This is a genomic window from Bradyrhizobium sp. 157, from assembly GCF_023073815.1.
Lineage (GTDB): Bacteria > Pseudomonadota > Alphaproteobacteria > Rhizobiales > Xanthobacteraceae > Bradyrhizobium.
Genome location: NZ_JADPKF010000033.1, coordinates 112,313 through 227,655, shown reverse-complemented (window position 1 = coordinate 227,655; position 115,343 = coordinate 112,313). Strand labels below are relative to the sequence as shown.

At 63.4% G+C, this 115,343-nt stretch carries 75 protein-coding genes and 1 tRNA gene (2 of these 76 running past the window's edge); 38 read left to right on the top strand and 38 right to left on the bottom strand.

The annotated features are described in order from the left end of the window. Positions 1-742 carry the 3' portion of a dihydroorotase gene (locus IVA95_RS08125; protein ID WP_247510036.1) on the top strand. The gene continues 593 nt to the left of window position 1, outside the view, so the window shows 742 of its 1,335 coding nt (coding positions 594-1,335); its start codon lies off the left edge, out of view; its stop codon occupies positions 740-742. Between the two features lie 122 nt (positions 743-864). Here the strand turns inward: IVA95_RS08125 and IVA95_RS08120 are convergent, their stop codons facing one another. The 5 genes from IVA95_RS08120 to IVA95_RS08100 form a co-directional block, all read right to left on the bottom strand. Next, positions 865-1,131, bottom strand: coding sequence for a hypothetical protein (locus tag IVA95_RS08120; RefSeq protein WP_171708332.1), 267 nt, complete (start codon positions 1,129-1,131; stop codon positions 865-867). Between the two features lie 152 nt (positions 1,132-1,283). Next, positions 1,284-1,919: an HAD family hydrolase gene (locus tag IVA95_RS08115; protein WP_247510035.1), complete on the bottom strand. Its 636-nt coding sequence runs from the start codon at positions 1,917-1,919 to the stop codon at positions 1,284-1,286. Positions 1,920-1,923: 4 nt separating this feature from the next. Continuing rightward, positions 1,924-2,301 carry a TIGR02301 family protein gene (locus IVA95_RS08110; RefSeq protein WP_247510034.1) on the bottom strand — a complete coding sequence of 126 codons (378 nt, stop codon included), beginning with the start codon at positions 2,299-2,301 and terminating at the stop codon, positions 1,924-1,926. 62 nt (positions 2,302-2,363) lie between these two features. After that, the gene (locus IVA95_RS08105) at positions 2,364-2,783 is read right to left on the bottom strand and encodes an NUDIX hydrolase (RefSeq protein WP_247510032.1); all 420 of its coding nucleotides are present in this window, start codon (positions 2,781-2,783) and stop codon (positions 2,364-2,366) included. A 98-nt stretch (positions 2,784-2,881) separates the two neighbouring features. After that, positions 2,882-3,352 carry a hypothetical protein gene (locus IVA95_RS08100; RefSeq protein WP_247510031.1) on the bottom strand — a complete coding sequence of 157 codons (471 nt, stop codon included), beginning with the start codon at positions 3,350-3,352 and terminating at the stop codon, positions 2,882-2,884. Positions 3,353-3,456: 104 nt separating this feature from the next. Here IVA95_RS08100 and IVA95_RS08095 point away from each other — a divergent pair, with 104 nt between their 5' ends. Beyond that, positions 3,457-4,221: an SOS response-associated peptidase gene (locus IVA95_RS08095; RefSeq protein WP_247510030.1), complete on the top strand. Its 765-nt coding sequence runs from the start codon at positions 3,457-3,459 to the stop codon at positions 4,219-4,221. Positions 4,222-4,233: 12 nt separating this feature from the next. Here the strand turns inward: IVA95_RS08095 and IVA95_RS08090 are convergent, their stop codons facing one another. Genes IVA95_RS08090 through IVA95_RS08075 form a run of 4 tightly spaced genes read right to left on the bottom strand, consistent with a single transcriptional unit; the run spans position 4,234 to position 7,740 of the window. After that, positions 4,234-4,815, bottom strand: a complete 582-nt coding sequence (locus IVA95_RS08090) for an NUDIX domain-containing protein (protein WP_247510029.1) — start codon at positions 4,813-4,815, stop codon at positions 4,234-4,236. A gap of 14 nt (positions 4,816-4,829) precedes the next feature. Continuing rightward, the gene (locus IVA95_RS08085; RefSeq protein WP_247510028.1) at positions 4,830-5,267 is read right to left on the bottom strand and encodes a GNAT family acetyltransferase; all 438 of its coding nucleotides are present in this window, start codon (positions 5,265-5,267) and stop codon (positions 4,830-4,832) included. 20 nt (positions 5,268-5,287) lie between these two features. Beyond that, on the bottom strand, positions 5,288-6,739 hold the full coding sequence (locus IVA95_RS08080) for an FAD-binding oxidoreductase (protein ID WP_247510027.1): 1,452 nt from the start codon (positions 6,737-6,739) through the stop codon (positions 5,288-5,290). An 11-nt stretch (positions 6,740-6,750) separates the two neighbouring features. Next, on the bottom strand, positions 6,751-7,740 hold the full coding sequence (locus IVA95_RS08075) for an L-threonylcarbamoyladenylate synthase (RefSeq protein ID WP_247510026.1): 990 nt from the start codon (positions 7,738-7,740) through the stop codon (positions 6,751-6,753). Positions 7,741-7,809: 69 nt separating this feature from the next. Here IVA95_RS08075 and IVA95_RS08070 point away from each other — a divergent pair. From IVA95_RS08070 to fhuB, 12 genes are all read left to right on the top strand, one after another. Further along, positions 7,810-7,886 (top strand) — tRNA-Pro (locus tag IVA95_RS08070). Positions 7,887-8,468: 582 nt separating this feature from the next. Continuing rightward, positions 8,469-9,725, top strand: a complete 1,257-nt coding sequence (locus IVA95_RS08065) for an amidohydrolase (RefSeq protein WP_256470169.1) — start codon at positions 8,469-8,471, stop codon at positions 9,723-9,725. A gap of 140 nt (positions 9,726-9,865) precedes the next feature. Beyond that, the gene (locus IVA95_RS08060; protein ID WP_247510025.1) at positions 9,866-12,223 is read left to right on the top strand and encodes a TonB-dependent receptor; all 2,358 of its coding nucleotides are present in this window, start codon (positions 9,866-9,868) and stop codon (positions 12,221-12,223) included. Positions 12,224-12,604: 381 nt separating this feature from the next. Continuing rightward, complete coding sequence (locus IVA95_RS08055; RefSeq protein WP_247510024.1) at positions 12,605-12,832, top strand: MbtH family protein; 228 nt, start codon at positions 12,605-12,607, stop codon at positions 12,830-12,832. A gap of 22 nt (positions 12,833-12,854) precedes the next feature. Continuing rightward, complete coding sequence (locus IVA95_RS08050) at positions 12,855-13,610, top strand: alpha/beta fold hydrolase (protein ID WP_247510023.1); 756 nt, start codon at positions 12,855-12,857, stop codon at positions 13,608-13,610. Next, entirely contained in the window at positions 13,579-14,547 is a 969-nt protein-coding gene (locus IVA95_RS08045; protein WP_247510022.1) for a TauD/TfdA family dioxygenase, read from the top strand. The genes IVA95_RS08050 and IVA95_RS08045 overlap by 32 nt, the downstream gene beginning before the upstream one ends. A 57-nt stretch (positions 14,548-14,604) precedes the next feature. Further along, positions 14,605-24,354: a non-ribosomal peptide synthetase gene (locus tag IVA95_RS08040; RefSeq protein ID WP_247510021.1), complete on the top strand. Its 9,750-nt coding sequence runs from the start codon at positions 14,605-14,607 to the stop codon at positions 24,352-24,354. Between the two features lie 50 nt (positions 24,355-24,404). Continuing rightward, positions 24,405-30,938, top strand: coding sequence for a non-ribosomal peptide synthetase (locus IVA95_RS08035; protein ID WP_247510020.1), 6,534 nt, complete (start codon positions 24,405-24,407; stop codon positions 30,936-30,938). After that, positions 30,931-47,370, top strand: a complete 16,440-nt coding sequence (locus IVA95_RS08030) for a non-ribosomal peptide synthase/polyketide synthase (protein ID WP_247510019.1) — start codon at positions 30,931-30,933, stop codon at positions 47,368-47,370. The genes IVA95_RS08035 and IVA95_RS08030 overlap by 8 nt, the downstream gene beginning before the upstream one ends. Continuing rightward, positions 47,367-48,383 carry an alpha/beta hydrolase gene (locus tag IVA95_RS08025; protein ID WP_247510018.1) on the top strand — a complete coding sequence of 339 codons (1,017 nt, stop codon included), beginning with the start codon at positions 47,367-47,369 and terminating at the stop codon, positions 48,381-48,383. The genes IVA95_RS08030 and IVA95_RS08025 overlap by 4 nt, the downstream gene beginning before the upstream one ends. Before the next feature lie 61 nt (positions 48,384-48,444). Beyond that, complete coding sequence (locus IVA95_RS08020) at positions 48,445-49,380, top strand: ABC transporter substrate-binding protein (RefSeq protein WP_247510017.1); 936 nt, start codon at positions 48,445-48,447, stop codon at positions 49,378-49,380. After that, on the top strand, positions 49,367-51,373 hold the full coding sequence (gene fhuB / locus IVA95_RS08015) for a Fe(3+)-hydroxamate ABC transporter permease FhuB (RefSeq protein ID WP_247510016.1): 2,007 nt from the start codon (positions 49,367-49,369) through the stop codon (positions 51,371-51,373). The genes IVA95_RS08020 and fhuB overlap by 14 nt, the downstream gene beginning before the upstream one ends. A 34-nt stretch (positions 51,374-51,407) precedes the next feature. Here the strand turns inward: fhuB and IVA95_RS08010 are convergent, their stop codons facing one another. Together IVA95_RS08010 and IVA95_RS08005 are read right to left on the bottom strand one after the other, a co-directional pair. After that, positions 51,408-52,232: an ATP-binding cassette domain-containing protein gene (locus tag IVA95_RS08010; RefSeq protein ID WP_247510015.1), complete on the bottom strand. Its 825-nt coding sequence runs from the start codon at positions 52,230-52,232 to the stop codon at positions 51,408-51,410. Between the two features lie 70 nt (positions 52,233-52,302). Further along, a complete protein-coding gene (locus IVA95_RS08005) occupies positions 52,303-53,358 on the bottom strand; it encodes a siderophore-interacting protein (protein ID WP_247510013.1) in 1,056 nt (351 codons plus the stop codon). Between the two features lie 317 nt (positions 53,359-53,675). Here IVA95_RS08005 and IVA95_RS08000 point away from each other — a divergent pair, with 317 nt between their 5' ends. The 3 genes from IVA95_RS08000 to IVA95_RS07990 all read left to right on the top strand — a co-directional run bounded on the left by IVA95_RS08000 (position 53,676) and on the right by IVA95_RS07990 (position 57,988). Then, positions 53,676-55,376: a cyclic peptide export ABC transporter gene (locus IVA95_RS08000; protein WP_276577690.1), complete on the top strand. Its 1,701-nt coding sequence runs from the start codon at positions 53,676-53,678 to the stop codon at positions 55,374-55,376. 293 nt (positions 55,377-55,669) lie between these two features. Continuing rightward, entirely contained in the window at positions 55,670-56,668 is a 999-nt protein-coding gene (locus tag IVA95_RS07995) for a GNAT family N-acetyltransferase (protein ID WP_247510011.1), read from the top strand. A 21-nt stretch (positions 56,669-56,689) separates the two neighbouring features. Next, on the top strand, positions 56,690-57,988 hold the full coding sequence (locus IVA95_RS07990) for a lysine N(6)-hydroxylase/L-ornithine N(5)-oxygenase family protein (protein WP_247510010.1): 1,299 nt from the start codon (positions 56,690-56,692) through the stop codon (positions 57,986-57,988). A 4-nt stretch (positions 57,989-57,992) separates the two neighbouring features. On the opposite strand, the gene IVA95_RS07985 is transcribed toward IVA95_RS07990, so the two are convergent. Beyond that, complete coding sequence (locus IVA95_RS07985; protein ID WP_247510009.1) at positions 57,993-58,559, bottom strand: 4'-phosphopantetheinyl transferase superfamily protein; 567 nt, start codon at positions 58,557-58,559, stop codon at positions 57,993-57,995. Between the two features lie 399 nt (positions 58,560-58,958). Here IVA95_RS07985 and IVA95_RS07980 point away from each other — a divergent pair, with 399 nt between their 5' ends. Further along, a complete protein-coding gene (locus IVA95_RS07980; RefSeq protein ID WP_247510008.1) occupies positions 58,959-59,426 on the top strand; it encodes a hypothetical protein in 468 nt (155 codons plus the stop codon). 246 nt (positions 59,427-59,672) lie between these two features. Here the strand turns inward: IVA95_RS07980 and IVA95_RS07975 are convergent, their stop codons facing one another. Then, entirely contained in the window at positions 59,673-60,611 is a 939-nt protein-coding gene (locus IVA95_RS07975; RefSeq protein WP_256470167.1) for a LysR substrate-binding domain-containing protein, read from the bottom strand. A gap of 167 nt (positions 60,612-60,778) precedes the next feature. Here IVA95_RS07975 and IVA95_RS07970 point away from each other — a divergent pair, with 167 nt between their 5' ends. Beyond that, the gene (locus tag IVA95_RS07970) at positions 60,779-62,530 is read left to right on the top strand and encodes an acyl-CoA dehydrogenase family protein (protein WP_247510006.1); all 1,752 of its coding nucleotides are present in this window, start codon (positions 60,779-60,781) and stop codon (positions 62,528-62,530) included. A 3-nt stretch (positions 62,531-62,533) separates the two neighbouring features. After that, entirely contained in the window at positions 62,534-63,316 is a 783-nt protein-coding gene (locus IVA95_RS07965; RefSeq protein WP_247510005.1) for a hydratase, read from the top strand. Between the two features lie 15 nt (positions 63,317-63,331). Here IVA95_RS07965 and IVA95_RS07960 read toward each other — a convergent pair whose 3' ends face one another. Then, entirely contained in the window at positions 63,332-63,760 is a 429-nt protein-coding gene (locus tag IVA95_RS07960) for a hypothetical protein (RefSeq protein WP_247510004.1), read from the bottom strand. 111 nt (positions 63,761-63,871) lie between these two features. On the opposite strand from IVA95_RS07960, the gene IVA95_RS07955 reads away from it, so the two are divergent. Then, positions 63,872-64,072 carry a hypothetical protein gene (locus tag IVA95_RS07955; protein WP_247510003.1) on the top strand — a complete coding sequence of 67 codons (201 nt, stop codon included), beginning with the start codon at positions 63,872-63,874 and terminating at the stop codon, positions 64,070-64,072. 827 nt (positions 64,073-64,899) lie between these two features. Further along, positions 64,900-65,145: a hypothetical protein gene (locus IVA95_RS07950; RefSeq protein WP_213251511.1), complete on the top strand. Its 246-nt coding sequence runs from the start codon at positions 64,900-64,902 to the stop codon at positions 65,143-65,145. Between the two features lie 142 nt (positions 65,146-65,287). Here IVA95_RS07950 and IVA95_RS07945 read toward each other — a convergent pair whose 3' ends face one another. The 7 genes from IVA95_RS07945 to IVA95_RS07915 form a co-directional block, all read right to left on the bottom strand. Then, the gene (locus tag IVA95_RS07945; protein ID WP_247510002.1) at positions 65,288-66,256 is read right to left on the bottom strand and encodes a dipeptide ABC transporter ATP-binding protein; all 969 of its coding nucleotides are present in this window, start codon (positions 66,254-66,256) and stop codon (positions 65,288-65,290) included. Beyond that, positions 66,253-67,245, bottom strand: coding sequence for an ABC transporter ATP-binding protein (locus tag IVA95_RS07940; protein ID WP_247510001.1), 993 nt, complete (start codon positions 67,243-67,245; stop codon positions 66,253-66,255). The genes IVA95_RS07945 and IVA95_RS07940 overlap by 4 nt, the downstream gene beginning before the upstream one ends. Next, positions 67,245-68,165, bottom strand: coding sequence for an ABC transporter permease (locus IVA95_RS07935; RefSeq protein WP_213251508.1), 921 nt, complete (start codon positions 68,163-68,165; stop codon positions 67,245-67,247). The genes IVA95_RS07940 and IVA95_RS07935 overlap by 1 nt, the downstream gene beginning before the upstream one ends. Next, a complete protein-coding gene (locus IVA95_RS07930) occupies positions 68,131-69,090 on the bottom strand; it encodes an ABC transporter permease (protein ID WP_247510000.1) in 960 nt (319 codons plus the stop codon). Before IVA95_RS07930 ends, IVA95_RS07935 begins: the two co-directional genes overlap by 35 nt. Before the next feature lie 27 nt (positions 69,091-69,117). Beyond that, positions 69,118-70,908, bottom strand: a complete 1,791-nt coding sequence (locus IVA95_RS07925) for a peptide ABC transporter substrate-binding protein (protein WP_247509999.1) — start codon at positions 70,906-70,908, stop codon at positions 69,118-69,120. Between the two features lie 284 nt (positions 70,909-71,192). Then, the gene (locus tag IVA95_RS07920; RefSeq protein ID WP_247509998.1) at positions 71,193-72,611 is read right to left on the bottom strand and encodes a M20 family metallopeptidase; all 1,419 of its coding nucleotides are present in this window, start codon (positions 72,609-72,611) and stop codon (positions 71,193-71,195) included. Between the two features lie 91 nt (positions 72,612-72,702). Next, the gene (locus tag IVA95_RS07915; RefSeq protein ID WP_247509997.1) at positions 72,703-73,950 is read right to left on the bottom strand and encodes a multidrug effflux MFS transporter; all 1,248 of its coding nucleotides are present in this window, start codon (positions 73,948-73,950) and stop codon (positions 72,703-72,705) included. A gap of 223 nt (positions 73,951-74,173) precedes the next feature. Here IVA95_RS07915 and hemC point away from each other — a divergent pair, with 223 nt between their 5' ends. Further along, positions 74,174-75,175, top strand: coding sequence for a hydroxymethylbilane synthase (gene hemC / locus IVA95_RS07910; RefSeq protein ID WP_346657988.1), 1,002 nt, complete (start codon positions 74,174-74,176; stop codon positions 75,173-75,175). A gap of 154 nt (positions 75,176-75,329) precedes the next feature. On the opposite strand, the gene IVA95_RS07905 is transcribed toward hemC, so the two are convergent. From IVA95_RS07905 to IVA95_RS07890, 4 genes are all read right to left on the bottom strand, one after another. Then, entirely contained in the window at positions 75,330-77,864 is a 2,535-nt protein-coding gene (locus tag IVA95_RS07905) for a branched-chain amino acid ABC transporter ATP-binding protein/permease (RefSeq protein ID WP_247509996.1), read from the bottom strand. Continuing rightward, positions 77,861-78,736, bottom strand: a complete 876-nt coding sequence (locus IVA95_RS07900; RefSeq protein ID WP_247509995.1) for a branched-chain amino acid ABC transporter permease — start codon at positions 78,734-78,736, stop codon at positions 77,861-77,863. The genes IVA95_RS07905 and IVA95_RS07900 overlap by 4 nt, the downstream gene beginning before the upstream one ends. 217 nt (positions 78,737-78,953) lie before the next feature. Further along, complete coding sequence (locus IVA95_RS07895; protein ID WP_247509993.1) at positions 78,954-80,198, bottom strand: ABC transporter substrate-binding protein; 1,245 nt, start codon at positions 80,196-80,198, stop codon at positions 78,954-78,956. 188 nt (positions 80,199-80,386) lie between these two features. After that, on the bottom strand, positions 80,387-81,280 hold the full coding sequence (locus tag IVA95_RS07890; RefSeq protein ID WP_247509992.1) for an IclR family transcriptional regulator: 894 nt from the start codon (positions 81,278-81,280) through the stop codon (positions 80,387-80,389). A gap of 208 nt (positions 81,281-81,488) precedes the next feature. On the opposite strand from IVA95_RS07890, the gene IVA95_RS07885 reads away from it, so the two are divergent. The 3 genes from IVA95_RS07885 to IVA95_RS07875 are packed head-to-tail and all read left to right on the top strand — an operon-like array spanning position 81,489 to position 84,414. Then, positions 81,489-83,288, top strand: coding sequence for a thiamine pyrophosphate-binding protein (locus tag IVA95_RS07885; RefSeq protein ID WP_247509991.1), 1,800 nt, complete (start codon positions 81,489-81,491; stop codon positions 83,286-83,288). A gap of 20 nt (positions 83,289-83,308) precedes the next feature. Further along, a complete protein-coding gene (locus tag IVA95_RS07880) occupies positions 83,309-84,013 on the top strand; it encodes an SDR family oxidoreductase (RefSeq protein ID WP_247509990.1) in 705 nt (234 codons plus the stop codon). Between the two features lie 17 nt (positions 84,014-84,030). Next, entirely contained in the window at positions 84,031-84,414 is a 384-nt protein-coding gene (locus IVA95_RS07875; protein ID WP_247509989.1) for a cupin domain-containing protein, read from the top strand. Between the two features lie 179 nt (positions 84,415-84,593). On the opposite strand, the gene IVA95_RS07870 is transcribed toward IVA95_RS07875, so the two are convergent. The 3 genes from IVA95_RS07870 to IVA95_RS07860 all read right to left on the bottom strand — a co-directional run bounded on the left by IVA95_RS07870 (position 84,594) and on the right by IVA95_RS07860 (position 87,128). Further along, entirely contained in the window at positions 84,594-84,818 is a 225-nt protein-coding gene (locus IVA95_RS07870; protein WP_247509988.1) for a hypothetical protein, read from the bottom strand. Positions 84,819-85,293: 475 nt separating this feature from the next. Further along, positions 85,294-86,094 (bottom strand): SDR family NAD(P)-dependent oxidoreductase, encoded by an 801-nt coding sequence (locus IVA95_RS07865; protein WP_247509987.1) that lies wholly within the window; start codon positions 86,092-86,094, stop codon positions 85,294-85,296. Positions 86,095-86,186: 92 nt separating this feature from the next. Beyond that, positions 86,187-87,128, bottom strand: a complete 942-nt coding sequence (locus IVA95_RS07860) for a hypothetical protein (RefSeq protein ID WP_247509986.1) — start codon at positions 87,126-87,128, stop codon at positions 86,187-86,189. A gap of 195 nt (positions 87,129-87,323) precedes the next feature. Here IVA95_RS07860 and IVA95_RS07855 point away from each other — a divergent pair, with 195 nt between their 5' ends. From IVA95_RS07855 to IVA95_RS07845, 3 genes are all read left to right on the top strand, one after another. Next, positions 87,324-90,797 carry an indolepyruvate ferredoxin oxidoreductase family protein gene (locus IVA95_RS07855; protein WP_247509985.1) on the top strand — a complete coding sequence of 1,158 codons (3,474 nt, stop codon included), beginning with the start codon at positions 87,324-87,326 and terminating at the stop codon, positions 90,795-90,797. A gap of 142 nt (positions 90,798-90,939) precedes the next feature. Beyond that, positions 90,940-91,341 carry a hypothetical protein gene (locus IVA95_RS07850; RefSeq protein ID WP_247509984.1) on the top strand — a complete coding sequence of 134 codons (402 nt, stop codon included), beginning with the start codon at positions 90,940-90,942 and terminating at the stop codon, positions 91,339-91,341. 178 nt (positions 91,342-91,519) lie between these two features. Next, positions 91,520-93,091, top strand: coding sequence for an alkaline phosphatase D family protein (locus IVA95_RS07845; RefSeq protein ID WP_247509983.1), 1,572 nt, complete (start codon positions 91,520-91,522; stop codon positions 93,089-93,091). A 28-nt stretch (positions 93,092-93,119) separates the two neighbouring features. Here IVA95_RS07845 and IVA95_RS38740 read toward each other — a convergent pair whose 3' ends face one another. Then, entirely contained in the window at positions 93,120-93,248 is a 129-nt protein-coding gene (locus IVA95_RS38740; protein WP_256470166.1) for a hypothetical protein, read from the bottom strand. A gap of 295 nt (positions 93,249-93,543) precedes the next feature. On the opposite strand from IVA95_RS38740, the gene IVA95_RS07840 reads away from it, so the two are divergent. Further along, complete coding sequence (locus tag IVA95_RS07840) at positions 93,544-94,716, top strand: acetyl-CoA C-acyltransferase (protein WP_213251491.1); 1,173 nt, start codon at positions 93,544-93,546, stop codon at positions 94,714-94,716. A gap of 189 nt (positions 94,717-94,905) precedes the next feature. Here the strand turns inward: IVA95_RS07840 and IVA95_RS07835 are convergent, their stop codons facing one another. After that, positions 94,906-95,133, bottom strand: coding sequence for a hypothetical protein (locus IVA95_RS07835; RefSeq protein ID WP_247509982.1), 228 nt, complete (start codon positions 95,131-95,133; stop codon positions 94,906-94,908). 320 nt (positions 95,134-95,453) lie between these two features. On the opposite strand from IVA95_RS07835, the gene IVA95_RS07830 reads away from it, so the two are divergent. Next, entirely contained in the window at positions 95,454-96,734 is a 1,281-nt protein-coding gene (locus tag IVA95_RS07830; protein WP_247509981.1) for an amidohydrolase/deacetylase family metallohydrolase, read from the top strand. 10 nt (positions 96,735-96,744) lie between these two features. Here the strand turns inward: IVA95_RS07830 and IVA95_RS07825 are convergent, their stop codons facing one another. Next, a complete protein-coding gene (locus IVA95_RS07825; RefSeq protein WP_247509980.1) occupies positions 96,745-97,596 on the bottom strand; it encodes a DMT family transporter in 852 nt (283 codons plus the stop codon). Between the two features lie 33 nt (positions 97,597-97,629). Next, the gene (locus IVA95_RS07820; RefSeq protein WP_247509979.1) at positions 97,630-99,327 is read right to left on the bottom strand and encodes an FAD-dependent oxidoreductase; all 1,698 of its coding nucleotides are present in this window, start codon (positions 99,325-99,327) and stop codon (positions 97,630-97,632) included. Between the two features lie 35 nt (positions 99,328-99,362). Here IVA95_RS07820 and IVA95_RS07815 point away from each other — a divergent pair, with 35 nt between their 5' ends. Beyond that, positions 99,363-100,349 (top strand): tripartite tricarboxylate transporter substrate binding protein, encoded by a 987-nt coding sequence (locus IVA95_RS07815; RefSeq protein ID WP_247509978.1) that lies wholly within the window; start codon positions 99,363-99,365, stop codon positions 100,347-100,349. A 530-nt stretch (positions 100,350-100,879) separates the two neighbouring features. On the opposite strand, the gene IVA95_RS07810 is transcribed toward IVA95_RS07815, so the two are convergent. Both IVA95_RS07810 and IVA95_RS07805 read right to left on the bottom strand, forming a co-directional pair. Next, positions 100,880-102,121, bottom strand: coding sequence for a PLP-dependent aminotransferase family protein (locus tag IVA95_RS07810; RefSeq protein ID WP_247509977.1), 1,242 nt, complete (start codon positions 102,119-102,121; stop codon positions 100,880-100,882). A gap of 67 nt (positions 102,122-102,188) precedes the next feature. Then, positions 102,189-102,569, bottom strand: coding sequence for a DUF3124 domain-containing protein (locus IVA95_RS07805; RefSeq protein ID WP_247509976.1), 381 nt, complete (start codon positions 102,567-102,569; stop codon positions 102,189-102,191). 76 nt (positions 102,570-102,645) lie between these two features. On the opposite strand from IVA95_RS07805, the gene IVA95_RS07800 reads away from it, so the two are divergent. From IVA95_RS07800 to IVA95_RS07785, 4 genes are all read left to right on the top strand, one after another. Beyond that, a complete protein-coding gene (locus IVA95_RS07800) occupies positions 102,646-104,373 on the top strand; it encodes a cation:proton antiporter (protein ID WP_213251483.1) in 1,728 nt (575 codons plus the stop codon). Positions 104,374-104,581: 208 nt separating this feature from the next. Next, on the top strand, positions 104,582-105,655 hold the full coding sequence (gene ribB, locus IVA95_RS07795; RefSeq protein ID WP_247509975.1) for a 3,4-dihydroxy-2-butanone-4-phosphate synthase: 1,074 nt from the start codon (positions 104,582-104,584) through the stop codon (positions 105,653-105,655). Between the two features lie 191 nt (positions 105,656-105,846). Then, a complete protein-coding gene (locus tag IVA95_RS07790) occupies positions 105,847-107,061 on the top strand; it encodes an acyl-CoA dehydrogenase (RefSeq protein ID WP_247509974.1) in 1,215 nt (404 codons plus the stop codon). A gap of 183 nt (positions 107,062-107,244) precedes the next feature. Further along, positions 107,245-108,162, top strand: coding sequence for an MBL fold metallo-hydrolase (locus IVA95_RS07785; protein ID WP_247509973.1), 918 nt, complete (start codon positions 107,245-107,247; stop codon positions 108,160-108,162). 122 nt (positions 108,163-108,284) lie between these two features. Here the strand turns inward: IVA95_RS07785 and IVA95_RS07780 are convergent, their stop codons facing one another. After that, positions 108,285-109,136, bottom strand: coding sequence for a DUF1499 domain-containing protein (locus tag IVA95_RS07780; RefSeq protein ID WP_247509972.1), 852 nt, complete (start codon positions 109,134-109,136; stop codon positions 108,285-108,287). A 657-nt stretch (positions 109,137-109,793) separates the two neighbouring features. Here IVA95_RS07780 and IVA95_RS07775 point away from each other — a divergent pair. After that, positions 109,794-110,822: a hypothetical protein gene (locus IVA95_RS07775; protein WP_247509971.1), complete on the top strand. Its 1,029-nt coding sequence runs from the start codon at positions 109,794-109,796 to the stop codon at positions 110,820-110,822. 154 nt (positions 110,823-110,976) lie between these two features. On the opposite strand, the gene IVA95_RS07770 is transcribed toward IVA95_RS07775, so the two are convergent. Both IVA95_RS07770 and IVA95_RS07765 read right to left on the bottom strand, forming a co-directional pair. Then, the gene (locus IVA95_RS07770; RefSeq protein ID WP_247509970.1) at positions 110,977-111,642 is read right to left on the bottom strand and encodes a formylglycine-generating enzyme family protein; all 666 of its coding nucleotides are present in this window, start codon (positions 111,640-111,642) and stop codon (positions 110,977-110,979) included. Positions 111,643-111,758: 116 nt separating this feature from the next. Then, positions 111,759-112,874, bottom strand: a complete 1,116-nt coding sequence (locus IVA95_RS07765; protein ID WP_247509969.1) for an aldo/keto reductase — start codon at positions 112,872-112,874, stop codon at positions 111,759-111,761. Between the two features lie 203 nt (positions 112,875-113,077). Here IVA95_RS07765 and IVA95_RS07760 point away from each other — a divergent pair, with 203 nt between their 5' ends. Next, positions 113,078-113,968: an AraC family transcriptional regulator gene (locus IVA95_RS07760; RefSeq protein ID WP_247509968.1), complete on the top strand. Its 891-nt coding sequence runs from the start codon at positions 113,078-113,080 to the stop codon at positions 113,966-113,968. A 91-nt stretch (positions 113,969-114,059) separates the two neighbouring features. On the opposite strand, the gene IVA95_RS07755 is transcribed toward IVA95_RS07760, so the two are convergent. Next, on the bottom strand, positions 114,060-115,343 hold the 3' portion of the coding sequence (locus tag IVA95_RS07755) for a fatty-acid--CoA ligase (protein ID WP_247509967.1). 345 nt of this gene lie beyond the right edge of the window; the window shows 1,284 of its 1,629 coding nt (coding positions 346-1,629); its start codon lies beyond the right edge, outside the window; it ends in the stop codon at positions 114,060-114,062.

Genomic DNA, 115,343 nt, shown 5'->3' with positions numbered 1-115,343 from the left:
CGACCCGCGCTCGCATCCGGTATGGCGCGACGAGACTGCGGCGCTGATGGCGACCCAGCGACTGGTCAATCTTGCGCGAGAGACCGGCAAGCGCATCCACGTGCTGCACATCTCGACCAAGCAGGAAGTCGACTATCTGCGCGACCACAAGGACGTCGCCTCCTGCGAGGCGACGCCGCATCATCTCACCATGGCCGCGCCGGAATGCTACGAGCGGCTCGGCACGCTTGCACAGATGAACCCGCCGGTGCGCTCGGCCGATCACCGTGAGGGAATTTGGTATGGCATCGAGCAGGGTATCATCGACGTGCTCGGCTCCGACCATGCGCCGCATACGCTGGAAGAAAAGGCCAAAATCTATCCCGCTTCGCCCTCGGGCATGACCGGGGTGCAGACGCTGGTGCCCTTGATGCTCGATCACATCAACGCGGGCCGGCTTTCGCTACAGCGTTTCGTCGATCTCACCAGCGCAGGTCCTGCGCGGCTGTACAACATTGCCTGCAAGGGCCGCATCGCGGCGGGCTATGACGCCGATTTCACCATCGTCGATCTGAAACGCTCTGAGACCATCACCAACAAATGGGTGGCCTCGCGCGCGGGCTGGACACCCTATGACGGCATGCGCGTCACCGGATGGCCGGTCGGCACCTTCGTGCGCGGCAGGCGCGTGATGTGGCAGGGCGAGGTAACGACGCCGTCAACCGGCGAACCGGTGCGGTTCCTGGAGACGTTGCGGACGTAGGCAGGATCTCTCCCCGTCATTGCGAGCGGAGCGAAGCAATCCATGGTGCGGTATAACGGATAGGTGGATTGCTTCGTCGCTATCGCTCCTCGCAATGACGAGATCGCGGCAGCGAGGCGAAATTACTGCTTCGCCAGCGTCAGCGAAAACTCGCCGTTGCGCACGCGCGCTGAAAGACCTTCGGCGAATTTCGCCACCGCGTCCTCGCCATAAGTCGAGACCAGTTCGGCGAGCGCCGTGAACAGGCTCGCCTGCGCCAGGCAGTCGCCGTCGACGCCATCGTGCCGCGCTTCCGCCCAGGCCTCGCTCAGATAGCTAAGGGCAGTCTGCTTCTGTTCGAGGTCGGGAAGCGGGTCGTGGGCGATCGAAAAGGCGGCTGGGCGGCTCATGAAGCTCAACGAAATCTGCGCGCGAACCAGGGCGGATCGCATCCTAACGCGACAAGCTGTAGCACGCAGTGCGGGACCGCCTAGGCCACATCTTTAGGAAAGGTTAACGCGGTGCCGATATTTCGAGCGGCGGTTCCGCGAGGTTCCCAACGTCAAGAAATGCAATCCAAAATCGCTCCGGGCGTAGCGCAAACATGGTGCGCGCCGGCCTCGATCAGCTCGGCCCGGCTGCCGTAGCCGTACAACACGCCGACGCCCTTCATGCGGTTGTTCTTTGCGCCGAGCATGTCGTGGCTGCGATCACCGATCATCAGCGCCTTGGTCGGATCGACCGATACTTCCTTCAGCGCGTATTCCAGCAGATGCGACTTGTCCACACGGGTGCCGTCGAGCTCGGCGCCGAACACGCGCTCGAAGTGCTTGCGCAAGCCGAAATGGTCAACGATCCGTTCGGCGAACACGTGCGCCTTGCTGGTAGCGACGAACAGCCGGTGGCCGGAGGCGCGGAGTGCCGTCAGCACCTCGTCGATGCCGTCGTACACGCCGTTTTCGTAGAGGCCGATGTCGGAAAATCGCTCCCGATAGAGCGTCACCGCGCGGTCCGCGGAGTGGTCGCCGAGCAACTTCACAAAGCTTGAGCGCAGCGGCGGGCCGATGCACCAGGTCAGTTCGTCCTCGGTCGGAATCGTATGATGATCGAGCCTTTGCAGCGCATACTGAATCGAACGCGTAATGCCGGGCTTGGGGTCGGTCAGCGTTCCGTCGAGGTCGAAATAGATCGCGTCCATGGCCTTAGTTCGCGTAGCGCGCGGTGAGATCGCGCGAGATTTTGGAGCCTTCCTCGATATATCTGCGGATCGCGACCGAGGCTGCCGGCGTGCAGGTCCGGTAGGTCTGCTGAAAGCCGTTATAGCCGCGGTTGAAGCCGGCGATCATGCGGGCGCGGCGGTCGCCGGAAGGGGTTTCGGCATCGATCAGCGCCTGCATTTCGTTGCGCCACTTCGCCCCCTCATTGGCGCCGCAAATGCCCCGGAGGTAATGCAGGGTGCCGAGAATCTCGGCCAGCCGCTGCAGGTCGCCGTCAAACGGCGCAGCCGCGTCCTGGGCGCGTGCGGGGGCCACATGGCATGCCGAAATGAGAATGAGGGCGGCGAGGGCGTGCTTGAGCATTTGAGGCCGATATGCCCCCTCAATACGCCGGAGGCAAGGCGTGAGGTGCCAGCAGGGACCGCCTAGACCAGCTTCCGGGCGGCCTCGATGACCTCCAGCAGGCCGCCGGTGACCTTTAGGTTGCCGAGCCCATCCGGCGCCAGCCATTTGAAATCGTCGTGCTCGTCGTTCAGGACCGGCTCCCGGGCCGCCCAGCGCGCCGCGAACGACATAATCACGTAGTGCCCACCGCCGCCGGCCCCGGGCAGCACCTCGCGCCAGCCGGCCAGGCCCAAAATCTCGATTCGCAAACCGGTTTCCTCGTCCACCTCGCGGTGGAGCGCGGCATGCAGGGATTCGCCGAATTCGACCCGGCCGCCGGGGAGCGAGTAAAAGCCCTTGCCCGGCGAGCGGGCGCGGCGGACCAGCAGGACCTTGCCGTCGCGGAAGATCGCGCCGCTGACGGCGAGCTGGGGGCGGGTCGGCTGGATAGGGGAGGCCAAGGGTGAATCCGGTAAGCAGGGAACTCGCTGTCGGACAATCATGCCCGATCGATCCGCGCAGGTCTAATGCGGCCCGGCTCAAGCGAAGCGTGAGGCGGCTAGTTCGACATCACCGCTTCGAAGTCGGCCTCGGCATTGCCGTTGATGACGCCCCCGGCCAGCGCCACCAGCGGTTTGACCCAGGCGGTGGCCTGCTCGGCCAGCGTGGCGCGGGTCTTGTCCTGCTGCGCCTCGCGCATCGCCTTGCCTACCGCAGTCAGGATCGAGGTCATGGTGGCCGTGAGCTTGTCGAAATCCGCACGGACCTTGGGGTCGGCGCCTTCATAGGCCTCGATCGCGAGGTCGCGGGCCTTGAAGTTGGAGGCCCAGAAGTGCTCGGCGTAGGACAATGGGGTCCAGGTGAGAAAATCCTCCGCGCATTCCGGCATGTCCGGAACCATTTCGAGCAGCATGATGGCTTCGTTGAAATGATTCAGGTAGTCGGTGGCGAGCCCGGTGCGGGGATTGATGTTGGCGGCGCGCAACTGCTCCGCGCGGGCCTCGTCTATACGGCCCGTCGGTGGCGGCATCGTGGGATCGGATCGCACTTCTGTGGCGGCCGTGGAGGTCATCCGTCCCACTGTTAACATCTGGGGTTAACACCTATTAAACAGAAGCTTATGTTGGTCAGATAATGTGCGGACGCTTCGTCATCACCTCGCCGCCGGAGGCGCTTCGGCAGATCTTCGGCTATATCGAACAACCCAATTTCCCGCCGCGGTATAATATCGCGCCGACTCAACCGGTTCCGGTTGTCATTCTCGAGAATGGCGGCCGCCATTTCCGGCTGATGCGCTGGGGCCTGGTGCCGGCTTGGGTGAAAGATCCCCGTAAATTTACGCTCCTGATCAACGCGCGCTCCGAGACGGTTCTCGACAAGCCCGCGTTCAAGAACGCCATCAAGCGGCGGCGCTGCCTGATCCCGGCAGACGGCTATTACGAATGGCAGGACGCTGGCGGCCGCAAGCGGCCGTTCTTCATCCATCGCCGCGACGGCCGTCCCGTCGGCTTTGCCGCACTCGCGGAGACCTGGATGGGGCCGAACGGTGAGGAGACTGACGGCGTCGCCATCGTCACCGCGCCCGCGAGCCGCGATCTCGCCACGCTGCATCACCGCGTGCCCGTGACGATCGCGCCTGACGAATTCGAGCGCTGGCTCGACGGCCGCATCCACGACGCCGAGGATGTCATGCCGCTGCTGCGCGGGCCGACTGAGGGCGAGTTCGCCTGGCACGAGATTTCCGCCCGCGTCAACCGCGTGGTCAATGACGATGCGCAATTGCTGCTGCCGATCACGGAGGAGGAGCGTGCGGCGGAGGAGCCGAAACCTGCGAAGCGAGCTGCGCCGCGTAAGGTGGCGGCGGTGCCGGAGGATGACGGGCAGGGCTCGCTGTTTTGAGGGCGATGCAAATCACCGAAAAATATTCAGCGCTGCGTATTGCAGCAGCATGATCGTCTTGGCGTCGACGATGCGGCCGTCCGATATCATCGCGAGCGCCTGGTCAATCGGCAATTCCAGCACCTCGATGTCCTCGCCTTCGTCGGCCAGTCCACCGCCGTCGCCGACGCGCATCGCAGCTTCGTATTCGGCGACGAAGAAGTGCAGCTTCTCCGTAATCGAGCCGGGACTCATGAAGGCCTCGAACACCTTGCGCACATCGTGCAATCGATAGCCGATTTCCTCCTCCGCCTCCGCACGAATCCGATTCTCGGGAGTCTCGTCGTCAAGCATGCCGGCGGCGGCCTCGATCATGAAATCGTCGTGACCGGCAAGATAGGGCGGCAGGCGGAACTGCCGCGTCAGCACGACGGTGCGGTTTGCGACATTGTACGCCAGCAGCGCGGCGGCATGACCGCGGTCGAAAACCTCCCGCTTCATCGTCTGCCATTCGCCGCTGCCGCGGCGATAGTCGAACTCGACTTCCTCCAACCGATAGTGCCGGTCGGAGAGCACGCTGACGTTCTTGACGCGGACACGATCTGCGAGGCTCATGGCAATCCCTCAGCTCACCGCGGCGGCTCGCGGCCGTCGAGCCATTTCGCGAAGAACAGGATCTGCTGCTCGCCGAATCCGATCGACTGATAGAACGCGGCGACATCAGAGTTTTCCGGCCGCACCAGCAATTGCAGTTTCGGTATGCCCGCCGCGCGCAGCCAGTCCTCGGCCGCGTTCATGATGGCGCGGCCATAGCCTTGCGCGCGGCGATCGGGATCGGTGGCGACGTAATAGACCCAGCCGCGATGGCCGTCATGGCCGACCATGGCGGTCGCGACGATCGCGCCACCCTCGCGGCCGATCAGCACGGTCGAGTTCGGCCCGCGGCGGGCGAGGGCAATGTCGCTGGCGGGATCGTTCCACGGCCGCGTCAGGCCGCAGGTCTGCCACACCGCGATCACGGCCGCGACGTCGGCATCCACGATGTCGGTGATGGAGAGCGCAGGCACGGGCTTCGTCGCGGGTGCTGTCACAGCACCTTGCCCGGATTCATGATGCCGAGCGGATCGAGCATCGCCTTGATGCCGCGCATCAGTTCGATCGCAACCTTGTCCTTGACGTCGGGCAGTTCGTCGCGCTTGAGCACGCCGATGCCGTGCTCGGCGGAAATCGATCCGCCCATCCGCAGCACGATCGCGAACACCACCTCGTTCACCTCATGCCAGCGCGACATGAAGTCGGCGGTATTGCCGCCGATCGGCTGGCTGACATTGTAGTGGATGTTGCCGTCGCCGAGATGGCCGAACGGCACCGGCCGCGAGCCCGGAATGAGTTTTACAACCGCCGCATTGGCTTCCTCGATGAACGCAGGAACGGCCGCAACCGGCACCGAGATGTCGTGCTTGATCGAGCCGCCTTCCGGCTTCTGCGCCGCCGACATCTCGTCTCGCAGTTTCCAGAACGCGGCGCGCTGGGAGAGATTTGCCGCGATCACGGCATCATCGACGATGCCTTCTTCCATTCCTTTGGCGAGGATCGCTTCCAGCGCGTCACGCGCGTCGTCGCGCGAGGACGACAATTCCATCAGCACGTACCAGGGGTGCTTGGTCGAGAGCGGATCACGGATGTCGATGCCGTGACGCAGGCTGAAATCGACGGCGATGTCGGCCAGCAATTCGAAGCTGGTCAGGCTGCCGGCGGCCTCATTCTGCGCAATCGACAACAGTTTCAGCGCCTGCGCCGGCGATTGGAGACCGACATAGGCGGTCTCCACTGCACGCGGCTTCGGAAACAGCTTTAGCGTCGCCGCGGTGATGATGCCAAGCGTGCCCTCGGCGCCGATGAAGAGGTTGCGCAGATCGTAGCCGGTATTGTCCTTTTTCAGTTTGGACAATGCGTTCAGGATCCGGCCATCCGCCAGCACGACCTCGAGCCCGAGCGCCATCTCGCGCGCTACGCCATACGCGAGTGCCGCCGTGCCGCCGGCATTGGTGGAGAGATTGCCGCCGATGGTGCAACTGCCCTCGGCGCCGAGCGACAGCGGGAACAGGCGATCGACTTCGGCCGCGCGAGCTTGCGCGATCTGCAGCACCACGCCGGCCTCGCACGTCATGGTGTTGGAGGCGGGATCGATCTCGCGAATTTTATCCAGCCGCCGCATCGACACGACGACCTCGCCATGATGCGGCGTCTGCCCGCCGACCAGGCCGGTATTGCCGCCCTGCGGCACCAGCGCGATCCTGTGTTCGCTGGCGAGCTTGCAGATCGCGGACACTTCTGCCGTCGAACCCGGTCGCAGCACCAGAGGCGAGCGGCCGTGGAACAGGTCGCGTTCCTCGGTGACGTAGGGTGCAATATCGGCGGCATCGGTCACCGCATATTTGTCGCCGACAATAGCGCGAAATTTTGCGATCAACTCGGCGGGAAGTGGCGGCACGGAACCTTGCACAGATCCTTGCACAGATCCTTGGACGATATTCATTTTCTTCTCTTTCATTCCCGCCCCACCGCTGCGCGGCGCAGCCGGTCGTTGATGGCTTCGCCCAATCCTTCGTCGGGAATTGGCACCACCGCGATGGTGCGCGCGCCTTTGCTGTCGAGCGCGCGAAGATGGCCGAACAGGTTGGCGGCGGCCTCGTCGAGATCGCCGCGCTCCGACAGATTCATCACGCTCGAGGCGGCGTCAATTCCCGAAATTGCTCCGAGGCCAAACGCGAGCAATGCTTCGCCCGGCTCGAGCGCGACGGCATTGAGCCGCACACGCGCGCGCGGCGCGTAATGCGAGGCCAGCATGCCCGGCGCCAGCGGCTGCCCGCTTTCGCTTTGGGCATCCGCCGGCTGCACCAGCGCGCGGCCAAGCACGCGCTCGATCTCGGCGCGCGGCAGGCCGCCGGGGCGCAGCAGCATCGGCGCGTCAAAGCAGCCGACGATGGTCGATTCGACGCCGACCTCGACCGCACCGCCATCGACGATCAGGTCGATCCGCCCCGCGAGGTCGCTCTGCACATGGGCTGCGGTGGTCGGCGAGACATGGCCCGAGATGTTCGCGGACGGCGCGACAACCGGGCCGCCGAACTCGCGCAGGATGTCGCGCGCCACCGGGTGGGCCGGAATGCGGACCGCAACCGTATCGAGGCCCGCCGTGGCGAGATCGGCGACTGCGCAACCTTCCGTCTTCGGCAGCACCAGCGTCAGCGGGCCGGGCCAGAACGCTTCGGCGAGCGCCGTCGCAGCCGCGTCAAACCGGGCGATTTGCCGCGCGGCGGCGAGATCGCCGACATGGGCGATCAGCGGGTTGAAGGCGGGCCGGCCCTTGGCCTGGTAGAGGCGGGCGATCGCGGCCGGATTGGTGGCATCGGCGCCGAGGCCGTAGACCGTCTCGGTCGGGAACGCCACCAGCCCGCCTTTTGAAAGTGCACGCGCGGCAGCCGCCACGGCCGCCTCGCCGGCGGGCAAAATCTGCGTTTTCAGGCCAACATTCACTGTGATTAATTTCCTTAATTCGGCTGCTTGCGGTCGCCGAAACCCAAGGCTATAAGCCGCGTTCCAAGTCGGAGTGTGGCTCAGCCCGGTAGAGCACTGCGTTCGGGACGCAGGGGTCGCAGGTTCGAATCCTGCCACTCCGACCAATTATTCTTCAACTATTCTTGCCATTCGTTTTTCAGGACTTTTTCTGATTGCTGGCGGTTCCCGAGTCAACCGCCGATTCCCTTCCAAAGCCGAACACAGACCCGCGTTCCCGCGGCGCATGGCGCGTCCGGGGCTTGCCAGTCTCGCCCTCGAAATGGAGGGTGCAGGGAATGCCGGGTACCGGCTAGCACCCGCGGTCTCGTGTGCCGACATGGGAAGGAAATGCACACGGGGCATACAGGTACAGCCGGAGCATCCCGGCATTCCCTGCGCAATGGTTTGACGGCTTATGCCGCGCTCTCCTCCATCATGGTCAATATTCCCGATCGCCGCGGATCGAGGCCGCTCGAGCTCGCGCGGCTATCACAACATGTTGCGATCAAAAAATCCGGCGGGAAGTGACGGGAGCAGCCTGCCGTCGGCTTCTCACCGGGAGGCGGACTGAGTGGTTTTGGAACATCTCGAAAGGGAGATTGAATCCGACTGCGTATGATCGATGAATTTTTCAAGTCCGCCATATCGTCTGGACAGTCACGTACTCGGGGATAGCTCATGGTCTCGCTCAACAGGATCTGCCCGAATTGGTTGCCTGGCGCCGCGAACTGCACCGCATGCCGGAGCTGTCGGGGCAGGAGAAGGAGACTGCGCAAACCGTGCAAGCGTTTCTTAGGGCGGCCGGGGCTGACAAGGTCATTACGGAATTGGGCGGGCATGGCGTGGCCGGGATCTATCACGGGCGTACGCCCGGCCCGACGATCATGCTTCGGGCAGAACTGGACGGATTGCCGATTCAAGAGACATCCGCGATTCCTCGTCGGTCCGAGGTGCCGGGAAAAGCGCATCTCTGTGGCCATGACGGTCACATGACGATCCTCGCAGCGGTGGCGCGCGATCTCGGCCGAACGCGTCCGCGCTGCGGGCGGGCCGTGTTGCTGTTCCAACCCGCTGAAGAGGATGGATCGGGCGCAGCTTCTGTGCTTGCCGACAAAAAATTTCAGCAGGTCCGGCCGGATTTCGTGTTTTCCTTGCACAATCTGCCGGGCCTCCCGCTGGGCGAAGTTGCCATCGCAGAAGGCCTGGTTAATTGCGCCTCGCGCGGCATGCAGATCGCATTGTTTGGCCGAACGGCGCACGCGTCGAATCCGGAGTTCGGCGTTTCGCCGCAAGCAGCCATAGTCCGGCTGCTGAACGAAATCCCTGCACTGGGGCAGGGCGGCGAACTGAACCGCGAATTTTCGATGGTCACGATCACCCACGCGCGGGTGGGCGAGCCGGCGTTTGGAATTTCGCCCGGACATGCCGAGCCTTGGTTGACGCTCAGAACACTGACGGACGCAAAGATGGAAAGCATCCGCTTGCAGGCCGAGAGTCTGGCTCGACGCGTTGCAGAAGACGAGCGGCTGAAGGTCGAGATCGCCTATCGCGATGTATTCGCTCACTGCATGAACGCGCCGGAGGCCGTCATTCATCTGAAGAACGCGCTTGATGCCGAAGGCATCGCGCACTCCGCGCGTGGGCTACCGCTGCGCGGCTCTGAGGATTTCGGTCTGTTCAACCGCGAAGCGAAGTCTGCGATGTTTTTCCTGGGCGCGGGTCGGGATCATGCCGGCCTGCATGCGCCGGACTACGATTTTCCGGACGAGCTGATCGAAGTCGGCTCGCGGGTCTTCATCCGCGCGTTGCGCATCAATTTCCAGATATCGCTGCACAGCAAAACATCACGACTCGGCCGAGCGCTGCATTCGACTTCGCGTTCACCTCACAAATTAGAACGCTTAAAAACTTCATACGGTTTAGAGCGATTCGAAAAGCGTGAGGTGTTGCCTCATCGCCACTAGCGCAATCCGTTATGTGCACGCTTCGTTACCTTAGATGGCTTCTACTCGCCGTTTCCACCTCAGAAGTTAGAACGAGCCGGAACCTGCTTGTGGGCCTTTGGGGTGGAAGTATGACGCATCGAGTCGCTGCCAGAAATGTTATGCGCGCTGTTTCGCTGGGAGCGGTGAGCTATCTTGCGCTCTCTCTGGATTTTGCCGGCGGCTTGAGCGCATTCGGGCAGAATTTGCCACCCGTCACCGTCGATGCTCCAAGCCAGCAACGCGCGCGCCCCGCAGCAGCACGGAGAACGCAAACGTCCACGTCGCGCGTGCAGCGGCGGGTCGCTGCGCCGGCGCCGCGTCGCGTCGAACCGGTTCCCTATGTGACGCCTTCGACCGGCGCGCTCGGTGCTCCGCCCGCGCCCTATGCCGGCGGACAGGTGGCGACGGGCGGGAGCCTCGGACTTCTCGGCAATCGCGGCGTAATGGATACGCCGTTCAACCAGACCAGTTACACGGCGGAGTTGATTGCAAATCAACAGGCTCGAACCATCCGTGACGTGCTGGCGAATGATCCCTCTGTAAGAGTGGTGCAGGCGGCGGGTGGCGGCGCCGACAGTCTGTTCGTCCGCGGCTTCTATTATGACAGCGGCGATTTCGGGTTGAACGGCCTGTACGGAATCGCGCCATACTACTCCATCGGGGCAAATTTCATTGAGCGCGTCGAGGTCTTAAAAGGCCCGAGCGCCGTGCTCAACGGCATGACCACCGGCGGTACCGGTGTTTCGAGCGGTGGTGCGGTCGGCGGCAGCATCAATCTCATCACCAAGCATGCTCTCGACGTCGACATCACGCGGCTGACGGGGACCTATGTTTCGAAATCGCAGTTCGGCGGACATATGGACGTCAGCCGGCGCTACGGCGACCGCAAGGAGTGGGGCATTCGGCTGAACAGCACCTATTCAAACGGCAACACGCCCTGGAATCGTCAGACCGACGAATTTGGCAACGTTCACCTCGGTCTGGACTACCGCGGTGAGAACGCGCGCATGGAGGTTGATGTCGGCTACCAGGCCGACAATCTGAAGCCGCCCTTGCGTTTCTTTACAGTCGCTCCCACAACAACCATTATTCCTCCGCCGCCAAAAGCCGGACACAATTTCCAGGTTCCGTGGGCCTATTATGCGCCGACGGACTTCTTTTCGACCGTAAAAGGCGAGGTTGATGTCACCGACTCGCTAACCGCCTATGCGGCGTTTGGCTATCACGACAGCAATATCAACTATGCTTATCCTTCGCCCAACATCTCCAATGCGGTGCCGGGTCTCCTATCGCCCAATCCAGCGATACCAGCGACGTTCCAATTGGGAGGCCTGTGGTCGCGACCGTTTGCCGGCAAGGAGACGTTCGAGACGCTCGCGGGTGAAGCGGGCGTTCGTGCAACGGTGGACACCGGCCCGATCAATCATGCGCTGAACGCCAACTATTCCATCAACGACCGAACCTATACGCAGCAGGTCCGGACGCGTTCGAACAACCCTGTCGCCGACATTATCTTCTGGAACCTCTACAACGAGCCGACCAACATTCCCAAGCCCAACTTCACGTTTCTCGCTGCCAATCAGATTACCGGTGTGAGGGTGTCGAGCATCGGCGTCACCGATACCATGTCGATGCTGAACGAGCGCGTCCAGTTCACGGTCGGCCTTCGTCGTCAGACGGCTGGAAGCGAGGTGCTAAATTTCTTGCCAACCCCCGCCACTCCGAGTCGGCCCTTCCAGGAAGAATCCGTGTGGAGCCCGGCCTATGCCATCTTGGTCAAGCCGGTCGAGAATATCTCGCTCTACGCAAATTATATCGAAGGGCTCCAGACACCGACTGTCGTCAGTGGCATCTATGCCAATCGCGGGACTGTGTTTCCGGTCGCGCAGACCCAACAGGCCGAAGCGGGCGTGAAGATCGACGCAGGCCGTATCACGACTACGCTGAGTGTGTTCGACATCAATCAGCCGAGCATCATCACGGTGGGCTCGGGTGTGACTGCGACCCAGCAACTCAACGGCAGACAGCGCAACCGCGGTGCGGAGATCAACGTATTCGGCGAAATCACGCCGGCGATTCGATTGCTTGGTGGCCTAGCCTTGATCGACGGCGTGCAGGAACAGGCCCAAGACCCAAGCAACAATGGCAAAAAGGCGGTTGGCGTGCCAGCGCTCACCGCCAACATCGGCGCGGAGTGGGACACGCCGTTCATGCGTGACCTGACGCTCTCGGCAAGGGTCATTTATACCGGTCCGCAATATGTCAACGTGACCAACACTCTCACATTGCCTGAGTGGACGCGGGTCGACATCGGAGCGCGATACACCTTCACCTCGCCCTGGAACGGAAAGCCGATCGTGGTCCGCGCCAACATCGAGAACGTCTTCAACGAAGCCTACTGGGCCTCGGCCTACAGCGGCGTGATCACGCTTGCGGCCCCGCGCACCTATCTCTTGTCGACGACGTTCAACTTCTGAACGTCGCGTCAATCCAATCACCTGCAATTCGTGCCGCCGCGGATCTCATCCGCGGCGGCATTTCTTTGATCTGATGGTGTCGCAAAATTGACTGATCGAAATTGATGACAACGCGATGAAAAATCATCGGACGTTGGATGTGTGATTCGAAAACCGAAAAAGGTTCCCGCCTAGCGAGCTAGAATTGAAAGAAAGTGCGTATGGCTTTGCCAATCCGTCACTTGTCATGCACACCGGCTCGCAAGCGCGGAGGTTGCATCGTGTCACGCTATCGCCAACTTGGAGCTATTAAAAACTTCGTCGTCGATATTGCTTTGACCATCATTTGCTTCTGACCTAGTCAAACGCCATTGCTTTCGTTTTCTCAAAAGGGACCGAACCATGATGGTGTTCGACAGAGACGACGTCACCTTCACCGTCGTTATCAATCACGAAGAGCAATACTCCATCTGGCCGACGTTCAAGGAAATTCCGGGCGGCTGGAAAGCGGTGGGCAAGACGGGCAGCAAGAAGGAATGTCTTGAACACATCGAACAGGTGTGGACCGACATGCGCCCGCTCAGCTTGCGCAAATTCATGGACGAGACGGCGCCGCAGAAGTCGGCTTAAGCCAACGGAGCCTTGTCTTCCGATGCGGCTTCTTTGTCTGCCTTACTCCGGCGGCAGCGCCATGTTCTATGCGCGGTGGCGCAGGCTTCTGCCGTCATGGATCGATGTCTACCCGGTGGAATGGCCCGGGCGCGGTGCGCGCATGGACGAGCCGCTGGCGACCGACCCGCACGCACTTGCATGGCAGCTCGCATCAGAACTTCACGCGCAGCTTGATCGTCCCTATGCACTGTTCGGGCATAGCCTCGGCGCGCTGATTGCGTTCGAACTCGCGCATTTCCTGCGTGATCGCGGCGCGCCCGCGCCGGCCATTCTCTTTACCTCGGGCGCCGAGGCGCCGGCCGTTCGAGACGGCAGCAAATGGTGCCTGCCATTGAGCGACGAGGCGTTGCTGAAGGAGCTCCGCGATCTACAGGGCACGCCGGATGAGGCGTTGTCGAATGCGGAGCTGATGCGGTCGGCATTGCCGGTGCTCCGCGCCGATTTTTTGATGTGCGGCGCCTATATCTATCGGCCGCGGCATCCGTTGTCGTGTCCCGTGCACGCCGTCGGCGGGGCCGACGACGAGACCAGCCGCGAATCGCTACAGGCCTGGCGGCAGGAAACGTCGGCGGAATTCACGCTCGACGTGCTGCCGGGCCATCACTTCTTCATTCACACGCAGCAAGCCGAACTGCTCGGCCTGATCGGATCGGCCCTGGCCCGACGGTCGGGGCGATCGATTGGTTCGCATCGGAGCGAGGATCATGAGCGTATTCTCCGTCCAGCCACTCATTGAAGGCAAAAGTCTTCCGTTGTTGCTCAGGGCTGACAAGGCCGGGCAGCCGCTTGGCGCGGCGCTTCCGATGCTGCGCGATACCATCGACCGGCATTTGACTGATTGCGGTGGCATCGTGTTTCGCGATTTCTCTCTCGACGGTCCTGACGCCTTCCGGGCGTTCGCGGCCGATTTCGGTCATCCGCTGCTCACGTACGAGTTTGGATCGACGCCGCGCTCGCAGGTTACCTCCGGCGTCTACACGTCCACGGAATACCCGCCGCACCAGCATATCCCGCTGCACAACGAGCAGGCCTATACGCGCGATTGGCCGATGAAGATCTGGTTCTACTGCATGCAGCCGGCGCAGGAGGGTGGCGAAACGCCGATCGCCGACAGCCGCGCCATCTATCGCGACATGCCGGCGGCGATCCGGGAGCGCTTCGCCGAGAAGGGCGTGATGTATGTGCGAAACTACGGCAACGGGCTCGACGTCGACTGGCAGCAAGTGTTCGGCACCGAGTCGAGGTCGGAGGTCGAGGCCTACTGCGCCGGGCACGACATCGAATGCGAATGGAAGCAAGACGGCGAGCTTCGCACGCGCCAGATCTGCCAGGGGACGGCACGGCATCCGGTAACGGGAGAGTGGGTCTGGTTCAATCAGGCCCATTTGTTTCACGTCTCCAACCTCGAGCCGGAAGTCCGCGAGAGCTTGCTCGACGTGGTCGGCGACGAGACTGAACTGCCGCGTAACGTCTTCTACGGCGACGGCTCGCCGATCGACGATGAAACGCTCGCCACGGTCCGCAATGTTCTCGAAGCGCACAAGATCAGCTTTCCCTGGCAAGCCGGCGATGTGGTGATGCTTGACAACATGCTCACCGCGCATGCGCGGGCGCCGTTCAAGGGGCCGCGCAAGGTGATCGTCGCCATGGCGGAAGCGCATCGGCAGGGATGATCGGCATTTTCGGGCGGCGAGAATAGTCGTCGTTGCGGGCGAACTGGATTCGAAAAGATGTACAGAGATAACCTCGTCGAACGGCTACGGTGCCATGCCGCGTTACGGCCGGACGGGATCGCGTTGCGCTTCCTGGAGGGAGACAGCGTCGCCGACGAGTTGACCTTTGCCGGTCTCGACGCCCGGATTCGATCCGCCGCGGCGTACCTGCAGCAGTTGGGCGGCGCGGGGGAGCGCGCGGTGATCCTGCTGCCCAGCAGCCTCGACTATGCCGTGGCATTCTATGCCTGCCTGTATTCGGGCGTGATCGCCGTCCCGGCCTATCCGCCGGAGGGCGGCGCCGAGCGCTATGCAGGGCGTCTCAACGGCATTCTGCGTGACGCGACGCCTCGCTTCATACTGACGGACACCGCACTGCTTGGTGCCGTGGAAGCGGCACTTCCCGAACTGGCGAATGTAGAGATCATCGCGGTAGATGCGATACCGGCGGCGTTTGCTGGGGAGTGGCGTGAGACGAGGCCGGAGGCGGATGCGATTGCCTTCCTGCAGTACACGTCCGGATCGACCTCGCAGCCGAAAGGCGTTTGCGTCTCGCATGCTAACCTGACGGCCAATGAGAAGGCCATCGAGGCCGTGGCCGCGGGAACGCTCGACGACGTCTTCGTGAGTTGGCTGCCGCTCTATCACGACATGGGACTGATCGGCGGGTTGTTGAATCCGCTGTTTACGGGCTTTACCGCCGTCCTGATGTCGCCACGCAATTTTCTCGAGCGGCCGCGACGCTGGCTTGAGGCCATCGATCGTCACGGCGGCACGATGAGCGGTGGACCTGATTTCGCCTTCGCGCTGTGTGCCGACCGCATTTCCGACGAAACGATCGACCGGCTCGACCTCAGCCGCTGGAAGTTCGCATTCTCCGGCTCGGAATTTGTGCGCCAGACCACGCTGCGCAGGTTCGGAGAGAGGTTCGAGCGGGCGGGGTTCAAGCGATGTGCGTTGACCGCCTGTTACGGTCTGGCCGAGGCGACGCTGCTGGTGACGGCTGGTGAGCTCACCACCGAGACGGTCAGCCATACGCTCGATATGGCGGCGCTTGCGGCGGGCCGCGTCGCAACCGCCGACCAAGGCAGCGATCTCGTGGCGTGCGGCCGGACGGTCGCGGGCCATGTCACGCGCATCATGCGCATCGATGGATCGGCTGCGGCACCGGCTGACGAAGTCGGCGAGATCTGGGTCGCCGGTCCCAGTGTCGCGCGAGGATACTGGAATAATCCTGAGGCCACGCAAAAAGCCTTCGTCGAGCGTGACGGCGCGCGCTGGCTGCGTACCGGAGATCTCGGTTTCATTCAGGACGGTACGCTGATCGTGACGGGCCGGCTCAAGGACCTGCTGATCGTTCGCGGGCAGAACGTATATCCGACTGACGTCGAGCAGGCGGTCGAGGCCGAGGTCGAATCCGTTCGCAGCGGACGGGTTGCCGCGTTTGCGGTCGAGATCGATGGACGGGAAAGCATCGGCGTCGCGGCAGAGTTCAGCCGCACCGTTCTCAAGCGCAGCGATCCCGAAGTTCTCGCCGATGCGATCGGCGAGGCCGTGCTGCGGCAGGCGCAGGAATATCCGGCCGTCATCGTCCTGCTAAATCCGCAAGCGATGCCGCTGACGACAAGCGGAAAACTGCAGCGCTCCGCCTGCGCCGCCGGCTGGGCCAACAACACGCTCGACAGTTTTATGGTGTTTGAGCGAGGACGGCGGCGGCACGGAGCGCCACTGACCGCGCCCGCAACCAATACCGAGCGCGCGCTGGCCTCGATCTGGTGCGAGGCGCTTGGCGTCCAGGCGGTGCATCGCGAGGACGATTTCTTCGTGCTGGGCGGAAACTCGATCACGGCTGGACAGATCGCCGCCGCGCTCCGCGAACGCTTCGGCGTCGAGTTGGAACTGCGCAGCTTTTTCGACACTCCGAAGCTTGCCGCATTCGCGGATCATATCGACGCCCTGTTGCGCGACGGCGCAAAAAGGGCGCTTCCTCCGATCCAGCGGGCGACGCCGGCCGACCGCGCCACCTTGTCCCATGCCCAGGAGCGGCTGTGGTTTCTCTGGAATTTGGACCCCGGCGGTACCGCCTATACGGTCGCGAGCACGATCCGGCTCAAGGGAAAGCTCGACCATGCCGCCTTGTCGCGGGCAATCACGAAAATCGTTCAGCGTCATGAAGTGCTGCGCACCACGTTTGTCGCAACGGATGGTCGCGCAAGGCAGGTTATTCACGACGCCCTCGACGTCGATTTCAGGCACAGGGATCTCCGCGGATGTCCCGCTGAACATGCGGGGGAGATCAGGCGGTCCGAACTCGGAAAGCCGTTCGACCTTGTCAATGGGCCGCTATTGCGGGCGGTGCTGCTTCAGTGCGCAGATGATGCGCATGAATTGCTGCTGCTTGCTCATCACATCGTCGTCGATGGATGGTCGCTCGATGTGATGCTCGAAGAGCTGGCGGGACTCTACCGCAACGGCATCGGGCACGACGCAGGCCGGCCGCCGGTGCCCATGATGCAGTATGCGGATTTCGCGGTCTGGCAGCGAAACTGGCTCGCTGCTGGCGAAGGGGATCGGCAGCTCGCCTATTGGCGCGCAAAGCTGGGTGACACGCACCCCGTGCTGGCGCTGCCCCATGACCGGCCGCATATGGCAACGCAAAGCCATGCCGGCGATACGATCGGGCTTGCCACCGACGGTGCGCTGGCCGCCAGGCTTCGGGAGATCGCCGCAAAACACCGGGTGAGCGTCTTCATGCTGCTGCTTGGTGCATATCAAGCGCTGCTGTATCGCTATACTGGGCAGAGCGATTTGCGCATCGGCGTGCCGGTAGCGGGGCGCCGTCACGCACAGCTCGAGCGGCTGATTGGCTGCTTCGTCAACACGCTGGTGTTGCGTGCCGAGATTGCCGATGAAGCGACTTTCCCGAACCTGCTCCGGCAGGTCAAGGACACGGTGATCGAGGCGCTGGCGCATCAGGATCTGCCGTTCGAAATGCTAGTCGACGGGCTGCGCCCTGAACGAAGCGGTGGGCACAATCCGCTGTTCCAGGCCAAGTTCAATTACATGACGGCGCCGCGCGGGTTCGACAGCGTTGAAGGGCTCACCGCCGAGATCGACATCATAGACCTCGCGGGTTCGCATTTCGATCTTGCGCTTGATGTCGTCGATGGCGCCAGCGGCATGAAGGCGACATTCAACTACGCCACCGATCTGTTCGATTCCCCGACGATTGCGCGGCTGGCGGCGCAGTTCGGTTCGATGCTGCGCCAGATTACGGAAGACGCGGAGCGGCGGATATCGGACTTCGTCATAGTCGATGCGAACCGCCAGGCGGTGCCGAGCGAGGCAGCTGTATTCGGATTGACCGATGTCATTGGTCTCTATCGCGCGTCAACCGCCGATCGCCCGGCCGCAGTCGCCATCCGGTGCGGCAGCGAGACGCTGACATTCGCCGAGCTGGAGCGAAAGTCAAACCGTATCGCTCACATGCTTGCCAGCAAGGGCGTGACGCGCGAGGTGCCGGTTGCGCTGTGGATCGAGCGCTCGCCGGCATTTGTTGTCGCCCTGTTTGGTGTGCTGAAAGCGGGCGGCGCCTATGTGCCGCTCGATCCGAAATGGCCGCTGGAGCGCATCAGGCGCATCCTGAAGGATGCCGGCATCGAAATCGTGCTGGCGGCGAGCGATAAGCTGGCGGAAGCGCGTGCGCTCGATTGCGCTGTGCTCGATGCGGTAGCCGAAGCTGCGCGCGACGACATATCGAGCGTGCCGGTCGACAATTTGATCCACCCGGCGCAAACCGCTTACGTCATCTATACGTCCGGATCGACCGGAACGCCGAAGGGTGTCGCCGTTTCGCACGGCGCGTTGGCCAATTATGTGCATGCCCTGCTGCAGCGCCTGCAGCCACGGCCGATGGCGAGCATGGCGATGGTTTCCACCGTGGCGGCGGATCTCGGCCACACCGTCCTGTTTGGCGCGCTCGCCTCCGGCGCGACGCTGCATCTGCTGCCGCCCGAAGTGGTGTTCGATGCGGATGCGTTCGCGAAAGCTATGCGGGACGGCGAAGTCGGTATTCTCAAGATCGTGCCCAGCCATCTGCGAGGGCTGCTCAAGGCGTCACGCTCGGCCGATCTCCTGCCGAGCGATGCGCTGATCCTCGGTGGCGAGGTCAGCGATCCCGCGCTGTTGAACGAGATCCGGCAGTTGCGGCCGCAATGCCGAATTCTGAATCACTACGGACCGACGGAAACGACAGTCGGCGCAGTCACGCATGAATGTGGGCCAGCAGGCGAGACAGGCGCGATTCCCATTGGCCTGCCGATCGCCAATCTGCGTGCCCACGTTCTGGATGATGCGCTCAACGAGGTTCCGATCGGCGTATCCGGCGAACTCTATATTGGAGGTGCCGGCGTCGCTCGCGGCTATCGTGGCGAGGCCGGCTTGACTGCCGAGCGCTTCATTCCGGACCCGTTTGGGCCGGCCGGAGAGCGGCTGTATCGAACCGGCGATCGCGTTCGCTGCGATCGAGCCGGCCGGCTGATATTCCTCGGCCGTGGCGATGATCAGATCAAGCTACGCGGCTATCGCATCGAGCTTGGCGAAGTCGGACGCGCGATCAAGGCGCTGCAGGGGATCGGTGACGCGGTGGTTATCGCGCGCACCATCGGCGACAGCGCCGAACGCCAGGAGATCGTTGCATACTGTGTGCCCGCGATGGGCGTCACGCCGAAGCCGGATGTAATCAAGCAGCAATTGGCTGCGGTGGTGCCGGAATACATGTTGCCGTCGCATATTATTATTCTGCAGCGCCTGCCGCTGACGCCAAACGGCAAGATCGACCGCAAGGCGCTACCGGATCCGGCTGCAGATGTGGTCGCCGCGAACTATTCCGCGCCGCTTGGAGATACCGAGGAACAGATTGCGGCGGTGTGGCGCGAGGTGCTCGGTCGCAAACGCATCGGCCGCAATGACAATTTCTTCGAGCTTGGTGGCGATTCCATTCTCAGCCTGCAGATTATCGCACGCCTGCGCAAGCGCGGCATTGGCCTGACGCCGAAGCAGGTCTTCGGCCAACAGACCGTGGCCGGATTAGCAGCCGTCGCCGCCGTCGCGACAGCACCTACGGCAAGGAAGGAGCGTTCGGCCGCAAAGGCATCGACCAATGCGGCCACCGGCATGCGTCATTTGCTGCCAATTCAGACCCGCTTTTTCGGCGAAGACATCGGCAACCGAAACCATTGGAACCAGTCAGTGCTGCTGGTGCCGCAAGCGCGGATGGACTGGGAGACACTGCAGCGTGCGCTCACGGCAATCGTCGATCATCACGATGCGCTGCGCCTGCAGTTCGCGCAGGTGGATGGCGCATGGCGCGCGGCGCAGGGCACTCCACCATCGCCATCGGAGTTGCTGTGGATTCGTACCGATGTCGAGGACGCGACACAGGTCACCGCGCTTGCATCGGCCGCGCAGGAAAGCCTGTCGCTGTCCTTGGGCCCGTTGCTGCGTGCGGTGGCGATGGACCTTGCGGATGGCAGCCAGCGGCTGCTGATCGCGATCCATCATCTGGTTGTTGACGGCGTATCCTGGCGGGTCCTGCTGGAAGACCTGGCCTCGGCGTACGACCAGTTGAGGAGAGACGCCGTCGTGACGCTGCCGCCGAAGAGCGAGTCCTATGCGTCCTGGGGCGAGCGGTTGCATTCCTACGCGACTTCCAGGGAGCTTGCTGACGAACTGCCGTTTTGGCTCGACTGTGCGGCGGGTCCAAGCCTGCCATGCGACGACAATCATGGCGGCATCGATCGCGTCGGTGACGGCGAAGAGGTGTCACTGGTGTTCGATACCGAAGTGACCTCGAGGTTGCTGCAGGAGGCGCCCTCCGCCTATCGGACGCAGGTCAACGATTTGATGCTGGCGAGCCTGGCGCGTGCCGTGTCGCGCTGGAGCCAGCGCGACGGTGTTACGGTCGAGCTCGAGGGCCATGGCCGCGAGGACATCTTTCCCGGAGCGGATATTTCCCGCACGGTCGGGTGGTTCACGACGGCCTTCCCGGTGCGACTCCCCGACGGGTCGGGCGACGACGCCTCCATGATCAAGACGGTCAAGGAAAAGCTTCGCGCTATTCCGAACCGCGGGCTTGGCTATGGCGTGTTGCGCTATCTCGGCTCCGAGGACCAGCGCAGCGCGCTGGCGCGACTAGCGGAGCCGCAGGTCGTCTTCAACTATCTCGGCCGCTTCGACGGCAGCGTGGGGGCTTCCTCGCTCTTCGGATTCGCGCCCGAGAGCGCAGGTGCGTCGCGCAGCGTCGCCGCTCCGTTGCGGGGATGGCTGAACATCACCGGGTTGGTGCGTGAGGGACGTCTTCATTTGTCCTTCGGATATGGACGCAAGCGCTATCGGCGAGAGACGGTCGAGCGGCTGGCGGAGCTTTACGAAACGGCCCTGCGCGAACTGGTTACGCATTGCTGCGGCGGCGCATTTGGTCTCACGCCTTCGGACGTCGCTTTGTCCGGGCTCGATCAGGCCGATCTCGATCGGTTGGGGACGACTTTCGATCTCCGCAGCATCGAGGACATCTATCCGCTATCGCCGATGCAGCAGGGCATGCTGTTCCACGCGGTCCGGGATGGCGACAAGGACGCCTATGTCAACCAGGTCGGGCTCGAGCTGTTCGGTTTCGATTCCAGCAAGCTTCGAGCCGCGTGGCAAGCGGTGAGTGACCGGCACGCCGCCTTGCGGACCGGCTTTGTCTGGCAGAACCTGTCCGGCGCGGCCCAGCAGGTCGTGCACCGTCATGTGAGGGTACCGTTCGTCGAAGAGGATTGGCGCAGCCGGACGGCAGCGCTGGAACGCAACGGCGGACGAGCTGAATTGGATGCCGCGCTGGCGGACGCGTCGCGGCGCGAGCGCGAGAACGGCTTCGACGTCTCTCAGCCGCCGTTGCAGCGGGTGCGCTTGATCCGGCTCGACGACAAGCGTCACTGGCTGATCTGGACCCATCATCACATCTTTGTCGACGGCTGGAGCTCGGCGCGGCTGATTGCGGAGGTGCTGCAGCATGTCAGCGGGGGCGCGCTGCCAGCCGTACAGGGCAGCTATCGCGACTACATCGCCTGGCTGCAGGGCCGCGATCACGCAGGCGCCGAAAAATTCTGGCGCGACGCTTTGGCAGGGCTCGAAGCGCCGACCCTGCTGGCGAATGCGCCGGTTACGAATAAGGCATCGGGGGAGGGACACGCCAGCATTGCGCTTTCCGCGAATCCGGAGCTAACCGAACGCCTGAAGGCGTTTGCGAAGCGCGAGCGCGTGACGCTCAATACGCTCGTGCAGGCCGCGTGGGCGCAGTTGTTGCGGCGGCATTCGGGGCAGGCCGCCGTCTGTTTCGGGGTGACCGTGTCGGGCCGTCCGGCAGACCTGTCGGGCTCCGAGGAGATGGTGGGCCTCTTCATCAATACGTTGCCGATTGTCGACGTGCCGAGCCCGCAAGTGCGAGTCAGTGAGTGGCTGCGTCAGTTGCAGGAGCAGAACCTGGCCTTGCGCGAGCATGGCTGGACGCCGCTCTACGAAATCCAGCGCCTTGCCGGCCAGGCCGGGCAGGCGCCGTTCGACAGCATTCTGGTATTCGAAAACTATCCGATCGATGAGGCGCTGCGACGGACGGGGGAGAGCGGCCCGCGGCTGGGACGGGTGCAGCATGTGACGCCGACAAATTATGCGCTGGCGGTTGCCGTATTTGCCGGAAGCGAACGGCTCGATCTCGAATTCAACTACGATCGCGCCCGCTTTGATGATGTTGCCATCCGGCGCCTTCGGGACATCCTGCATGGATTGCTGGAGCGGATCGCGGCCAATGCGGAGCGACCGATCGGCGATCTCGGATTATCCGCCGGTGACGAGGTTCGGCGAATCCTGGAATGGAGCGGCGCCGGCCGTTTGGCGACAGGTGCTTCATATGTCAGCATCGTCGCGCATATCGAGGCGCAAGCCGCACGGGCGCCTTCTGCCCTTGCGATTGTGTGGGGCGACCAGCGCCTGAGCTATGGCGAGTTGAACGCGCGGGCCAACCAGCTTGCGCGGCGGCTTCGCCACTTCGACGCCGGTCCGGATCGCCTGATCGGCATCGCCTTGGCGCGCAGCCCTGAAATGACGGTCGCGCTGCTGGCTGTCCTGAAAGCAGGCGGCGCCTATCTTCCGCTCGATCCGGATTACCCGGCCGAGCGGCTCGCCTACATGCTGCGCGACAGCGCGGCGACACTGGTATTGACGAAAAGCGCGCTGCTCGAACCTCTCGCGCCGGTGCTACGCGAGACCGGCGTCGAGGCCTGGTGCATCGACGAACCGCAGCGGCCCGTCGGCGAAGATGCAGCCAATCTGAATCTCGAGATCCATCCGGATAGCCTGGCGTATGTGATCTACACGTCGGGATCGACCGGGACGCCGAAGGGCGTGGCTGTAACGCACGGGCCACTGGCCATGCATTGCGAAGCGATCGGCCGGTTGTATCGCATGACTTCCCACGACCGGGAATTCCAGTCGGCTTCGATCAATTTCGACATTGCGCACGAGCGCTGGCTGGTGCCGCTGATGACGGGCGGCTCGCTCGTACTGCCGTCCAGGCCAGGCCTATTGATCGACGACCTCGTCGATGAGATTGCGAGAAACTCGGTCTCGACGATCTTTCTGCCGCCGGCGTATGCGGATCAATTGAGTGCAGCGTTGCGGCAGAGTGGGCGCCGGCTTGCGATCAGGGCGTGCATTGTCGGCGGCGAGGCCTGGTCGGATAGCGGAATCAAGGCGCTCCGCCAGGCCGCCGACATAGACCTTCTGGTCAACGCCTACGGCCCGACCGAAACAGTGATCGCGCCGACAGCGTGGCTCGTCGACGACGCCGCGTTGACGCCGGGCCAGCCGGCACCGATCGGACGGCCGGTTGGTATCAGGTCCGCCTACATTCTCGACGCCGATCTCAACATCGCACCCGTTGGTGTCACCGGCGAGCTGTTCATCGGCGGTGTTGGGCTGGCGCGAGGCTACCTGAACCGGGGCGCGCTGACGGCGGAACGGTTTGTCCCGGATCCGTTCGGCGGGTGCGGCGCGCGTCTCTACCGGACCGGCGATCTGGCGCGGTGGCGGGCAGACGGCGTGATCGAGTATGTCGGCCGCGCGGACCAGCAGGTGAAGATCCGCGGCTTCCGTATCGAACTGGGAGAGATCGAGGCGCGCCTGCTCGAGCAGCGCGGCGTGCGCGCCGCCGCCGTGGTGGCACGCGAGAGCAGGACCGGTCGTCAATTGATCGCCTATGCGAGCGGCGAGCCGACGCTTGACGGCCGCGCCTTGCGCGATGCGCTGTCGGCCACTCTGCCTGATTACATGGTGCCATCGACGATCATGGTGCTCGAGCAATTGCCGCTGACCCCCAATGGCAAGATCGACCGTCGGGCATTGCCGCCGCCGCATGAGGATGGGCAGGACCGCCGCTTCTATGAGGCGCCCGAGGACGAAATCGAGATCGCGCTGGCGAAAATCTGGGCCGAACTGCTCGGTGTCAGCCAGGTCGGACGTAACGATCACTTCTTCGAGCTCGGCGGACACTCATTGCTGGCGGTGCGGGTGCTCAGCCGGGTGTCGCAGGAGATCGGCGTGTCGATCCCGGTTTCAGATCTGTTCATTCATCCCGACCTCGCGTCATTCGCGCGCGTCGTGTCGATCAGGCTGATCGAGCAGGCGTTCGATGCAGATGAACTGCAGGATCTGATCGCGGCGGGGCAGTGAATATGGCTGAACCATCAAAGCCGAGTTTGCGTGATCTGGACTCCACGCAAGTGAAAAAACTCCTGTCGCTGGCGCGGGACCGCGGTCGAAATGCCAGCAAGAACGGGATCACCCTGATTCCGGCGGTGCCGCGCGGCGGGCCGCTGGAATTGTCCTTTGCCCAGCAGCGGCTTTGGTTACTGGCGCAGCTCGATGGCGCCAACGCCAACTATCACATTCGCGGCGCATTGCACCTCACGGGTGATCTCGACATCGTTGCATGGCGTCGCAGCCTTGATCAGTTGTTTGCGCGTCACGCAGCGCTGCGCAGTGTCTTCCGCGTGGTCGAAGGCAAACTTTGCGTTGAATTGCTGCCGTCCGATGCGTGCCTGCCGGTGCTCGAACACGATTTGCGGCAACGCCTAGATGCCGAGCAGGAACTCGCGCGCTTGCGCCGCGAGGAGGTCGATACGCCGTTTGATCTCGCTGTGGGACCATTGATCCGCGGACGGCTGATACGGATAACGGAGAAGAAGTATCTATTCCTGCTCACCCAGCATCACATCGTATCCGATGGCTGGTCGATGGGCGTGCTCGTGCGCGAGCTGGGTGCGCTTTACCGAGCCTTCACGGCAGGCCAAAGCGATCCGCTGCCGCCGCTGGCAATCCAATATCCGGACTACGCCGCCTGGCAACGGCGGTGGCTGGCAGGTGAGCGATTGCAGCGGCAGCTCGACTATTGGCGGCAAGCGCTCGCGGGTGCTCCCGCGGTGCTCGAATTGCCGACAGACCGGCCGCGACTGCCAGTCAGGTCTCTCGCCGGCGCGTCATTGCCGATCGAGATCGACGCCGAGCTTGCGCATTGCATCAGGCTATTCAACCAGTCGCACCGCGCGACGGCATTTATGACGGTGCTGGCGGCATGGGCGGCGGTGCTGTCAAAACTTTCCGGCCAGACCGATCTCGTGATCGGCACGCCGACGGCCAACCGCAACAGGCGCGAAATCGAGGGCCTGGTCGGCTTCTTCGTCAACATGCTGGCGCTCCGCGTGGATTTGTCGGGTGAGCCTGATGTGGCGCAGTTGCTCAGCCGCGTGCGCGCTGTGGCGCTCGAAGCTCAGGATCACCAGGATCTGCCGTTCGAGCAACTCGTCGAGATCATTCAGCCGCCGCGGCGATTGGACCATACGCCGGTCTTCCAGGTCGTGTTCGCCTGGCAGAACAACGAAGCGGCGGTACTTGAATTGCCCGGCCTCCGCGCCGAGATTGCCGATATACCGCTGCAGCAGGTCAAGTTCGATCTTGAGCTAAATCTGGGCGAAGCGGATGGCCGCATCGTCGGCACCCTGAACTATGCAACGGCACTGTTCGACGAAGAGACGATCAGGCGTCACCGGGACTATCTGCTGGTCTTGCTGCGGGCCATGGTCGCCGACGCGGATCAGATCGTCGACCGGATCGACCTTATCGGCGCCGAGGAGCGCAAGCTCGTTCTGGACACATGGAACGAAACGGCTGCGCCGTTCCCATCGGAGCGTTGCATCCACGAGCTGTTCGCAGAACAAGTCCGAACCGCGCCCGAAGCCACAGCGCTGGTTCACGAGGACGTTCGCCTGAGCTATGGCGAACTTGATGCGAAGGCCAATCAGCTCGCACGGCACTTGATCGCTTTGGATGTGGAGCCGGATCAGCCGGTCGCGATTTGCCTGCAGCGCGGCATCGCCATGGTCGTCAGCCTCCTGGCCGTGCTGAAGGCGGGCGGCGCTTATCTGCCGCTGGATCCGGCCTATCCGGCGGAGCGGTTGCGCCAGATTGTCGAGGATGCAAAGCCGAGATTGTTGATCGCGGATGCTGCCGGACGCGCAATCTTCGCGAACATCGCGTGCGAGGTCGTCGACCTCGACGCGTGTGCACCCGCCATCGCAGCGCTCGCGACATCGAATCCACGTGACCTCGTCACGGGGCTAACCTCAAGGCATCTCGCCTACATCATCTACACGTCCGGCTCGACCGGCCGGCCGAAGGGGGTCATGGTCGAGCATCGCGGCCTCGTAAATCTGGCGCTGGCCCAGCGAGCGCTGTTTGACGTTTCCCCACGCAGCCGCGTCGTGCAGTTTGCTTCGTTCAGCTTCGACGCCAGCACCTGGGAAATTGTCATGGCCCTGTGCTCAGGGGCTGAGCTGTTTCTCGTCGGTCCGCGACAGCATCAAGATACGTCGGAACTGCTCGATTTTCTCTCGAACAACGCCGTTACGCACGCGACCTTGCCGCCGGCCATGCTGCAGGGGCGGGATGATCTCGACAGGCTGGCGTCGCTGCGGGTGCTCGTCCTCGCCGGAGAATTGCCCAAGGCGGAATTGATCAAGGCTCTGCCGCCTGGCGTTGCTGTTTTTAACGGCTACGGGCCGACTGAAACGACGGTCTGCGCTACCAGTTGGCTGCGGCCGGCGGGCTTTGATAGCGATGTCGTCCCAATCGGTCGCCCGCTTCCCAACACGCGGATCTATTTGTTGGACCGGCTCGGTGCGCCCGTTCCGCTCGGAGCGACCGGCGAAATATACATCGGCGGAGCAGGAATAGCCCGCGGGTATCTCAATCGCGCCGACCTGACAGTGGAACGTTTCGTGCGCGATCCCTTCAGTGGCGACGCTACCGCGCGAATGTATCGCAGCGGCGACCTCGGACGTTACCTGCCGGATGGGAATATCGCGTTCCTCGGCCGCAACGATCATCAGGTCAAGATCCGCGGCTTCCGCATCGAGCTCGGCGAGATCGAGTTTCGTCTCAATGAGCACGCCGGAGTCGCCGACGCGGTGGTGCTGGTGCGTCAGGATCACAGCGCTGACCCGCGGCTGGTCGCCTACGTGGCCGCGAAGGACGATGGCGTGAAGCTTGACGCCGGTGAATTTGCGGCTGCGATGCGCAATCACCTTCGTGCGTGCCTGCCGGACTACATGGTGCCATCGGCGTTCGTGCGCCTGGATATACTGCCGCTCACGCCGAACGGCAAGGTTGATCGCAAGGTGCTGCCCGCGCCGGATGATGATGCCTTTGCAAGGCGCAGTTTCGAGGCGCCGCAGAGCGAGATCGAGCAGATCGTCGCAAAGATCTGGACCGAGCTGCTCGGCGTTGATCGGATTGGGCGCAACGATCACTTCTTTGAACTGGGCGGCCACTCGCTGCTCGCAGTCCGCATGCTCGAGCGTTTGCAGCGACATTCGCTCCGCGCCGATGTGCGCACGCTGGTTGCAAAGCCGGTGCTGGCCGATTTCGTCACCAGCCTTAATGGTAGTGTCGCCGACGCTGTTCCAGCCAATCTGATTACGCCGCAGACGACGGCAATCACGCCCGAAATGCTGCCGCTGATCGCGTTGAAGCAATCCGACATCGACAGCATCGCGGCCAGAGTGCCCGGCGGCATCGCCAACATCCAGGACATCTACGGGCTATCGCCGCTTCAGGATGGCATCTTGTTTCATCATCTGCTGTCGAAGCAGGGCGATCCATACCTGCTGGTCGGACAGATGGCGTTTGCAAGTCGCGACCTGCTCGACCGCTATCTCGCCGCCGTTCAGCAAGTGATCGATCGCCACGACATTCTCCGCACGTCAATTCAATGGGAGGGGCTATCAGCTCCGGCGCAGGTGGTTTGGCGGCGCGCTTCTGTGGTCGTCACTGAGGTGGTGCTGGATCGCGACAGCCCGGCACAGGAACAGCTTGCGCGGCGTTTCGACCCGCGCCGCAATCGGATCGATCTCGGCCAGGCACCTCTGTTGCGATTTGCGGTCGCCCGCGATCCCGGCATGGAGCGATGGCTGCTGTTGGTATTGCTGCATCATTTGATCGGCGATCACTCCACGCTGGAGGTGATGCACGACGAAGTGCAGAAAATATTGTCGGGACGTGCCCGTGAGCTTTCGGCTCCGTATCCGTTTCGAAATCTGGTGGCGCAGTCGCGCGGATCGGCAGCCACCGCGGAGCACGAGCGCTTCTTCCGAAGCATGCTGTTTGACATCGATGAGCCGACGACGCCGTTTGGGCTGGATCGCGTGCATGGCGACGGTGATGGTGTGGCGGAAGCGCGGCGAGCGTTGCCGGAACAGCTCAATGCACGACTCCGCGTTTTAGCGCGGCGGCTCGGGGTGAGCCTTGCCAGCCTCTGCCATCTCGCCTGGGGCCAGGTGGTGGCGCGGAGCAGCGGACGCGAGCGCGTCGTGTTCGGCACGGTTCTGTTCGGCCGCATGCATGCGGGCGCCGGCGGCGATCGCACCATGGGACTGTTCATCAATACATTGCCGCTGCAGCTCGATCTCGATGGCACTGCGGTCGAGGACAGCGTGCATCATGCGCATGCCCGGCTCGCCGAATTGATGGCGCATGAACATGCGTCGCTGGCGCTCGCGCAACGATGCAGCGGTGTCGCCGCGCCGGCGCCCCTGTTCAGTTCGATCCTGAACTACCGTCACAATGCGACGCCGGCGAACCCGTCTGCGGACCAAAATAGCGCAGGCGTGCACGGCATCGAATGGCTCGGCGGCGAAGAGCGCACCAACTATCCCTTGATGATGGCGATCGAGGATTATGGTCAGGCACTGGGGTTGACCGCTCAGGTTGTCCATCCGCTCTCGGCCGATCGCATCTGCGCCTTGATGGAGCAGGCGCTCAATCAATTGGCGGAGGCGCTGGAGCATGCGCCTCGGTCTCCGATCAGACAGCTGGATATTCTGCCGTCCGAAGAGCGTCAGCTTTTGCTGGAAAGGTGGAATCGGACGCAGGCTCTATATCCGCCAGACCGCTCATTCGTCGAGCAGTTCGAGGCGCAGGTCGATCGATCACCTGATGCGGTGGCGCTGGTGTTTGGCGATGCGGAGCTGAGTTATCGCGCGTTGAACGCGCGCGCCAACCGGCTGGCGCGGCGGCTGCGCGATCGCGGCGTCGGAACCGACGTGGTGGTCGGGCTGGCGCTGGAGCGCGGCGCCGAGATGATGGTCGCGCTGCTCGCGGTATTGAAGGCGGGCGGAGCCTATCTGCCGCTCGATCCGGATTACCCGCCGGAGCGGCTGGCGCACATGCTGCGCGACAGCGCCGCGGCGCTGGTGCTGACGCAACGCACGCTGCTCGATCGGTTTGCACCCGTGCTGAAGGAGACCGGCGCCGAGGCCTGGCTGCTCGACGAGCAGGACAGCGGCGAGGGCGATGAGGCCGGCAACCTCGACGTCGCCGTCCATCCCGAGAGCCTCGCCTATGTGATCTACACGTCGGGCTCGACCGGCCTGCCCAAGGGCGTGATGGTTCGCCACGATGCGGTGACGAATTTTCTGGCGACGATGGCGGAGCGGCCGGGCCTTACGGCCAGTGACCGCGTGCTCGGTCTAACCTCGCTGTCGTTCGACATCGCGGTGCTGGAACTGTGGTTGCCACTCACGCTCGGGGCATGCGTGGTGCTGGCCGATCGCGCGGCCGCGCATGATCCGTCGCGGCTCAAGGCGACGGTGGTGAAGCACGGGGTCACCATGATCCAAGCAACGCCATCGGCCTGGCGGATGCTGCTCGATCATGACGGCCCGTCGCTACCCGCAAGTTGCCGCGTGCTGTGCGGCGGCGAGGCCCTGCCGCCGGACCTGGCGCGGCGGCTGATGGCGCAGGCCGGCGAGGTCTGGAACCTGTATGGCCCGACCGAGACAACGGTGTGGTCGACCCGCCATCGCCTCTATGGGCAGGACGACCGTCCGCTTCTGGGCGGCCCGATCGGCAACACCACGCTGCATATTCTCGACAACGACCTCAATCTGGCGCCGGTCGGCGTTGCGGGTGAGCTCTATATCGGCGGCGCGGGACTTGCGCGCGGCTATTGGCAGCGCGGCGCGCTGACGGCGGAACGCTTCATCCCCGATCCGTTCGGCACCTCCGGCGCGCGGCTGTACCGCACCGGCGACGTAGCGCGATGGCGGTCTGATGGCGTGATCGAATATATCGGCCGCGCCGACCACCAGGTGAAGATCCGCGGTTTTCGAATCGAGCTTGGCGAGATCGAAGCGCGACTCTTGGCGCAGGCTGGCGTGCGGTCGGCGGTGGTGGTGGCGCGCGAGGTTGGCGCTGCCCGCCAGCTCGTCGGCTATGTCAGCGGCGAAACATCGCTGGACGGGACAGCTCTCAAGACCGCGCTGTCGTCGTTGCTGCCGGACTACATGGTGCCGGCGCGGATCGTCGTGCTGGACCGGCTGCCGCTGACGCCGAACGGCAAGATCGATCGCAAGGCGCTGCCGGCGCCGGACCAGTTCGCGACATCAACCGAGCATGTGGCACCGCGCACGCCGGCAGAAGCGGCGCTTGCCGCGATCTGGGCCGACCTGCTGCGCCAGCCCAACATCAGCGTCACCGGCAACTTCTTCGAGCTCGGCGGCGACTCTCTCACCGCCGTCCAGCTCGTCAGCCGCATCAAGCGCGATCTCGGCCATGACCTGCCGCTGAACCGCCTGTTTGAAATGACGACCGTCGAGACGATGGCGGCGGCTCTTGCCCCGGAGATTCAGGTCGACAAGCGCAGCGACGACATCGCCGCGATGCTCGATATGTTGAAGGAAGTCGAACTTTCCGATGAATGATATCGCCGCCACGCAGAAGCAGCAGCTTAGTGATATCTCGCGACGCTTGATGCGTCTTGATGCCAGCAAGCAGCAAGCGTTCCTGACGCAGCTCGCGGCAAAGGGCGTCAACCTCGCCATGCTGCCGATTGCGCGCCAGCAGAAAACGCGGGCGCCGCTTTCCTTTGCGCAGTCGCGCCTCTGGTTTTTGTGGCGGATGGATCCGGACAGCGCCGCCTACAACATATCGGCGGCGGTACGGGTGCGAGGGCAGCTTCAACGGCACGCCCTGCAGCAGGCCTTCGATGCGCTGGTCGCCCGTCACAGCGCGCTTCGCACAGTGTTTCGGCAGGAGGGCAAGGCAGCCGAGCAGATCGTTCTCGACCCACAACCGTTCACGTTGCGGCATGTAGCGCTCGATGGCGATGACCGCGAACAGCAGGCGCATCGGCTGGCGCGGCAGGAAGCATCACGGCCGTTCGATCTCGAAGCCGGCCCGCTCATGCGTGCTGCCTTGCTGACGCTGGCAGAAGACGATCATTTCCTCGTCGTCAGCCAGCATCACATCGTGGCCGACGGCTGGTCGATGGGTGTGCTGGTCGACGAGTTCTGGCGCTTGTATGCGGCGGCTGCGTGCGGCGAGTCGCCGGGATTGCCGGAGCCTGACATCGAATATGCCGACTATGCCTGTTGGCAGCGGCTCTGGATGAGTGCGGTCGATGGCGAGCGCCAGGTCAATTACTGGACGGCGCGCCTCGCGGATCCGGCGGTGCTGCAGTTTCCAATCGATCGGGCGCGGCCGGCGGTTCCCGATCTCGCCGGCGCCGCGCTCCGCATGACGCTCGATCCGACGCTCGCCGATGGCTTGCGCGCGCTGGCGCGCCGGCACCAGACCACGCTATTCGTCGTCCTGCTGGCGAGCTTCAAACTGCTGCTCTATCGCTACACCGGCCAATCCGACATCAGCGTCGGCGTGCCGGTCGCCAATCGCCATCGTGATGAGACGCGCGGCGTGATCGGGCTGTTCGTCAACACCCAGGTGCTTCGCACACAGCTCGACAGTCGTGCGACGATCGCTGACTTCATCGCGTCCGTTCATTTGGCCGCGATCGAAGCCCAGGAGAACCAGGACCTTCCATTCGAGCGATTGCTGGAAATCCTGCAGCCCAAGCGCAGCCTGAGCCAGAATCCGCTCTTTCAGGTGCTCTACAATCATCAGCGCCGGCGCGTGTCGGGCAATCCGCCCGGCCGGACCGGTCTGCAGATCGAGAAGGTCGAGGCCGAAGTCGACACGGTCAAATTCGACCTCGCGCTCGACAGCGAAGAGGGACCGGCAGGCGAGATCCGCGCGATCTTTACCTATGCGACGGCGTTGTTCGAGCCGGCGACGATCGAACGCCTTGCCTCGCACTGGATCACGATCCTGAGCACGATGGTTGAGGACGGCGCGCAGCCGGTCGCCGGCATGGCACTGCTTTCCGCGCAGGAACTGGCCACGCTGCGTGAGTGGAACGGCAGGGATGCCGGAATAGCCGCGCCGTTTACGCCGGTGCACCAAACGGTCGCCCGGCTCGCCGCTGAAACGCCCGACGCTCCGGCGCTCATCTTTGGCGATAACATCGTCTCTTATGCCGAGCTTGACCGTCGTGCCAATCGGCTCGCACATCGTCTGATCCGCTTGGGCATCGGTCCTGCCGATCTGGTCGGTATCTCGGCGCGGCGCTCGCCATCGCTCGTTGCAGCCTTGCTGGCCATCTTGAAAGCTGGCGCGGCCTATCTGCCGCTCGATCCCGAGCATCCGGCGAAGCGGCAAGTCGGTACCATGCACGACGCCGGCGTGCGTCTCGTGCTGGTTGATGCAGAAGGTTCGGCACTCACTGCGCTGTCAGGCATCGCGGCTGTCCCGCTCGACGCAAGCGATCTCGACCAGGAGGCGGAGAACGATCCCGGCATTGCCGTCGAAGCAGCAAGCCTTGCCTATGTGATCTACACCTCGGGCTCCACCGGCATGCCGAAGGGTGTCGCGGTCGAGCACGGGCCGTTTGCGATGCATTGCGAGGTGACTGCCGGGCTCTACGACATGGGCCGGCACTCGCGCGAGCTGCACTTCCTGTCCTTTACGTTCGACGGCGCCCATGAGCGGCTCTGGACGGCGCTGACCTGCGGCGCGGCGCTCGTGATGCGTGACGAGAATCTGTGGTCCGCCGAACAGACGCTCGACGTGCTGCGCAAGCAGCGTGTCACCAATGCGGGCTTTCCGCCGGCCTATTTGCAGCAGCTCGCCGACTTCGCGGCGTGGCGCGGCGATCCGCCGCCGGTCGGGCTTTATTCCTTCGGCGGCGAGGCCATGCCGAAGGCGGGCTTCGACAAGGTCAAGCGCGCGCTAAAGCCGCGGACATTGATCAACGGCTACGGCCCGACTGAAACGGTGGTGACGCCGCTGGTCTGGAAGGTCGATGCCAGCGAGGAGATCGAGGGCAACTATGCGCCGATCGGCCGTCCGGTGGGACGCCGCTCGGCTTATATTCTGGATGGCGATCTGAACATCGTGCCGGTCGGCGTGACCGGCGAATTGTTCATCGGCGGCGAGGGACTGGCACGCGGCTATTGGCGGCGCGCCGGACTGACGGCCGAGCGATTCGTTCCCGATCCCCTTGGTGCGCCCGGCGCGCGGCTATATCGCACCGGCGATCTGGCGCGATGGCGCGCCGATGGCGTGATCGAGTATGTCGGCCGCTCCGATCATCAGGTGAAAATCCGCGGCTTCCGGATCGAGCTCGGCGAGATCGAGGCGTGGCTGATGCGCCAGCCGGGCGTGCGATCGGCCGTCGTCATCGCCCGTGAAGCCGGCATAACCAGCCAACTGGTCGGCTTTGTCGCCGGCGAGGGCGCGTTCGATGAAGCGGCAATGCGCGCGGCCCTTTCGGACGAGCTGCCCGACTACATGGTGCCGGCACGTATCGTGAAGCTTGAGCGGCTGCCGCTCACCGCGCACGGCAAGGTGGACCGCGAAGCCTTGCCTGCTCCCGATATGCCCACCGCTGTGGCCGCACATGTCGCGCCGCGTACCCCGACTGAGACGACGCTTGCCGGTATCTGGGCCGAGCTTCTTGGCCAGCCCGTGATTGGCGCTGACGACAATTTCTTCGAGCTCGGCGGCGATTCGATCATCTCGCTGCAACTGGTTGGCCGCGCCCGGCAGGCGGGCCTCGTGATCGAACCGCGTGACGTTTTCCGGCACCAGACCTTGCAGGAGCTGGCGCGGGCAGCGCGCATCGAACGGATCAATGAAGCCGTTGCTTCGGAGGAAGATCTGGAAGGCAGCGAACATCCGCTATTGCCGATCCAGGCGCGTTTCTTCAGCGAGGATGCCGGGGAGCGTCATCACTGGAATCAGGCTGTCCTTTTGATGCCGAAGGCGCGCCTGGATTGGGCGACCATTGAGCGCGCGGTCGCCGCCGTCGTGGCGCATCACGATGCCTTGCGTCTTAGCTTCAGGGAAGTCGATGGCGCTTGGCGCGCAACCTATGGTGCCGCGCCGGCAGTTTCGGAGTTGTTGTGGATTCGGAGCGGCATTCGCGATGCAGCCGAGGTAACGGCCGTCGCTTCTGCCGCCCAGGCGAGCCTGTCGCTGGCAGGACCGCTGCTGCGCGTGGTCGGCATGGATCTCGCCGACGGCAGCCAGCGGCTCCTCATTGTGGTGCACCATCTTGTTATCGATGGCGTGTCGTGGCGCGTGCTGCTCGAAGACTTTGCGGCGGCGTACGGGCAATTTCAGCAAGGCGCCGCGTCGATCGCGCTGGCGAGCAGCCAGTCCTATGCATCCTGGGGCGCGCGGTTGCAGGCATATAGCGGCACCGAAGAGGTCTCTGCCGAGTTGCCCTATTGGCTCGAACGGGGATCGCACGCCGATCTGCCCTGCGACGACGATCATGATGGCGTCGACCGGGTTGCCGAGGGCGAGGAAATCCTTCTGGCATTCGATGCCGGGCTGACGACGCGGCTGCTCAAGGAAGCGCCGGCTGCCTATCGAACCCAGGTCAATGATCTGCTGCTGGCGGCATTGACGCGGGCGATATCGCGCTGGAGTGGAATCGAGGACGTTGTCGTCGAGCTCGAAGGGCACGGCCGCGAGGACGTCTTCTCTGGGGCAGACATTTCCCGCACGGTCGGCTGGTTCACCACCGCTTTCCCTGTGCGCTTGCCGGGAGGCTCCAGCGGCGACGCTTCGCTGATCAAATCCGTCAAGGAGGAGCTTCGGGCGATTCCTGCCCGCGGCTTGGGCTACGGCGTGTTGCGCTATCTCGGCACCGACGCGCAGCGCCATGCGCTGACCGCGCTGCCCGATCCGCGCATCGTTTTCAACTATCTCGGCCAGTTCGATTCCAGCGTGGGTGAGGGTACGCCGTTCAGGATCGCGCCTGAGAGCGCCGGGCCGGCGCGCAGCGACACCGCGCCGCTTGGCCGCTGGCTGAGCATCAACGGCCAGGTGCGAGAAGGCCAGTTGCGGTTGTCGTTCAGCTACGGCCGCAGGCGTTACCGGCGAGCCACGATCGAACGCCTCGCAGAGCATTATGCCGCGGCGCTGAGAGAACTCGTCGGCCATTGCACAAGCGGTGCCCGCGGTGTGACGCCATCGGACTTCGCACTGTCGAATTTAAGCCAAGCCGATCTCGATCTCCTCGGCGCAACGATCGATTGCCGCGACATCGAGGATATTTATCCGCTGTCGCCGATGCAGCAGGGCATGCTTTTCCACGCGCTGCGCGATGGCGAAAGCGGCAACTACGTCAACCAGGTCGGTCTCGAAGTGCGAGGTCTCGATGCCGGCAGGTTGCGCGCAGCCTGGCACGAGGTGAGCGCGCGTCATGCGGTACTGCGGACCGGCTTTGCCTGGCGCGAACTGTCAGGCGCGGCACAGCAGGTTGTGTATCGCCATGTGATGCTGCCATTCGTGGAAGAAGACTGGCGCGAGCAGGCCGCAGCCATGGACTGCAGCGAACTCGAGGCGGCGCTGGCGCGGGCGTCGCAGGCCGAGCGCGCCAAGGGTTTTGACCTGTCGCAAGCGCCGTTGCAGCGTGTGCGGCTGATCCGGCTTGATGAAAGCCGCCACTGGCTGATCTGGACGCATCACCATATTCTGCTGGACGGCTGGAGTTCGGCGCGTCTGGTGGCCGAGATACTGCAACATGAGCGTGGCTATCGTTTGCCTGCCGTACAGGGCCGCTACCGCGACTACATCGCCTGGCTGCAACGACAGGACCGCGAAGCGTCGGCGACGTTCTGGCGCACGGCATTAGCGGAACTGGATGAGCCGGGCTTCCTGGCCGATAGGCTGGGAGGACCTGCAGCCACTGGTGCATCGGGCCATGGTTCACTCGACCTGCTTCTCAATGCCGATCTGACTGCAAGGCTGCAAGCATTTGCAAAGCGCGAGCGCGTCACGCTGAACACCCTGTTGCAGGGCGCGTGGGCGCAATTGTTGCGCCGTCATACCGGCAGGCGCGTAGTCTGCTTCGGCGCGACGGTGTCGGGCAGGCCGGCAGAGATCGGCGGGTCCGAGGAAATGGTGGGCCTGTTCATCAACACACTGCCGGTAGTGGATCAGGCAAGCCCGCAGACCGATGTGGGTGCGTGGCTTCGCGACCTGCAGGAACGCAACATCGATTTGCGCGATCACGGCTGGATGCCGCTCTACGAAATCCAGCGCCTCGCCGGACGATCCGGCCGGCCGCTGTTCGACAACATCCTGGTATTCGAGAACTATCCGATCGATCAGGCGTTGCGCGGCGAAAACGAAAGCGGTCGCCGTTTCGGGCGGGTCGAGCAGATCTCGATCACCAACTATGCCCTGACGGTGGCGGTGTTCGCCAAGGCCGACGGCATCAATCTCGGCTTCCGCTACGACCGTAACCGGTTCGATGAAGACCAGATCAGATATCTGCAGCTCACGCTGTCGCGGCTCCTTGCCGAGATCATCGCAGACGCCTCCCGGCCGCTGGGTGAGATCAGCGGTCTCGATACGGATGAGACGCGGAAAGTGCTCGGCTGGAGCGGCGGCTTCGCCAAGGCTCCGAATGTCGGCAACAGCATCGTCGCTCAGATCGAGGCACGGGCGGCTGCTTCGCCATCCGCTATCGCGTTGGTGTTCGGCGATCGCGAGGTCAGCTATGGCGACTTGAATGCTCGCGCCAATCGTCTGGCGCGACGGTTGCAAGGCCACGGCATCCGCCGCGACCAGTTGGTCGGGCTCGCACTGGAGCGCAGCGTCGAGTTGATCGTCGGCGTTCTCGCAGTGCTGAAAGCCGGCGGAGCCTATCTGCCGCTCGATCCCGATTATCCGCCGGACCGTCTTCTGCATATGCTGCGCGACAGCGGAGCCGCGCTGGTGCTGACGCAAGGCCGGTTAGTAGAGCGCCTTGCGCCTGTGATCGCGGAAACTGCCGTCGAGGCCTGGCCCATCGATGAAGAGACTAGGGCGCCGACCGGAGTGCGGGCTCGTAATCCGGACGTGGCGCTGCATCCGGACAGCCTCGCCTACGTGATGTACACGTCGGGATCGACCGGCATACCGAAGGGCGTAGCTTGCACGCATGGCGCGCTGGCCGCGCGGCTTGGGTGGATGCAGGCGGAATATCGCCTCGATGCCGGCGAGACGTTGCTGCAGAAAACGCCGTTCAGCTTCGACGTCTCGGTCTGGGAGATCCTCTGGCCGCTAGCAACCGGGGCACGGCTTGCGATCGCAGCGCCGGGCGCGCATCGGGAGCCGCGGCTGCTGGTCGATGCCATCGTCGTCCATGAGGTGACGACGCTGCATTTCGTGCCGCAGATGCTCGAACATTTTGCCGAGCCCGAAGCGAAACGCTGCGTTACCCTCAAGCGGCTGTTTGCGGGTGGTGAAGCCTTGTCGGCGGAACTGAAGACGCGTGTGCTCGCAGCGTTTCCCAACGTGCGTTTCGACAACCGCTACGGTCCAACCGAAGCCTTGATCAACGCCACGTTCTGGAACTGTCGCGACGATGGCGCGGCGCGGGTGCCGATCGGACGGCCGATTCCGGGTACGGTCACTCGTATCCTCGATACCGATTTGAACATGGTCCCCGCCGGCGTGACGGGTGAATTGTTCATTGGCGGAGCAGGGCTGGCGCGGGGCTATTGGCGACGTCAGGCGCTGACGGCGGAACGCTTCATTCCCGATCCCCTTGGCGGCCCTGGCGCGCGGCTATATCGAACGGGTGATTTGGCGCGTTGGCGCGCCGACGGCGCGATCGAGTATGTCGGGCGGTCCGATCACCAGATCAAGATTCGCGGCTTCCGCATCGAGCTTGGAGAGATCGAGGCGCGGCTGCTCGAGCAGCCCGGCGTCCGCTCTGCGGTGGTCGTGGCGCGCGAGGTCGGAGCCGCTCGACAACTCGTTGGCTATGTCAGTGGCGCGAGTGAACTGGGGGAGTCGGCTCTGCGGACGGCGCTGTCGGCCGTACTGCCTGATTACATGGTGCCGTCGCGGATCGCGGTGCTGGAGCGGCTGCCGCTGGCGCCAAACGGCAAGATCGACCGCCAGGCGCTCCCGGCGCCTGACGTGGCGTATATCGGCGCCGAATATCAGGCGCCGCGCTCGCCAGCCGAACTGGCGCTCGCGGCGATCTGGGCCGAACTGCTCGGCCGTCCTGCTGTCGGTCTTGCCGACAATTTCTTCGAACTCGGCGGCGATTCGATCATCTCGCTGCAGATGGTGAGCCGGGCCCGCCGCGCCGGTTACCTGATCGAACCGCGCGACGTGTTTCAGCATCAGACGCTCGAAGCACTGGCGCTGGCCGCACGTGCCGAGCAGCGCAGCGAAGCGCTCGCCGAGCAGGGCCAGGCCACCGGCCCGCACTCGTTGCTGCCGATCCAGGCGCGGTTCTTTGCGGAGGACGCAGGAAAACGCGATCACTGGAACCAGGCGGTGCTGCTGCGGCCGAGAGATCATCTCGACTGGGAAATGATGCGGCGCGCGATGGCGGCCGTGGTCGATCATCACGACGCGCTGCGGCTTCACTTCGAGGAAAGCGCGGGAAGGTGGCGCGCGGAGCACGGCCCTGCACCCGCCGCCAGCGATTTGCTTTGGATCCGAAGCGCGGCCGATGGGGAAGCCGTGACAGCGTTGGCGTCTTCGGCGCAGGCAAGTCTTTCGATATCGAGAGGACCGCTGTTGCGTGCGGTCGGGATCGATGTCGCCGATGGCACTCAGCGTCTCCTGATCGTGATCCATCATCTGGTTATCGACGGCGTGTCATGGCGGATTCTGCTGGAAGATATTGCCGCTGTGTACGCACAGCTAGTGAACGGCGACGCGACGGTTGCGCTTCCGCCGAAGAGCCACGCCTATGCCGTGTGGGGCAAGCGGCTGCAAGATTATGCAGCATCGCCCGAACTGGCGGCCGAACTTTCCTATTGGATCGATCGCGGGGCGAATGCGGAGTTTCCCTGCGATGACGACCATGACGGCAGCGACTATGTCGCCGATACCGATGAAGTCCTGCTCACGTTCGAACGGGAACTGACGCAGCGCCTGCTGACGGATGCGCCGTCTGCCTACCGCACACAAATCAACGATCTCCTTCTCGCCGGTCTCGCGCGTGCTGTCTGGCAGTGGAGCGGGCAGGACGATGTGCTGGTCGAACTGGAAGGCCACGGCCGCGAGGACCTGTTCGGCGATCTCGACATCTCACGCACCATCGGCTGGTTCACCACCGCCTTTCCCGTGAGGCTGATTGGTGGATCGCAGGACGCTTCGTCATTGATCAAGACCGTGAAGGAGGATCTGCGCGGCATTCCCGCGCGGGGGCTCGGCTATGGCGTGTTACGCTATCTCGGCTCGGAACAGCAGCGCACGGCGCTGTCTGACAATGCCGAGCCGAAGATTACCTTCAACTATCTCGGCCAGATCGACGGCGGCGTTGAAGACGCGGCGTTGTTCGCCATGGCATCGGAAAGCGCGGGCCCCTCGCGTGATGCATCGAGCCCGTTGCGGCGCTGGCTCAGCGTGAATGGCACCGTCCGCGAAGGCCAGTTGCGGCTCTCGTTCGGCTTCGATCGTAAACGCTATCGGCGCGAGACGATCGAGCAATTGGCCGGGTTGTACGAAGCGGCGCTGCACGAGTTGGTCGAGCATTGCATCAGCGGCGCCTGTGGCCTGACGCCATCGGATGTGGCACTGTCACGACTTGGCCAAGCCGATCTCGACAGGCTGCAGTTGGATTGGCGAGAGATCGAGGACATCTATCCGTTGTCGCCGATGCAGCAGGGCATGCTGTTCCATGCCATGCACGACGGCGAGAGTGGGCTTTACGTCAATCAGGTTGCCGCGGAAGTGCGCGGCCTCGATGCCGGAAAGCTCCATCGCGCCTGGCAGGCGGTCAGCGACCGACACGCGGTGCTGAGAACCGGCTTTGTCTGGCGCGACCTGGCAGGCTCGCCGCAACAAATTGTTTATCGTCGTGCTGAGGTGCCGTTCGTCGAGGAGGACTGGCGCGCGCGGGCCGCGGCGTCCGAGCCGTCCCAGTTGGAGGCTGCGTTAACCGAAGTTTCACTGCGCGAACGGGTCGAAGGGTTTGACCTGTCGAAGCCGCCCCTGCAGCGCGTGCGGCTGATCTGGCTCGGAGAAGATCGTCATTGGCTGATCTGGACCCACCATCACATTCTTCTCGACGGATGGAGCTCGGCGCGGCTGATCGCCGAGGTGATGCAGCACAACGGCGACGGGCGGTTGCCTGCATTGCAGCGTCGTTATCGCGACTACATCGGTTGGCTACAGAGCCGGGACAGCGATGCATCGGCGGCGTTCTGGCGCAATGCAGTGGCAAAGCTCGAAGAGCCAAGCTTCCTGGCAGGCGGTTCGACCGAACATGCAGACGCAGAGTCGTCCGGCCACGGCATGCTCGCGCTGGAGCTGGATGTTGCCGCGACGGAACGCCTGCAACAATTTGCTGCGCGGGAGCGTGTGACGCTGAACACGCTGGTACAGGCGGCATGGGCGCAATTGCTGCGCCAATATACCGGGCAGGGCACGGTTTGCTTCGGCGTCACCGTATCAGGCAGGCCGCCGGAATTGGCCGGCGCCGAGGACATGGTGGGTTTGTTCATCAACACCTTGCCGGTCGTCGACGATGCCAATCCGCAGCAGAAGGTCGGCGCATGGCTGCGCGACCTGCAGGATCGCAATCTGACCTTGCGCGAGTATGGCTGGACGCCGCTCTATGAAATCCAGCGCCTGGCGGAACGTCCCGGGCGGCCGCTGTTCGACAGCATCCTGGTGTTTGAGAATTATCCGGTCGACCGCGCGCTGATGGGAAAAAATGGACTGATCCGTGTCGGCGAGACCAGGATCGTCGAGACCAGCAATTATCCGTTGTTCGCGAGCATCTGCCTCGATGAGCGGTTGCGGTTGGTCTTCAACTATCAGCGCAAGCATTTTGACGAGGCGCAGATCGCGCGGTTGCAACGCGGCTTTGTGCGGCTGATGGAAGCGTTGAGCGTCGACGCCGATCGGCCTGTCGGCACGATCGCGGCCAGCGATCCCGCTGACGATGCGCTGCTCTCCCGGGCGAACGACACGCGCTGCGATGAGCCGCGCCGGGGAATTATCGAGCAGTTCGAGGCGCAGGTCGGTCAATCTCCTGACGCGGTGGCGCTGGTGTTTGGCGATGCGGAGCTGAGTTATCGCGCGTTGAACGCGCGCGCCAACCGGCTGGCGCGGCGATTGCGCGATCGCGGCGTCGGAACCGACGTGGTGGTCGGGCTGGCGCTGGAGCGCGGCGTCGAGGTGATGGTCGCGCTGCTCGCGGTGTTGAAGGGGGGCGGGGCCTATCTGCCGCTCGATCCGGATTACCCGGCCGAGCGGCTGGCGCACATGCTGCGCGACAGCGGCGCGGCGCTGGTGCTGACGCAAAGCACGCTGCTCGATCGGTTTGCGCCCGTGCTGAAGGAGACCGGCGGGGAGGCCTGGCTGCTCGACGAGCAGGACAGCGGCGAGGGCGATGAGGCCGGCAACCTCGACGTCGCCGTCCATCCCGAGAGCCTCGCCTATGTGATCTACACGTCGGGCTCGACCGGCCTGCCCAAGGGCGTGATGGTCCGCCATGATGCGGTGACGAATTTTCTGGCGACGATGGCGGAGCGGCCGGGCATGACGGCCGAGGATCGCGTGCTCGGCCTGACCTCGCTGTCGTTCGACATTGCGGTGCTGGAGCTATGGCTGCCGCTGACGCTCGGGGCATGCGTGGTGCTGGCGGATCGCGCGGCCGCGCATGATCCGTCGCGGCTCAAGGCGACGGTCGTGAAGCACGGGGTCACCATGATCCAGGCAACGCCATCGGCCTGGCGGATGCTGCTCAATCATGACGGCCCATCACTGCCGGCGAGCTGCCGCGCGCTGTGCGGCGGCGAGGCCTTGCCGCCGGACCTGGCGCGGCGGCTGATGGCGCAGGCCGGCGAGGTCTGGAACCTGTATGGCCCGACCGAGACCACGGTGTGGTCGGCCCGCCACCGCCTCGATGCACAGGACGATCGTCCAGTTTTGGGCGGACCGATCGGCAACACCACGCTGCACATCCTCGACAACGACCTCAACCTGGCGCCGATCGGCGTTGCGGGTGAGCTCTATATCGGCGGCGCGGGACTTGCGCGCGGCTATTGGCGGCGCGGCGCGCTGACGGCGGAACGCTTCATCCCCGATCCGTTCGGCCCGCCGGGGACGCGGCTGTACCGCACCGGCGACGTAGCGCGATGGCGGTCTGATGGCGTGATCGAATATATCGGCCGCGCCGACCACCAGGTGAAGATCCGCGGCTTTCGGATCGAACTCGGCGAGATCGAGGCGCGGCTTCTCGAACAGCATGGCGTGCGCTCGGCGGTCGTGGTGGCGCGCGAGGTCGGCGCTGCCCGCCAACTCGTCGGCTATGTCAGCGGCGAAGCGTCGCTGGATGGGGCCACGCTCAAGACCGTGCTGTCGTCGCTGCTGCCGGACTACATGGTGCCGGCGCGGATCGTCGTGCTGGAGCGGCTGCCGCTGACGCCGAACGGCAAAATCGACCGCAAGGCGCTGCCGGCGCCGGACCGGCTCGCGATATCAACCGAGCGCGTCGCACCGCGCACGCCGGCAGAGGCGGCGCTCGCCGCGATCTGGGCCGACCTGCTGCGCCAGCCCAACATCAGCGTCACCGACAATTTCTTCGAGCTCGGCGGCGACTCGATCACTTCGCTGCAGATGGTGAGCCGCGCGCGCCGCGAGGGCGTATCGATCGAGCCACGCGATGTCTTCCGGCACCAGACGATCGAAGCGCTGGCCGCGTTGTCCCGCGACGTAGGCCCGAACAAGGATACTCTCGCACCTGCGCGTGGCTCACTGTCGGGTTTGAACAGCGAACAGCTCGATCGGCTTGAACTGGATTGGGACCGCATCGAGGACATCTATCCGCTGTCGCCGATGCAGCAGGGTATGCTGTTCCACAGCCTGCGCGACGTCGGCAGTGGCGTTTACGTCAACCAGGTCAGCGTTGAGATCCGCGGACTTGATGCGGAGCGCCTCGGGAGAGCATGGCGGGAGGTGACCGCACGCCATCAGATGCTTCGGACCGGATTCCTGTGGCGCGAGCTTGCCGGGTCTCCGCTGCAAGCCGTCTATCGCGACGCCGTCGCGCCGTTCGAACAAGAAGACTGGCGCGGGCAAGCCATAACCGATGAGCGGATTGCGGCGGCGCTTGCCGGCGAACGCGCCGCCGAGTTCGATTTATCGGTGCCGCCGCTGCAGCGCGTGCGGCTGCTGCGCCTCGAGGACGACCTCTATCGGCTGATCTGGACCTATCATCACATCCTGATGGACGGGTGGAGTTCGGCAAGGTTCGTCGGGGAAGTGCTGGAATGCTATTATGGCGGCGCGCCCGCGGCGAACCCGACGCGTTACCGCGACTACATCGCCTGGCTGCTGGCGCAGGACGCCAAGGCTGCCGAAGCTTTCTGGCGCGAACAGCTCAAGACATTCGAAGAGCCGACGCAATTGGCCGATGCCTTCGGCTCGCGCCGCCATGATGCATCCGGCCACGAGCGTTGTTACACGCGACTTGGAGAGACGGCGACTGCGGAGCTGAAAGCGTTCGCGCGCCGTGAGCGGATCACGCTCAATACCATCGTTCAGGGCGTATGGGCGTTGCTGCTGCAGCGCTATACCGGCCAGCAGACCGTGACATTCGGCGTTACGGTTGCCGGCCGCCCGTCTAGTCTCGACGGATCGCAGCAGATGCTCGGGTTGTTCATCAACACGCTGCCCGTGATCGAGACGCCAAAGTCTGCGAGCACGGTTGGAGACTGGTTGCGCGCGCTTCAGGATCGCAATTCGGCGATCCGGGATTACGAGCATACGCCGCTCTACGATATCCAGAGCTGGGCCGGCCGTGCCGGTCAGGCCATGTTCGACAGCATCATCGTGTTCGAGAACTATCCGATCGAGCGCAGCATGCACCGCGGCGACGGCTCGCTGCAGTTCGGCGGCCTCAGGAATGTCGACGTGACGAACTATCCGATGGATCTTTCGGTGCTCGTCGAGGACACGCTTCAGGTCGAGTACACCTATATGCCCAGCCATTTCACGGCGGCACAGACGACGCAGATCAAGGCGCAGTTCGAGCAACTTCTGGCCGCGCTGACGCGAGATTCGTCGGCGTTGCTTGGTGGTATCGATCCGGTTACGGCGATGGATGCCGCGCTCGCCGAAAACTGCAATAGTCGCGCGACGTCGGCGGTTCCATTGCCGCTGGTGCATGAAGCGATCAGCGTTCACGCACGGCGTCATCCGGAACGGACGGCGCTTACCATCGGTGGCAAAACGCTCTCGTTCGGTACGCTCGACGCCAGGGCCAATCGTCTTGCCCATCACCTTATTGCGCGCGGGCTTAAGCCCGAACAGCGCGTTGGCGTCGTGGTCGAACGAACCGAGGCGACGATGGTCGCGCTGCTGGCCGTCCTGAAAGCGGGCGGGGCCTACGTTCCGCTCGATCCGGAGATTCCGGCCGAGCGGTGCGCCTTTGTCATGCGCGATGCCGGGATCTCGTTCTTGCTGACGGGACAGCTCGATGTCCGCGAAGGCTTGGATGGTGTCGAGAGAATCTCCCTTTCGACATTCGATTTCGATGCCGGGCCGGACCATGCGCCGCAACCGGAGCTGCATCCCGGTAACCTCGCTTATTTGATCTACACGTCGGGCTCGACGGGCACGCCAAAGGGCGTGGCCGTCGCCCATGGGCCGCTCGCGATGCACTGTCACGTCACGGGTAGCCTCTACGAGATCGACGAGAATTCGTGCGAGTTGCACTTCCTGTCGCTCGCCTTCGATGGCGCCCATGAACGCTGGCTGACGGTCCTGTCGCATGGCGCGCGCCTGTTGATGCGGGATGCGGAATTGTGGACGCCGGAGCAGACGGTCGAGAATTTGCACGCGCATCGTGTCAGCCACATCGGGTTGCCGCCGGCCTATCTGCAGCAGGTCGCGGAATCGGTCGAGCAGGCGGGCAACCCGCCGCCGGTCAAGCTCTACTCCTTCGGCGGCGAGGCGATGCCGAAGGCGGGCTTCGACAAGGTAAGGCGCGTTCTGAAGCCGCGTATCCTGATCAATGGCTACGGTCCGACCGAAACCGTCGTTACGCCGCTGGTCTGGAAGGTCGATGGCGCCTGCGAATGCGAGACACCTTACGCGCCGATCGGTTTGCCGGTCGGCGACCGCTGCGCCTACATTCTCGATAGTTCGCTCAATATCATTCCCGCCGGTGTCGCCGGCGAGCTCTATCTCGGCGGCTTCGGACTGGCGCGCGGCTATCACGGTAAGGCGGGCATGACCGCCGAGCGTTTCGTGCCCGATCCATTCTCGGCGGTGCCGGGGGCGCGGCTATACCGGACCGGTGACCTCGCGCGCTGGCGCGAAGACGGTACCGTCGAATATCTCGGCCGCAGCGATGATCAGGTCAAGGTCAACGGCTTCCGGATCGAGCTTGGGGAGATCCAGACCTCGCTGCTTCGTCACGAGGAGATCGAACAGGCAGCCGTAGTGGCGCTAGCGGGCGCGGCCGGAAACCAACTCATTGCCTATGTCGCGCCGAAGACGGCAAAGAACGCAGCGGGAGATGCTGCCGAGGGCTTGGTCGACAGATTGACCGGCTTCCTGAAGCAGACTTTGCCTGTTTACATGGTGCCGGCGCGGATCATGGTGCTTGAGCGACTGCCGGTGTTGTCGAGCGGCAAGATTGACCGGCGTGCGCTGCCGGCGCCCGACTCGGCCGGTCGAAGCTTCGTGGCTCCGCAAGGGCCGGCCGAAACCGCGATGGCGCGGCTGTGGGCCGACATCCTCAAGCTGCCGCAGGTCGGCGTCACCGATAATTTCTTCGAGCTCGGCGGCAATTCGATTCTTAGCCTGAAGGTCGTGGCCCGGCTGCGGCAGGACAAGACGTTTGGCATCGAGATCAAGCTTCGTGATCTCCTGCAGAAGCCGACGATCCGCGCGCTGCTCGCGGATAACGCTTCCTCGGCGCCCGCCGCTGCGCCGCCGCCGACCGCGCTGCTGCCGCTGAACTCCGCGGTTAATGGCGCACATCCGGTGTTCTGCGTGCATGGCGGTTTTGCTACCGTTTTCGATTACGGGCCGCTGGCGCGCCGCCTTGAAGGACGCCGGCAAGTGATTGGGCTGCAGTCCAGGATGCTGGTCGATAGTTCGTGGAGCGACCGGTCGCTCGAAGCAATGGCGGCGGACTATGCGAACGAGATTAGGCGGGTTCAGCCAAACGGTCCCTATAGTTTGATCGGCTGGTCGCTCGGAGGCCTTCTCGTCACTCTTGTTGCCGCCGAGCTCGAACGGTGCGGTGAACGCGTCGATTGTCTCCTGATGGTCGACAGTTTTGTGCTGCGTCAGCACGGCGGATCGGAGCGGCAGGAAACGGTCGCCCACTGGACCGATGATCTCGCCGGATTGCTCTCGGCCGTTCTTCCGCACGCAGCAGCCGTTCGCATCCACGCGCAAGCGGAAGCCGCAAAGCGCACGGGCATGCTGGAGACGTCGGAGACTGTCCGGCATCTGGTTGCGCAAATATTGGAAGAGGTGCAGGGAGTTTCGGCGGACGACACATTGCTCGGTGTCGACGACCTGTCCGGCGCTTTCGCAGTCGGCCGGCACCTTAAGACGCTGACGCAGAACGCTGCGCCGCCGCGGAGTCTTGCGGCCAAGCCATTGTGCTGGTGGACGTCGGGCCGCCTGACGCAGCGTGATCGGCTGGAGACGCAACTGCCTGATGCCATTGACCGCGGCATCGTTGGAGATAATCACTTCACGATCCTCAGGGATGCCGGCTTGCTCGATGAGATCTGCAGGCTGCTCGTACCGGAGACGGCATCCGCGGCGCCGCAAGACACGGTGCCGGAACCGGCGGAGTGAACATCTATATGAGCCTTGATCCCGATATTGCCGCACTGCTCGAGATGGTGCAGGCCGGCACCGAAAGCGGGGCGCGCATTCCGTTTCCGCAACTGACGGCCGTACAGGCACGCGCCGATTTCGATGCATCTTCGCCGCTGCTCGATGTAGATCCGCCGGCGCTCGCTTACGAGCGCCATCTCGCGCTGCCGACGCGCGATGGAGCCACGATCGACGCGCGGCTCTACGCGAAGCAGGAGCCGAGCCGTCGCAATCCGACGCCGGTCCTGCTCTATATGCACAGTGGCGGCTTTGTCGTCGGAAGCCTGGACTCACATCAGCCATTGTGCCGCGGTCTCGCCGAAGACAGCAACGCGGCCGTGCTCGCGATCGGCTATCGGCTTGCTCCGGAGCACAAGTTTCCGACCGCGTTCGAGGATGCGGTCGATGCGCTGGCCTGGATCGGCCGCGAGGGGCCTGCTGCGGGGTTGGATGCCGGCCGCGTCGCCGTCGGCGGCGATAGCGCTGGCGGAACGCTCGCCGCGGCACTCGCCATCGACGCCAAGGCGAACCGAAACTTGCCGCAGCCCGTCCTCCAGGTGCTTGCCTATCCCGGCCTGAGCTCCCGGCAGACGTCTAATTCCTACGAACGGTATGGCTCCGGCTATCTCCTGGAACGCAGCACCGTCGACTGGTTCTTCCGGCAATATCTCCGCGACGATTCCGACCGTGACGATTGGCGGTTTGCGCCGCTGGCCGCGGAAGATCTCTCGGGGCTGCCCCCTGCGCTCATCGTCCTTCCCGAGTACGATCCCCTGATTGACGAAGGGCGCGAATACGCAGCAAAGCTCCGCGCCGCCGGCGCTCCCGTCGACCTGCAGATCTATCCGGGCATGATCCACGAATTCCTGCGGATGGGCAATGTCGTGGCCGATGCCCTGAAGGCGCGGGCGGCGATCGGGCAGGCGCTGGCCAGCGCGTTTCGCGCCGCAGGCGAAAGGCAGCGGCCGGGCATGGAAAAACAGGGCATATGAAGGTATGTCATAGCCCTCGTCTCTCGCGGCCTCGCCGCAAGCCGTTCCCGAGCCGCACCCCATGAGCAAGAATTTACTCTCCGATTACAGGCTGTCTCGCCGTGCGCTTCTCACAGTGGGCGCAGGCATCGGCGGCGGGGTGCTTGCAGGTGGCTGGCCAATCGCGCGTGCTCAAGCCGTCGCACCGCAGGCCGGCCCGCGCGTCGCCGCGCTCGGCTGGGCCTGCGCGCAGACCATTCTGGCGCTCGGCGTCGTGCCGCTCGTTGTACCGGAGATCGAGCGTTACAGCAGGCTCGTCGTCGAGCCGGCGGTCCCGTCAAGCGTTCAGGAAATCGGCCTGCGTTCGGAGCCAAATCTCGAACTGCTGCAGAGTCTTGCGCCTGATATCATCATCATCGATCCCAGTATCACGGCCGCAATACCGCGGCTCAAGCTGATTGCCCCCGTCGAGGTCTTCACGATTTTCAAGTCCGGCCGGCATCCGCTTGAAACCGCACGCAGTTCGACGATGGAGCTGGCACAGCGTCTCGGCGTGCAGGCCGCATGCGAGGCTTATCTCGCGCGGTTCGATGCCGCCATGGCTGGCTATCGTGATCAGCTTCGCGGTCGCAGCGACAAGCCGCTGTATCTCGTCAGCGAAATCGCGCGCAACCGTGCGCTCGTATTCGGCCCGAACAGCCTCTATCAGGAGGTGCTCAGCCAGTTCGGCTTAAAGAATGCCTGGACCGGACAGAGCGGCCCGTGGGGACACACCAGCGTGGGCCTCGAAGTGCTCGCTGCGGTTCCGGATGCGCGACTGGTTCTGATGAGTTCGCGGGTTGCCGATATCGAAGCCCTGCTCAACGCAAGTCCGGTGCTGCGGACCCTGCCGTTCCTCCGCTCGGGGCGGCTGACGGTGCTGGGAAATCAATTCTTCTATGGCGGCGTGCCGGCGGCCGAACGCTTCGCACGCCTTCTCGCCGAACGTTTGCCGCAGGAAAACAATGAGCAAGATTGACGCGCTGCCCGCCCGGTCCGGGATCGAGATGCATCCTGCGATACTGATCGGCTTGCTGTTTGCGGCGGCTTCTGCGCTGACCTTTCGGCATCTGTCGGGATATCTGCCTGTTAACGCGTGGTTGCCGGTGCTTTGGCGTCCTGAAATCAACGATCCGCAGCAGATGCTCGTGCATTATACGGTGTTTCCGCGAATTGCGGTGGCGCTGCTGGCCGGGGCAGCATTGGGGCTTGCCGGCGCCGTCTGTCAGCAGGTGCTACGCAATCCGCTGGCCGAGCCGACCACGCTCGGCATCTCGAACGGCGCCTATCTCGCGCTGGCCATGACGACCTTGTGGGCACCGTCGCTGCTTGCTTTCGGCCGCGAGTGGATCGCGCTGCTCGGCGGATTCGCTGCGTTCCTGTGCGTGTTCGGCCTGACTTGGAAACGTGCGCTGTCGCCGGTCGTGCTGGTGCTGGCCGGGTTGATCGTGGGCTACTACTGCGCCGTGACGACCCAGGCTCTGGTGTTGCTCAACCATGACTACCTGATCGGCCTGTTCATCTGGGGCGCGGGCTATCTCAATCAGCAGGACTGGAGCAATGCAGCGTTCCTCGCGCCGCGGCTTCTGATTTCGTTCGTGCTGATCGCCGCGATGGTCCGCCCGCTGATCTTGCTCGGCTTCGACGACGAGACCGCGCGCAATCTCGGGCTCGGATTGACGGGCGCGCGGGTCTGCGCGCTTGGCATTGCGATCGCTCTCAGCGCTTCGGTGGTCAGTGTCGTTGGCGTGTTGGGTTTTGTCGGGCTGACCGGGCCGGCTCTCGCCATGCTTGCAGGCGCGCGACGTTTCCGCGATCGGCTGATTTGGGCGCCGCTCTGCGGCGCCGGCTTGCTGTGGCTGGCAGACGAACTTGTGCTACTGATTCCGCCGGGCTATCGCGAGATGCCGGCCGGCGCAGCCACGGCCCTGATCGGCGCGCCCTTGTTGCTGGTGCTGCTGCCGCGCCTACGGTCCGCAGCCCCGGTCGGAAGCCTCACACCATCCGTTCCACCACGTCTTGATCATCCCTGGCGGGTGATCCTGTTTGGTGTGGCCTTGCTGTTGTTCGTGGTCTGGATCGCGCTCGCAGTCGGGGTCGGCGCCGAGGGCTGGAGCTGGAGCGGTCTTGCCGGCATCCAGGAATTCCTGCCGTGGCGCTGGCCGCGCGTGGTATCGGCGTTGGCTGCGGGGGCCACGCTGGCGGTGGCGGGCACGCTGCTGCAACGCATGACCGGAAATCCAATGGCGGCTCCAGAGGTGATGGGGATCAGCTATGGCGCCGCGATGGGTGTGATCGTTCTTCTCTATCTCCTTCCGTCCCACACGCGCGTGGCGCAGATTGCAGGCGGCGGGATCGGAGCCTTCATCGTGCTCGGGCTGGTTCTGCTGTTCAGCAGGCGGTCCGAATTCAGTCCGGAGCGCGTGCTGCTGGCTGGTGTCGCCATGAGCGCGGCGTTCGGCGCGATCATCGCCATGGCATTGGCGACCGGCGATCCGCGCATCGGCATGCTGCTGTCGTTGCTGACCGGATCGCTCTATCAGATCAGTCCGGCCGAGGCCTCGGTCCTTGCCGCCGCGGCGCTCCTTTTGTTGATCATGGTGCCGATGCTGTCACGCTGGCTCGACATTCTGCCGCTCGGCCCGGCGGCCTCGCGTTCGATAGGCGTATCGATGGCGAGAAGCCGCATCATCATCATGCTGCTGACTGCATTATTGACGGCGACCGCGACGCTGATGGTCGGGTTGCTGAGCTTGGTCGGTTTCATCGCGCCGCATATGGCGCGAATGATGGGGGCGCAGCGCGCGCTTCATCAGACGGCGCTGGCCGCGCTGATTGGAGCCATCCTGATGGTATCAGCCGATTGGGCCGGGCGAATGGTGATATTTCCGTTCCAGATGCCCGCCGGCATTTTCGCGATGATGCTCGCCGGGCCCTATCTTCTCTGGCTGTTGCGACCGCAGCGCGGATAACGCGAGACGGTGAAGCGCCGAATGATTTACGAGCTCACCGTGCGAAGCTGATGAGATGGCTGTGATCCGGAGACGGCATCACCCCCATCGGAATGCCGTAGATGGTTTCGAGTTCGGCCGGCGTCATGATCTTGTCCGGCGCGCCGCGCGAAATCAGTTTGCCCGAATGCAGGGCGATGATCTCGTTGCAGAAGCGCGCCGCCATGTTGACGTCATGGAGCACGACGACCACGCCGAGATTGCGCTCCCGCGCGAGCCGCTTCACCAGCGACAGCACTTCGATCTGATGGGCAATGTCGAGCGCCGAAGTCGGCTCATCGAGCAGCAGGCATTCGGCATCCTGCGCAACCAGCATCGCGATCCAGACCCGCTGGCGCTCGCCGCCTGACAATGTATCGACCAACCGGTCCGCAAACGACTCGATGTGGGTCAGCGCCATGGCTTCCGCCACCTTATCGCGGTCAGTGTCGCCAAACCGGCCCAGCGCGCCATGCCAGGGATAGCGCCCCAGCGCGACCAGTTCCTTCACCAGCATGCCGGCGGCGGGCGGCGTCTGCTGCGGCAAATAGGCGACCTTGCGGGCGTAGTCCCGGTCGCTCCATTCGCGCAACGCGCGCCTTTCGAACCGGATCGTGCCGGATGAGCTTGGCTGTTGCCGCGCCAACAACTTCAGCAAGGTCGATTTGCCGGAGCCATTGTGCCCGATCAGGCCGACGACGCTGCGCGCGGGAAGCGACAGGGTGAGCGGTTCGAGCAGCGCGCGCCCCGCCACAGCAAACGCCACCTGATCCAGTTCGAACAAGGGCGTGGCCGGATCAGGCGACGCCTCGGCGATTTCGGTTGGCCGAACTACGTGCATGAGAAAGTGCCTGCGGGGACGATGCGGTGCGAGGTGAACGTCGTCCCGTCGCTCTGTGGATGTGGGGACGTCATGGCAGGCTCCAATACGCGACCGCAAGATGTTGCTCGCGGGAGAGCTTCCGCTCGTCGCGCAGATGGTTTCGCAGCGCCCTCAGCGCCTGCGCTTCGCACGCGACCCATGCAAACACCTCGCGATGATCAGGCCATCGCACGGTCCTGACGGCATCGACCAATAGCTGCGTCGTGCCGGCCGGACGGTCGCCGCGATGCAGCCAGCGGATCGATACGCCGGCTGGCGCTATCAGCGGAACCTGCTCAAGCCGGTCGGCGACTTCGATGAAGACTTCACCGGTTGCCGTCGCCGGCAGTGTCTCAAGAATTCGCGCAATTGCGGGAAGGGCGGTCTCGTCGCCCGCCAGCAGCAACCAGCGCGCCGGACGAATGCTTCGTCCGAGCGGACCGGCCATGCCGCAAATGGCTCCGGCCTTCGCGTTGAGGGCAAACGCCGAGCCCGGTCCGGCATGATCGTGGACCACGAAATCGATGTCGATCTCGCGGGCCCACAGATCGATGCGGCGGATCGTGTAGTAGCGGGTGATAGGCCTGCGGTCCGGCTCCGGCCAGAGGATTCGCCCGTCGGGGGCGGGCCACGGCCATTCGGGCTTGGCAAGGCCTTCCGGCGGAAAATACAGACGGACGTGCAGATCATCGTCGTTCACAAAGCGGGCGATGTCGTCACCGGTGAATGTCAGCCGGCGCATGCGGGGCGTCAGGTCGATCGCTGCCTTCAGCCGCACCTCGCGGAAATTGGCCAGCGTGCCGCCGTTCGATTCATGGCCGGACCAGACGATGGTCGGCGACTCATCGCCGGCAAACTCAATGACGTGGGAAGCGACAACCGACCGCAGCATTTCGAGGTTGCCCTTGTCGTTGGCCTCGACGCGGATCTTGAGCGCCTCGGCCTCGACGGCGAGCGAACTGGTTCCAAACGGAAGTTTCGCCACCATCAGGCCGCCCAGGTCCTCGAAGGCGATATCATGCTCGGCAAGATGATCGATCATTCGGGCCGCAAGGCCGGCGGCATCAGCAATCGGAATGCGGGTTTCGGAAACAAGCGAGTCCAAAGTCATTTCTCCAGTCGGGCCTGCCCGATGCTGGCCTGCGCACGCTTCGATTTCCGGATGCCGCAGCCCGACACTGGACCCATGTCCTAGTGGATCCATGTCCTACTCGCTCGTCGGCTGCGATGCAAAGGCGGTACTACTCACATTTTATTAAACGCATTGCCGATCACAAATTAGAATCAATCGAAAAAGGCCGAAAATAAGCTCTGGATGAGTGGTGCTGCCATCATGTATTCGCATCGCACCGGCAAGGCTGTTCGTATCACGACGGGCCGTGTAGGTTCGCTTCAGCTCTACTCCAGCGCGCGGCACTCATGATGAATCCACGAAGCGGCCTGACGGCGCAGATCCTGCATCTCCTGCGGCCCTACTGGCCGATCGTGCTAGGCGGCACCGTTCTCGGCGTTGTCGGCGGCGCCAGCGTTGCGGGGCTGCTCGCGGTCGTCAATCGCGGCCTCTACGCGTCGCAAGACGACGTCGCCACGCTGCTGTTCGCGTTTGCGGGGCTGTGTCTCTTGATCCTGATCGGCTCAATCGGCGCCGATATCAGCGCCAATTATGTTGGACAGCGGATCATCGCCGAGCTGCGCAAGTCGCTTGCCGCCAAGATCCTGGCGGCTCCGATCGACCAGCTCGAAATCTACCGGACGCATCGGCTGATTCCGGTCCTCACCCACGACGTCGATACCATCAGCGATTTCGCGTTCTTCTTCTCGTCCTTCTTCGTGTCTGTCGTCATCACGCTCGGCTGCATGGTCTATCTGGCGGTGCTGTCGTGGCCGCTTTTCCTGATTACGGGGTTGGTCATCGTCCTCGGCTCGCTCGCGCACGCCTATGCGCGAACGCGAGGTGTTCAAGGTTTCAATGTCGCCCGCGATTCCGAAGACCAATTGCAGAAGCACTATCGCGCGATCGCCGAGGGCGCGAAGGAGCTGCGCCTGAACCGCGCCCGCCGTCAGCGCGTCTATGTCGACCAGCTTCAGCGCACCGTCGACCGGATCAGCGCGGTGCAGATCAAATCGATCAATCTGTTCGTGACGGCGCGGGCGTTGGGTACGATGTTGTTCTTCGTCGTGATCGGCGTCGCGCTGACTTTGCGTCCGTTTCTCTGGCCCGACAGCCCGGCCGCGGTCTCCAGCGGCTTCGTCCTGGTGCTGCTCTATATGCGGGGGCCCATCGATCAGGTGATCGGGATTCTGCCGGCATTGGGCCGCGCGCAGGTGGCGATGAAGCGGATCGCCGAACTTTCGGAGCAGTTCGCGACGCCCGAGCAGGACTTGCTGGCCGCGCCATCGACCGCGCCGGATGGATCGGGCAGAATCGAATCGATCGAGGTCCGTGGCGTCTCGTACGGCTTTCGTGCGGTGCCCGGCAGCAACCCCTTCGTGCTCGGACCGATTGACCTGCATGTCCGGCAGGGAGACATCGTTTTCATTGTCGGTGAAAATGGAAGCGGAAAAACCACGCTGATCAAGTTGCTGCTGGGTCTCTACGCGCCGCAGAGCGGTACGCTGCTTCGGGACGGTATGCCCGTCGTGACGGAAACGCGGGATGATTACCGGCAGCTCTTCACGACAATCTTTTCCGACTACTACCTGTTTGAAGATCTTCTGCAGGGAGCGGGAATGGTGCCTGACGTCGCGGAGCGCTATCTCGAGCGATTGGAGGTCGCGCACAAGGTCTCGGTCGAGAACGGCGTATTTACGACGATTGACCTGTCCACCGGTCAACGCAAGCGGCTGGCGCTGATGAATGCCTGGCTCGAGGAGAGGCCGGTCCTTGTGTTCGACGAGTGGGCCGCGGATCAGGACCCTGCCTTCCGGCATATCTTTTACACGGAACTGCTGCCTGATCTGAAACGCATGGGAAAGACGATCATCGTGATCTCACACGATGACCGCTATTTCGGCGTGGCAGATCATCTGGTGCGGCTGCGCAACGGCAAGATTGTCGCGGGCGATGCGAGAACCCATGACATCATCAAATCGTCATCGGTTCCAACCGACGCCTCTCTTTAGAGCAATTTTAGTCTTCGGAAAATTTTGAATCGAAGTTCAGACTCTTTCGAGATGCACATCGTCGAAAGCGTGTGATCGCTTTTGGCGACGCCGTTTTGTCAGATTTGTAAGAAATCTAAACTGCGTGTGCCTGCATTTCTTGTCATCCTGTACGCGAGTGCTTTACATCGCAAGCGCGAGTGAAGATCGCGTGTTGTTTCAAGCAACCACGTTTGCGATGCGAGGGCCGGATGAACAAAGCTTCGAGCTCCGCGACGGGGCCTCGCGCATTCCCGATCGGGCCGGATTTTTCCATGACCGTCGTTCAAGACGGTGGGGGAGATATCCGCATTGCGGTGGGCATCACGACGGTGATGCGCCTGCGTCTCGATGAACGGCTGGATCATCTAAAAATCCTGACCGTTCCCGACGATCCGAAGCTGGCGATAGCGGCGATTTCAGCGGCGGCTGAAGCGATGTTTGGATGGCGGCCGAGTCTTGACCGGCTTGTGGTGGATTCAGCCAGCGCAGAGCTTGCGCGCGAGTTGATGAGCCACGGTCTCGCTCTCATGGCGGGGGCAGATCTCGTGCTGCTTCCCGAACTAATCATGCAGCGGCGGGACAATTGGCTGGTCAATGCCGAACGGCCGCCATGGCCGCAACTCCACGTCATGACGGACGACAAGCGCCATCCGCGACGCTCGCCAAAGCCGGTGGGAAAGGTCTATGCCCGCTTCATACCCTGGCTCGCCGAAGTGATCTCCTTCCGCGTCGCCAACACGGAGGGCGACCTGCATCTGCTGCACCGCTGGATGAACGATCCCCGCGTCGACGCGTTCTGGAACGAAGCGGGCGATCTCGAAAGGCATCGGCGCTATCTCTCCGGCATTCTGGCGGACCCGCACATGCTGTCGCTCATCGGCTGCTTCGACGACGAGCCGTTTGGCTATTTCGAGCTCTACTGGGCCAAGGAGAATCGTATCGCGCCGTTCTACGATGCCGACGATTACGATCGCGGCTGGCATGTCGTCGTCGGCGAGGACGCCTATCGCGGGCGCCGCTATATCAGCGCCTGGCTGCCGTCACTGATGCACTACATGTTCCTGGACGATTGTCGAACGCAACGAATCGTCGGCGAGCCGGCGGCGGCGCATGCGCAGCAGCTCCGCAATCTGGAAGTCTCGGGATTCGCAAAGATCAAAAATTTCGATTTTCCGCACAAGCGGGCCACGCTCGTGATGCTGTTGCGCGAACGCTTCTTTGGTGACCGGCTGTGGCTGCCGGCAGCGACCAGCCCTGCGACCACGTCCTAACGCCCGAACGGAGCGCAGCTTATGTCTCACCAGTTTGCGATCGAGCACGACGTCATCGGCGTCGGATTCGGGCCGTCCAATCTTGCGCTTGCGATCGCATTGGACGAATGCGCCAGAAGATCACGTCTGAAATGCGCCGCTCTGTTCGTGGAGAAGCAGCCGCAATTCACCTGGCACGGCGGCATGCTGCTTCCAGGCAGCGACATGCAGATATCGTTTCTCAAGGACCTCGTTTCGTTGCGCGATCCGACCAGTCCGTTCACCTTCGTGAACTATCTGCACAAGCGCGGCCGATTGCAGGATTTCATCAACTGCCGAACGTTCTATCCGAGCCGGATTGAATTCAACGACTATCTGCGGTGGGTCGCAGCCCAGTTCAAGTCTCAGGCGGCCTACGGCGAAACCATTCTCGCCATCGAGCCGGTGACCGTCGGCCAGTCGGTGACGTCTTTGCGCGTTCATTCACGAACACTTGCCGGCGGGGAAGCGGTGCGGCTTGCAAGGAACCTGGTGGTCGCGGTGGGAGGGCGACCGTTTATCCCGCAAGTATTTGCGAAGATCGCCGATGATCCCAGATTATTGCATTCCAGCCGCTATCTCGACACGGTCGAGGACATCGGCCTCGGTGGAAAGGCGGCGCGCGTGGCCGTGGTCGGGGGAGGGCAGAGCGCGGCCGAGGTGACGGTCGACCTTCGCGGGCGATTTCCGGACGCGAGCATTGATCTGATCTTTCGCAGTCATGCCTTGAAGCCGTCCGACAGCAGCCCGTTCGTCAACGAGATTTTCAATCCGGATTACACCGATTTCATCTATGCGCAGCCTGCCGAGCGGCGAGACGCGATCGTTCGCAACTTCCGGAACACGAACTATGCGGTGGTCGATTCCGATCTCCTCGACCAGTTGTATCGATTGCTCTACCAGCAGCGCGTCAGCGGCACGACAGGGATCGCGTTGCACCCGCGTAGCGAAATAACGAGTATAGACGCCGCACCTGAAGGCATCGAGATTGGCACGATTGACAAGTTCGGCGGTGCAAAGCGCCGATCGGCCTATGATGCCGTCATTCTGGCAACGGGCTACGACAGGGAGACGCCGCACGCGTTTCTGGAGCCGATCCAGCGTTATATTCGCGATGCCGTGCTGGACCGCAACTACAAGCTCGTCACCAGCCCGGCATTTCGGCCGCAAATTCATCTCCAGGGATACTCCGAGGCGTCTCACGGCCTGAGTGATACGTTGCTGTCCGTTCTTGCAACGCGCTCGCAGGAAATCGCGGAATCGCTGTTTTCGACGATTTCGCGCCGCGAACTCATCGCGTAGGTCATCAGATAGCGGGGGCAATGAGTCGCCACTGTGCGGCGGATCCAAGTGCGGGCGGCACCGAAAGCACGGCGGGTGACGGGCCTGCGTCGACGATCACGGTGTTCGGAGCTATCGTGAATCCGAGTGCGGCCGCTTTCAGCAAGGCTTCCTTGAGGGTCCAATAGCGAAGAAAGAGCCGGGACCGAAGTGCCGTGGGAGCGTTCCGAAGAATCTCCCGCTCTTCGGCCGCCAGGACGATTTCGGCGACCGAATCCATATCGGCGATTTCCCGCAGCGGTTCGATATCGACGCCGATCGGCATGCGGGCCGCTGCAACGGCTACAGCGCCCCTCGCGTGGCTCAGGCTGAAGTCGATCTCCACTGGACCAGCAACGAGCATGGGCTTGCCATTCTCCGATGGTTGAAACCGCAGGGCTTCAGCCGATTGACCGACAAGCCCGCCAAGCATGAGGCGAACGCCCGCATGCGCAGCCAGATAGCTCATTCGATCTTCGATGTGCAGGAGTCGCCCCATGCGATCGGTCTCACCGGCATCGAGCAGTTTCGCAGCTCGCTCGACGCTGAGCATGCCGGGTTCGCCGGCAGCGACCTCCGGCGATGGAGGTATCGCTGCCAGCCAGAGAAGGATCTCTTCCGGTTCCAAATGTCCGACCGGCCTCGCGACATCAGCATCCAGCAGCCATCGCACCCGCAAATGATCCTGCGGAGCCGCAGATCTCACGGCGATCGACCACGCGAGGGAGGCGCTTGCACGCGCCATTGAAAGCGATGTGGCAAATGGTCGTTGTCCAGCCTTCAGGGAGTCAATCATATCACGGGCTTATCGACCAATGCGGAACGGTCTGCAACCCCCGGCTGTACAGAGGCTGTGCCGAGATGATCAGCCTTAGAATCCATCTAACTGGTGTCGGCCGAGATCACGCATGCTTTGCGGTGCTGATAGATTTATTCTCAATCGCATCTGCAGATGTTCAACGTGGAACTGGTCATGATAAAATCCGTCCCTCTCGAGCAGCATATCGATAGCTATCTGCCGGAGCGAATTGCAGCCATACTGGTTCGCAGTCACCATGCGGGGCTCGTCAGCAAGGAGCCATCCACGCGCATCAACTATCTCCTCGAGATTGCGTCGCTCCATACCAGGGGTGAACTGCTTGGGCAGGCTGGCGTCGGACGCCTGAGTTTGCAACGGATCGAGAAGTGGATGGAATTTCATGGCCGCCGCCTTCGGCGCAACGATGAGAGTGTCGATAGCGTGATCTGCCGATTTGGCTTTCGGCAGGCTTTGCTTGAGAAAAAGGCCAGCCGCTCCGCGCCCAGATCGGTCATCTCGTCCGAGGACAGAGACAAGATCTTGCGCGAGTTCGGTTCATACGGCGAGCGTGAAGATATTCAGCGGGCGGAACGGCGGATCGCGGTGAGCCATGATACTTGATGCGAGGGTGCCGCGACTTGTTCGATAGAAGTCGATCGTCGCGTCGATGTTGACGCGAAGAGATGCACGTGCTGCAGATGATAGCGTTGGCGAGTGCCGTAGGGATACTGCCAGTCGTTCTTGGGCGTCGTGATGCCTGCTCCTCGGCGCGAAGGGCTGCGCCTTGAACGTCGTCTGTGTCAGAGCAGAGCCAGGCTGGCAAACGAGCTTTTTGAACGCGCCTTGAGCGAAACTCAACAGTGAAACTCAACGCGCATACTCTGCGCCTGCTTTCATCGCAGTCTTCTTCACGGCGAGCTTCTTCGGTGCTTGCTGGCCGCGTGCATTATTCAGCCAGGCGACGAAAGCCGTCAGCGCGGGATCATCAGCCATGCGCTGCTCGTATTCGAGCACGAACTGCCGGCGTGTCGGGCGAACGATTGGATGGGCCTTGACGAGATTGCCGCGTGCCAGGTCAGGCGCGAGCAGGCCGTCGATGGCGATGGCGACGCCCATGCCGGCGGCCGCGGCTTCAATGGTCAGGCCAAGGCTTTCGAAGCTGCTGCCGCCCTGCACGGGCACGTCGGCGAATTGCGCGTGATCGAGCCACCGCCGCCAATCGTCCGGGCGCGGCCGCGCATGCAGGAGAGGAACGGTGGCGAAATCCACGGCGCCGTTCTTCATGTACTCCGGCGCGCAGACCGGCACGGTCGCGATCGGCATCAAGGAATGGGTGACGAGCCCGGCGCGCGGCTGCCCGTCTGAGACGGCGATCACCGCGTCGTAACGGCTGGCGAGAAGGTCGAGCGGATTGGAACTCGTGTGCAGGTCGACTTCCAGATCGGGATAGGCCGCATTGAGCGTGGGCCAGATCGGCAGCAGGAAGCGCGAGACGAAGAAGCCATAGACCCCGACCGAAAGCCGCCTGAAGCGCCGCAACCGCAGGCCGTCGGCGGCATCTGCGATCCGGTCCAATGCCTCGCGGGCGGAATCGGCGAAGGTCTTGCCTGCGGAGGTAAGAACCAGACCGCGCGAGCCGCGCAGGAAAAGGGCGGTCCCCATTCGTGCTTCCAGGGCGCGGACGTGCCGGCTCACGGCGCCGACGGTCACGTTCAGTTCGTCGGCTGCCCGGGTGATCGACAAGTGCCGTGCGGCGGCCTCGAACGCCCGCACCGCATGCAAGGGAGGAAGTCGTCGTGATGCCATCGGGCGAGCTTAGTTCAAAAGGACTGGCCGGCAAACCGGGGCCCCCTTGCGTTGAGTCTGGCTCAAGCCCCCGACCCAAGAAGTCGTTTGCACGGGCGCTCCCCGGGTCATACGCCGACATCTGCCCCGGGCCTCGGCCCAGGCAGGCGAAGCCGAGGGAGTTGCTCATGACCATCCATGCCGATCTGACCGGCCGCGACGCCGCGGCCCGGCGCTCCAGAGCGCTGGCGCCGACCTGTCGCGGGCTGAACTACTATTCGCTCGACCAAAGCCTGCGCGACCTCTTGCCCCATTATATGGAGGCACCGCTGCTGGCGCATCTCGCGCCACACCTTTCCGAACTCGGCGAACTCGCCGGAGGCCGGCTGCACGATTTGTCTGATCAGGCGGAGCGTCATCAGCCGGTGCTGCATCCGCGGGACGGCTATGGCCGCGATGAGGAATGGGTCGAATATCACCCGGCCTATCGCGAGATGGAACGCATCGCATTCGGACAATTCGGCATGCACGCGATGTGCAACCGAGCCGGCGTGCTCGGCTGGTCGTCGCCGATGCCGCCGATCGCCAAATACGTCTTCCACTATCTGTTCGCGCAAGCCGAGTTCGGCCTGCTTTGCCCGGTCAACCTCACCGACAGCTCTTCGGAACTGGTGCGCCGTTTCGGCACAGATGAGCTGCGCCAGCGCTATCTCGAACGGATGTGGAGCCAGGATCCCGCCACGCTGCTCAAGTGCGCGCAATTCATGACCGAGAAGACCGGCGGCTCTGATGTGGGCGCCGGCGAGCTCGTTGCTGTCAGCGACGGCAAGGATTGGAAATTGTGGGGTGAAAAGTGGTTCTGCTCGAACGCCGACGCCGAACTGGCGGTGCTGCTCGCCCGGCCCGAAGGCGCTGTGCCCGGGGGCCGCGGCCTAGGCCTGTTCCTGATGCCAAAAGTGCTTCCCGATGGACGGCGGAATTCGTACCAGATTGTGCGGTTGAAGGACAAGCTCGGCAGCCGCACCATGGCAAGCGGCGAGATCGTGTTCGAAGGCGCCACGGCCTACCAGCTCGGCGAACTGGATCAGGGCCTCAAGAACATGCTGGTGATGGTGAATTCGAGCCGCGTGTCGCACCTTGCGCGCGCGGCCGGCATGATGCGGCGATGCCTCAATGAGGCGATGATCGCCGCGCGGCATCGCAGCGCGTTCGGGCGCGCGGTGATCGATCATCCGCTGATGCGCCGGCAGTTGCTCAAGCTCATGGTCCCAACGGAGCAGGCGCTGTCGGCGCTACTGTACTCGGCCACCGCATCCGACAAGGTGCTGCGGCTGCTGACGCCGATCGCAAAATACCGGGCGTGCCGGGACAACGTCATGGTCGCCACGGGTGCGATGGAGGCCCGCGGCGGCAATGGCTATATCGAGGACTGGCCGAACGCGCGGCTGGTTCGCGATGCCCATCTCGGTTTGCTGTGGGAAGGCACCAGCAACATCAACACGCTCGATGCGGTCCAGCGCGCGGTCGGAAAGGCGCGGGGCCATGAAGCGTTGCGCGACGATCTCGGCCGCCGCCTGGAAGATACGGCCGGGATGCCGGGTCAGTTCCGAACGCGCCTTTCCGGCGCGCTGACGGACGCCATACGCTTTGCGGAACAGGTTGCGGCCGATCCGGAGAACGAGCGCTTTTGCAGGATTGCCGCCGGAAAGCTGTACCACGCTACGACGGCTGCGCTGCTGGCATCCGAAGGCACGCGCCTCGGCAACAACGGCGGCGATGCGCGCCGTCTGCTGCTCTCGCGTTTCGTCCTCGAGCATCGCTTGGCCGAACATTCGTCTACCAATCTGCAGGCGCAGCATTGGGAGAACGCAGCGATCGATTTGCTGCTCGACGATGCGCCGGTCTCGATGCGCGAGGCTGCCGCGCTGGTGCAGGGATAGGCCATGGACATCGCACTTCAACGCGAACTCGCCCGCCTGCTCGCGACGCTGCGCCGTGAACGACGCCCGCAAAGCGGCCTCGATCAGCGGCTGGTGCCGCCTGACAAGGCGACAGCCTATCGCGTCGCCGGCATGGTCGCGGAAGAACTTGGCTGGGACGTCGTCGGCTGGAAGATCGCCGGCATGAAGGAGGGCCTGCAGCGTCAGCTTCGCACGGACTCGCCGATCTATGGCCGGGTGTTCGCACCGATCATGGAGTCGCCGGCCAGCGTCGAGCACGCCAAACTCTGCAGTCCGATTCCCGAAGTCGAGTATCAGGCGCGCCTGGGGGCCGATCTGCCGCCGCGCGAAAAGCCCTATACACTTGCGGAAGTCACAGAATCAGTGGCGTCGCTGCAGACGGGAATCGAACTCGCCGAATGCCGCTTCGTCCACGACGCCGCGTTTCCACCGCTGCCCGCAATCCTCGCCGATGGCGCGGGAAGCGGCACCATCCTTTGCGGCGCCGCGATCGCCGATTGGAAGACGCGCGACATCGCCGGGCAGGAAGTGTTGTTAACCTGCAACGGCACGCTGCGCCGAAAGGGCACGGCGGGGGAGGCGCTCGACCATCCCATGGTGCCGCTCACCTGGCTCGCCAACGAGCTTTCGCGCACCGGTATCGGAATGAAGGCGGGACAGACCGTCAGCACGGGGACGCTAACAGGCATGCTGCGGCCGAAGCCTGGCGAGACCTATGTCGCGGATTTCGGCCCGTTCGGGAGCGTGACGGCGACCTACGCGTGATTGTCTGTCCCGCTCTCACGCGCTCTGTTTGGGAAGATCGCCAAGGAGATTTGACAGCTTGACCGCAAGCTTTCGAAGCCGGGTATTCTCTTCGAGCAGCCGTCCAACGTTGTTGGTGTCATGCTGCGCTTGATATTTCCGAAGTCCGTCGACCTCGTCGAGCAGGGGCGATATAGCGGCGAGCAGTTTGTCGCTCCGGTGCGGCGCTTCGTCTGCCTGGCGCGCATCACGGCCCTGACGCAGCGGCACGACGTTGTCGCGGTGTCCGGCGTCCCGAAATGCATCGACGCCGGCCTGTCTGTAACGCGTTGAAAATTCGGTACTCATGACAATTTCCTGATCACAAGGTGGCACAGTCGCCTTTTCAGCGACAAGCTTTCCATTGAGTCGGGGGCAAATTTGCGTCGGAAAGGCAACGGCGAAAAGGCTCGCCAGAGAACTCATGCGTCGCTCGAGTCACACGGCAGATCGGATTAGGCCCAATTTTTGACGTACCGCGGGCCTTTCTGGCGTGTCGGGGTGGGCTGGGGAGCAAACCACCTTAGGGGCGTACCGATGACGGATTTCCTGACCAATGTGGATCACTGGCGCAAGCGCGCGGAACAGACGAGGGCGCTAGCTGCGGTTGCCGTCAAGGACCAGGGGCGCCTGCTCAAGGTGGCGGAAGAATATGATCGCCTGGCGGCGCTCGCCGAACGGCGGCGAAGCGCGCCGGTTCCGCCCGGTTCCTACGTTCCGGCAAGCCGACCCGAATAAACCTTCAATAGAGAGAAGCCGTCGTAAGAGGCGGGCAATTTCCGCTTCCGCAGGCGCGTGGCTGCGTCATCGCGGCGGAGAAATGCGCCGCCATACCCAGATGTGTGACCTCTAAAACACAACCGCCAAGCAACGTTCAAGCCATTGTGATCGCGCGATTGCGGTCGAATCAACGAATCACCTAGACCGTTAGCGGGGCTGGGAAGCGGAGAGTTAGTATGAGAGTCGCTTCCTTAGAAAGTGTACTGACGGCGGCTACGCTGGTATTGGCCATCGTCATCGTGCTGTGGGGAATCAAGATTTTCCACGGCGTGTGAACAGGCGAGCTGGCGTCGAACTCGAGACCTCCAATCAAGAAGAGGCTCGCGACAAAGGCAGGGGTAAAGGCGTCACTTCCGCGGCGGCGGAGGCCTTTTTTGTTCTTGCTTGCCCGACGCATGGTTCGCCGGAGGCTTGTCCCCTTCCGACGCGTATCGAGTTTGGTTTACGGCTTGGCGCGATTCCGCACTGGCCGCGAGAGGCATTGGTTTCAAGTTCCGCATGCATTTTGGTTATTATCTGATGATTGCGGCCCTCGTTCTCATGGGGCTGGAAGTCCTTTACGCGCTCTATCAATTGTCCACGTTTCTCTAAATCGCACGCGCAGGCCGCAGGTTTGCCCCGCGCGGGCCCTACGACTTGCCGCAATCACGCCGCTTTAGCGCCGGGGTCGTCTTCGCGCGATTCCAATTTTAGTCGCAAATTTGCCTGCCGACTCACCTCATTCTCCGCGCGCGAGACAAGGTGACTGGGGGCACGTTCCGCTTTTTAAAATTGGAGTATCAATCATGCGAGTAGACCATCCGCAGCTTAATAAGCGAGACCGCCGCGCTGAACCTTCATTTTGGGTTGAGGAACCGACCGACGACGCTCTTTCACTGCTTGAGAATGCCCTGCGCGGGGACGAGCCCGCCCTTCGTCGCAACGAACAGGCTGACGAAGCCCATGCACTGATTGAGGAGAATGCAAGGCTTCGGGAGCTTTTGTCCCAGCTCTCGGACTTGATCCGCAAAAACGGCATTCACCAGAAGTAACGCCCACGATGTGATTTCGGCCCCGCCCCGGCACGAGTGGTTCGACCGCTGCCGGGGCGGGGCCGCATTGTTTTCAAGGATTGAATTCTTTGCCGCCGCCGCATGAGAAGCGGTGGATGGCGCGGCCGGATACGCGCCGCCGTCAGGCCAGATGGCAGGCCACGAAATGCCCGTCGCTGCCTTGCTTCAGCTCGGGCGCGCTTTCCCGGCAGCGCGGTTCGGCGACCGGGCAGCGGGTGTGGAAGTGGCAGCCGCGCGGAGGGTTCATCGGGCTCGGCACATCGCCCTGTAGCCGGATCCGCTTGCGCTTCACCTTCGGGTCCGGCACCGGCACGGCGGAAAGCAGCGCCTGCGTGTAGGGATGTCGGGGATTGCGGTAGAGGTCGTTCGCGTTAGCCAGCTCGACGATACGGCCGAGATACATCACCGCGACGCGGTCGGAAATGTGCTCGACGACCGAGAGATCGTGGGCGACGAACAGATAGGTGAGCTTGAGCTCGGACTGCAGGTCTTCCAACAGATTGATCACCTGCGCCTGGATGGAGACGTCGAGCGCGGAAACCGGCTCGTCGCAGACGATGAATTTCGGCTCCACCGCAAGTGCGCGCGCAATCACGATGCGCTGGCGCTGACCGCCGGAAAATTCGTGCGGATAGCGGCGCATGTGCTCGGCCTTCAGCCCGACCTTGACGAGAAGACTCGCCACGCGGTCATCCCGCTCGCTTGCCGAGGAAGCGAGCGCGTGGATGGTGAAGGCTTCGCCGAGAATCGCGCCGACGGTCATGCGCGGATTGAGCGAGGCAAAGGGGTCCTGGAAGACGATCTGCATGTTGCGCCGCATGGCGCGCAGGTCGCCGCCGGAAAGTCCCCGCACGTCGCGCCCATCGAAGACAATCTCGCCTTCGCTGGGTTCGACCAGGCGCAGCACGCAGCGCGCGGTGGTGGACTTGCCGCAGCCGGACTCGCCGACGAGGCCGAGCGTTTCGCCGCGATTGACCGCAAAGGACACGCCGTCGACAGCATGAACGCGGCCGACCTCGCGCGAAAGGAGTCCGCCCTTGACCGGAAAATGCTTTTTCAGGCCGGTGACGCGGAGCAGGGGCTCGCTCATGCTGGCTCTCCCTGCTTCTCTCCGAGGTGGCAGGCCATGCGATGGCCCGGTGCGACCTCGCGCAGCAGCGGTTCTTCTTCCGCGCAACGGCCAAAGGCGTAGCGGCAGCGCGGCGCGAAGCGGCAGCCGGGCGCGGGATTGATCAGGATCGGCACCGAGCCGCCGATCGCTTCCAGCCGGGTCTTGTGCGTGCTGGCGAGATCGATGCGCGGGATCGAGCGGATCAGACCCTGCGTGTAGGGATGGCGCGGACTTTCGAACAAACTGTCGACATCGGCTTCTTCGACCACCTTGCCGGCATACATGACGACGACCCGCTGCGCGGTTTCGGCCACCACGCCCATAGCGTGGGTGATCAGCATCACCGCCATGCCGAAGCGTTCCTTCATGTCCTGCAACAAATCGAGGATTTGCGCCTGGATGGTCACGTCGAGCGCGGTGGTCGGCTCGTCGGCGATGACGAGCTTGGGCTTGCAGGCAAGCGCCATCGCGATCATGACGCGCTGGCGCATGCCGCCGGAGAACTGGTGCGGGTAATCATGCACGCGGGCTTCCGCATTGGGAATCTGCACCAGCTTGAACATGTCGACGGTGCGGGCGAGCGCGTCCTTGTTCGAGAGGCCCTCATGGCGGCGCAGGCTCTCGGCAACCTGTTCGCCGACGGTCAGCACCGGGTTGAGCGAGGTCATCGGCTCCTGGAAGATGAAGCCAATATCCTTGGCGCGGATGTCATCGAGTTCGCTGCTGGTGAGCGGCACGAGGTCGCGGCCCTCGAACAGGATCTTGCCCTCGACGATGCGGCCGGGCGGCATTGCGATCAGTTTCAGGATCGACATAGCGGTGACGGTCTTGCCGCAGCCGGACTCGCCGACAACGCAGAGCGTCTCGCCCTTATTGAGCGTGATATCGATGCCGTCGACCGCCCTCAGCATGCCGTCGTCGGTGGCGAAGTGGGTTTTCAGGCCCTTGATTTCGAGCAATGGGACCATCAGATCACCCGCCTCGCATCGAGCGCATCGCGCATGCCGTCGCCGATGAAATTGATGGCCACGACCGCGATGAAGATGGCGCCGCCCGGAAACAACGCCCAATGCGGACCGATGTCGAGATAGTCCTTGGCGTCGAACAATAGCCGCCCCCAGGTCGGGGTATCCGGCGGAAAGCCGAGGCCGAGAAACGACAGCGTGGATTCGGCGATGATCGCGGCGGCGACGTCGATGGTGCCGGCGATAATCACGGGGCCGACTGCGTTCGGCAGGATGTGCCGCACCACCTGCCGGAACGGGCTGGCGCCGAGGGCGCGCGCGGCTTCGACGAATTCCTTCTCGCGTAATGAGAGGAACTGAGCGCGCACCAGCCGCGCGACCGGCATCCAGCGCAGGCCGCCGATGACGAGCACAATCAGGATGAAGATGCCGCCCTCGGGCCCGAACACGGATTTGAGCCCGTCGCGGAACAGATAGATCAGAAGCAGCAGCAGCGGCAGTTGCGGTAGCGAGAGGAACAGGTCGGTCAGCCACATCAGCGCGTGCCCGAGCGCCCCGCGCGACATGCCGGCGAGCGCACCGATCAGCGTACCGACGAGGACGGCGACCGCCATGGCGGCAAGCCCAACCGCGAGCGAGATACGTCCACCATAGATCATGCGGGCGAGGATATCCTGTCCGAGATCATCGGTGCCGAAGGGGTGGGCGAGCGAGGGGCCCTCAAGGCGCGCGGTGAAATCGATGTCGTTGATGCTGACGCGCCAGACGAAGGGGCCGAATACCACCGCCACGATCAGGACAAGCAGCAGGAATGCGCTGACCACGGCGAGCTTGTGGCGGCGATAGCGCCGCCACGTCTCGCGCCAGGGCGACCAGGCCGGCCGCCGCTCAGCGGAAGGAGATGCGAGGGTCAAGCCAGCCATAGAGGACATCCGCGATCAGGTTGAAGAGCACCACAAGACAGGCGAAAACGAAGGTCACGGCCATCACGACCGGCGTGTCGTTAGAGAGGATGGAGGAAATCAGCAGTGAGCCGATTCCCGGAATCCGGAAGATCTGCTCGGTGACAATGGCGCCGCCGAACACAGCGGGCATCTGCAGCGCGATCAGGGTGACGACCGGAATCATCGCGTTGCGCATCGCGTGCTTGACGATCACCCTCGATTGCCCGAGGCCCTTGGCGCGGGCGGTGGTGACGTAGTCAAGGCGGATCACATCCAGCATGGCGGAGCGCACGAATCGCGTCATCGAAGCCGCCTGGAACAGGCCGAGCACCATCACCGGCATGATGGCCTGGCGGATCTGCTCGAAGAGCCAGCGTATCCCGGTCGCCTTGATGTCGCTGGAATAGACAAAGGGCAGCCAGTCCAGCGTGATCGAGAAGACCAGGATGAACAAAAGGCCGGTAAAGAACGTCGGCAGCGAAAAGCCGATGAAGGCGAACGTGTTGGCGATCTGGTCGAAGATCGAGTAGGGCCTGGTGGCGGCATAGACGCCAACCGGTATGGCAATCAGCAGCGCGAGCAGCTGCGCCGAGCCGATCACATAGAGCGTCGTCGGCAGGCGCTGCAGGATGAGCGTGTCGACATCCATCCGGCTGACAAAGGAAAAGCCCCAGTCGCCTTGCGTCATGGCGGCGAGCCAGCGCAGGTAACGGACATAGACCGGATCGTCGAGGCCGAACTTGGTCCGAAGCGCCATTGCCACTTCGGGCGGTACGTTTGGATTGGTCGCGAGCTCTGCGAACGGATCGCCGGGCGCCAGCGCAAGTACCGTGAACAGAACGAGCGAAATGCCGAGCAAGCTCGGCACCGCGATCAGCAGGCGACGCAGGATATACTGACGCATGAGAAACGATCCGCCTAACGCCGGCTATCAGATCTCTCGATACCAGTCCTGGATATTGTCAGTGTCGTTGGTCCAGCCGCTGAGCACCGGGCGCAGCGAGTTGGTTGCCGCGCCGACCTTCAGGCGGTGCATCACCGGGATGACCACCGTGTCCTGCCACATGATGTCGTTGGCCTTGATGTAGAACGCGGCCCGCTTGACCGGATCGACTTCAGCCTCGGCCGCGTCGATCGCAGCGTCAAACTCCTTGTTGACCCAGCGCGGGAAATTCCTGCCCTGCCACTTGTTTTCCTTGGTGGCCACGAAGCGCGAATGAAAGCGCCGCATATGCTGGGCCGGGTCGGGCTGGGTCATCGGAATCTGGAACATTTCGATGTCGGCATAGAACTTGGAGTAGGTGTCTGGATTGGCGACATCCGAAGAGAAAAAGACCGAGGCTACGACCGATTTCAATTCGATGTCGATGCCTGCCTTCTGGCAGGCCTGCTTGACGATCGCCTGGGTCTTCTGGCGCGGGCCGTTGATCGAGGTCTGGTACAGCAGTTTCAGTTTCTTTCCGTCCTTCTCCCGGATGCCGTCGGCCCCGACTTTCCATCCGGCCTCCTCCAGGAGCTGGGTCGCCTTCTCGATGCTGAACTCCCATTTCGTGTTCTTGGAGACGAACTGTTCGGGACCGTTGAGGAAGCTGGCCGTGGTGCGTCCGGCGCGGCCGTAGATGTGCTTTTGAATCGCATCGCGGTCGACGAGGAGCGCCAGCGCCTTGCGAACGGCCGGATTGGAGAGCAGGGGATGCTTGGTCTTGATCGAGGAGCGTTCGCCGTCGACCTCGGTGTTGGGATCGGTGAAGTTCAGCGCAATGAACTCGATATCACCGCCGGTCGAGTAGACAGTCTTGCCCTTGCCGCCCTTCTCGAGGCGCAGCAGGACGTCGTCCTCCACCTGCATGTTCCAGGCATAATCATATTCGCCGGTTTGAATCACCGCGCGCGCCGCCGAGACGGCATCGCCGCCGCCCTTGATCTCGATCGTATCGAAATAGGGCCGGTTCGGCATGTGGTAGTCGGGATTGATTTCGCCACGCACGAGGTCGCCCGGCTTGAACTCAACGAACTTGTAGGGCCCGGTGCCGACGGGCTTGAGATTGTTCGGAGCCTCACGGGATTTGGCGCCTTTGTAATCGGCAAACAGATGCTTGGGCAGGATGCAGCCGACCACCGCGACAAAGGCATCGGCCCAGAACGGGGTGGGATTCTTGAACAGGACGCGGACGGTGAGATCATCGACCTTTTCGACGGTGATGTCCTGGTAAACACCGATCGTCAACGCCGCGGTGGCGGGATCGCGGGCGTATTCCCAGTTGAACACGACGTCGTCGGCGGTGAATGGCTTGCCGTCATGCCACTTGACGCCCGGCTTGAGCTTCCAGGTCACCGACTTGCCGTCGGCGGCGAGACCGCCGTTCTGAAGCGACGGAATTTCCGCCACCAGAATCGGACAGAGGTTGCCGGTGGAATCCCAACTCGCCAGCGGCTCATAGAAGAGGCGCGAGCCGTCTTGGTCCTTGGTGCCGGTGGCAAAATGCGGATTTAGCAGGGTGGGTCCCTGCCACCACAGCAGCTTAAGCGGCCCGCCGCCGCCGCGCTTGGTCGGCTTGTAAGGCGCGGGACTCTGCGCCATCGCCACGCCGCCGATTGCAAGTATCTGGGTCGCCATCGGCGCGGTTAGTCCGAAAGCTATCATGCGTTGCACAAAGGCGCGGCGATCCATGCGCCCGTCCTTCACCTCATCGATCATGCTTCGCAGTTCGGTGTCCAGCATCGTTGTCCCCATCCGGTTCCGGCGTGATTGCGGCGCGCCGCCAGGCGGCAGCGTCAGGTGTTGTCCTGGTAAGATGGCACATCAAATGCCCCCGAGGTCAACGTCTGTCGATCGACAATCCCTGAGAAGGCAGACCGCTGTTGATTTTTGCTTGAGCAAAACGGCGCTGCAGCGCACACCGCTTCGGCAATCCGGCGCCATCCGCGCGCCAAACAGGCGCGGGATTGCAAAAAATTTGTTCGCCGGATCAGCCAGGCCCAGGTCTCGTTCGGCCGGTATCCGGATCAGACCAGCGACATGTCCAGCGGTGGTGCCACGCTGTCCGGCAGCGGGCTGACGTAAGGGGTGCGGGCGGTGCGCTTGTTCAGGTCGGCCTTGGCGGCGGCGATCAGGTCCGGTTCCGTCAGCGCTCTGACGCCGAGCCCCGCCATGGCCTTGGCGGCCTGAACCATGGCCTTGTGGGCGTGCGGGCTCTTGCCCTGCGCCACCACCTGCCAGGTGTGCAAGGGAGTACCGATGGCAATGGTCGGGGCGTGAACCTGGACGGTCGGCACGACCCAGCTCACGTCGCCCACATCGGTCGAGCCGATCAGCGGGTTGCGCTTGGCGTCCAGCGGCACGATGAAATCGGCCAACGGCCGGTCGGTCGGCTCCATGCCGATCGCATGGTAGACGGTGGCGATGTCCTTCTCGGTCAGCGTCGAGCGGATTTTTTGCGCAAAATCCTTGTCGGCGTCGTCGAAATGCGGCGGGCCGAGTTCTTCCATGATGAGGTGGAGGGCCTGTTCGAGCGGGGTGTTGGGCAGCAAATTGGAGACAGCGGAAATGATCTTCATCTCCACCTTGGTTTCGGTCATCAGCGCTGCGCCCTGCGCGATCTTGTGGACGCGCTCCACCAGTTCGTTCATGCCTGGCAAATCGCGGGCGCGGATCGAATAGCGCACGCGGGCATGGGCCTGCACCACGTTGGGAGCGATCCCGCCGGTGTCGAGCAGGGCATAGTGTACACGCGCATCGCTCGGCATGTGCTCGCGCATGTAGTTGACGCCGACATTCATCAGCTCGACCGCATCGAGCGCGCTGCGGCCGAGATGCGGCGAGGCCGCGGCATGCGAGGTGCGTCCGGTAAAGATGAAATCGGCGCGGGTGTTGGCGAGCGAGGGCGTCACCGCCACTTCCCAGAAGCTATGCGGGTGCCAGGTGATCGCGATATCGGCGTCGTCGAAGGCGCCTGATCGCACCATGAAGGTCTTCGCCGCGCCGCCTTCCTCCGCGGGGCAGCCATAATAGCGCACGCGCCCCGGCACCTTGTGCTCGGCCAGCCAATCCTTCACGGCGGTGGCCGCGAGCAGCGCGGCGGAGCCGAGCAGATTGTGGCCGCAAGCATGGCCATGGCCGCCGGTTTCCAGCGGACGAGGCTCGGCGACGCCAGCCTCCTGGCTGAGGCCCGGCAGGGCGTCATATTCGCCAAGGAAGGCGATCACGGGTCCGCCTTCGCCCCATTCGCCCATCAGGGCGGTGGGAATGCCTGCGACCTGCTCGGTAATGCGGAAACCCTGATGGCGCAGCTCGCTGAGATGTTCGGCGCAAGAGCGCGCTTCGGTGTAGCAGATCTCGGGCATCGCCCAGACCCGGTCGCTCAAGTCTATGAAGCGCGGTTTGATGGTGTCGACGCCACGCCAGATGTTGCTGCGATTATCCATCTTCTAATTCCTGAAACTGAAGGCGATGTGAGCAATTGTTATCAGCTTCGCCAGATAACGCCCAGCGCAGGGCAGGCATCCGCTATGCTCGTCACACCTTGAAGACGTGCGGCCTGAACAGCCGGCCTTTCTCCACCACCAGCACCACCGCGAGCGCGGCCAGCGTGCAGAGCAGGAACCCGGTCGCGAACGGCACCAGCGTGCCGTCGTAGTCCTGGCCGATGGTGGCACCGATGCCGATGCCGAGCAGGGTGGTGATCGAGCCGTACAGCGACGCAGCGGTGCCGGCGATATGGCCCTGCGGCTCCATGGCGAGCGCGGTGAAATTGGCGATCATCAATCCGAACGCAAACATCATCGATATCGAGAGCACCATGAACAGCAGCAGCGGCAGCATCTGCATTTTCGCCGCCACCAGCATGGTTGCGGCGATGACCACGAAGCCGATCAGCGCGGTGTGGGAGATCACGCGCATACCGAGGCGGCCGACAAGGCGGGAATTGACGAAGCCGGCGATGGCGGTTCCGACCGCGACGCCGGCAAACGCAACCGGAAAATAGTGCCCGAGCTGGTAGATGCCGGTGAATACCTGCTGCGAAATGAACACGAACGCGAACAGCGAACCCAATACGCCGCCGGCGACCAGCGCATAACCCAGCGTCTGGCGGTTGGTCACGGTCTGGCGGAACGCATCAAACACCTCGCCGACGGCGAGCGACCTTCGCCTTTCAACCGGCAGCGTCTCCGGCATGCGCAGCGCGCTCCAGATCAGCGCCACCACGCCGTACAGCATCAGCACGATGAAGATGCCGCGCCATTGCGTCAGCAGCAGCACGGCTTGGCCGAAGGCCGGGGCGACCACGGGCACCGCAATGAACACCATCATCGCCAGCGACATTACGCTCGCCATGCGCCGGCCGGCATAGCAGTCGCGCACGATCGATGTCGCGATCACGCGGGTTGCCGAGGTGCAGAGGCCTTGCAGTGCGCGAGCCAGCAGCAGCGTTTCGAAAGAGGGGGCGGCAATCGCGAGCAGGCTGGCGATGCAATAGACGACCATGCCACCGAGCAGGATCGGCCGCCGGCCGAACCGGTCGGACAAGGGGCCCATGACGAACTGCCCGACGCCGAAGCCGACCAGGAAGATTGACAGCACCATCTGCGGCCGGTTGGCCGAGGTGATGTGGAAGGCGGACGCGATATCCGGCAGCGCCGGCAGCATCATGTCCATCGCAAGCGGATTCAGCGCCATGATCGACGCGATCACGATCACGAATTCGGGGAAGCCCATCGGGCGATGGCCTGAAGCGGCCAAGGCATCGGCACTGGTATTGGACAACGAAAAACCCTCTTGCGGGCCGCAATCTATTCATAGTGCTGCGGCGCACAATCTGCGTTTTGGTATAGCAGCCCGGCAGCATCGGAGCCGATAGGCACGCCCTGCTCACACAGGCGGCAAACGCGTTCCGCTGCCGGCCAAAGTCATTGTTCTGGTGGGCCGCTTGTTCTATCCCGTACCGGCTGGAAACGACAGCCGCGAACCGCGTTCGAACGGAGACCTTGTGTCAGGACAAACCTTGAAGATCGGCACGCGCAAGAGCGCGATGGCGCTGGCGCAGACGGAAGCGATCGCGCGGCTGCTGCGCGCGGCCGATCCCGCGCTCGAAGTCGAGATCGTCAAGTTCGAAACCCGCGGCGACCAGGACCAGACCAGCAAGCTGCTGCGCCACGGCGGCAAGGGCGGCGCCTTCGTCGCCGAAATTCGCGAGGCGATGCGCGGCGGAGAATTACAGGCGGCGATGCATTCGCTCAAGGACGTTCCCGGAAACGAGGAAACGCCGGGTCTGATCATCGCCGCGACCCTGCCGCGCGATCCGGCCAACGACGCGTTGGTGCTGCGTCCGGGGCTTTCGCTGGAGGATTTTCGAGCATCGACAGGTAAGGGTTTCAAGATCGGCACCAATGCGGTGCGCCGCGCCGCCTATCTGCGCCGGCTGTTCCCCGAGGCCACCGTCATTCACTTCCGCGGCGCCGCCGATACGCGCGTCGCAAAACTCGATCGCGGCGACAAGCAGCGGCTTCCCGGTGGCGGCGAGGTGGGACCTGCGGATGCGCTGGTGATGGCGAGGTCGGGGCTGGAGCGCATCGGAATGGCGTCGCGCATCGTGCATGACTTTTCGGTCCGGGAAATGCTGCCCGCGGTAGGGCAGGGCATCGTTGCGGTGGAATGCGTCGAGAAGGACTGGGTCACGCGCGGGCGGCTAGCGAAGATCGAGGACGCCTCGTCGCGGCTCTGCGCCGAGGCCGAGCGCGAGGTGCTGTGGGTGCTGAACGGCCATTGCAACTCGCCGATCGCCGGCCACGCCACGCTTGTGGGTAGGGAGATGACGCTGACGGCAGCCGTGCTCGACGAAGCCGGCGACCGTTTCATTGAGGTGTCACGGCAAGGAGCCGCCGACCGCCCCCGCGAGCTCGGCCGCGCTGTCGGCCTCGACCTGCTCCATAAGGGTGCCGCCGAGATCATCGCGCGCACACGGCCGCAGGAGGATTCGCTGCTTTCGTGAGTGGATCGATATCACGCCCAACGTCATTGCGAGCGCAGCGAAGCAATCCATCTATCCCAGGGCCGAAATGTGGATTGCTTCGCTGCGCTCGCAATGACGTGGATAGGCCGCGGCTGTATCCCGGATGCGAGGAGGCGCAATGACGGGGTGAGTGTCATAGCCATAGAATCTTCTTGCGGTATTCCAGATCAGTCAGCAGCGGCTGCGCCGGGCCCTGGTGGAACACCGCGCCGCGTTCCAGCGCAAAGACGCGGTCGGCGAGCGCCAGCACGAGATCGAGATTGTGTTCGACGATCACGATGGAGATGTGTTGCCGCAGCCGGTCGAACACCTTGAACAGGTCGAGGATCACGGCCGGTGCGAGGCCCTCGAAAGGTTCGTCGAGCAGCAACAGCTTGACATTACCCGACATCGCGCGCGCGACCGCGACCATCTGCTGCTCGACGCCGGAAAGGTAATCCGCCGCGACGTCCATGCGCTCGCGCAGGCGCGGGAAATAATCGAGGATCTGGGCTTCGTCCCACACCACGCCGTTGCTGCCGTCGGTCTTGCGCGCTAGACGGCCGAGCGACAGATTTTCCCGCACCGTCATCCCGGCGAACAGGCCGCGGCCCTGCGGCACATAGCCGATGCCGGCCCGCGCGATCTCGGGCGCAGGCAGGCGGGAGATATCCATGCCGGCATACTCAATCGTGCCCGACGACAGCGGCACGAGGCCCGCGAGCGTCTTCAAGAGCGTCGATTTGCCGGCGCCGTTGCGGCCGAGTAGCGCAACGATTTCGCCCTCGCGCACGTCCAGGGTGGCGTCGTGCAGGATGTGGCTCTTGCCGTAAAACGTGTTGACGCGTTCGAAGCGCAGAATCGGCGCTGCGCTCTCGCGGGCCTGCTCGCTCGCGATATGCTCGACCTCGGGCAGGCCGGTGCCGGTATAGATTTCCTGCACCTTGCGGTCGGCGCGCACGGCCTCGGGCGAGCCGGTCATCAGCACCTCGCCCTGGTTCATCACGGTGACGGTGCGGGAGAAGCCGAGCACGCGATCGATGTCATGCTCGACGATCAGAACCGGAATATTGCCGGCGATGTTTTTCACGAGGTTCGAGACGCGTTCGCGCTCGGCGGCAGCCAAGCCCGCTAGCGGCTCATCCAACAGCAGCACCTGCGGCTTGGAGCCGAGCGCGATGCCGAGATCCACCAGCCGCTGTCCGCCATAGGACAGTTCGCCGCCTTCGATGGCTTCGATGCCTTCGAGGCCGAGAAACTTGATCAGCTCCGCCGTCTCGGCGTGGATGTCCCTGTAATGGTCGATGTCGCGCCACAGGTCGAAACGCCCGGAGCTCTGCGCCTGCAATGACAAACGGAGATTTTCGTAGATCGACAGGCCCTTGAACAGGTTGGTGATCTGGAACGAGCGCGCCAAGCCCTGATGGCAGATCGCCTCCGACGGCACGCCCTGAATCTCGCGGCCGTTTAGCTTGATGGTGCCGCTGTCAGTCGGGTACAGGCCGGAGACAAGATTGAACAGCGTGGTTTTTCCCGCGCCGTTCGGCCCGATCAGCGCGTGGATTTCGCCGGCGCTAACTTGCAGGCTCGCATCGGTCACGGCGCGGATGCCGCCAAAGCTCTTCGACACGCCTTGCACGTCGAGCACGGTGCCGTCGAGCGCCTTCGGCCGCAGGAACGCCGGTAGCGGCAGGCCTTCGTAGATCTTGCGCCTGCTCATGGCGGCGGCTTCTTCCGGCGGCGGCCACCAGCGTTTTGACAGCGTCGCCCAGATGCCGACGAGGCCGCCCGGCGAATACAGCACGAAGGCGACGAAGACGAGACCGAACCAGAGCAACCAGTTCGGCGTCCAAATTGAAAACAATTCGCGGAACAGGATGAAGAACAGCGCGCCGATCGCCGGCCCCAGCATGCTGCGCATGCCGCCGATCACGACGATGGCGAGCAGTTCTCCGGAGAACGGCACCGAGACCGCTTCAGCGGAGACGAGATAATTCTGGAATCCGATCAGCCCGCCGGCAAAACCGGTGACGACCGCCGAGATCACGAAGACGCCGAGCTTGTAGCGCTCGACCGGATAGCCCTGGAACGTGGCGCGCAACTGGTTCTCGCGGATCGCCATCAGCACATGGCCGAACGGCGAGCGGACCAGGCGCAGTAAAAGATAAAGCACCCCGAGGCAGAGCACGGAGACGACGATGTAATAGTTGAGCGCGTCGTCGAGGCTGAAGGGGCCAAGGTTACCGCGCTTCAGGCCGCCGAGACCGTCCTCGCCGCCGGTTACCGCGGTCCAGCGGAACGCGATGGTGTAGGTCAGCGCCGACAGCGCAAGCGTCAGCAGCGAGAAATAGACGCCGCGCCGGCGCAGAATGACGAACCCGACGAAGGTTGCGATGACGGCGACGACGATTCCCGCGAGTAGCAGCGGCAGGACTATGTCATTGTTGAACCAGTTGCGCTGGATCAATCCCGCCGCATAGGCGCCAATGCCGAACCAGGCGCCGTGGCCGAACGAGACGAGGCCGGTATAGCCGATGCAGAGGTTGAGCCCCATGGCCGCAATGGCGAGCGCCACCACCATGGTGCCGGTGTTGAGCGACAGCCCCAGCAAATAGAGGCCGAACGGCAGCGCGACCACGGCGAGCGTGGCTAGCAGCAGCGGACGGAATTTGGCGGCAGGCGTGATCATTCGAACTTCTCGATGCGTTCGCCCAAGAGCCCGCGCGGCCGCACCATGAGCACCAGGAACATCAGCACATATATCGAGGCTTCACCGGCTGCCGGCGCGAAGTGGATGGTAATGCCGCGGACGACTCCAACCAGCAGGGCTGCGATTACCACGCCCCAAAAACTGCCGAGGCCGCCGATCACGACCACGACGAAGGCGACGGTGATGATCTCGGCGCCCATGGCGGGATGCACGATCGTGATCGGGGCAAAGAACGCGCCGCCGAGCGCGGCCATGCCGACGCCGAGCATGACGATCGCGGTCATGTAGGGCTGCAGACGGATACCGAGTGCGGCCACCATGTCGGGCCGCTGGATGCCGGCACGGACCACGCGCCCGAATGATGTCTTGTGCAGCAGCAGCCAGACGCCGAGCAGGACTGCGGCGACGACGGCGAGGATGAGCAAGCGATAGCGCGAGAACAGGAAGTCGCCGAGGAACACCGAGCCGCGAAGCGCCTGCGGGATTGCGGCCGATATCGGCGGCGCGCCCCAGATAATTCGGATCGCCTGTTCGGTCACCATGGCGAGGGCGAACGTCACGAGCAAGCTCAGGATCGGATCGGCGTCGTAGAAGCGTCGCAGGATGAAGCGCTCGAAGAGAATGCCGAGCAGCGCCACGGCGGCCGGCGACAGCACCACGGCCGAACCGAAGCCGAGATATTTCGTGATCTCGACGGAGATGTAGGCGCCCAGCGCATAGAACGCGCCGTGGGCGAGATTGACGATGCCGCCGACGCTGAAGATCAGCGATAGCCCAAGCGCAATCAGGAGGTAATAGCCTCCGAGCACCAGGCCATTCACCACCTGCTCAAGCAGAAATCCAAACTGCATCTGCGATCCGCGACTTTAAAACGCACCTTGAAAAAGAGACGGCGCCGGCTGTTGTCTGCCGGCGCCGTTAGCGCCAGTGTGGCCGACGCCCGTATCGGGCTTCTAAAGCGGGATGACTTATCCCGCTCTAGCCTTTTGTTTGGAGCATGATCTCCGCGCAAACGCGTTCCGCGTTTGTCGCGAGGGAAAACCGGTCTCCACTTTTCCGGATCAGGCTCTATGCCTTCATGTTGCAGGGATTTTGCGCCTTCGTCGGGTAGATCGTTTCAAGGTCGGCACCGGCCGCCGGCACGGCCTCGCCGAGCACCAGCATGTCCCACTTGTCCTTCATCTCGGCCTTCGGCTTCACGGTGAAGGGATAGGCCTCCTGCACGAGTTGATGATCCCAGGAGCGGAAATAGGCCTTGCGCGCCTTCATGATGTCGAACTGCGTCTGCTTCTCGAAATAGCCGATCAGCGCGTCGCTCTCGGTCGACTTGGTCTCGGTGATCGCCTGCGCGATCATTTTCAGCGTGATGTATTCGATCCAAGCATGGTTCTCCGGCGGCTTGCCGTACTTCTTGCTGAAGGCATCGACGAAGGTCTTGGACGCCGGATTGTCGAGCGTGTGATACCAGACCGTCGGCCAGGTGCCGCTTAGATTGCCTTCGCCCATCGCCCAGGCGTCGCCAGTGTTGAGGTTGAAGCCGACGAGCGGGTAGGGGAAGCCGAACTCGGCGTATTGCTTGACGAGGTTGGTGACCTGGTTGCCGGCGAGGTTGCAGCAGACGACATCGGGCTTGGCCTGCCGTACCTTGAGCAAATACGGGCTGAAGTCAGTAACGTCTGTTGCGATCAGCTCGTCGCCGATCAGGGTAGCGTCGTTGGCGCTGAAGAAGGTCTTCGCAGCCTTCAAGAGGTCGTGGCCGAAAATGTAGTCCGCCGTCAGTGTGACGAACTTCTTGCCCTTCACCATGCCCTTCTGCTTGAGCGCAGTGCCGACGGCATTGACCATCACGGTATTCGGGATGTCGCAGTGGAAGGAGTAGCGGTTGCAATCCTTGCCGCGCAGCGCGTCCGAGCGCGCGCCGGTCGAGAAGAACACCTTCTTGTTGCGTTCAGCGACCTGCATGATGGTCAGCGAGGAGGCGGACGAGATTTCGCCGAACAAGAGCACCGCGCCGTCCTGCTCGATCATGCGCTGCGCTTTGGTCGAGGCGGTGGAGGGATTCACCGAGTCTTCCGACATCAGGTCGATCTGTTTGCCCATGATGCCGCCGGACGCGTTGATCTCTTCCGCCGCCATCTTCACCCCTAACTGGGCGTAGCTGCCGATCGCGCCCAGGAAACCGGTCAGCGGCACCAGATGGCCGATTTTGATCCGCGCGGCCTGCGCGCGGACGATGGCCGGAAATCCGATGGCGGATACGCCGGCAAAAGCGGCGCCGGCCTTCAACAGAGTGCGTCGGCTAAAGCGGGTCATGACTGATCTCCTCCCGAGAGTTCGCCCTGACGTTCTCTCCTCCGATTCCCGCCTATGCGACAATGTGAGAGACGTTCTTTTATTATTGCAGGATATTTCCGGACACGGCGTCGGCTGTCAACGCCAAATGCGTTGCAGGCGCGCCGCAGCCCGCGCCGAGGCGATTCAGAGGGAGTGAAGTCAGGAAATCAGGAGGATTTGGCGAGATCGCGGGCGCCGAACTCGGCCGATAGCCGGTTGGCTGCGGCCTGCACCAGCTTGGCGCGGCTCTGCAGCGCCTGATCGGTCATGCGCCAGATCGGGCCGGAAATGCCGAGCGCGCCAATCACGTCGCCGGTGAAATGATAGACCGGGACCGCAACGCAGCGGACTTCTGCGTTGTATTCGCCATCATCGAATGCGATCGCGCTGCGGCGGATTTCGGCAATCTCGCGCATCAGCACGGCGGGATCGGTGATCGATTTTTTGGTCGATGGCTTCAGTTCGACGCGTTCGAGAAAGCGCTTCAACTGATCGGGGCGCAGCGAGGCCAGCATGATCTTGCCGAGCGCGGTACAATGTGCCGGGCGCACCACGCCGACGCGGTCGGTCAGTTGGAACGCGCCGGCCCCACTAGTGCGGGCGATAACCACCACAGAATCGCCCATGCGCACGGCAAAATGACCGCTCTCGCCAGTCTCTCGCGACAGGTCTTCCAGAATCGGCGTTGCGAGGTTGACCATCTCGATTTCGTCGAGCGCGCTGGCCGCGAGCGCAAATAGCGGCCGGCCGACGCGGTAGCGCTTTGAATCGCGCGCCTGCCTGAGATAGCCGAGCGAGACCAGGGTCTTGGCGAGGTGGAAGGTGGTGGAATTATGCAGGCCCACCAGCTTGCTGAGGTCGGCAAGGCCGATGCCTTCGCGGTGGCGCGCGACTTCTTCCAGGATCGAAAACGCGCGCCCGAGCGACTGCACGCCGCCGCGCGCGCGCTCCTCGGCCTCGTCATCGATGTTGGGCTCGCTCGATGGCACCAGCCTTGCGATCGAAACCTTGCGTGGACTTGCCGGCTTATCGCTCGGCTTCGGCTTGGTGCGCGGTTTCACGGAATCAGGTCTCCAGGATGGATGAGGCGAACTCTAGCAGGCCGGCCTTGCCCTTCAACAGCATCCGCCCCCAGTTGAGGCGTCAACCCGTAGCATACCACAATAGCAATTGACGTACAGTATTATGAGAAATAGGTTCGCGAGGCAGCCGACCGCGCGAAGCAAAGACGCGGAGGCGAATTCGTTGGGCTTAGGAAGAGAGTGGTCGATGTCGCGTAACATGCTCAACGGCGCCCAGGTCATCGTCGATTATCTGATCCAGGAGAAGGTGCCGCAGGTGTTCGGCCTGTGCGGGCACGGCAACATCCAGTTCATCGACGCGCTCTACGAGCGTTCCCACGACATCAAGACCATTTCGGTGCATCACGAGAGCGTCGCCGGCTTCATGGCCGACGTTTACTACCGCGTCTCGGGCCGGCCGACGGCGACCTTTACGTCCTGCGGGCCCGGCTCGGCGAACCTGCCGATCTCGCTAGCGAATGCCTTTCTCGATTCCGTGCCGTTCCTGGCGGTGACCGGCAATGTGCCGACCAGCCAGTTCAACCGTGGCGCCTTTCAGGAGATGTACCGGCATCATCAGGCGGATTTTCCCTCTACCGTGCGCACGATCTGCAAGAAGGTATTCCAGCCGACGCGCGGCGAGATGGTGCCGCTCGCGGTGCGGCAGGCCTGGAAGACGATGACCACGGGCCGGCCCGGTCCCGTGGTGCTCGACGTGCCCTTCGACGTCTTCATGGAATCGGCGGCCGAGGAGGCGCCGAACGCGATCGAGTGGAATGCCAATATATCGAGCCGCTGCGGCGCGGATCCTGAAGGCGTGGTGAAGGCAGTCGACATGCTGCTCGGCGCCGAGCGGCCGGCGATCATTGTCGGGCAGGGCGTGCGCTATGGCGGCGCCGCGCAGGAACTCTTGAAGTTAGCCGAGCGGCTGCAGATTCCGGTTGCGGCGTCGGCCAGTGGCCTCGGCGCGATCGATTGCAATCATCCGCTGGCGCTGGGGCTGGTCGCGCGCGCCGGGCACTACCAGGCCAACCACGCGACGCGGCAGGCCGACGTGCTGCTGGCGATGGGCATGCGCTTCGACGATCGCACCTCGAGCTCATGGATTCCGGGCTACTCCTTCACCATTCCGCCGACACGGCTGATCCATGTCGACATCGATCCCGAAGAGATCGGCCGCAACTATCCGGTCGCGCTCGGGCTAATGGCCGACGTGCGCACCTTCCTGCGGCAGGTCCATGCCGAGCTGGATCGCCGGGCCGATCTCTCGAAGAAAGCGGACGCCCGCCAAAGGTGGCTCTCGCAGATCGATGGCTACCGCAAGGAATGGGACAAGTTCGTCGCCCCCGGATTTTCCGACGACACCACCCCGATCAATCCGCAGCGCGCCGCGCTCGAGATCGACAAGGCGCTCCCCGACGATGCGATCCTCGTCAGCGATATCGGCGTGCATCACAATTGGCTGCTCGGCTTCTGCAAGCCTAGGCGGCCGGATTCGCTGATCGGCTCGACGGGATTTGGCCCGATGGGCTTTGGCGTCGCCGGCGTGATGGGCGCGAAGTTTGCCGCGCCCGACCGGCCCTGCGTGTCGGTGTGCGGCGACGGCGCGTTCTTCATGCACGCCAACGTGCTGGGCACGGCGGTGGAATATAATCTGCCCGTAGTTTGGGTGGTCTGGAACAATTACGCTTATGCCTCGATCCGCGGGCTGCAGCGCGGCTATCTCGGCGGCCGCGAGCTCGCGACCGATTTCCACGATCCCAGCACCGGCGAGCGCTACAATCCCGATTTTGCCGCGATGGCGCGCTCTTGCGGCGTTGAGGGCGTGCGCGTCGATCGCGCCGGCGATCTCGGCGAGGCCATCCGCAAGGGCATCGCGGCGAACAAGCCCTATCTGATCGACGTCGATATCGCCGCTGATATCAATCCGGTCGGCGCGGGGGTGTGGGAATTGCCCGGGCTCGGCCAGAGCAAGGCCGGCATCGGCACGCGTTTTCAACCCGCCTGATCTCACTTCGAGAAAATCCCATGCTGCTTGCAGGCAAGAAAGTCGTCGTCGTCGGAGGTTCCTCCGGCATCGGTCTGGCAACGGCGGAGATGGCGAAGCGCGAGGGCGCCGATGTCATCGTCGCATCCCGCAATGTCGAAAAGCTCGACAAGGTGGCGGAGAAGATGAACGCCATCGCGATTCCCGCCGACGTCACCAGCGATGACAGCGTTGCAAACTTGTTCCGCCGTTGCGGCCCCGTCGATCACGTCGTCGTTACGGCGGCGCAGCTTCGCACCGGCCCGTTCAAGACGGTGGCGATGGAAGATGTCCGCGCCACCATGGAAGGCAAGTTTTGGGGCGCGTGGCGGGTCGCGCGCGAGGCCGAAATCCGCGCCGGCGGGTCACTGACGCTGGTCTCGGGTTTTCTCAGCGTCCGTCCGCGGCCGAACTCGGCAATCGTCAGCGCCGCCAACGGCGCGCTGGAATCGCTGGCAAGGGCGCTTGCGCTTGAATTGGCGCCGGTGCGCGTCAACGCGGTGTCGCCGGGCGTCATCGACACGCCGATCCGCGCGGCAATGCCGGAAGAAGCGCGGCGCGACATGCTGGCGAAGACGGCGGCCGCGCTGCCGGTCGGCCGCGTCGGCGCGGCTGAGGACATCGCGCGGCAGATTCTCAGCTTCATGGCGAACGGGTTTGCGACTGGATCGATCGTCTATATCGACGGCGGGGCGCTCGTCATCTGACCAGCGGAGGAACCATCATGGCTTCGGAAAACAATGGCGCGTTCATCCGCAACATCGCCGAAGTGCCGTGGCGGGAGTTTCCCAATCATTTCGGCGGTGCACTGTCAAAACCGTTGGTGATGCCGGAGACCGCAAGCTCCCGCCATATCGACTATCGCATCTCGATGTACCAGCCGATGGCCCATGTCGCGCTCCACAAGCATCTTGTGCAGGAGCAGATCTATCACGTGCTCGAAGGCGAGGGGCTGATGGAGATCGCGGGAAAGAGTCACGTCGTGCGCAAGCACGACTTCATCTTCCTGCCGCCCGGCGTCGAACACGCGATCTCGAATTCCGGGCTGGTCGATCTGGTATTCCTGGTGATCACCTCGCCGGTGACGGATGAGGAGAGGCCGGTCTGAGCTGCGTTCCCCGGGCGCAGCGCAGCGCGTTAGCGGTGCGCTGCAGAACCGGGATCCCTGCGCTGCGGCAGTGGTCCCGGCTCTGCGGAGCAGCGTTACACGCTGCACCGCGTCCGGGACACGAAATTGTGTGCGGTCAATCTAAAATCTCACGTCGTAGACGCGTGAATGGCCGGCAATCACGCGGCCAAGTCCTGCAACAGCAGCGAGGAACCGCGAATCAGCACCTTGCGTCCCTTCGCGGTGATGGCAGGCGCATCGCCGTTCATCACGGCGAGTTCGAGCGCGATCAGGCCTTCGATCGTGTAGCGGCTCATGCGCGGCAGCTGTGATGCCGGGCTTCGCAATGTCTTCAACGTTTCCCACTGGGACGGCGTGAGCTCGTAGTCGAATTCTTCGTTCATGGTACCTCGGCTTCCCACAATCCTCGTGGCGCCTCATAGCGGGCGCACATGAAATTCGTGCGACCGCAACGAGTCGGGATTTCGACAAGCGACGGCGTTGCTGTCACATCATCGTGTCATTGGAATTGGTCGATGTTGTCGAATCACGCGGGTAGGCCAAAAACAAACTACGCCGGCGCAGGTCGCGTGAGCACGGGCGTCAAAAAGACCGCCCAATCGGCGCACTGTTAAGAGAAAGTTACTAACGAAAGGTAAACATGCGGGCGGGAGGAATACGTTGTTCCATGCTGTTGCGTGCGTCAACGTTAAGACCCTCATGGTGAGGAGGCGCCAACGGGTCCGCGCGAAGCGCGGCCCGATGACAGGCTCCGCGCCGTCTCGAACCATGTGGCCCGGCACGTGCCATTCATCCTTCGAGACGCCGCTGCGCGGCTCCTCAGGATGAGGTCTGATAGAAGCGAAAGCGCCACCAATTCTATCCCCGCCGCACGCTCGCGCCGCCGTCGACCGGCAATGTCACGCCGGTGATAAAACTCGCTTCATCTGACGCCAAAAATAGCGCGGCGTTGGCGACGTCCCAGCCCGTGCCCATCTTCTGGCGCAGCGGCACCTTGCTGTCGCGTTCGGCTTCGATCTCGGCGCGGCTCTTCTTGAATTCGCGGGCGCGGGTGTCGACCGCCATCGGCGTGTTCATCAACCCGGGCAGGATGACGTTGGCGCGGATGCCGTATTGCGCGTTCTGGTAGGCGAGTTGCTCGGTGAAGGCGATCATCGCCGACTTGGTCGCCTTGTAGGCCACGTAAGGATAGGTCGTGATTGCGGCCATCGAGGAGATGTTGATGATGGCGCCGCTTCTTTGCTGGCGCATGATCGGGATCACGTGCTTGGCCGCCCACACGCAGCTCTTCAGGTTGATCGCGACGCAGCGGTCGAATGCTTCCTCGGATATCTCGAGCAGTTCGGCGTCGCCACCAGCGAGGCTGACGCCGACATTGTTGTGCAGAACGTCAATGCGGCCCCAGCGAGCCTGCGCGTCCGCCACCATCGCCTTGAGCTCGGCATTCCTCGTGACATCTGCCTTGAACGCCGCCGCGAGGCCGCCGTTCGCGGCGATCATGTCGACCGTTTCTTGGGCCGAAGCCTGATTGTGATCGACGCACAGCACTTTTGCGCCTTCGCGCGCAAAAGTCAGCGCGGTGGCGCGGCCGTTGCCGATGCCTTCGCCGGGGCTCTGGCCGGCGCCGACGACGATGGCGACACGATCTTTCAGGCGCATCTCATTCCACTCCCGGGATCCGGTACTGTTCAAGTACCTCTTTGCTGCAGGATTTATTGTTTTCCCAATTGGCGATACCGGCTCGGGCTCACCTAGCCGTAGAGCGCTTTGTGCTCCTGCTCGTAGTTGGCGTAGGAATCCTTGATGCTCGCCATGTTCAACAGCATGGTGGCGACAGGCGTATCGTCCATTGCGAACACCGTCGTGCGCATCCACACGCTTTCAGTCCGCCGGCTGCCGCTGAGCGCGACGACCTCGCGCTCGGTGACGTAGCTCTCGCCGACGAAAAGCGGCCCTCGCAGCAGGCGAATCTCCTGATCTGCGAACAGGCCGACGGCGGGCCCGCGGACCGGCAGCCGGTCCTCGCGGGCACGGTATTGAAACAGCACGCTCAGCATTTCGAACGGAATGATGGCCCGACCCCAGGGATTGAGTTCCTGGGAATAATACGCCGATGATTCGGTGATAACCTTCAGCTTCTCGGCGAGCGAAAACGGATAGAGATCGCCCATGTGCTGGTCGAAATCCATTTTCACCGCCTGGCGCGGCGTCTTCATGCCGACCTTGACGTCGGCGAGGATGACGGGATCGGCGAGCGGCTTCAATTCGCCGAGCCGCCGAGAGAGCGCCGTTTCCACTATGTCGCCGATGGACGCGGTGCCGCGCAATATCTCGGTGCCGTCGCGCTTGGTCATGCCGATCGCGCTAGTCGTTTGCCCCGGCTTCGGCTTTTCGATGTTGGCCTGCACTTCCTCGCCTTCGAAGGCGGGGTTGCGGTAGTGCGCGGACAGGCATCCAGTCTCGAACCAGGCCTGGCCCCAGATGCGTTCGCACAGCGGCGCGAACTGGCTGAAATGGGTCGGACCCTCGATGGTACCGCCCTGGAAGCCGAGCTTCTGCGCGGTCGCATCGTCGTGGATCGAGGCGTGCGAATCATAGACCTGCGCGTGGAGCATCTGCCTGGGGCTCCGCCATGGCCCCACCAGCAGATTACCGCTCTCCAATATCTCGGTCCTGAAGGCCGGTTCTGTCATCGCTAGCGTCTCCCTTTACCCCCAAGCGTTTCAAAGAAGGCGGGCTCCCGCAAGAGGCCGGCCGATCCACACGACGGGCGAGATATGCCCTACGGCCATGAATTCACGCTGGGCACGCATAGCAAAATCGGTGCATGCTGTTCGCAATTAGACCGGTTCAAATAACCGGCGGAACGTGCGACGGGGAGCGGACGAATGGCGTTGATGGAAGTGGGTCTGGACGACAAGTACCGTCTGGATGCGAAGCGGATCTTTCTGTCCGGTACACAGGCGCTGGTCCGGTTGCCCATGTTGCAGCGCGAACGCGACCGCGCGGCGGGGCTCAACACCGCAGGCTTCATCTCCGGGTACCGCGGATCGCCGCTCGGCATGTATGATCATGCGTTGTGGCGCGCCAAATCTTTCCTCAAGCAACATGACATCGAGTTTTCACCGGGTCTCAACGAAGACCTGGCGGCTACCGCTGTGTGGGGAAGCCAGCAGGTCGGCATGTTCCCGGGCGCCAAGGTGGATGGCGTATTCGGCATCTGGTATGGCAAGGGTCCCGGCGTCGACCGCTCCGTCGATGCGCTGAAGCATGCCAACTCCGCCGGCACCTCGCCGAACGGCGGCGTGATTGCGCTGGCCGGCGACGACCATGGCTGCCAGTCGTCGACACTGGCGCACCAGAGCGAGCAGGTGTTCGCCGCGGCGCTGATGCCGGTAGTCAACCCGGCCACGCTGCAGGATTATCTCGATCTCGGCATTTTGGGCTTTGCGCTGTCGCGCTATTCAAGCTGCTGGGTCGGGTTCAAGGCGATTTCCGAGACGGTCGAAAGCTCGGCATCGATCGTCAGCGATCCAGATCGGATCAAGATCATCACGCCCGAAGATTTCGAGATGCCGCCGGGCGGACTTTCGATCCGATGGCCCGATGCGCCGATGGAGCAGGAGCGGCGGCTGCACGGTCCGAAGATGCAGGCGGTCGCGGCGTTCGCGCGTATCAATCGCTTCGACCGCATCATGCTCGATTCAAAGCCGGCGCGGCTCGGCATTATGGCGACCGGCAAGGCCTATCTCGATCTGCGGCAGGCGCTGGCCGATCTCGGCATATCAGATGCGGAAGCGCAGGCGCTGGGCTTGCGCATCTACAAAGTCGCGCTGACCTGGCCGCTGGAGGAATCCGGCGCGCGCGCATTCGCGGAAGGTTTGCAGGACGTGCTCGTCGTCGAAGAGAAGCGCGGCTTCATCGAGGATCAACTCTTGCGCATTCTCTATAATGTCGATGCGTCAAGGCGGCCCTCGGTGGTCGGCAAGCGGGACGAGAGCGGCGCGCCACTGCTGCCGAGCGAAGGCGAATTGACGCCCACCATGGTGGCGGCCGCCGTCGTTGCGCGGCTGCGCAGACTCGGTCACCGCAGCCCGGCGCTGGAGCAGCGTCTCGCAAAACTCGAGGCCTTCGACCGGCCGGCGGACGGCGTCGGCGCGGCAAAGCTGCAGCGCACGCCGTATTTCTGCTCGGGCTGTCCGCACAACACCTCGACCAAGATTCCCGACGGCAGCCGCGCAATGGCCGGCATCGGCTGTCACGGCATGGCGCTGTCGGTGCCGAACCGCCGCACGCAAACGATTTCGCATATGGGCGCGGAGGGCGTCACCTGGATCGGGCAAGCGCCGTTCACCGATGAGCCGCACGTGTTCCAGAATCTCGGCGATGGCACTTACACCCATTCCGGCCTGCTGGCGGTCCGCGCGGCGGCGGCAGCCGGCGTCAATATCACCTACAAGATCCTTTATAATGACGCGGTGGCGATGACCGGCGGCCAGCCGGCCGAGGGCGGCCTGACCGTGTCGCAGATCGCGCACCAGGTTTCGGCCGAAGGCGCCAGGCGCCTCGCCATCGTCTCTGACGATCCCGACAAATATCCGTCGAATTATTTCCCTGATGGAGCGACCGTTCATCACCGCCGTGAACTCGATGCGGTGCAGAAAGAGCTGCGTGAGGTCAAGGGCCTCACCGTCCTGATCTACGACCAGACCTGTGCCGCGGAAAAGCGCCGCCGCCGCAAGCGCGGGCTCTATCCGGATCCGCCGAAGCGCGTCTTCATCAACGAGCGCGTCTGCGAAGGCTGCGGCGACTGCTCCTCCGTTTCTAACTGCGTCTCGGTGCAGCCGCTGGAGACCGAGTTCGGCCGCAAGCGGCGGATCGACCAGTCGAACTGCAACAAGGACTTTTCCTGCATCGAGGGCTTTTGCCCGAGCTTTGTCACGGTGCATGGCGGACGCTTGCGGAAAGCCGACCGCGCGGCGGCTGATCCCTCGGCGCTGTTTGCCGATCTGCCGACGCCCGCCACACCGACGCTCGATGGCGCCTACAACATCCTCGTCACCGGCATCGGCGGCACCGGCGTCATCACCATCGGCGCGCTGCTCGGCATGGCTGCCCATGTCGAGGGCAGGGCGTGCTCGACGCTCGACTTCACGGGACTGTCGCAGAAGAACGGCGCTGTGATGAGCCACGTCCGCATCGCGCCGCAGGCTGACGATCTCGCAACCGTCCGCATCGCCCCCGGCGGCGCCAATCTCATCCTCGGCTGCGACATCGTGGTCGCCACCAGCATCCCCGCGCTGAGCCGGGCCGAGCGCGGCGTGACGCGGGCGATCGTCAATGCCGACCTGTTGCCGACCGCGAGCTTCGTCATCAATCCCGATATCGATTTCGAGGCGGGGACGATGCGGGAGGCGCTCAACGAGGCCGTCAGCGCCTTCGACCTCGACATTCTCGATGCCACCGGGCTTGCCACCGCGTTGATGGGCGACAGCATCGCCACCAACGCCTTCATGCTCGGTTTTGCGTTCCAGCGCGGGGCGATCCCGCTGTCGCTGGAAGCGATCATGAAGGCGATCGATCTCAACGGCGCGGCGATCGAGATGAACAAGCTCGCGTTCTCCTGGGGCCGGCTCGCCGCGCACGATCTGCAGCGCGTCGTCAGCGCCGCGCGCTTCAAGAGCTCGGGCGCGGCACCGGTCCGGCGGACGCTCGACGAAAGCATCGCCTTCCGCGCAAAATTCCTGACCGATTACCAGGATGAGGCTTATTCCAAGCGCTACCTCGCCGACGTCGAGCGCGTTCGGTCAGCGGAAGCCAAGGCGGCGCCGGGCTCGCATGAACTGACTGAGGCTTTCGCCAAGGGCCTATTCAAGCTGATGGCCTACAAGGACGAATATGAAGTCGCCCGGCTCTATTCCGACGGCGAGTTCGCAAAAGCGTTGAAGGAGCAATTCGACGGCGAAGAGGGTGTCAAGGTCAGCCTCGCGCCGCCGCTGCTGGCCAGGCGCGACAAGGTGACCGGACACTTGCGCAAGCGCGAGTTCGGCCCGTGGATTTTCCGCGCCTTCGATATTCTCACCCGGCTCAAGTTCCTGCGCGGCACCGCGTTCGATCCGTTCGGCTATACGGCCGAGCGGCGGATGGAGCGGGCTTTGCCGGGAGAATATTCTGCGATGGTCTTCCGCCATCTCGACCGGGCCAAGCCGCATGACTGGCGACGTCTGGTGGAGTTGGCGAAATCAGCGGAACTCGTTCGCGGCTATGGCCACGTCAAGGAAATCAATGTCGCGAAATACCGTGCGGAGTGCACGCGGTTGGAAGCGGCGATCGGCCAGCCGGTGGCGCAGGCCGCGGAGTAGAAGTTGTTCACCCGGCGCGTGAACTTTTTCACAGCCGGAATCCTCACGCGTAACCCTGAGGGCGGAACCGGCTGGAATTGTCCTGCCGGCTTCCTACATGATGGCTATTCTTCAGTCTTTGGTTGATTTCAGGAGGCCAGCGATGGTCCTGAAGAGAGCTATTGCCGCAGCACTTTGCACGGTATTCCTGATCTCAGGCAGCGCCGCGCTGGCGGATCAGTACCGTGCAGGCGAGATCCTCGGTCTGGATCTCCCCCATGCTCTGCTTTCGCCGAAGCGGCTCGGCCCAGAGACGCAGTTCGCCCCGGTCCGGATCGAGGCCAGAACCGATGCCCGGCCAGTGAAGACGCAACGCGTGGTCGTACCCAAAGCTGCCGAGCGCAAGACGCGCGTCGTGCAGGAGCGCTTGCAGAAGCCGCGCGCTGCGGCCCGCAGCACCAAGCAGGCGCGCCGCCATACCAATCCGCTCGACGCCCAGGCCCGCGACACGCGGATCCAGACCTGGCCGTGCAAGTCCGGCGGCATCTGCGACTGGCAGCGGTAGTTCATTTGTAGGATGGGTGGAGCGAAGCGATACCCATCACGTCTCCACGTTGGGATTGATGGGTTTCGCTTCGCTCTACCCATCCTACGAGTCGGCGTCATCCACCTGTCGTAAAAGCTTCAGCCGCGAGTCAAACTCAACAGGCACACCTTCGTCGTGATTCGACGAGGGTGCTTCGATGCCGATTGCGATACGCGCCGCTCAAAGTTTGAGCCGGCGTCAATTGTTGGTCCGCTCCGCCGCAACATTTGCCGTCGCCGGTCTCGGCAGCCTCGCCAGACCCTATCTCAGCCGCGCCGCGGATCGGCCGCTCATCACCAGCGGCATTCAATCGGGCGACGTCTCGGCCAATTCCGCCGTGATCTGGGCGCGCGCCGACCGCGCGGCGCGGATGCAAGTCGAATGTTCGGCCAGCGAAGACTTCAAGACCATCATTGGCACGGCTTCGGCCGATGCGTTGCCGGACGCCGATTTCACTTCGAAAGTTCTGCTCGACGGATTGCCGCCGGGGCAGGATATTTTCTATCGCGTGCGATTTGAAAGCGAGCCGGGGATCGCTGGCGAGGCGCAGGTCGGGCATTTTCGTACCGCGCCCACCACACGGGGCAACGTATCATTCGCCTGGTCGGGCGATACCACGGGGCAGGGCTGGGGCATCGACGAAAGCCGCGGCGGCATGCGGACTTACGGCACCATGCTCGACAACCGTCCGGACTTCTTCATCCATTGCGGCGACCACATCTATGCGGACTGCCCGGTGGAGCGGGAACTGAAGCTGCCCGATGGCGGGGTCTGGCGAAACCTCGTCACCGAGGAAAAGTCCGTCGTCGCCCAAACCCTCGCGCAGTTCCGCGGCAACTACAAATACAACTGGCTCGACCAAAACTTTCGCGCGTTCCATGCCGCCGTGCCCTTGTTCGCGCAATGGGACGATCACGAGGTGACGAACGACTGGGCTCCGATCGCCCCGGCCGACGCGAGCGGCTATGCGGAGGTCGGCACCTCGCATCTGGTGACGCGGGCGCGCCGCGCGTTCCATGAATTCATGCCGATGCGCGCGACGCCCGCGCAGGACGGCCGCATCTATCGCAAGATCGCTTACGGCCCGCTGCTCGATGTCTTCATGATCGACATGCGCAGCTACCGCGATTCCACTTTGAACAGGCGCGACGACCACAGCGACACCTGCATTCTCGGCGCGACGCAACTGGCCTGGTTGAAGCGCGAGCTGGTGGCTTCCGACGCCACCTGGAAGGTGATCGCGGCCGACATGCCGATCGGCTTGATCAGCGAAGATGCCATTGCGCTTGGCGATGGGCCACCGGAGCGGCGCGAGCACGAGATCGCCGATCTGTTGTCGTTCATGAAGCGCGCTGGCATCCGCAACACAGTCTGGCTGACCGCCGACATGCACTACACAGCCGCGCATCACTACGATCCGAACCGCGCGATTTATCAGGACTTTGAGCCGTTCTGGGAATTCGTCTCCGGCCCGCTGCATGCGGGCACCTGGGCGCCGGCCCCGCTCGACAATACGTTCGGCCCGAAAGCGATGTTCCAGAAGGGCTGCAGCGGCGAGAATCTCGCTCCCTGCTTCGGTATGCAGTTTTTTGGTCGCGTCGACATCGACGGCAAGACCGAAGTGATGACGGTGGCGTTAAAGGACGTCGACAATCGCGACCTGTGGTCGGTCGATATCGAGCCCCGTCCGGATGCACGGCCGGGCCAGATCATGGCGCAGCACATCTGAGCTGACTACAGCGGCTGGGCGCTTGGCTTCAGGGCGCCGCCACCAGATAGCCGACCATCACCATCAGCGTGGAAAGCGCGAAGACCGCGCCGAGCACGGCGGCGGCGATCGCGGGCAGTTGATGGGTTTCCAGCCATTGTCGCAACGCCCTTACCATCGCACCCCTGACCGATCCTGATTGCCCGCACCTTGCGTGCGCGCGATCTCAATAGCGGCCAATTTCGCTCAGTGAAATAGCCGGCTCATGCGCCTTTCGTCGCGCATCGGACCGCGCCCCTGTCAGAAGCGAGCACGCCAACCGCGGCCTTGCCGAAGGACAGGCGTTGTGCAAATCCCGGCGCCGAGCTGGCTTTGCGGGTTCATTTCTTTTCCGCTGGCCGGAATTCGGGTTTTCGCTACACACGGGCGCGGCTCCAGTCCATACTGGATCGCATCAAAGGGAGGTCTTTCAAATGCGTGAAGCTGTCATCGTTTCCTATGCACGTACGGGGTTGGCAAAGTCCGGCCGCGGCGGGTTCAATATCACCCCGCCGATGTCGCTGGCGGCCCACGCCATCAAGCACGCCGTGGAACGCGCCGGCGTCGAGAAGGAATATGTCGAGGACTGCTATCTCGGTAACTGCGCGCACGGTGCGCCCAATATCGGTCGCCAGGCTGCGTTGCTCGCGGGCCTGCCGAAGTCGACCGCCGGCGTCTCGGTGAACCGTTTCTGCTCGTCGGGCCTTCAGACCATCGCGATGGCCGCCAACTCGATCCGCTCTGACGGCGCCGATTGCATCGTGGCCGGCGGCGTCGAAAGCATCTCGATCCCCGGCGGCGGCTCGCCCAAGGAATCGATCGATCCGGACCTGCTCAAGGTCGCGCCCGACATCTTCATGGCGATGATCGACACCGCCGACATCGTTGCCGAGCGCTACAAGGTCAGCCGCGAATACCAGGACGAGTATTCGCTGGAGTCGCAGCGCCGCATGGCGGCCGCCCAGCAGGCCAACAAGTTCAAGGACGAAATCGTCCCGATGAAGACCAAGATGAAGGTCGTCGACAAGCAGACCAAGGCGGAGAGCATTGTCGACTACGTCGTCGACCGTGACGAATGCAACCGTCCCGACACGACGATGGAAGGTCTTGCCAAGCTCGAGCCGGTCAAGGGCCCGGGCAAATACGTCACCGCCGGCAACGCCAGCCAGCTCTCGGACGGCGCCGCCGCCGTGGTGCTGATGGAAGCCAAGGACGCCGAGAAACGCGGCCTCAATCCGATGGGCCGCTTCGTCGCCTGGGCCTCCGCGGGCTGCGAGCCGGACGAGATGGGCATCGGCCCGATCTACGCCGTGCCGAAGCTGTTGAAGCGCCATGGCCTGAAGATCGACGACATCGATCTCTGGGAGCTCAACGAGGCCTTCGCCAGCCAGTGCCTCTATTCGCGCGACAAGCTCGGTATCGATCCCGAGAAGTACAACGTCAACGGCGGCTCGATCGCGATCGGCCATCCCTTCGGCATGACCGGTGCGCGTCTCACCGGCCATATCCTGCAGGAAGGCCGCCGGCGCAAAGCCAAGTGGGGCGTCGTTACGATGTGCATCGGCGGTGGCCAGGGCGGCGCAGGCCTGTTCGAGATCTACAGCTAAGATCGTCGAACGTAGCGAACAGCAAGCAAAAGAGAATGGCCCCGCGAGGGGCCATTTTCCGTTCTTGACGTTCCGAACGAGCACGCGCTCGGACGCGATCCGGAAGCGACCGGGATCGCGTCAAGAACGGCTCAAACAAAACGGAGCCCGGCACTGAATTAATCAGAACCGGGCTCCAGCAATGCTACGTCAGTAACGATACTTCTTGATGACCACGGTCTTGTGGCGGTGACCGTGCCGATGCCCGCGATGCCAACCGCGGTCGCGCCGGAATTCGGCACGCGCACCGTGATGGTGGTGATGGTGACCCGTGTGGTAGCTACGCTTCTTGATCACGACGGTCTCGGCGCTTGCGATTGACGGAGCTGCGATGGCGAGTGCGCCGAGTGCCGCAATGATGTAGCCAAGTTTCTTCATCCAATCCTCCTCAATTGAGCGAAGATAAAACAAGAGATGATGAGGAACGTTCCGGCCGAATTGGAGGAGAATTCTGAACGCTGTTCAGATGCCGATGACGATCAGCGCGCTGAATGCTGATTGTCGGATCGATACCACCGCGCCCCGCACATCTCGGTTGTTGCAGCGCAAGCGCCGGAGCCTGCAAGCCGCACGCCCATCGCAAGATCGGCGAGGCGGTTATTGGTTTCTGCGTGGGCCGGCGCGACGCTGCTTGCGGAATGCCAACGCTCGGCGCATCATTCGCCTCCATAAAAAATCATCTCAGGGGGAACGTTGCCATGAGCGAGGTTTCACGCCGTCATTTTCTGAGTCTGACAGGCTCGGCCGCGGTCGCGGCTATATCGGGCCCTGCTGCCGCCGCGATGAGGCCGAACGACAAATTCGACCTCGTGATCAAGGGCGGTGACGTGCTCGACCCGAGCCAGTCACTCAGGGGCAAGCGCGACATCGGCATCCGCTGGGGCGTGATCGAGGCGGTCGAGAACGAGATACCGGCCGCGCGCGCCGCCAAGACCATCGATGCCTCAGGCAGACTGGTGACACCAGGCCTGATCGACCTGCATTCGCACGTCTACCCCTACGGTTCGGCGATCGGCATTCCCGCTGACGAACTGGTACAGGCGCAGGCCACCACCACGGTGGTGTCGGCAGGCGATGCCGGCGTCAACAACATCGCGGCGCTGCGCCGCTACATCGTGGCGCAATCGCGGGCGCGAATTTACGCCTTCGTCCATATCGCCAACAACGGCCTGTCCGGTTTCCCGGTCGCTGAGCTCTACAACATCGACTACGCGCAGGTAGAGGCGTGCGCGATGGCGCTGGCGGAAAATCCGGACTTCCTGCTCGGTGTGAAGGTCAGGATGTCCGAGAACGTCATCGCCAGGCATGGCCTCGAGCCGCTGAAGCGCAGCATAAAGGCCTGCGAAATGTGCGGCTGGCCGGCCAAGATGATGGTGCATATCGGCGGCGTCGAGACCAAGGAGCTGATGTCAGAGATTCTCGATCTGATGCGGCCGGGCGACGTGCTGACGCATGCCTATTCCGGCGCTCCGAACATCGGCGGCGTCTTCACCAATATCGTGCAGGACGGCAAGCTGTTGCCGGCGGCGCTATCAGCCAAGCAGCGCGGGGTGATGTTCGATGTCGGCCATGGCGGCGGCAGTTTTGACTTCACGGTGGCGGAGGTGGCGCTTCCGGGCGGCTGCACGCCCGATACGATCTCCTCCGATATCCACGTCTTCTCCGGCAATTCTCCGGGCATGCCTTACTTGCCGAACGTCATGAGCAAGTTCGTCACGCTCGGGCTTTCGCTGGAGCAGGTGGTGGCGGCGGCGACCATAACGCCGGCAAAAATCATCAACCGCGCGCCGAAAATCGGCACGCTGCAGATCGGCGCACCCGGCGACGTCGCGATCCTGGAACTCGTGGAGGGGCAGACCTCGTTCGTCGACACCCGCAACAACAAGCGCGAGGGCAAGCTGTTGCTCAAGCCGGTGCAGACCGTGATCAACGGCGTGCCGTTCGGCCGGCCCTACCAGGCGCCATTCGCGGTGCGGTAGCTCGGCCCATTCATCTTGATTGCCGCTGCGCGCGGATATCGCCGACGATGTCGGCAATGACGGCGCCCATCACCAGGGCGCCGCCGGCGAGGACCCGGAGTGTGGGCACCTCGCCAAATCCCACCCATATCCAGAACGGCATCAGCGGCGTCTCCAGCGTGGAGATCAGGGCCGCCTGGCCGGATGGCAGCAGGCGCGAGCCGAGGAAAAACAGTGTAAGGCCCAGGGCGACCTGAAAGCATCCGAACATCGCGAGGATGAACAGGTCGAACCCGGTTATCGCAGCTATTCCGTGGGCGAAGGGAATGCTGATAACGCTGCCCAGGATGTTCGACATCGCTGCAGCGGCGACCATCGACGTATTCTTGTGCCGCCGTACCATGACTGTCATCGCAGCGATCGCCAGCGCCATGAAGCAGGCGAGGGCGATACCGAGGATGTCGGAGTCGGCGCGCGCGTTACCGACGATGATCATGACGCCGCAGAGTGCCACGATGCCCGCCAGCATGGTTCGCGGTTGGGGGATTTCCCGCAGCCATATCCAGGCAAGCGCAGCTGCGAGGAAGGGGCCTGTCGCAATGATGATGGCTACATTGGATACATCCGTGAGCTGCAGCGAAGGGATGAAGGCAATCATCGCCAACGTCGAAAACGACGCGACAAGCCAGCCGTTCTTGTCGATCCTGGTCAGATCCCGCAGGCCGGCACGACCTTGCAACAGCACCATCAAGACCACGATCAGGCCGCCGCCGAACAATCCGCGCCAAAACAGGATGGTCCAGGAATCATAGGGAAGCAGCCGTGTGAAGAATGGCGCCGTGCTCCAGGCGATGGCGGCGGCGACCACGAGGGCAATGCCCAAGCGTTGCTGAGAACGCGCTTCCCCCATGGGCGGTCAACCCGGACCGAGTTTGGAGCCTCGGCCGAGCAGCTTGTCGACGAGGTGCGCAGGATCATCCGGGATCGTGTCGCCCCGCCAGGCCACGTGCTGATCGGTGCGCGCAAGGATGAGTTTGTGGCGGCCGGGCGGCGGCTCTTGGTCGGCGGGTACATCGACGATTTCAAACGGCACGCCATTGGCGCGCATCGCATCGGCCAAGCGCGCAACCGCAACGTCCGGATCGTAGCGCAAAAGTGTGTAGCCCGGACCCAACGCATCATAGACGGGCCGTCCGTCCGGCAGCTTCGCGAACGGAAGCCGGCACCCCGGCGTCGAGGACAGCGTGAAATCCGCCATCGTAAAACCCGGATGCTCCGCGCCGTCATAGGCGATGATCGGGGAGCGGTCGTAGAAATATCCGAAGTTGAGGCCGGCGCAGCAATATTGCTGCACGTTGAGGTCATAGGCCGCTTGCCCGACCTGCTTGCGGACGGCGTCGCCCTCAGGCCCCGGCTGCTCGATTTCATCGGGAACGATGCGGCGCTGGCTCAGCACCTTGCCCGCCATCTCCATCGCAAAGCGGGATACCTGCTCGGTGATGGGCAGGCGCTCGGCCTCGTAGGCATCGAGGATGGCGAGGTCGGCCCATCCTTGCAGATAGGCGGCAAGCAGCCACGTCAGGTTGGTGGCATCCGCAATCCCGGCATTCATGCCGTAGCCCGCATAGGGCATCCACAGATGGGCGGCGTCGCCGCAGATGAAGGCGCGGCCCTTGCGAAACCGGTCGGCGACGAGGCGACGGCCGACCCAGTCCTCCTTACTCAGAATCTCATACTCGAAATCGGGGCCGACGCCGAGAATGGCGCGGATCGAGGCGTCGCGATCGACGTTTTCGAAGGTCTCTTCTGCGCGATTGAGGTGATTGTGGATCAGCCATTTTTCCCGGCCGTCGATCGCGACCAGGGTGCCGCAGCGCCGCGGATTGAGCGACAGCGTCATCCAGGCGGGCCGGTCCATCAGGCCGAGCAGGGCGGGCGCGCGGATGTAGGTCGACTGCACGCGCTGGATGATCGGCGTTCCCTGCAGATTGGCGTCGATGCTCTTGCGAACCAGCGAACGCGCGCCGTCGCAGCCGACGATGAAGTCGGCATGGACCTGGAAGGCGGTCCCGGTGTCGAGGTTGCGGACGGTCGCAACGATGCCGTCATTGCGATCGCTGAAATCCTCGAATGCGGTGCGGTTGAAAATCCGAAGCCCCTCGATGCCAGCAGCGTGAGCGAACAGCACGGGTTCCATGTAGATCTGGTTGATGCGGTGCGGCGGCTCGGCGGTCGGCCAATCGGTATCCGGCCCGCCGGTGGCGGTATAGCGATCGCGTCGGCAGGGAATCAGAATGCGCGAGAGCTCGATGCCGGTTGCCGTGGTGCGGTAGGAGCAGTCGTTGGGGTAATCGGCCGGCAAGCCGGCATCGCGCAGCTTCTGCGCCAAGCCGAGCCTGCGGAAGATCTCCATCGATCGCGACGAGACGTGGTTGCATTTCACGCTCGGCGGCTCGCCGGCGGCGCGCGTTTCCACGACAGTGACGGATATTCCCCGCGATGCGAGGTCCATCGCCAAAGTGAGACCAACCGGACCGCCGCCGACCACGAGAACGCTGGTCTTCACCATGTCACCTGCCGCCTTGTCGCTTGCTGGGTTGGGACGATCATGCATTACTGGGCGCCACAGAGATCATCGGGGGACCCTCAATGTTTCCGTCGATCCGGCAAGGCATGATCCGCGCCCTTGTTGTTGCTTCGTCGCTGTTGTTATCGGCGATTGAAGCAGCAAACGCATATCCCGATCAACCCATCAAGATTATTGTGACGTTTCCACCCGGCGGCAGTGCCGATATCGTTATCCGGGCCCTGCAGCCGCTGGTTTCGGAAACGCTGCGTCAGCCGATCGTCATCGAGAACAGGGCGGGCGCGGGCGGCAATATCGGGATCGGCGCGGTGGCCCAGTCAGCACCTGATGGCTATACGCTCGGCGTGGCCGCAGCCGGTGTGCTGACCGTCAATCCGCATCTCAACCGCGCGGCGATGGCATTCGATCCGGTCAAGGATCTGGCGCCGGTCACCTTGCTGGCGGAAATTCCATTCGTGCTGGTGTCTTCGCAACAATCGGCTATTGGCTCGGTCGCCGATCTCATTGCCAAGGCCAAGGCTCAGACGGCGGGCCTGTCGATCGGCCATGGCGGCAATGGAACGGCGATGCACCTGACCTCGGCCTTGTTCAACCAGAAGGCCGGTGTCGGAATTCAGTTGATCGCCTATCGCGGCACTGCGCCGGCGACGACGGATGTTCTTGCCGGCCATGTCCCGCTGGCCGTGCTGGACATCCCTGCATCAAAGCAGTTGATCGGCGACGGCAAGTTGAAGGCGCTCGGAGTCTCTGCCGCGAAACGCGTGGTCTTCCTGCCCGATGTTCCCACGCTGGCGGAGCAGGGCCTCTCCGGATTCGAATCCGTCGGCTGGTTTGGCATCGTCGCGCCCGCTGCCACGCCGCCCGAAATCATCAAAACGCTGAATGCCGCCTTCGTGAAGGCGTTGAGCGATCCCGCGGCGATCGAGAAAATCCGCCTTCTGGGCGCCGAACCCGCGCCCACCTCGCCCGAGGCTTTTGCAAAATTCATCCAGAGCGAAAGCGTGAAATGGGGCAAGCTGATCGCCGAGACCGGCATCAAGGCTGAATAGGACACCGGCCACGGCCTGCGGCTAGAGCATGATGAAATTGGGCTTGATTGAAACAACGAAGAAGGTGCGCTCCCTCTCCCGCTTGCGGGGGAGGGCTGGGGTGGGGGTGTCTCCGCGGGCGACGGTGCCCGAGTGGAGAGAGCCCCCACCCGGCGCTTCGCGCCGACCTCCCCCGCAAGCGGGAGAGGTGAAGCGCGTCTGCGGCCAAATCGATCTAACCAAAAATCATCATGCTCTAATTTGATCAAAATCAAGTGGCGCGGCGGCCGACGCCGTTTGATCTCAATCAATGCGAGGGCCTCCTTGCTTGGCGATGATGTCCGGCAAAAGGATCGAACGTGGCACACAGCGAAGGCGTATCCCACCGCAAGGCAGCGACGGACCGCCCAGTCCGGCCGATCCCCTATGACGAGCAAGGGCGGCTGCCGCACGAGAGCGAATGTCTCACCCAACCCGGAGACCGGGTGCGCGAGATGCGTGGCGCTCCGCTGCGAATAGTGTTTCGCACGACGAGTTGAGCCGGAACAGGCTCAGCTCCGCGCCCGCTTCTCCACATTGGCAATCCGTGCCGGCACGCCAAACTCCTTGCGGCAGACTTCGGCGAGCACGGCGACGCCCTCGCGGATCTGTTCATGCGAGGGACTGGCAAAGCACAGCCGCAGCCGGCTGCCGGCATAGGCCTTGTCGGTTGACCATTCCGGTCCGGGGTTGATGGCGACGCCCGCGGCGAGCGCGGCCTGATAGAGTTTCAGCGTGTCGACATTGTCGGGCAGTTTCACCCACAAGAAGATGCCGCCCTCGGGCTCCTCGAACTCGGCCGAGGTGCCGAACTGCTCGTTGAGCGCTTCCATCAGCGTGTCGAGCTTGGCCCGCAGGCCGCGCGTCAGCTTCGGCACGTGGGTCGAAAAATGCGGCACGCAATACTCGGCCAGCACCATCTGCTCCAGCGCGCCGCTTCCGGCGTCGGTCTTCAGCGCCAGCATCCGCGACATCATCTCCCAGGGTGCCACGATGAAGCCGACCCGCAGCGCCGGCGCGATCGACTTCGAGAACGAGCCGATATGGATGACGCCGCCATGCTTGCTCATGGCGTAGATCGCGGGCGGCCGCTGGCCGCTCCAGATCAGATCGGCGTAGCAATCGTCCTCGAAAATCGGCACGCCATATTCCTGCGACAGCTTCAGCATCTCGGCGCGCCGCGTCTCCGGAAGGATGCTGCCGGTCGGATTCTGCACGGTTGGGATGGTGTAGATATATTTCGGCGTGATGCCGCGGCTTTTGTGGTCGGCAAGGGCAGCCGCCAGCGCATCCATCCGCATGCCCTGGTCGTCAAGGGGAATGCCGACCGCCCTGACACCGAGCCGCGTCAGCCGGGTCAGCGCGCCCTGATAGGTTTCCTGCTCGACCAGCACGGTGTCGCCGCGCGCGAGCAGCGTCTGGTTGACGAGATCGAGCGCCTGCAGCGAACCGGAGACGATCATGATATCGTCGGCAATGCAGGCGATGCCGGCGTCGCGCTTGAGTTTCGCGCTGAGGAATTCGCGCAAGGGGCGATAGCCCTGCGGGCCGCTGGCGAGGCCGTAGGTCGCGAGCGTCTTGCCCTCGCGCCGGAGCACGGTATTGACGGCGTCGACCAGGCCATCGACCGGAACCTGCTCGGGATCATTGTTGCCGCCGACAAAGCTGTATCTGGCAAGCCCGGTCCACCGCGCTGCCGGTGCCGGCAATCCGGCAGGCAGCAAGGGCGCAAAATCGAAGGAAGCGGTAGACATGAATGTTTCACTCCATCTTGTTTCTTGTTGAGAGGGCCGACCGGTCGGCTCTCTGTCTCGTCGTCCTTCAGCCTGGTTCTTGCCGACGATCCTGATCGGCCTGGCTGATGAAGGCATGATATCCGACGCCGCCGACCATCACCGCCTCGTCCGTGGGCTCGGCGATCTCGCCCGTGGCCGCCCAGTCGACCACGAAATTGGCTCCCCTTCCGCCGCGCACCTCATTTGCAGCGACGAAGGCCTCGACGGTCGCGAAGGGTTTTAGCCCAATCGGGGACTTGAGGTAGCTCTCCACCATCTTGCCTGATGTGCCGAAATAGGCGATCCGCTCGGGGATCAGGGGGCGGGAGTTTGCCAAATTCTGTTCGATTCCGCCCGCGGTCCGGGCGCTGGCGGTGGGGGCGTACGGGATCGACAACGCGGCCAGAATCGCGTGAAAAGCCCTCATTCTATGGCTGTGACACATTACTTGTTTGACCCTTGCGCCGGGACCTCTAGGTTGCAGAAGGGGGAAGTCCGGAACCATGCACGAGCTTATTCGCGATATTACCTTATGCATCCTGTTCGCCTGGGGGCTCGGCCTGTTGGCGCATTTTTCGCGGCAGCCGCTGATTTTGGCCTACCTTATCGCCGGGTTTGTCATTGGTCCATTCGGCATGAAGTGGGTCGAGTCGCAGGAGTCGATTACCGTCATCTCCGAACTCGGCCTGATCTTCATGCTGTTCATGATCGGGCTGGAAATCGACCTGAAGAAGATCGTGCGCGCCGGCAAGGTGATTCTGTTTGCCGCGGGCGGGCAATTGGTCGGCGGCGTCCTGCTCGGAATATTGTTCTTTATCGGGATCGGCCTGTCGATGGGCAGCGGGCATTTCGACGCGCTCTATCTCTGCATCGCCTGCGCGCTGTCGAGCACGGTCATCATCGTCAAGGTGCTGTACGAGAAGCGCGAGCTCGACACGCTGCCCGGGCGGATTACGCTCGGCGTGCTGGTGCTGCAGGACATCTTCGCAATCCTGTTCCTGGCGGTGCAGCCGAGCCTCGACAATCTGCAAGTGAGCGTGATCCTGCTGTCGATCGCCCGGGTCGGCGTGCTGGTAGCGACCGCGCTGGTGCTCAGCCGCTATGTGCTGCCGTGGCTGTTCCACCAGATCGCGCGCCGGCCTGAGCTGATCCTGCTCGGTGCACTAGCTTGGTGCTTCCTGATCGGCGAGATCGCGGAGAGGCTGCACCTGTCGCGCGAGATGGGCTCGCTGGTGGCTGGCGTATCGCTGTCGACATTCCCTTATGCGCTCGACGTCACCGCCAAGGTGACAACGCTGCGCGATTTCTTCATCACGCTGTTCTTCGTCTCGCTCGGCATGACCATCCCGATCCCCGGTGCGTCGGTGATCGGGCTGGCGCTCGCGATCGCGGCCTTCACCGTCGTCAGCCGCATGGTGACGACGTTCACGCCGCTTTATCTGATGAAGCAGGGCCTGCGCGCGAGCCTGTTGCCGGCGATCAACCTGGCGCAGATCTCGGAGTTTTCGCTGGTAGTGATCCAGACCGGCGTGACGGCGCGTCACATTGGGCCTGAGACGTCGAGCGCGGCGTCGTTCGCCTTCGTGGTGCTGGCGGTCCTGAGTACCTTCGTCATGGGCCGCAGCGATCAGGTCACGCGAAACCTGATCGGTCCCCTGAAGCGGATCGGGCTCCGCGATCTCGATCACAAGCATGAGGCCGACGGAGGGCACGAGGGCGGGCACGGGGAGGCGCGCCGGATCGTCATTCTCGGGTTCTTCCGCGCCGCCAGCGCGCTGGTTGCCGAGATCGAACGGCTCAATCCAGCGGTGCTGGAGCAGATCACCGTGATCGACTTCAATCCGCTGGTGTTTAGAACCTTGACGGACCGCGGCATGCACGTGGTCTATGGCGACATCAGCAACGTCGATACGCTGGTGCATGCCGGCGTCGGCAAGGCGGAGCTGATCATCCTCAGCATCCCGGATTCGCTGTTGAAGGGTGCCGACAACGAAAAGCTGGTCCGGCATGTCCGCTCGCTCAATCCGACCGCCAAGATCGTCGCCACCGCGGAGATCCTGGCCAACGTCAACGACCTCTACAAGGCCGGCGCCGACTACGTGACGGTGACCCGGCTCAGCGACGCCCACGAACTCTATAAGGTGATCGAAGCCGCCCAGGCCGGGCTGCTGGAGGACAAACGCGCCGAGACCGACGCGCTGCTCAGCGAGCGCCGCGAGGTGCTGCCGTAAAAATGGGGCTGCGTAGCCCGGATGGAGCGCAGCGAAATCCGGGATTTCGCAAACGGGTTGACCTACCCGGATTGCGCTTCGCTCCATCCGGGCTACGGGCTGGTATGCCTGCGGACGCCGCTCCGCCCTGCGTATTGGCGCTGGCGCCGCGCATAGAGTCCGGCTAATGCACTGCTGAAGCTAGCGAGATTTGGCGAGATTTTGAGAAATGGCCGATAGCATCCAGGAAGTTCTGCAAGCCTTTGCCAAAGGCGAACTGGTCGTCGTCACCGACGATGATGATCGCGAGGGCGAGGGCGATCTGATCGTCGCGGCCTCGCTCTGCACCGCGGAGAAGATGGCATTTATTATCCGCCACACCTCCGGCATCGTCTGCGCGCCGATCACCACCGACGACGCCAGGCGGCTGCGGCTCGATCCGATGGTGGCGCATAACGAGTCCAGTCACACCACCGCCTTTACCGTCTCGATCGACTATAAACCCGATGGCGGCACCGGCATTTCGGCGGAGGAGCGCGCCTCCTGCTGCCGCGCGCTCGCCAATCCCAACGCCGCCAATGATTTTGCCCGGCCCGGTCATATCTTTCCGCTGATCGCCCGCGACGGCGGCGTGCTCTTGCGCTCCGGCCATACCGAAGCGGCGGTCGATCTCTGCAAGCTTTCCGGCCTGCCGCCGGTCGGCGTCATCTCTGAGTTGATGAACGACGACGGCACTGTGATGAAGGGCGAGCAGGTGACGAAATTCGCCGCCACCCACAAGCTCAAGCACGTCACAATCGCTGACATGATTGCTTATCGTCAGGCGCGCGAAAAGTTGATCGAGCGGGTAGCTACGTTTACCACCGACAGCCCGATCGGTCCGCTGCAGGGCTATGCGTATCGCTCGCCATTCGACGAGATCGCGCATGCTGCCTTCGTCTATAACGGCGTCGGCGACGGCAAGAACGTGCTGACGCGCTTGCACAAGCCCAATATCGTCAAAGATCTCTTCACCGGCCAGGCGCGGATGCAGATCGTGCTGGACCATTTCAAGAAGGCCGGCCGCGGCGTGCTGGTTTACTTGCGCGACGGCGCGGCCGGAGTTCCCGTCGAGCCGGTCGGCGAACAGAAAACGGCAGAGGCCGATAGGCACCGGCAATGGCGTGAAGTCGGCGTTGGTGCCCAGATCCTGCGCGATCTCGGCATCACCTCGATCGTCAATCTCACCTCGTCGGTGCACGACTACAAGGGGCTATCCGGTTTCGGCATCGAGATCGTCGCCAACGAAAAGTTGGAAATATAGCGTGCTGTCATTCCGGAATGGTGCGCTAGCACCGTATCCGGAATCTCGAGATTCTCAGGGGCGCAGGGGGCGCCCCATAGTTCGCGCTATGGCGCGCCCCGGAATGACGTGGTGAACCATTTGCGCTTCTGCCGATAGCGCATTAATTTATCGACAATTTCCATGAGGACAGTGATGCGAAAGGGATTTTCATGAGCGTGCGCCCTCAAGCCAAGGACAAGCCGACGGCGGCTTCCTTCCAGTGGGACGATCCGTTCCTGCTCGACGACCAACTCACCGAAGATGAGCGCATGATCCGCGACACCGCGCGTGCCTATGCGCAGGACAAGCTGTTGCCGCGCGTCATCAACGCGTATCTGGAAGAGAAGACCGACCGCGAGATATTCAACGAGATGGGCGAGCTCGGCCTGATCGGCGTCACGCTGCCGGAAGAATATGGCTGCGCGAACGCGAGCTACGTCGCCTACGGCCTGGTGGCGCGCGAGATCGAGCGGGTCGATTCCGGCTATCGCTCGATGAACTCGGTGCAGTCGTCGCTGGTGATGTACCCGATCTACGCCTATGGCGACGAGAACCAGCGCAAGAAATACCTGCCGAAGCTTGCCACCGGCGAGTGGGTCGGCTGCTTCGGCCTGACCGAGCCGGATGCCGGCTCCGATCCCGGCGGCATGAAGACCCGTGTCGAGAAAGTGTCGGACGGCTATCGTATCAGCGGCAGCAAGATGTGGATTTCCAACGCCCCGATCGCCGACGTCTTCGTGGTCTGGGCCAAGTCGGCCGCGCATGACAACCAGATCCGCGGCTTCATTCTCGAGAAGGGTATGAAGGGCCTGTCGGCGCCGAAGATCGGCGGCAAGCTGTCCTTACGCGCCTCGATCACCGGTGAGATCGTGATGGACGGCGTGGTGGTGCCGGAGAGTGCGCTGCTGCCCAACGTATCCGGCCTGAAGGGGCCGTTCGGCTGCCTCAACCGCGCCCGCTACGGTATCTCCTGGGGGGCGATGGGTGCAGCGGAAGACTGCATGCATCGCGCGCGGCAATACACGCTCGACCGCAAGCAGTTTGGCCGGCCCTTGGCGGCCACACAACTGGTGCAGAAGAAGCTCGCCGATATGGAGACGGAGATCGCGCTCGGCCTGCAGGCCTCGTTGCGCGTCGGTCGCCTGATGGACGAGGGCAAGATGGCCCCGGAGATGATCTCGATCGTCAAGCGCAACAATTGCGGCAAGGCGCTCGACATCGCCCGCGTCTCGCGGGACATGCACGGCGGCAACGGCATCCAGATCGAGTATCACGTGATGCGCCATACCGCGAACCTGGAAACCGTGAACACCTATGAAGGCACCCACGACGTCCACGCCCTGATCCTGGGCCGGGCAATCACGGGGATTCAGGCGTTTTCGTAAAGGCGTTGCGCGTGCCCACGGCGTTTGCTGTCATCGCCCGCCTTGTGCGCAATTGCGCACTGGGGCGGGCGATCCAGTATTCCAGAGGCCTCTCGGTCGATCACGAACGCCGGTGTTTACTGGATACCCCGCCTTCGCGGGGTATGACGATTGTGGTGTGTCGCGAAATGAGCAGGAAGAACAATGGCCGAAAACGACGACATCCCGTTCAACCGCGACTTTCCGCTTACGCCCGGCGTCGTCGATGAGCCGCGGCCCGGCGTGCGGCGGGTCCTCTGCAACAATCCGAGCCCGTTCACCTTCACCGGCACGGTCAGCTACATCGTAGGCAAGGGCAAGATCGCGATCATCGATCCCGGTCCTGATGATGAAGCGCATGCCGAGGCGTTGCTCGACGCCGTGCGCGGTGAGACAGTGACGCATATTCTCGTCACCCACACCCACCGCGACCATTCGCCGAACACCGCGCGGATCAAGGCGGCCACCGGCGCGCCCGTCTATGCCGAGGGGCCGCACCGCGCCTCGCGGCCACGCTTCGAGAGCGAAAAGCACAATCCGGAATCCGGCGCCGACCGCGATTTCAGGCCCGACATCGAGGTCAAGAACGGCGACGTCATTGAAGGGCAGGGCTGGGCGCTGGAGGCGGTCGCAACCCCCGGCCACACCGCCAATCACCTGGCGTTCGCGTGGCCCGAGCGAAAGATCAATTTCGTCGGTGACCACGTGATGGGCTGGTCGACGTCGATCGTCGCGCCCCCGGACGGATCGATGAGCGACTACATGGCCTCGCTGGCGCGGCTGGAGGCGCGCGAGGAGGATCTGTATCTCTCAGGGCACGGGCCGGAAATTCCGGAAGGGCCGCGTTATGTCCGTTTCCTGATCCGGCACCGCCAGGCCCGCGAGGCCTCGATCCTGCATCGGCTTGCCAAGGGCGAGACCGACATCCCGACCATGGTCCGCGCGATCTATATCGGCATCGACCCGCGGCTGACGAATGCCGCCGGCTATTCCGTGCTGGCGCATCTGGAAGATCTCGTCGCCCGCGGGATCGTGGCGACGGATGGCGATCCGGTGATCGGCGGGACTTATCGGATGGCTTGATCTCTCGCAGTCATTCCGGGGCGACACGAAGTGTCGAACTATGGTGCGCAATTGCGCACCTGGGAATCTCGAGATTCCGGGTTCGCGCTAAGACGCGCCCCGGAATGACGCGCTTTCGCGCGTCACTTCTTGACATTCTTTGCCTGCGCCTTGGCCGGCGCCTGCGGCTTCTTCGGCGCCGCGGGTTTGGCGTTGTCGACGGCCGCGTTGATGTCCTCGATCAGCTTTGAGACGCGGGCGGCGTTGCTGCCGAGGTCGCTTTCGAAATAGCGCGAGGAGGAGCGGATATCGACCCGCGAATCCTCGCCATCGGGCGTGATACGGATCGAGATGTCCTCGCGGAATCCCATGATCGGCGTTCGCGCCACCGCCTCGATGCGACCGATGCGGCGCGGCGGCTGCGGCGGACGTTCGTCGATCACAAGCCATTTGCGCTTGGTGACCAGCCCCAGCGTCACTTCATAAGCCCGCTGCGGGGGGACTTCGAGTTCCACGGTCTCGATGTCGGGATAGGCGATCCGCTGCTGCTCGGCCGAATAGAGGCCGGCATAGACCGCGGAGTTGGCGCCTTCGCCGCTGCGCAGCCGCGCCAGCGCCTCGAAGCGCGGCGGATCGATCGGATCGGTAGTGATGTCGTGGATCGGCGGCAGCTTGCTGTATTGCAGGGCGAGGTAGGTCGGGTAGGCAAGCAGGAGCGCGTTGATCAGGAACGCCAGCAGGATCCGGCCCATGCCGCGCGACCCGTTCTGCCAGATCGCGGCAAAGGCGGCGAGGCCGACCAGGATCGAAAGCACGGCCAAACCGAGCGCGCCGAAGAATGTCGCCAGTGCCGGCTTCACCTCCAGAAAGCCGAAGCGGACGATGAGAATGGAAACGATCACCGCGACCACGGCGAAAATGGCGAGGTTGCGTGACCAGGTGGCGAGGCTGGACACGGGCTCCGACTGGTAGGGAGCGGAAAACCTTCGGGCCATCGGTGAATCTGCCGGGTTTTGAAATCTGTCTGGCCGGCGGACCGGCTGCAAACTCGCAAGCTTGAGACCACGGCGTGGCGCGAATTTCAAGTTTGCAGGCGATACTAATCGGACAATGCGCTGCGTGCAGCAACCTGACGGGTTAACCATCCATGTAAATTGATTATTAGTTGTAGATTGAAGTTGGTCCAACTTTCGTCTACCTCTCGCCGCCAGGTTGTCGTATTTGCCGCAACACGGGACTGTCCTGCACGGGCACCGGCGAGCGCCAGCCAAAGGGGAAACGGCGGGCGTCAGCCGGAAGCGCTGCGGGATGATCTCAACTCACGGTCTTTGTTGCCGGGCGGAGCCGCAAAAAAATTGCGGTTGCGCCCCCGGAGTTCTAGGATCGCCTGGGGCGCAATCGGCATACGTCCGCGGGGCTGGCGGAAGGCCCCATGGGGGCGAGTGTTCAGTATGAGTGATGCAAAGCACGAAGGATATGTCGGCCCGAACGATCCGGCATATTATGCGCCGCGTGAGCTGAGGGAACGAACGAGCAGCGATCAACCGGGCACGATGCTTATGCAGAATGACGATGGCTGGCGTCCGCGAATGCCGACGGAAGGACCGCCCTTGCAGCCCTTCAGCAAGCCCGCACGCCGCCAGGATTCCGAAATGTTCACCAAAGCCGTGGCCCAGGCCATGCAGGAGGCGAGGGACAACGCGCCGGTCGAAGCGCCGTCCGTGCTCCGCGACCTGTCGGGACGGCGCGCGCTGTTTCAGCAGGTCATCCGCTTCTCGATCGCCGTGGCGATTGCGGCAAGCATCGCGATGCTTCTCGTCATGGCCATTCCGTCTTCGCAGCGGCCCGCCAACCAGGATAATGCGTCGCTTTCGGCTGCCTGGCAGTCGGTGAAATCGTCGGTGCTTCCGGCACCGCAGCCGCAGCCAGCGAGGCGTACGGCGACCTTGGCCGTACAGGACGGCAGCGGGTTCACCAACGATCCGGTGCCGCTCGGAATTCACGTCGGCGCTCCGCCGCCCGACGCGTTCGTATCCATCAATGGACTGACTGCCGGCGCACGGCTGACGTCCGGCAAGCGTGTCGGTCCGAGCGAGTGGCGCGTGCCGGCGACGGAAATTTCCGGTGTTTCGGTCATTCCGCCGGATGGCTTCACCGGCCAGATGCTGGTGACGGCGGAGCTGCGTGACGGCAATGGCGTCGCGCTCACCGGCACCTCCACGCGGCTGACCTGGACGCCCCTGCCAACCATCGCTGCGCGGCCGGTTGTCGCGCCGGCCCCGGTTGCTGCAGCGCCGGTTTCTGCAGCGCCGGTCGCCGCACCGCCGCCGGTTGCCATGGCCGCAGCCGCGCCGCCGATGCCGGCCGTGCGGCAGCAGGCGGAGGTCGTGCGCAGCCTCGATCCGAAGGAGATCGCTACTCTGATCAAACGCGGGCAGGACCTGCTCGCCGCCGGCGACGTGCAGTCGGCGCGGCTGTTGCTGATGCGTGGAGCGGAAGCGCGGGATGCGCGCGCCGCGCTGCTCCTCGGCACCACCTACGATCCGGCGCGGCTCAGGCAGATGGGCGCCGATGGCCCGCTGGCGGACGTCGCGCAGGCCCGCCTCTGGTATCAGCGGGCAAAGGAATGGGGTGAACCTGACGCGCAGCGACAGCTCGACGCGCTGGCGCTCTCGCGCTGATTTCGACGCGGCGCAGTTCATGGCCGCGCAGGCCGGAAGTCCGGGCAGCCATCACCCGCGCCGTTCTGCCGGACAAGGGCGGGAAGGCTTGCGCTAACGATCAACGGGGCTTCAAGCCGACTTCGCTGATGGCAGGGAAGCGCAATCCTCGGAGCTATTGAGGACCGTAAGCGCAGCGAAACCCGATATAAACGGCGAAGAAGTCGGCCGGTTTCCACTGTATGGCTGACGATTGTGTCTTGTCCGCACCGTACCACCACGACCCGCCAGCCGTGAGGGCTTCGTCGCCGCGGCGATCCGCAAGCCACTCCCAGACATTGCCACCCATATCATAGAGTCCGTTGATACCTCGCTTGGTGGTGCCGACCGCTGCGTGGCGCGGCCAGCGATCGTTCCCGGATGTGTTCATGCCATCAGGCCTGTCGCCAGCAGGATAAGGATAGGTGCGTCCCCTTACAAATTCATCGGTAGGATTGGCGCGCGTTTCGGTGTAGGCGGCGTGCTCCCATTCTTCCAGCGTAGGCAAGCGTCCGCCAATGGCGGAGCAGTAGTCACGAGCTTCGCTCCACGACACATGCACAGCCGGCTCATCGTCGCCGCCCGGCTGTCCGAACGGCGTTGACCATGTCCAGCCGACGCGACGGATCCAGCCGCCCTCGAATTCATGCCCACCCCCCGCCTGTTCGGCCGCGGTCTTCAGAGCCCTCTTGGCAGCGAATTTCCGAAACTGGCCGATCGTGACTTCGGTCCGCTCGATGGCAAACTTGCCCAGATTCTCGCGTCCGCCAGATTCGGCGAATGCAATGCTGGCTATCGCCATCAACCCGCATGGAAATGCGATCCAATGCCATTTCATGTGCGAGTTACTCCTTGTCTCGCCGCATCATTGTGAGGAATGGCAGGAACACCAAACCCAGCGCGCCTGCCGCTCATCGCTTAACTCATGCGCTGCCGCAATGCCGCCTGCGAACGACGAATGACGCCCTGGTACATGCTCTGCTTGTCAGGATACCATTGCATCGAAGCCAGATTGGTGAAGCCGGCAATGGTTTCCATGTGCCGCATCATCCGCTGCCGCATGGATTGATCAGGCTGAGGTCCGCGCAGCGCGCCGACATTCTCGGCTGCGTGATCCGGGTTCGATGTCGCGGCAAGAACGGTCGTCACCGCCGGATGGCCCATTGCCCATTTGATGAAGAACTGCGACCAGTTCTCCGCACCGATGTCGCGAGCGAAATCGGGCAGCGGCCGGCCTTCGACGATCTTGTGCAAGCGGCCTTTTTCCAGCGGCATGTTTGTCAACACGCCAATGCCCTTATCCATCGCCGCGCGAAGGATGTGCTCTTCGGCATTGCGATTGAAAATCGAATAGTTGACCTGGATGAAATCGACCAGGTCCTTGTCGATCAAGGCTGCAAGGATGTGATGGTAGTCGTTCTCGTGGACGGAGGCGCCGACATAGCGAATCCTGCCCTCTTTCTTCCATGCGCGGAGCAGCGGCACGATCGCGTCGACATTGACCAGGCTATGGCAGTGGAACAGGTCTATCTTGTCGCGCCACAGCCGCAGCCTCGACTGCTCCATGCTGGCTAACGCGTGACTTTCGTCGGCCAGGTAGTCGCCGGTCGACCAGATCTTGTTGCTGATGAACATCTGATCCGTCACGCCCATTGCGCTGAGAAATGCGCCGACGCTGACCTCGCTTGTACCGTAAAGAGGGGACGTATCGACCACCCGGACGCCCGCATCGACATACCTCTTGGTGACTTCGCGCAGCGCGTCGCGATTGCGGCCCGGCAGCAGGTCGAAGGTCAGAAATGTGCCCAGCCCGAGCGCCGGAAGGCTTTCATTGGTGCGGCCGATCGTTCGGTTCAGTATTGATCCCGCTGCAGGCGTCCGTGCACCGCTTGCAGGCGCCTGCGCATTGGCGGTTGAAACGCGAAGTGCCGTTTCGTGCACGGCTGTCGCGGCGATAGCGCCCATTGCTGTGGCGGCGCCCAGAAAACGGCGGCGATCGGTCGTAAGCGGGGAGTCTTGACGTGTCTTATCCATGGCACATCTCCGTTGATGCGCCCTGCTGCAATCGGCAGGGTCGCCTGCCGATAGAAATGATCTTTAACTCGATTTGTCGCGCGGGTTCCTGATCCGACCTGATTGATCCTGACGCGACGACCAGTTCCATTTCCGCTTGGTAACGAATTGAGGCTCTGGGAATTGTATATCTGTTCGGGAATGTCTGTACCCAGGAAGTCGCCATGCAACGTGATGCTGTTGAAGATGCGTCTGAAGGCGCGTCGACAATCGATCGGTTAAGTTCCCGGCCGGATGGCTGGCGGCGCACCCAATGGACGAGCGGTGCATTCGAAACCGCGCACCGGCCGATGACATCCGTCGTCGAGGGACGCATCCTGTCGCCAAATCACCTCATTATGGCGACCCTGTCCGGCGGCGCCGAGCGGCATGAAATTTCGGCTGATGGCGGGCATCGCTATGACGGCCCCGATTTACCGTCTACTGTCTCATTTCTCCCGGCTGGCTGCGAGCGACGGCTTCGGCTGCACAATGTGGAATGGCGGTGGGCAGCCATCGCACTCGATCCGGCAAAGCTTTCGGCGACAGCGCGCGCATCGATCGAGGCGCTGGGCCCGCTGTCGGGTTCGGAAGACAGCTTCGTCTGGAACATGCTGGCGGAGTTCGAGCGGCTTGACGCGCTGGAAGGCGGCCTAGACACGATCTATTGCGACACGATGAGCCTCGCCCTCATTCTGTACCTTGCACGCCGATACGGTGGTGCGAGAATGAAGGATACGTCGATTAGACTGCCGGCGTGGCGGTTGCGGCGCGTTACCGAATTCATCGACGCGCATTTGAGCGCGACAATTCGGGTTGCCGATCTCGCTGATCTTGCCCAGCTGTCGGAAGGCCATTTCCATCGCGCATTCAGGGCAACGACGGGACAGACGCCGCTGGAGTTCATTCATGGGCGGCGCGTCGCGATGGCAAAGCAGCTGCTTGCAAGCAGCAAGCTCTCGGTCGCGCAGATGGCGCTGCGCGTCGGCTTTCTCAGTCCCGCGCATTTTGCACGCGTCTTCCGCTCGGTGACCGGCCAGAGCCCATCCCAATATCGACGCTCGTTCCATCTCTGACAAGAATTTCTCGACGGACAACCAGCGTGCCAGTGGTGCGATCAGCGTCACCTGAGGCTGTCCCTCCCGGCACGGGAGGGACAGATTTGCGTCAGGCCGCCGCGTTCGGGAAGCGGTAGCTCTTGAACTGCTCGCGTAGCGCGGTCTTCAGGATCTTGCCGGTTGCGGTGTGCGGGATGCCGTCGACGAAGACGACGTCGTCGGGCATCCACCATTTCGCGATTTTGCCATCCATGAATTTCAGGATGTCCTCGCGGCTTGCCTGCTGGCCGGCCTTGAGTTGCACGATCAGCAGCGGACGTTCGTCCCATTTGGGATGGTAGACGCCGATCACAGCGGCTTCCGCGACCGCGGGATGGCCGACCGCGAGGTTTTCGAGGTCGATCGATGAGATCCATTCGCCGCCGGACTTGATGACGTCCTTGGAGCGGTCGGTGATCCGCATGTAGCCGTGTTGGTCGATGGTGGCGACGTCACCTGTATCGAAATAGCCTTCCTCGTCGAGGATGTCGGTATCGACCTTAAAGTAGGCCTTGGCGACCGCAGGGCCGGCGACCTTGAGGCGGCCAAAAGTCTTGCCGTCCCACGGCAGTTCCTTGCCGGAATCGTCGGTGATCTTCATCTCGACGCCGAACGGCGGGTAGCCCTGGGTCTGCAGGATGTCGAGCCGCTCCTCGCCGGTGAGTTCGGCAAACGGCGGCTTCAAGGCTGCCACGGTGCCGATCGGGCTCATCTCGGTCATGCCCCAGGCGTGGCGCACGCGAATACCCATGTCGACGAACGCCTTGATCATCGAGCGCGGCATCGCCGAGCCGCCGCACACCACGCTCTTCAGATGGGGCAGCTTCAGATTGTTGGCCGCCATGTGGTTGAGCAGCATCAGCCACACCGTCGGCACACCGGCGGTGTGCGTGACCTTCTCGGTCTCGAGAAGCTCGAAGACCGAAGCGCCGTCGAGCTTGGGACCGGGCATGACGAGCTTGGTGCCCATCGAAGGCGCGGAGAACGCGATGCCCCAGCTATTGGCATGGAACAACGGCACCACCGGCAGCATGGTCTCGGCGGCGCTGGTGCCGAGAGCGTCGACGTTGTTGGCCATCAGCGCATGCAGCACGTTGGAACGGTGCGAATACAACACCCCTTTGGGGTCGCCCGTGGTGCCCGAGGTGTAGCACATCGCGGCCGCGGTATTCTCGTCAAAGTCCTTCCACGTGAACTTGCCGTCCGCTTCCGCAATCCAATCCTCATAGGCGACCGCATTCTTCAGCGTGGTCTGCGGCATATGTGCCTTGTCGGTCAGAACGATGTAGCGCTCGACGCTCGGCAGGTTGGCCGCGATCTTTTCCAGGATCGGCACGAAGGTGGTATCGGTGAT

What these genes read in the sequence shown, in the direction of transcription:
- IVA95_RS08120 (WP_171708332.1), bottom strand. Translation starts at nt 1,131, where the DNA reads ATGAGCCGCCCAGCCGCCTTTTCGATCGCCCACGACCCGCTTCCCGAC.
- IVA95_RS08115 (WP_247510035.1), bottom strand. Translation starts at nt 1,919, where the DNA reads ATGGACGCGATCTATTTCGACCTCGACGGAACGCTGACCGACCCCAAG.
- IVA95_RS08110 (WP_247510034.1), bottom strand. Translation starts at nt 2,301, where the DNA reads ATGCTCAAGCACGCCCTCGCCGCCCTCATTCTCATTTCGGCATGCCAT.
- IVA95_RS08100 (WP_247510031.1), bottom strand. Translation starts at nt 3,352, where the DNA reads ATGCCGCCACCGACGGGCCGTATAGACGAGGCCCGCGCGGAGCAGTTG.
- IVA95_RS08095 (WP_247510030.1), top strand. Translation starts at nt 3,457, where the DNA reads ATGTGCGGACGCTTCGTCATCACCTCGCCGCCGGAGGCGCTTCGGCAG.
- IVA95_RS08090 (WP_247510029.1), bottom strand. Translation starts at nt 4,815, where the DNA reads ATGAGCCTCGCAGATCGTGTCCGCGTCAAGAACGTCAGCGTGCTCTCC.
- IVA95_RS08080 (WP_247510027.1), bottom strand. Translation starts at nt 6,739, where the DNA reads ATGAATATCGTCCAAGGATCTGTGCAAGGATCTGTGCAAGGTTCCGTG.
- IVA95_RS08060 (WP_247510025.1), top strand. Translation starts at nt 9,866, where the DNA reads ATGCGCGCTGTTTCGCTGGGAGCGGTGAGCTATCTTGCGCTCTCTCTG.
- IVA95_RS08055 (WP_247510024.1), top strand. Translation starts at nt 12,605, where the DNA reads ATGATGGTGTTCGACAGAGACGACGTCACCTTCACCGTCGTTATCAAT.
- IVA95_RS08050 (WP_247510023.1), top strand. Translation starts at nt 12,855, where the DNA reads ATGCGGCTTCTTTGTCTGCCTTACTCCGGCGGCAGCGCCATGTTCTAT.
- IVA95_RS08045 (WP_247510022.1), top strand. Translation starts at nt 13,579, where the DNA reads ATGAGCGTATTCTCCGTCCAGCCACTCATTGAAGGCAAAAGTCTTCCG.
- IVA95_RS08040 (WP_247510021.1), top strand. Translation starts at nt 14,605, where the DNA reads ATGTACAGAGATAACCTCGTCGAACGGCTACGGTGCCATGCCGCGTTA.
- IVA95_RS08030 (WP_247510019.1), top strand. Translation starts at nt 30,931, where the DNA reads ATGAATGATATCGCCGCCACGCAGAAGCAGCAGCTTAGTGATATCTCG.
- IVA95_RS08020 (WP_247510017.1), top strand. Translation starts at nt 48,445, where the DNA reads ATGAGCAAGAATTTACTCTCCGATTACAGGCTGTCTCGCCGTGCGCTT.
- fhuB (WP_247510016.1), top strand. Translation starts at nt 49,367, where the DNA reads ATGAGCAAGATTGACGCGCTGCCCGCCCGGTCCGGGATCGAGATGCAT.
- IVA95_RS08010 (WP_247510015.1), bottom strand. Translation starts at nt 52,232, where the DNA reads ATGCACGTAGTTCGGCCAACCGAAATCGCCGAGGCGTCGCCTGATCCG.
- IVA95_RS08000 (WP_276577690.1), top strand. Translation starts at nt 53,676, where the DNA reads ATGAATCCACGAAGCGGCCTGACGGCGCAGATCCTGCATCTCCTGCGG.
- IVA95_RS07995 (WP_247510011.1), top strand. Translation starts at nt 55,670, where the DNA reads ATGACCGTCGTTCAAGACGGTGGGGGAGATATCCGCATTGCGGTGGGC.
- IVA95_RS07990 (WP_247510010.1), top strand. Translation starts at nt 56,690, where the DNA reads ATGTCTCACCAGTTTGCGATCGAGCACGACGTCATCGGCGTCGGATTC.
- IVA95_RS07985 (WP_247510009.1), bottom strand. Translation starts at nt 58,559, where the DNA reads ATGCTCAGCGTCGAGCGAGCTGCGAAACTGCTCGATGCCGGTGAGACC.
- IVA95_RS07980 (WP_247510008.1), top strand. Translation starts at nt 58,959, where the DNA reads ATGTTCAACGTGGAACTGGTCATGATAAAATCCGTCCCTCTCGAGCAG.
- IVA95_RS07975 (WP_256470167.1), bottom strand. Translation starts at nt 60,611, where the DNA reads ATGGCATCACGACGACTTCCTCCCTTGCATGCGGTGCGGGCGTTCGAG.
- IVA95_RS07970 (WP_247510006.1), top strand. Translation starts at nt 60,779, where the DNA reads ATGACCATCCATGCCGATCTGACCGGCCGCGACGCCGCGGCCCGGCGC.
- IVA95_RS07965 (WP_247510005.1), top strand. Translation starts at nt 62,534, where the DNA reads ATGGACATCGCACTTCAACGCGAACTCGCCCGCCTGCTCGCGACGCTG.
- IVA95_RS07960 (WP_247510004.1), bottom strand. Translation starts at nt 63,760, where the DNA reads ATGAGTTCTCTGGCGAGCCTTTTCGCCGTTGCCTTTCCGACGCAAATT.
- IVA95_RS07955 (WP_247510003.1), top strand. Translation starts at nt 63,872, where the DNA reads ATGACGGATTTCCTGACCAATGTGGATCACTGGCGCAAGCGCGCGGAA.
- IVA95_RS07950 (WP_213251511.1), top strand. Translation starts at nt 64,900, where the DNA reads ATGCGAGTAGACCATCCGCAGCTTAATAAGCGAGACCGCCGCGCTGAA.
- IVA95_RS07945 (WP_247510002.1), bottom strand. Translation starts at nt 66,256, where the DNA reads ATGAGCGAGCCCCTGCTCCGCGTCACCGGCCTGAAAAAGCATTTTCCG.
- IVA95_RS07940 (WP_247510001.1), bottom strand. Translation starts at nt 67,245, where the DNA reads ATGGTCCCATTGCTCGAAATCAAGGGCCTGAAAACCCACTTCGCCACC.
- IVA95_RS07935 (WP_213251508.1), bottom strand. Translation starts at nt 68,165, where the DNA reads ATGGCTGGCTTGACCCTCGCATCTCCTTCCGCTGAGCGGCGGCCGGCC.
- IVA95_RS07930 (WP_247510000.1), bottom strand. Translation starts at nt 69,090, where the DNA reads ATGCGTCAGTATATCCTGCGTCGCCTGCTGATCGCGGTGCCGAGCTTG.
- IVA95_RS07925 (WP_247509999.1), bottom strand. Translation starts at nt 70,908, where the DNA reads ATGCTGGACACCGAACTGCGAAGCATGATCGATGAGGTGAAGGACGGG.
- IVA95_RS07920 (WP_247509998.1), bottom strand. Translation starts at nt 72,611, where the DNA reads ATGGATAATCGCAGCAACATCTGGCGTGGCGTCGACACCATCAAACCG.
- IVA95_RS07905 (WP_247509996.1), bottom strand. Translation starts at nt 77,864, where the DNA reads ATGATCACGCCTGCCGCCAAATTCCGTCCGCTGCTGCTAGCCACGCTC.
- IVA95_RS07900 (WP_247509995.1), bottom strand. Translation starts at nt 78,736, where the DNA reads ATGCAGTTTGGATTTCTGCTTGAGCAGGTGGTGAATGGCCTGGTGCTC.
- IVA95_RS07895 (WP_247509993.1), bottom strand. Translation starts at nt 80,198, where the DNA reads ATGACCCGCTTTAGCCGACGCACTCTGTTGAAGGCCGGCGCCGCTTTT.
- IVA95_RS07885 (WP_247509991.1), top strand. Translation starts at nt 81,489, where the DNA reads ATGTCGCGTAACATGCTCAACGGCGCCCAGGTCATCGTCGATTATCTG.
- IVA95_RS07880 (WP_247509990.1), top strand. Translation starts at nt 83,309, where the DNA reads ATGCTGCTTGCAGGCAAGAAAGTCGTCGTCGTCGGAGGTTCCTCCGGC.
- IVA95_RS07875 (WP_247509989.1), top strand. Translation starts at nt 84,031, where the DNA reads ATGGCTTCGGAAAACAATGGCGCGTTCATCCGCAACATCGCCGAAGTG.
- IVA95_RS07870 (WP_247509988.1), bottom strand. Translation starts at nt 84,818, where the DNA reads ATGAACGAAGAATTCGACTACGAGCTCACGCCGTCCCAGTGGGAAACG.
- IVA95_RS07865 (WP_247509987.1), bottom strand. Translation starts at nt 86,094, where the DNA reads ATGCGCCTGAAAGATCGTGTCGCCATCGTCGTCGGCGCCGGCCAGAGC.
- IVA95_RS07860 (WP_247509986.1), bottom strand. Translation starts at nt 87,128, where the DNA reads ATGACAGAACCGGCCTTCAGGACCGAGATATTGGAGAGCGGTAATCTG.
- IVA95_RS07855 (WP_247509985.1), top strand. Translation starts at nt 87,324, where the DNA reads ATGGCGTTGATGGAAGTGGGTCTGGACGACAAGTACCGTCTGGATGCG.
- IVA95_RS07850 (WP_247509984.1), top strand. Translation starts at nt 90,940, where the DNA reads ATGGTCCTGAAGAGAGCTATTGCCGCAGCACTTTGCACGGTATTCCTG.
- IVA95_RS07845 (WP_247509983.1), top strand. Translation starts at nt 91,520, where the DNA reads ATGCCGATTGCGATACGCGCCGCTCAAAGTTTGAGCCGGCGTCAATTG.
- IVA95_RS38740 (WP_256470166.1), bottom strand. Translation starts at nt 93,248, where the DNA reads ATGGTAAGGGCGTTGCGACAATGGCTGGAAACCCATCAACTGCCCGCG.
- IVA95_RS07840 (WP_213251491.1), top strand. Translation starts at nt 93,544, where the DNA reads ATGCGTGAAGCTGTCATCGTTTCCTATGCACGTACGGGGTTGGCAAAG.
- IVA95_RS07835 (WP_247509982.1), bottom strand. Translation starts at nt 95,133, where the DNA reads ATGAAGAAACTTGGCTACATCATTGCGGCACTCGGCGCACTCGCCATC.
- IVA95_RS07830 (WP_247509981.1), top strand. Translation starts at nt 95,454, where the DNA reads ATGAGCGAGGTTTCACGCCGTCATTTTCTGAGTCTGACAGGCTCGGCC.
- IVA95_RS07820 (WP_247509979.1), bottom strand. Translation starts at nt 99,327, where the DNA reads ATGCATGATCGTCCCAACCCAGCAAGCGACAAGGCGGCAGGTGACATG.
- IVA95_RS07815 (WP_247509978.1), top strand. Translation starts at nt 99,363, where the DNA reads ATGTTTCCGTCGATCCGGCAAGGCATGATCCGCGCCCTTGTTGTTGCT.
- IVA95_RS07810 (WP_247509977.1), bottom strand. Translation starts at nt 102,121, where the DNA reads ATGTCTACCGCTTCCTTCGATTTTGCGCCCTTGCTGCCTGCCGGATTG.
- IVA95_RS07805 (WP_247509976.1), bottom strand. Translation starts at nt 102,569, where the DNA reads ATGAGGGCTTTTCACGCGATTCTGGCCGCGTTGTCGATCCCGTACGCC.
- IVA95_RS07800 (WP_213251483.1), top strand. Translation starts at nt 102,646, where the DNA reads ATGCACGAGCTTATTCGCGATATTACCTTATGCATCCTGTTCGCCTGG.
- ribB (WP_247509975.1), top strand. Translation starts at nt 104,582, where the DNA reads ATGGCCGATAGCATCCAGGAAGTTCTGCAAGCCTTTGCCAAAGGCGAA.
- IVA95_RS07790 (WP_247509974.1), top strand. Translation starts at nt 105,847, where the DNA reads ATGAGCGTGCGCCCTCAAGCCAAGGACAAGCCGACGGCGGCTTCCTTC.
- IVA95_RS07785 (WP_247509973.1), top strand. Translation starts at nt 107,245, where the DNA reads ATGGCCGAAAACGACGACATCCCGTTCAACCGCGACTTTCCGCTTACG.
- IVA95_RS07780 (WP_247509972.1), bottom strand. Translation starts at nt 109,136, where the DNA reads ATGGCCCGAAGGTTTTCCGCTCCCTACCAGTCGGAGCCCGTGTCCAGC.
- IVA95_RS07775 (WP_247509971.1), top strand. Translation starts at nt 109,794, where the DNA reads ATGTTCACCAAAGCCGTGGCCCAGGCCATGCAGGAGGCGAGGGACAAC.
- IVA95_RS07770 (WP_247509970.1), bottom strand. Translation starts at nt 111,642, where the DNA reads ATGGCGATAGCCAGCATTGCATTCGCCGAATCTGGCGGACGCGAGAAT.
- IVA95_RS07765 (WP_247509969.1), bottom strand. Translation starts at nt 112,874, where the DNA reads ATGGATAAGACACGTCAAGACTCCCCGCTTACGACCGATCGCCGCCGT.
- IVA95_RS07760 (WP_247509968.1), top strand. Translation starts at nt 113,078, where the DNA reads ATGCAACGTGATGCTGTTGAAGATGCGTCTGAAGGCGCGTCGACAATC.